The following is a 115,343-nucleotide window of genomic DNA, read 5'->3' as shown; positions in this document are numbered from 1 at the left end:
GTACGGCCACCTCCTCAAGGGCCACCGTGGCATCGCCACAGCCGTGACCCCGGACAACGGGATCATTCTCGGCGACATCGAAACGGACCTGTGGGCCACTGTCCTGGGCCGTACGAACTACTCCGAGACGATCGAGCGGGAAGCGGAAGGCATCGGCTCCTTCCTCCAAGCACACGTCATAACCAGCCGCCCCGCTCCTCAGAGCGAGTCGGCTGACCGCATCACGCGCACGCTCATGCGTCGCGATGACTGACCTCAGATAAGAACCGTGAAAGACATACTTCACCCGCTGTGCCTGTTCATCGCAGGCACCGGCTTCCTGCTGCTCCTGCGCGATCTACGCACGGGCTGGCGGAACCCCGATCAGCGGGATCCCGCCCTGATCGCCCTCGCCTTCACGTACCTCTGCTCAGCTCTCAGCTACGTGATCTCCATGACCCCGGTATGGGTCCGCATTGACGGCGTATTCGGGGTGACCAATATCGCCGTCCCTTTGGCGCAAAGCTTCGTGGTGCTCGTCTTCGGCCTACAAGCATCAGTCCTGGCATTCTGGACAAAACCGCCAGCAGACGCGGCGCGGCGCACCCGCTGGCTTCTCGCCGGATCCTTCTCGGTCATCGTGATGATGGCGGCCCTCTTCGCCATGCTCACCCCCGTTTCGCAGCGGCCCACGGATTTCACGCTCTACTACGCCCACGACCCCGCCTTCCAGGCGTACCTGCTGCTGTACATGGGGACCTACACGGTCGCCGAGATCTACCTCGCTCGCGTGTGTTGGAAATACGCCGGAGAGATCACCGACCGGTGGATCAGCCGCGGCCTGCGCCTGATCGCCGTCGGGGCCGTCATCACCCTCGGGTACAGCGGCATCCGGCTCAGCGCGATCCTCGGGGCCGAGATCGGGTTCAGCGTGCGCCCCCTGGAGCCCTACGCCTGGATCTGCGGCGACGTGGGCGCAACCTTGACGCAAATCGGGTACTTCATACCGATTGTCGCGAGTACGTTTCTCGTCGCCCGGCGCAGTCGTGACGAGCGCCAGCAGCACCAGGAGCTGGAGTCACTGTGGCGGACGGTCTCTGCCGTCGAACCGGGCATCGTCCTCGTCGAGCCCACGCACAACGTCAGCGACCTCTCCTTCGACCTGTACCGCCGAGTCGTAGAGATCCGTGACGCCCAGATCGCGCTGCGCCCCTACCTCGACCCCGATGTCCGAGCCAGCGCCGAGATGCAGCGCGCCGCCTGGTGGCGGCCAAGGAAGCACCGCCTAGCCGCCGTCACCGCCGACCAGATCCGCGCCGCCCTCTTGCAACGCCACCACGGACCGGTGGAGCACCCGGCCTCCTACGCCGATGCGGCCCTGAACACCCCGACGACGCAAGAAGACCTCCGCCACCTCGTACGAGTCGCCCGCTACTTCACGGCCCCCTCGACGATGCCCAAGGCCGAAACCGCATCAGGAGCCCGTACGTGAACCGCAGAACTCTCCTCGCCACGGCCGCCGGCACCGTGGCCGCTGCCTCCCTGCCGAAGGCCGCCTTCGCGGCCACTGGCACCGCAGAAGCCAAGGACGTCATGAACAGCACCGCCCCGTACCGCTCCCCCGCACGCGCCCAGCTCGCCGCCCTGCGGCACGGCCGCATAACCGCCCGGGGCCTCCTGGACCAGGTCCTCGCCCACCACGGCAAGATCAACCCCGGCCTCAACGCCGTGGTGACCCTGGACGCGGCCAGCGCCCGCGCCTCCGCCGATGAGGCTGATGAGTATCTGGCCACGACCGGCCGCACCCTGGGGCCGCTCCACGGCCTGCCCATCACGGTCAAGGACGCGCTGGAGACCCGCGGCCTGCGAACCACCTGCGGCAGCCCCGACCTGAGCGGGCACGTCCCCAGCACGGACGCCGACGCCGTGGCTCTGCTCCGACAGGCCGGAGCCATCATCATCGGCAAGACGAACACACCGGCCATGTGCCAGGACATCCAGACGTCGAACACCCTCTTCGGGAAGACGAACAACCCCCACTCCCCCAAGCACACCGCCGGCGGCTCCTCCGGCGGCCCGGCCGTCGCCGTCGCCACCGGACTCAGCGCTCTCGAAATCGGATCCGACCTGGCCGGGTCGCTTCGCCTGCCTGCCGCCTACTGCGGCGTGTACGCGCTGCGGACCTCTCGCGGGGCCTCGCCGATCGTCCCCACCCGCGGTCACATCCCCCGCCCGCCCGGCTGGCTCACCAGCTCGGACATGCTCACCCTCGGCCCGATCGCGCGGACCGCCGACGACCTGGACCTGCTCCTGGACGTCCTCGCCGCGCCGTCCCCGGCCGACGGCGCCGCCTGGAGCATCGACCTGCCCGCCCCGACGAAGACCACCCTGGGCCGGTTTCGCGTGGGCCTGTGGGCGGATGACCCGTTCTGCCGGGTTGACGCCGCCACCCGCACCCTCATGGATCAGGTCGCCAAGGCCGTACGCGCGGCCGGGGCCAGCCTCGACGACTCCGCCCGCCCCGTGGACTTCGCCGAGAGCAACGGCCTCTTCGAGCGCCTGATGTACGCCACCTCCGCGGCCACCTCCAGCGACGAAGCGTTCGCCGGTGAAGTGAAGGCGGCCGACGCCGTCGCTGACGACGCCCCCTCCGCCCTGTACCTGAAATCGCGCACCATGCGGCACCGGGACTGGGCCCGCGCCGACGAGGACCGGCACGCGCTCCGCGCGAAGTGGGCCGGGTACTTCACCACGCACGACGTGCTGATCACTCCTGCCGCACCGACCGCCGCTGTCCTCGACCAGACCTCCGTCCCCTCCCAGGACCGGTACATCACCGTGGACGGAGAGAAGCGCAGCTTCTTCGACCAGACGAGCTGGGTGAATCTCAGCTCGCCCGTCGGCCTGCCCTCGGTGGTCATGCCTACTGGGCAGACGAGTGACGGTCTGCCGCTCGCCATCCAGATCATCGGCCCCTACCTGTCCGACCGGACCGTCATCGGTGTGGCGAAGCTCCTGGCCAAGGTGCTCCCCGCCGCGCCGGTCGCTCCCGCCCTCACGGCCTGACCTCTCCGGGCGCGCCCTGCCTTCGCGGGGGTGAGGCGGAGCGCGCCCGCGCAGCAGGTTCGACACGAGGACCCCGGCACACGTCCGTGCCGGGGTCCTCGTTCATCGCCGTGGCTTGCGGCATTTCCAGGTGGCGCGGCCTACGGGCCGGGCGTGAGCGGCGGCTGCTCCACCAGGTCCGCGAGCGCGGTCCGCTCACTCGGCCACGGCCCGCGTTCGGTGTCCCGGGACGGGTCGGCCGGCAGCGCCCACCACTGCTGCGGAGCGCGACGTACGAGGCGGAAGCGCAGCCCGGCCCATCGAGGATCGCGAGGCAGAGCCATCCAGGCGTTGCGGCCGAGAGTCCAATCCGGGCTGCCGATGTCCTTCGCAATCTGCGCCAGCAGGTCTCGGCGCCGGATGTGCGCGAAGACGAGCCCGGAGTCCGGATGGGTGCTCAGGTGCTGCACCCATGACGCGTACGCATCCGGGGACAGGTGGTCCATGTACGGTCGCGCGGTCCACTTCGGGGCGCTGGACCGGTAGTAGTGGTGCACCACCAGAACCACCCCGTCGATGTCGGCGTACTCCACCTCGCGGTACTGCTTCTCCTGCGTCGGCTGCCCGGTCATCGGATCGGTGTAGCCCAGGCGGATTTTGTCGGTCCTCTGCATTTCAGTCCCTTCGGTCCCTCCGTGGCCATGGTGCCGGGCGGCACTGACACCGCCCGCCCGGCCTCCAGCACTGGCTGCTTCCGAGAGCAGCTGCCCCCACCGGTCACCACAGACCGGTTTGCCCGGCGTCTTCGATGGCCTGCCGCTCCGCGGCTGCCCTCTCGGCCTTCACCTGCTGGTGCAGCATCGCGACGAGCGGGGCCTGCCGCGCCGCCTCGGCGCGCTTGCGGGCCTGCAACTCCTGCGACGTCGCCCACCGCACCACGATCTCGTGGTCCCCGAGGCCAGGGGCATCGTCCGTGACGGTGCACTTCACGTACGGCCGCTCCAGGCGGTACCGCATCTGCGCCAGGGTCATGAACCAGTCCGGGCCGTAGGCGCCCGCGATAACGACCAGGGCTCCGTTCTCGTCCAGGTGCTGCCGTACGGCGAACCCGTCGCTCTCGTGCCGGCCGGGCCGTCCTTCCTTCTGCTCGGCCTCGGACAGGTGGAGGTTCGGCAGGCCAACGGCCGCGAGGTGTCCGGCGATGGTGTGCTGACGGGTGGTGCGGGACATGGGGGGGCTCCGTTCGGGTCTGGGGCCGGTTGCTCTCCGGCCGGGGGTGGTGCGGGCGGCGGTCAGGCCGCGAGGCCGAGACGGGTGTGGTCGACGCGAGCGAGGTAGCGGCGGGTGGCCTTCTTGCCGACGTAGCGGGACAGGGCCGTGCCGCGCGGCGGACGGCGCAGCTCCCCGTGCTCGGCGTCCAGCGCCTTGGCCCGCTCGACGATCGTCCGCATGGACAGGCCGTTCTTGAAGTCGGCGCCGACCTTCTTCTCGACCGCGATGTACTGGGCGGCCTTCTGCGGGCGCAGCCGGGCGGCGAGGACGGCGTCAGCCTCGCACCCGAGGACGCAGAAGGAGCAGGACAGGCGGCTCAGGCCCCAGTCGTACGCCTCGTGGTACGGCAGGCCGGAGCGGGCGATCTCCTTCCAGACCTCCGCGTCCGTCCACCCGTGGATCGGCCTCCACGTCGTGATGTGCCTCCTGCCATTGCTGGCCGGGCGGTCGATCTCGACGGCGGCGAGCTTCGCCCGCGGCGCCGATTCGGCGGCCCGCTGGCCCAGGCAGTTCAAGAGGCGCGCCGGTCGCCCCAGGTCGCCTAGTTCGGCGACGAGACGCGTCATCAGCTTCCGGATCGGGCCTCGCTTCAAATCCGATGTACACCATCTAGCTGCGGAAGAAGGCCAGGCCGGGGCGATCTTTACGGTGCCCGGGTCGGTGCCCTGCTCGCGAGCTTCCCTCTCCGCCTTCGCCTTCAGCGTGAAGAACCGGGCGACGGTGCGCGCCAGAAGGTCACCGCCCTCGGCCTTGACCACCTCGAAGCGGACACCGAGGAGACGTGCTTGTTCCTCGGCGAGCTTCCGGGTATCCGTCCACTCGATGTCCCCGAGGTCGGAGTGGACGATGACGACACGGTGCAGCAGCCCGAGCTTGGCGGCCAGGGCACAGACGTGTGAGGCCATGGCCTGGCTGTCCTTTCCGCCGCTGGAGTTCAGGAGGATCCAGTCGGCGAGACGGAGCAGCGCGGTCGGGATGGTGGTGGCTGGCGCATCCGGGACGGAGGAGTGGATACGGCGGGTGCGCTTCGGCTTCGGCACGGGGGCCGGGGAAATCTCGAACAGGTCGAGCTGGGCGGCGATGGGCATAAGGTTCCTCGGCACAGAAAGAGCTGGGCAGGGGGTGCCGGGGCGCGGTGACGCGCCCCGGCCGGGGTGGAGCTAGGAGGGGTTCTCGACAAACCACTCCGTGCGCTCGTTGCCCTGGACCTCCCAGACGTCGTACCGGTCGGTCACCCAGCCCTCTCCGGGCTGGTACTTCCGCGTGCGCAGGAAGGACGCGGGCACCGGGCCCCCCGCGCGTACCTCGTCGAGGTTCAGGACAGTGCCGGTCCACACGTAAGCGGTGCGGCCGGTCAGACCCGGCAGCTTGCGGGACAGTCCGCTGTCGAGTCGGACGCGCATCCCCAGGGTGCGCACGATGTCGCCTGCGGCGAGTTCGCTGGTGTTCTTGATCGTGACGGGCGTGGAGGACGTGACGGTGTTCATGGCTACCTCGTGGTGTGTCGGCAGGATGGGGAGGATGGGGCCGGGCGACGGTCTGCGTCGCCCGGCAGGATGGTCAGGCGGAGAGTGCGGCGCGGGCGTCGGTGTCCCAGGCGGGTACGGGCAGGCCGAGTTCGGCGTAGCGGGCGGCGCGCTTCGCGGCCTTGCCGGGGCCGGAGTACGGACACCCCTTGTGGCGGCGGGGCGGGGCGGGGTGGGCGCCTTTGCGCTCCCGCATGTGGCTGTAGAAGACCTCGATGTCCTGGCCGCACAACAGGTCGGTCAGTCCCCACCGGTGTTCGCTGCCCGGGTAGCCGTTGTGGACGCCTGCGCAGCGGGTACGGGTGCAGCCCTCGGGTTCGGTGACGGTGCGGGGGGCGTAGCCGAGTTCGAGCATCCGGAGCCACGCGGCGGCGAGGCCGTCACGGTTGCGGCGGACGTCGGGCAGGAACGAGGACAGGTACGGCGTGCTCATGGTGCGGGTGCCTTTCGAGGGCGAAGTGGAGGGAAGAGGGCCGGGGCGGCTGGTGCCCCCGGCGGGGCGGTCAGGCCGCCAGGTCGAGCAGGGGAACGGCGCTGTCCTGCCGCCAGTCGGTCAGGGAGGACAGGAGGCGGTTTCGCCAGGCGACCGCGTACTTCGGGCAGTTCGAGCACGTCTTGTGTGTGCAGCCGGGCAGCGGGGCGTGGCGGCGGGCGTTGAACGACCACGCCAGGTAGTCGGAGCTGTAGAGCAGGTGGTGAACCTCGCGCAGGCCGGTCACCTTGAAGCCGAATCCGTGCAGGCGGATGCCGAGCCCGTGCAGCCGCTCCACGATCCGTACGGCTTCCTTCGTGGACTGCCGTCGGCACACCGAGCCGAGACCGACCAGCGGCTCAAGGGTGAGATCGACGCCCATCGCGGCGTACATGTCGACGCACCGGAGGTAGTCGTCGAGTGTCCAGCCCTGGAGGACGGGCATCCAGGGGAGTTCGTCGTCGAGCCACATCAGGTTCAGGTACGAGGCGACGGTGCGGCACTGGTGGTCGTAGACCGTCCTGCCGGTCTTGGCGAGAATCTGCGGCTCGCACATCTCGTCCTGGATCGCCGCGCGCTCCAGTTCCCCGATCTCGTCGGTGTACCGGCGTACGGCGGCGGCGTACTGGGCCGGGGGGACCGTCCACCGGCCGTACAGGCTCAGCTCCGTGAACCCTCCCGAGTCCAACATCCACGAGGTGACGGCGCGGGGGAGGCTGCGGCGCCCGGCGAGACGGCGGTGTGAGACGCACAGCGGCACGGCCATGCTCCCGCCGAACTCGGGCCGCTCCAGCCATGACGGCTGATGTGTGCCCAGGTAGGACCAGCGGTCGGTCTCGCCGTACTGGAGGTAGGTGCGGCCGGGGTCGACGGGGCCGGGCGGCAGTATGGGGGTGGTCACCGCGGATGCGGGTACGTCGAAGAGTGCGCAGGACTGCACGAGGCGTCCCTTTCGGTTCGGGTCTGTGTTGGCGGTTGCTCTCCGCCAACAACCCAAATATTACAGCACGCGTCGCCACGGGTCTACTTGGCCCACGAATTCAGGCAGACAGCTCTACCGCCAACGCGCGCTGTGCTTTCCCCAGCGAGCGCACCGGCACCGGCCCCACGGTGCGGTCCTGCTGCCGCACGACGAGCGGGCGGACGGGCTCCCACCGTGTCCCCGCCAGGCCCGTCACCTGCGTCCACTTCGCCTCGAACCCGGCGTCCGGTCTCTTCGCCGTGCGCTGCTTGTCCTCGACCCCCACCGGGGCCGCCACCAGGTACGCATCGGCCGAGGGGTACCCCTCTCCGGCCTCCAGGTAGTGGACCCGCCGAATCATCGACTCCCCTGTGCGCAGCCGGGCGCCAGCTTCACGCCCCCATCGCAGCAGGGTCACTCCCGCGTCGAACCGGGAGCCTTCCCACACCGTTCGCACCGACCGCCACGCCTGGCCCTTCGCCTGCTCGCCCCGGCACGCCGGATCGCTTCCGCCGCACTCCGGCGCGTGCCCGCCTCCCCTGTGGCGGCGCCGGCACACCGTGGTCGGCTTCGTGCGGCACCACCACCGCGGCGACGAGCACCGCTTGCCGTGCTGGTTCCGGCAGTCCTTCGTCCGACCCGGCAGGTACAGGCGCCGCACCTCGTACAGCGCGAACGGCACGGCGTCCAGAGCTTCCTCGAATCGGGTCAGGACTTCATCGTTCCGCGCGTCCTCGGTGAGCTGCTGGTACAGCGACCGCTCCCCGTACAGCGCCACCTTCTCGTTCAGGGCCTGCGAGGTGTACTCCATCATCAGCACCGCCGAGCCGATCGCCGGGTGGTCCCTCAGCCTCTCCTCGTGCCGGTCCCTGGCCGCACAGGTCAAACTGAACGGGCACTGTGCGCAGTAGGACTTGCGGATGCGCTCGCCTAGCCTGGCGTGAACGTACGTTTCGACCGCGGCCCGGTCCATGCCGTCGGTGTCGATCAGCGGGTAGTACGGCTCGTACACGACACGACCCGCCTCGGCGTTGATCCGCTCCTGGATCTGCGTGTCCTTCTCCGCCCGGTCGCGCTCCCCGGCGTGGTAGCCGATGACCCGCCGGAACGACGAAGCGCCGAACTCGTAGAAGGCCCAGGCGTCAAGCACCCACCCCTTGAAGCGAATGGAGCACGTCCGCCGCCCCGAAGCCATCTGGGGCACGGTGCCGGCCGCGCACAGCTCCTCCGACAGCCGCCATGGGCCTGCCTCCCAGATGTGCCCCGGCGTACGCGTGTCGTCGAGAATCAGCACGCCGTCGGAATCCCGGCGACCGCCCCGCGATAGCTGGACCGTGCGTACCTTGCGGGCCGCGAGCAGCGGCAGGACCAGGCGGCGCACGTACGAGAGCGAGTCCGGCCACTCATCACCGGTCACCGCGTGCACGACGATCAGGTCGGACAGGTCCGGTTCCAGGCCGTACGCCTCCGGGTCGGCCAGGAACTTCAACAAGATCGCCGTCGAGTCCGCGCCGAGCCCGTACGAGAGGACCGTGGGCCGCTTACCGACCCGCACGGGTACGGGGGCTGGAGCGGGGGGTGTGGGCAGGGTGAACAACGCGGTCTGGGCCATGGCGGACACAGGGAAGGGCCTTTCAGTTCGGGTCTGGTCGGCGGTTGCTCTCCGCCGGGACAGGGGGGCCGGGGCGCGCGGTGCGCCCCGGCTACGGGATGGAACGGCTACGGGCGGCCGGGGCGGCCGAGGTGGCGGGCGGTGCCCGTCCGCTCCTCCCGGGGGAGCATGGAGCGGTCGACGAGCGGGCGGGGGACGGGGCGACCGTAGGCCCCGCTGCGCCAGGCGGTCGCGCCATTCATGCCGGACTCCCGGATAGCGGCTTCCTCAACGCTCTCGCTCCACTCCCCACGCAGCGCCGTCGTGCGCAGGTAGGGGAACCGGCGGCGGATGCCCGAGCTGCGCGTACGGGCCAGGCGGACACGAGCGGCCCTGGCCGGCCCACCCGCCCTGGACGGCACAGGCAAACCACCCCGGACCCGACGAGGCGCAGGGCGCAGCTCATCCACGGGCACGTCCTGCTGAAACTCGGACCAGTGGCGCCAATACCGCAACTGCACGCGTACCGTGCCGTCAGCCATCGGCCACCCCGTGATCCGCACAGGAGCGTCCGGCTGCCCTGCCCGCCTCCACAGACCCCATATGCCCACCGGGAGCCTCAGGGTGAACGCCGGGGCCCGGAGCGGCATCCCCACAAGTTTCCGGCCGCGCGTAGTGATGTAGGGCGCGCCATTGGTCTTCCAACAGTCGGTGGCTCCCACGAGCTGTCCGGCGGGATCCCGGAAGACGATCAGGCCGTCACGCAGGAGGCCGCGTCCCGCCGCGTAGTCCAGCCCGGACACACTTCCCGTCTCCGGGTCGGCGTGCTTCAGTGCATGGAACCGGTCGAGCGGCAGAAGCGCCGCCCACCCGATGTCGGTGAGCCACCGCAGCCCCGTCCCGGGGTCGGTACGTATCCAGTCCTGCGGGAACGAGTCGAGGACTCGTCGGGAGGTGCCGGCGGGCAGGCGGCCTCCGGTGTCGATGGCGGCGAGCATGGCTCTGCGCTGCCCTTTCGTCATCTTCTGGGGGGCCAAACACAGCAGGCTTTCAGGCAGCACGGGGAGGGCCTTTCGCTTCGGGGCTGCGGCGGTTGCTCTCCGCCGCGATGGAAGCCGGGGCACGGCGCACGGCCGCGCCCCGGCCGGAGGGTCAGCGAGCGGAACGGTTGAGGTAGTCGGCGATGACTTCGGCGGCAGCCACCGAGTCCGCATCGCAGTCCACCAAGCCGCCGTCGCCGCTGACGAACAGCGGGTCGCCGACGGGCTCCCCGTCCTCCCCGTGCGCGAACAGCGACCAGCCGGTGTGCGCGGCCGGAACGTGCTCCACCGAGCCGTTGCGGTCACCAATGGACAGGTGCGGGCGGATGCGAATGCCCGCTGCGGGAGCCGCCGGGTCCATGGAGATGGCGTAGGTCATGCCGTTGTGGTCGTCGTACGAGGTGATGCCGTACTGGGTGAGCGCGGCGAGCAGCACGGCTCCGGCGGAGGGCCGGGGGTCGGTGAACCACTGGGCGACGGCCTGCGCGCATCGGGTGATGTCGTCCTCGGGCACGTCGTACACGGTGATGTCGGCGAAGTCCGGGGTGCCGTCCGGCTCGTAGGCGATGGCGCTCCACCCCGGCACCATGCTGTCGGGCGGGGTCAGCACGACGTGTTCCCCCGACAGGGCCCTTTCCTGGGAGACGTCGGCGGGGTGCGCGATGAGCAGCCCCTCTTCCGTGTCGAAGTAGCCGGGGACACCGACGGCGGCAAGTGCTTCCAGGGCAGTGGTGGGGAACATGGGGCTTCCTTTTCGCTTCGGGCCTGATTGGCGGTTGCTCTCCGCCAACAACTCAAATACTACAGCGCGCGTCACCCGTATGCCAGGCGGGCGCCTACAGGTCGCCGGGCGCGTCGGGGTGCTCGGGGCACGGCCCGTACTGGCCGGTGCGGGTGCGGGGGTGGACGTGGAGGCGGCCGGAGAGGCTGCACCCGGACTGCGGGCCTTCGTCGCAGTTGATGACGCAGGTGCACGAGTCCTCGTCCACGACGGGGTGCGGCGCCGGGGCAGTGAGGGCGGGGACGTTCTTGACAGCCCTCCGCGCCAGCCATCGCACGTACCGGATGCCGACGTGCCGCGTCAGGTCCTTGACCAGGTCCTCACCGAAAATGGCCAGCTCGGGCCAGTCCGCGACCACCTTGGCGTACTGCTCGTCGGTGAGCGGCGGAACCCGCCACGCTTCCGGCCGGGAGACGCCGAGGTTTCCGGTCATCGTGCCGTCGATCACCTGCCACGCCTCGAACATCTTCCTGGCGATGCCGTCGCGCTCGTCCGAGCGGTCGATGTGCCAGCCCAAGGTCTCCGTGGTGCCGGCTGCGCGCGCCAGGTCGGCGTTCGCCTGCCAGGCGGCGGCCTGCTCACGGGCGACGGTGAGCGCGGTGTCTATGTCGCGGGGGTTCATCGTTGATGTCTCCATTCTGTGTACGGGGCCGCGCCGCCGGGTCGGGGCGGCGCGGCCCTTGTGGGGTGTCAGGCGGTGCGGTGAGCCTGCGGGAAGCCCGTGATCAGGCGGCGGCCGAGCTCGGTCACGTAGGGGGCGCGGGCCGCACGGCGGATCTCGACCAGGCCGTCACGGTGCAGGGCCTTCACCGTCGGCCTCAAGGTGCCCTCGGGCAGGCACCCGTCCGGCCCCGCGCCTCGGAGCGCGGCGTCTTCTGCTTCGGTGAGGAGCGCCCGGCGGCCACGGCTGTTGATGACCAGGAAGGTTGGGCCGTCGTATCCGAGGAGCCGTGCGCCCCATGCGGCGCGGTCATTATTGGTGACCTCGGTGACCCAGCGGGCGCCATGGATAGCGTCCAGGACTCGGCCGTTGGTGCCCTCGGGAACGCGGCCCTTGTTGTTGGCGAGAGCGGCAAGCAGCGCGCGGCGGTGTGCAGGGGTGGGGATCTTGCGTACGGCCGGGGTCTCGGCTGCGGTCGTCATGTTGATGGCCCTTCGGCGCTTGAGGGGCGGGGCGCAGAACGGGGTACCGTCCTGCGCCCCCGGGGAGAGGATTAGAGGACGTCGGTCTCGTCGTAGAAGGTCGTCATGCCGCCGGTGAATCGCTCGCGCGCCATGGGGAGCGTCGGCGCGGTGTACTCGGCACGCACCTGTCGCTCGTACTCGGCGTCCGAGACCAGGCGAACGGTGTGGTCGACGGTGCGGAAGCCGACGACGCTCCACTTCTCGATGCCGTACCGCGTGGCGTGGGTGACGGGGTCGATGTACTCGACGAGCCGGATGATCAGGACGGGTCCTGCTTCGCCGTTGATGACGGACTCGCGGAGCGTCTTGCCGCCCAGGATTTCGAAGGAGTACACCTCGTTGTGCTCCGGCGCGATGTCGACGGGGCCGAAGTCGGCGAGGACGGTGCGGAGCGGACCGCACATGGCGGTGAGGTCTTTTACCGTGGGCAGGGTCAGGGTGATGGACACGTTGGTCCCTTTCGGTTCGGGTCTGCGTCGGCGGTTGCTCTCCGCCAACAACTCGAATACTACAGCGTGCGTTGCATTGGGTCTAGTCGCCCTTGCGAAACCTAGCCATTCACCATCATCGCGCCGCGCGCTGTGGCGAAACGGCCCGTCTGACTAGTTGGTCCGCATGTTGGTCAGGTGCGGCCCGACGTACCCGACGACCAGGCGGCCGGCACCTTCGCCTCGCGTCCCCTTCACCTCGTCCAGGAAGTACACCCTCGGCGCGATCCGGCCCCGGGCGTTGATTTTCAGGTGCGCCTGCATCTCCACGAACTCCCCATCGGGGAGCGGGAACAGCCGCTCATGCCCGTACTTTTCCATCGTCGGCCCGCTCTCCGTCATCGCGACCTGTCGGACCGGGTACGGCTTCGCGCCTGCCGGAGGAGTCTTGCAGAAGTGGTAGAAGCTGCCGTTGAACCCGTCCTTCACCGCCGCTGCGTAGGAGTCGAGCGCTACCAGCGCCGTCCAGCCCTTCGCCGCCCACGTACGCGACATGGGATGTTCGTCCAGCCCGACCGCGATCCGCTGGTCTGCGGTCACCGTCAGGTGCTCCAGCTCCCCCAGGCGTTCCCACACCTCCTCGAACGAGGCAGGCATCGGCAGCCCTTCGGCCACCTCGACTGCCTCCTCGAAACGGCCCTGGCGCAGCAGCAGAAGCCGGAGCCGGTCCGCCTCGACGCGCGCCTGCTGCAACGACTCCAGGGTTGTCAGGTGGTCTTCGACCTCGTTGTCCCGTTCGGCGATGACGGCCTGGAGCTGTTCCTGCATCGACGTCGTCGTGCGCCCGGCCAGCGCCGCGGTCCGGTTGAGTTCCGACAGCTCCTTGTCCGCCTGCTCCAGCAACCCGTTCAACAGGGTCACCTCGGCGCGCAGCTCCTCGTCGTGCTCGCCCGCCCTCTGTGCGGGTACCGCGGTGAGGAGTCGCGCCTTGTCCATGGTTTCGCGGCGCTCCTGCCGGTGCTGCTCGGCGACGCGATCGGGGAACGCAACGGTGGAGAGCTGCCGGGGCAACGGGCGCTCCAGTGCGAGGGCGTGCACGCGGCGGGCGACACCGCGCCACATCTGGTCCGCCGGGTCGGTCCATCGGGCGGGGCCCATCAGCCGATGCCGGGCCGCATCCGGTGCCCACGCCGGATCGACATCCGGGAGGAAGGTGCGCAGCGTGCCGGGGCCGACTCGGTGGTCATGGCCCGTCGCCTCCCGGAACGCGTCGACTGCGGCAAGGTCCCACAGCAGGTAGGTCGATGCGTCCCCGGCCACATCCCGCATAGTGCCGGCCACACGGTCCGACCACAGCCGGTTCGGCTGCGTGGGCCGCGCCGCCACAAGGGTGGGCATCTGCCGTTCTGGGTCGCACAGCACGTCGACGAGGGAGTGCACGCGGTCGTGGGTCACGCGCAATGCGTTGACGCTCAGCCGCGACAGGCCGTCGTACGGTTCCAGCTCCGCCACCAGGTCCCGGATAAGGCCCGGCTTGCCGGTGCGGATGGGCTGCGTGGTGTTCGGGAAGCACTCCAGATCGACGCTCACCGTGCCGCCGACGTCGGTGGTGGAACGGACGGCGGTCACGGTGGTCCGCCACGTCGCCTCCGCCTTGTCCTCGCGGAGTTGGATGCGGGTGGCGTACTCGGTGCCCCCGTCGTCGTAGGCGGCCTGCGACAGCAGTAGCGATGACTCGTCGAGCGCCTGCTGTCCGGTGCCCAGCTGCACGGCAGTGTGCGGGAACTTCTTCTTCAGCCACGCCCCGGACACCCATCGGACGGTGTCGAGGAGGGCGCCCGCATCGGGGACGGCGAACACGGAGCGGTGGGCAAGAGTGCTGGCAGGTGTACTCACTGAAACCTCAACCTGGGGCAGGGCCTGGTACGTGACCAGACCGCTCGGATGGCCCCGCACGCAGGTCAGAGAGCCTATGGGCGGGCTGCGCCTGCGTGCGGGGGGAACGGGGCAAGGTGGCCGAGTGTCGACCTTCGGAGAGAGGGCCGGGCCGAGTGACGGATCCCCCGCCTGGAGTGGCGCCCACCGAAGGACGGGCGCCCGGGGTGGTCACGAACCGAAGTGGCTTCGCCCGTCGTGGTGCAGGTGGATGCCGTTGACCAGCTGTAGGTGCTGGGTGGCGTCGTAGTCCTTCCAGGTGTGCGCGGCCGTGTCCCAGCCGGACGTCCCGACGATCCAGCCGTAGAAGTAGCCGGTGCCGTACCGCTCGTACTGGCCAAGGCCCTGCTGGTCGGGGTGCGCGGCAAGGACTGCCTCGAACATCGCCCGGATCGCGTGCGTCTCGTACGTGTCGGGGCCGAAGCGGCGGGACTCGAAGTGGCCGTAGCCGTAGTCCCTCACCTCCGCATGGGAGGAGACAGTCAGCCGTGCGGCGACATCGTCAGGCAGGACCGCGACGGGCCGGTCCCACCGATCGAGCGTGACGGTGACCTGTGTCGGGGTCAGGTTGGTGGCGGTGCTCGGAAGAGTCATCAGAACGGGTCCTTAAGGAGGGAGAGCGGAGGGGATTTCGCGAGTTTTGAGGGCCCTCTATGCGCGCGCACGCGTAAGAGCGCGCTGTTTCACGTTGTTGGGGCTGGTGTGGCGGGGGTGGCCCATGTGGTGGTGAATTCGTGGATGGTCTGCCAGCCCTCAGCGATGTAGGGCGTGGGGTTGGGCACGAGCGTGCGGACGCGAAGCAGTGCGACGCCGTCGGCGTTCCAGAACCACTCGAAGTAGAAGGGGCGGCCGTTGATGTAGAGCGTGTGATTGGCCTGACCGCCGCCGCGGCTGTCGGTGAAGTGCTGGGGGTGGATGCGCTTGCTGATGGTGAAGGGCTGCGTGGACATGGGAGTCCTCCTGCTGGTGGTGGGAGTTGTGCCGTACCGGGCCATCGGTAGGACCGGGGCACCGCCCGCCGCGAGGCGTCGGGCGGTGCTGGTCCGTCAGCGCTTTAGGGCGTTTACGGCGTCGACGGCATCGATTGCGACGACGACACGCACCGACAGGTTGTGAGTCCAGTACGCGTCGAAGGCCAGACGCTCACGCTCGTCCTCGGTAGCCGGGGTGAGGAGAACGCCGTGCACGCGTCCGTCCTGTACGAGGACGGTGAAGGAGCGGGGTGTGTTTTCCGGGGAGACGGACATGGGTGTGCCTTTCGGTTCGGGTCTGCGCCCGGTTGCTCTCCGGGCTGTCGGCGGGCGCCCCGCCAACACCTAAATAGTACAGCGCACGTTATCCAGATGGCAAGCAGCCCCCCGAGTGGCGCAGTTACCGCACAAAGACGGAGCGATCACGACCCCTGATGACGTGCGCTGTACTTTTCTTCGTGGGATGTGTAGCGTTCCGATCGCACCACCGGCCCGGAGAGCAACCGGGCCAACAGACCCGAATCGAAAGGCACTTCCCATGCGCAAGCTGCGCTCTGCCGTCCGCAACTCCCACCCCGCGGCACTCCTTGCCGCCGGGCTGGCCACGGCCGCCCTCGGGCTCGTCGGAGTCGTCTCCAACGCGGACGGCGCCGGGGCGGCCGGCACCGATCGCCCCGCCCCCACGACGACCGTCACCGCCTACGACATCCGGACCGGCGGGGCGGCCGAGCCGCGCGGGGACGACAACCGCGACGGCCGGATCGACGAGGACGAGAGCGGCTGGAACTGCCACACCATGGGCAATGAGGTCTGCGGCCCCCGCAGCGTCCCCGCCGAGTGCGAGGGCGCAGGCTCCGCCGCCGGGCTGTGCGTGACGGTAGCCCTCCGCCCGGCGTACGCCTGGACGAACCCGGACGGCTCCCACGTCAGCATCCCCGACGGGCGCGCCCAGCTCCGCGACCTGGACGAGACGCCCGGCACCCCGCCGTTCACGGCCGCGCTGCGCGCCCTGGACACCGAGTGGCGCGCCCACCACTGACCACCCACCGTCGGGGCGCAGCCGCGCCGCTGCGCCCCGGCCCCACCTTGAAGGGGACTCCCATGCCCGCGTTCTTCGACCTTGACCCGACGGTGCGCCCGGTGCGCCTGACCGCCCGCCCGGCTGACGCCCACCCGTACGACTTCGATCCGGCTGCCGTTCGCATCGTCCGTGTCGACCGGGTGCAGCACGGTGACGTGGTGCTCGGAGAGGTCTACGACCACGCCCCCGGCCACGCGGCCGAGGTCAGCTACCTGCCGTACGGCTGCATCCCGTACGCCGCCCGGCCCCGCCCCGTCGATCCGGCCTGCCCGTGCGAGCTGTGCAGACAGCACCGCACCGACCCGTTCACCTACCTCACCGACCCGATCGCGCTCACCGTCTGGCCGCGCGGGGAGCTGGGCTTGGACCCGGTGTGCCAGCTCAACAACGCCGACGAACTTCTCCTCGTCGTGCCCGCTCGCGGGCTCCCCGCCCACACCGCTTCCTGATCGCCCCCGCCCCCGCCCCCGCCCCCGAAAGGTTCCCCATGCGCACCCTGATCTCTGCCGGCTCCGAGACCCTGACCATCTCCGACCGGCCGACCAGCTCCTACTTCACGCCCCTGCCCCACGGCCTCGCCCTGGACGACGTTGTTGCCGTCCGCGCCCATGAGGTGAAGGCCGGTGACCTCGTGGTTGCTCTGTTCTCCGACGGGACCGGGGTCCGCCCGGCCGTGCACGTTCCCGAGGCTTTTCCGGCCGACCCGCACGCCTTCGCCGACTGCTCGTGCCGGGGGTGCCAGGAGTGCGATGACATGGACTCCTGGACGTTCGTCGACGACAGCCGCGTGGCGGACGTTGGTTGGAGGTTCGTGTGCCTGGCCCCCGCCGAGGACGACGAGCCGTGCGTCCTCGTGCTGCGCAACCGGCCCATCGCCGTCATCCCTGCCGACATCGTGGCGCGTGCCGAGCAAGCCGCCGCCCCGGCGGCCGAGGAGCGTGCCGAGCAAGCCGCCGCCCCGGCGGAGGGCGGGCGCACCTACACCGTCGGGTGGTTCTCCGAGTTCGAGGTGTCCACGCCCAGGGAGGCCGCCGAAGCGGCACAGGCGCAGATGGAGGGGTACGGCACGGCCAATTCGTGGGCGCCGGTCCTGGAGGTGATCGGCCCCGACGGCGAAACGGTCGTGATCGACCTGGAGGACGGCCAGGAGACACCCGCCGAAGGGGGGAGCAGCGCGGGCGGCAGCCGGGTGTTGCTGACCCTGGACGCCGACGACAGGAAGCTGATCGCCCGCCTGCTCGAAAACGCCGCCCTGGGTGGCGCGCTGCCGAACGGCAGCCACGCGCGTGCCGAGCGGCTGATCCGCCGCTTCCAGCACCAGCGCATGTCCTGACCCGCTCCTCCCGGCCGGGGCGCAGCCGCGCCCCGGCCCTCCCCCGCACTGCCCCAAGACAGGAGAGACCCGTGTCCAGCAGCTCTACCCCCGCCGTGACGAATGGCTCATCGTGCAGGACGAGCCGAACCGTTTCCACGCTCCTGCCCACCCGTACAGCGAGACGGCCGAGCGGTTGCTACGGGAGGCCGGGCGCCGCTTCCGCCGCGTGGAGGCCGCCAGCGCGGACGCGGCGGACCAGATGGCCCAGGGAGCGGACTGGACCACCATGCGGCGCGCCGACTTCGACAGGCGTGCGCCCGTCGCCTTGATCGAGGCCGCATCCGTGGCCCGGCCTGTGCCGGCCACTCCGGACGCGTACGGCACGGCGCCCTTGTTCGGTAGCGAGGTGCCCGCCCGACCGGCCGCGCCGCGCCGCCGGGCACACACCGACGAGATACAGGCCGACACACTGTTCGACGTCTGAGATTCAGTACAGCGCACGTCACAAAGCGATCAGGCGCGCGGCGACCGATGGGCGATCACCCCTTGCCATGCGAGGCAGATTGGGCACTTCTGGCGTCCACCCCTGATCCAGACTGGACCCCACGCGACGCATGCTGTAGTATTTTTCTTGTTGGCGGAGAGCAACCGCCAGCCAGACCCGAACCGAAAGGCCCGCCCCATGGCTTCCGCCGACTCCCGCCGCGCCGCTGCCCTCCTCCGCAACCGCACCCGCATCAACCGCGCCGAGTCCCGCGCACGCCGCGCCGCCGCCACCGCCGCCCGCCGCATCCGCACCGGCCCCCGCTCCCTGGCCACCCACATCATCGCCACCGGCGCACCGCTCGCCGTCGTGGCCGGGGCCGCCGACGCACTCCGCACTCAGGCCCGCAAGGCAGGCATCCGGGGCCGCGCCGCCCGTATCCGCCGCACCCTCAAGGGCCGCGCCCGCCGGGTCGTGACCGTGTACCGCTACACCGCCGAACAGGTCGCCCGGATCGCCGCGAACTACAAGCCGCGCAAGGCCGAATACAAGGCCATCCGCCTCGCCCTCGTCGCCGCCTGACCAACCACACCCCCGCCGGGGCGCGCCGCCGCGCCCCGGCCCCACCCCCGGGAGACCACCACCATGAACACCACCACCGCACACAACCCCACCCCCGGCGCCACCGAGACCACGATCGACCTCACCGGAGTCACCCCGTACACGGTCGGCATCATCCGCCTCGCCGAAGCCAAGGGACTGCACCCCACCTGGCAGCAGCCGTACGGCAACTCCCGGCGCATCGTCCTCAACGCCGTCGGCCCTCACGCAACGTTCGGCTCCATCACCATCGGTCGGACCAGCGGCAAGGTTCTCCGCGCCGAAGTGATCCACGGCAACGGCGCCAAGCCCCGCCGCGCCAAGGGCACCAACGCCGTCCGAGAACTGCTCAACGGCGTGCAACGCACGAACTGTTCGCTGAACTGCGCAGACCCTTCCTCCTGCCGCCCCTGAGCCCCTGACCGCCGGGCGCTGCCTCCCCCGCCGCGCCCGGCCCCACCTCTCATCCCGTACACGAACCCGGAGACACCCATGTCCTACGCCGCCACCTCTGCCCACCGCGCCACCACCATCGCCACCATCGCCCGGACCCGCGCCGCTTCCCCGGCACCCATCCCGACCGCCGACGGCCGCGCCGCCCTCCTGACGATCGCCGATCTCCTGGACACCGCCGCCGATGCCTTCCGGGCCTCCACCCCCGCCGTCATCAACGGCAACACCATGAACGAGATCCCGTCGGATGCCTGGTACGCCCTCACGCAAGCAGAGGGCATCGCGGCCAACACCCCCGCCACCGGCTTCCCGGCCACCGTGTGCCAGTACGTCACCCGCCGCCTGAACTACGACCTCCCCCCGAACCTCCGGCCCGACAACGCTGTAGCGGCTGCCCGGGAAGGCAACTTGCTCGCCCGGATCCGCATTCTCAACACCGAACTCACGACGGCGGTCGTCCCGGAGACCGTCACCTCACTGCTCGAAAACGCCTTCCGACTCCTGTGGAAGCACGCCCTGCTGGCCGAAGTGTTCGCCGCCGACGCGAACCGCCCCTGCAACCGGCCCGCCATCCCCGCCGTGGCCAAGAAGATCCGGACCCCGGACACCACCATGGCGCTGCGCCGCGCCCACGACGAGCACGGCCCGACCCTCGCCTACGGACTCAAGGACAGGCGCCTTGCCTGCCACTCCGGCGACCACTGGCTCACCGCCAACTGGATGGTCTCCCACCTCGGCGCGGCCGTCCCCTCGTGCGACGAGCACCTGCACACCGCCGTCCTCGCTGCACGGGAGCTGCACACCTCGATGGGCTGACCCCCGTCGGGCGGACGTCACGCATCGCGTCCGCCCGACGTACTACCGGCGCGAGCACGCCGGGACCGACCACACCCGAAGAGAACGTCCCTCAGCAACGCCTGACCCACCCCCGCCACGCCCCGGCCGCGACCTTGGCCGGGGCCCCAGCCCGGAGAGCAACCGGGCACAGACCCAAACCGAAAGGGCCCCCTCGTGACCACCAAGCTGTACTCCCGCGCCGATATCCGCACAGCCGTCTCCGACGGTCTGGACCTGGCCGCCGACGAAGCGAACATGTCCGAGTACGACGACCGCTTCGCCTGGGCCGCCACCTCCGTGATGACGCTCCTCGACGAGCCGTCCGCGCAATGGGCCGACGTGAAGAACCACCACTACCGGACGGCACCCGCTGAGGCGCCCACCGACGACGCGCCGCTGTTCACCCGCAAGCAGGTCGCACAAGCCATCGCCAAGGGCGTCGACTTGGCCGCCCAGCACCAGGGCGGGCGGCACGCCCCCGACGACCTGGACAACCTGGTTGTCAATGCGGCCCTCACGCTCCTCGATGACCCCGATGCCGACTTCCACACGATCGCCATCGAGAGCTACGACGAAAGCCCCCGTCGCGTCCGGTCCTGGCTCTGACCCCCGCCGGAGTGCGCCCCCTTTTCCCGGCGCACCCCGCCCTGCCCCGCTTCCGGCAGGGGGCGACGCAAGCCGCCCCCTGCCGGTCCACTCCCCGGCAAGAGCAACGTCGGAAGACCCGAAGGAAAGCCCCTCATGGCCACAGCCACCGCCCCCGCGACCGCCGCGCCGGCACTCGCCCACCGCGTCGCCGCGCGCCTGCCGCACCGCGACGGCAACGCCTGGACGGTCACCCCGTACGCACCGTGGTGGACCACTCGCCCCGCCGCGCGCCTCACCCAGACCGGGCGGCCCGGCGCGCTGATCCTCGCCGAGCACCCGTGGCGCACCGATGTCGCGTGGCAGCTCGACGACCGGGAGCCGTACGAGCCGGACCTGAGATTGGACCGGATCGCGGCGGAACCCGTGGTGCGCGAGGCCCTGCGCCTCGTCCTGCCGCGCTGGGACGACGCTGCCGCTCTCTCGTACGCGAACCACCCGGCTGAGGCGCAGCAGGCCCGGCTCCGGCACCTGGACCTGGTCGGCAGCGCGGTCCGTGCCCACGGGGCGTCGCCGGTCACCCGGACCGGTGCCCGGCCGAACAGCCACCTTGTGGAGTGGAGCAGCCAGGGTGTGCGGTACACGGTGACGCTCGTCGGCGCGAACCCCGCGTGCGACCTGTCCGTCACTGGGCCGGTCACCACCGTGGAGCAGATGCTGCCGCTGTTCCTGCCGGAGGCCGCCGACCGAACCCCTCGGATGCGGCTGCGCCACCTCAGCACCCGCCTGGCTCGTCGCCTGGCCGCGCACCTGATGCAGTACACGCCCGTCGACCAGCTCGAAGACGGCGGGATCACCTTCGGCGCCGCGACCGGGCCGTTCGGCTACATCTCCCCGCCCGCCGATCCGGCCGCCCGGGTCCGCGACACCACGCCCGTGGCCGCCGAGCTGCACGGCGTCGGCATCGACCACCTGGTCTACCTCGCGGCGGCCCTCACCCGCTGACCGCACCCACCCCCTTGGTGCGCCCGGCCCCATCGCCGGGCGCACCGTACGAGCTGGAACAGGCCAATACCCAAGAACACTGCCGCCTCTCCTGGGTGCTGTTCTGTTCTCGATGGCTCAGAACGGGACCTGGACAGAGAAGGACTCCGGTCGGCCCTTCCGGGCGGTAACCGCCGAAGCCCTTTTTCTAACTTCATCGTGACTCTGGTCGTAGATCAGACTTAGTGCATGATCGAGGAATTCGACCCCATCCAATACGTCGCGGATCCGAAGGACATCATCGTGACTCCCAACGTTGCCGATCCACTTGGCTGCCAAGATTAGGTCGGCAGCTTCCGAGTGTTGCGGGCGTTCCTTTTTGAATACCGAAATGCGACGGTCAAGAGTAAGGATGGCCACCTTCCCCTTTCGGTCGAGAGTTTTCCGAGTGATTCCTTGATCGTCCATCAGTGCTTCGGCCGTCGCGCGGATCCGGTTCGCGGCTGCATTGGGATCAAGCCAAAGGATCGCCGCCGCAGCGTCTACGCGCCTCTTGATCTCACGCGGGCATAGATCGTGACTTTCGATCATGGGAAGCGCCGGAAGGAAGATGGTCGGCCTGTATACCCGCTCATACTGGTCGCGGATTTTTCCCGACTCGACGACGCTGGTCTCCCCCATGACACGAACGAGATCGCAGGATGTCCGCCTGCACTTGAGGAGGCAATGGAACCCTCCCTGAATCCAGTCGGGGTACCACTCGGGATGCTGATACATGGACAGGCTTGTCGCCGATTCCTCCTGAACGAGGGAGTCGGGAACGGGGAACAAGCCACCTCTTCCACAGGTGGGGCAGGGAATGTGAGGCCATTCATTTAGATCGTGGGGCAGCCCACGAGCGATCGTCCGTAGATCCCTGATCAACAAGTTCGCCATAGCGTGACAGTTTGCCAGCGGCGGGGGCGCCGCAGGGGGGATCGTCGCAACTAGTACGGGAAAGGACTCGCACCGCAGGGGCCACGGCGATTACTCGGTGGACGCGCCGCCTCGTCGAACGGGCCCAACCCTTGCCCGCGCGTCGTTGGCTGCCGGGCGTGACTGACCTCACGCCCGGCAGCGGCGTTCCCGGCGGACAGAAGGCGCTGCTGGCCGGCACCCTTCCGGCTCCTCGTGTGCCTGGCCTAGCCGGGCCGCCCCCTCTCCGCGAAGGAGCCCCCGTTTGAACCCCCGCGCCCCTGAGCGCGCCGCCCGCCCCCGCATCCCGCCCGACCCCCGTATCGGCTCCTTGTGCAGCGGATACGGAGGTCTGGACATCGCGGTCCAGGACCTGCTCGGCGGAGAGGTCCTATGGCACTGCCAGTACGACCCCGACGACCCCAACCAGCACGCTGCGCGCATCCTCGCCCACCACTGGCCGCACGTTCCGAACTACGGCGACATCACGCGCGTCGACTGGAGCACCGTCCCACCCATCGACGTCCTGACAGCCGGTTTCCCGTGCACGGACGTCAGCCTCGCGGGACAGCTCGCGGGTATCGCCCCCGGCACCCGCTCCGGCATCTGGGCCCACGTTGCCCGCGCCATCCGCACCCTCCACCCGAAATTGGTAGTGATCGAAAATGTCCGAGGTCTTCTGTCCGCACCGGCCACTCGCAGCGTGGGACCAGGAGACGGGGCAGTGGATGTCCAGCAGCGAGCCGGGTCTCTTCGAGGTCTCGGTGCGGTACTCGGAGATTTGGCCAGCCTCGGGTTCGATGCGGAGTGGAAGGTGCACCGCGCCTCGGACGCCGGAGCCCCGCATCGTCGGGAACGCGTGTTCGTCCTCGCCTGGCCGACGGCATAGGTCGGTCGCGCCGGGCGTGACCTATCGGCGGGCGACGGCGGCGCGTACCGCAGGGCGGCCACCGGTACGGAAGCACCCGGCCCCAGCCGGGCCGAACGGCGACTGCCCCTCAGCCCCTCTGCTCAAGACGCCGACGTCGCAACTCGCGGTGAACGGTGGTTCGCAGCATCCGGACAAGAGACGTCAGGGCGGTCACGGGCCGACCCTTGCGGACGAGGTCGAGCACCTGGTGCCGGGGGCCGCTCACTACGTCGAGACGCCTGCGGAGCGTCCGGAGGCAGCCGGGGATGAACTCCAGCTCGCCGTGCCGTTCACCGCGCCCTCACGCGGTACGTGCGACACCCGCGTGCCCGCCCCAGGTGAAGCCGTATGGGGGCGGTACGCGCAGACCATCGCTCGTTGGGAGAGGTGTCTGGACCGGGCCGCTCCTGCGGCGATCGACGACCGCGGCCGTCTCGCCGCACCGTTCGTCGAGTGGATGATGGGGCTGGCACCGGGCTGGGTCACCGCAGTGCCCGGACTGCCTCGTGCGGCGCAGTTCGCGGCGCTGGGGAACGGGGTGGTCCCCGCACAGGCGACAGGTGCGCTGCGCCTGCTTCTCGACCGTGCCCGTGGGGGCGGCGGCGCGTAGAGCTGAGATCGGGCCGTGCTCTGACCCCGTGCGGGTCGGGGCACGGCCATTTTTGGTTGGCCGAGTGAGCACAAAACAGAGCAGCTTACGTCTCACGGAACACTCTGAGCTGAACAAATGGACCCATGATGACGTGTGCTGTAATATTTGAGGTGTTGGTGGAGAGCAACCGCCAACCAGACCCGAACTGAAAGAGCCCGCCCCGTGCCTGAGCTGACCGCAGCCGAACAGAGCGTCATCACCACCGCCCTCTCCTACAAGGAGACCGGCACCCCGATCTCCCCGCACATCGTGGCCGAACTCGACGAGATCGCCGCGCCATGGCCCGGCCGCTGGCTGCTCCCGTGGCAGGAAGGCGAGCCGGAACGTGTGATCGAGCTGTGCGCAGGTCCGGGCGGTTGGGGGGAAGGGCTGAAGACGGTCCTGGGCATCTCCCGCTTCGACGTCGTCGGCGTCGACATGGACGAGGACGCCTGCGAGACCGCCCGCGCCGCCGGCCACGCCCGCATATGCGCAGACATCACCAAGCTCGACCCCGAACACCCGGCCGTGCGCTGCACGCGCGGTGTCATCATCAGCCCCCCGTGCCCCAGCTTCTCCACGGCAGGCAAGCGCGCCGGGCTGCTGGACACCAACCTCGACATCCTCTGCGAGACGATCGCGTACGTCGGCGAAGCCGCCGGGTTCATCCGTCTCGACGAGGTCTGTTGCGACGAGCTGTTCCCCGACCTCGAAGGCGACTGCCCGCTGTGCGCGGATCTCGGCTACCACGAGGGCTACGCCCCGCGCTCCGGCGCCACCTGGGCCGAAGTCCGCGCCATGCTCGACGGACTCACCGACCCGCGCATCGGCCTGATGGCCGAAGTCGTCATCTGGCCGCTCGGCCTCCAGGCGGCAGGCGCACCGGTCGCGTGGATGGCCATGGAGCAGTCCAGCAACCTGCCTGAGCGCGTCCTTGATGACCTCTCGATCGAGTTTGGGGGCGCTGACTGGTTCCGTACCTCCTGGGCCGTCCTGGAGGCCGCAGACCTCGGTGTCGCCTCCCGCCGGAAGCGCACCTTCATGATCGCCTCCCGGCACAAGTGGGTCGACATCACCCCGCCCGCCGAAGCCCTGCCGGTCACGACCATGGCCGAAGCGCTCGGATGGGAGGAGGGGGAGCGGGTCAACACCAGAGGGCAGCGCCCCGTCGACCCGGCCACCGGCCGCGCCAAGGGCGGCAACTGCTTCACCGCCGACAAGCCGTCATGGTGCCTGACCGGCAAGACCCGCACCTGGGTCCGCGAAAGCGACGGGCTGCGCCTGACCCCGGCCGAGGCCGGAGCCCTGGTCTCCTTCCGCGCCACATACCCGTGGCAGGGCTCCCGCTCCAGCCAGTTCCAGCAGGCCGGAGACGTCGTCTGCCCCGCCGTCGCCGCGTACGTCCTCGCCGTGCTCCACGGCATCAACTGGGAACCACGGGTCCGTGACTACCTCACCGGCCTCTACCACTACGGCGACCTATGGGAGAGCTACGACCTGACCGCGTAGTCCTGCTCTTGGCCCGGTCTCCCCCGGAGGCCGGGCCAAGGGCTTGTCAGTGGCGCACGTTAGCGTCGGCTCCGTGGCGATTGAACTGGACTGGGACGACGAAGATCCCGAAATGTGCCGGGTATGCGATGAGTCGGTATACGCGGACGAGCGGAAGTACGGCCGTGACGTATGCCTCGACTGCGGCCCAGGCGTACGTCAGGCGAGGCGATTCGGGCTCCCCGTCGAGCGGGTCAACGCCATCCTGAGAATCCAGAATGACTACTGCCCGCTCTGCGACGACAACCCGGGGGACAGCGCTGCGGAGGGGCCGATCTGGTGGCAGGTCGACCACGATCACAACTGCTGTACAGGCTGCCCGCGTTGCGTTCGAGGGCTCCTCTGCAAGCCCTGCAATACGGACCTTGGCCGCTATGAGAAGCGTCTGCGGCAAGGTCGCCTGCGATGGCCCAACCCAAGGGTGGACGCCTATCTGGCAGCCCCTCCAGCCCGAAGCGCTCACGCGCGCAAACTCCACCCGGATGATCTGGGATGGACGAGGGTCAGGTACACCAGCCTTACTTTTCGCACGCTCACCTGGAACCGCGACGAGTGAGCCTCGGCGTCCTGCGCGGGCGGTCCTTGCGCATCCCGGCTTCTCCGTGCACCTGACGGTGACGACTTCGTACGGCGAGGCATGCTCTGGTGTCTAGCTCAGACTCCAGCTGGAAAGACGGTCGCGGGGAGCTGGAGCAGGCTTTAACCCCGTGCTCCGCCGGGCCAGGCGGCCATATGATCAGCGCCCATGAACGTGATGAGCCAATGTGGCTGGTGCGGCGTTAATGCCGTCATGCTGCACGTCGGCACCGACCCGAGTCTCGCCGACCCCTTCGGCCGTGACCGCTGGGGCGATACCAGAGCCGACGTGTGGGAGCTGTACGTCTGCCCCGGCTGCAACCGCCCCAGCCTTGCCCACCGCCAGGCCAGCATCGTCTACGGCGGAGACATCGAGAACGCCACCGAGATCCTACGCTGGTGGCCCGCTCGCCCTCCGCACAAGGAATACCCGCCCTACGTGCCGGAAGAGATAGCCCAGGTTGCCTCGGAGGCATACGCCTGCGCCGATGCCAAGGCCCACCGCGGCGCCATCATCCTCGCCCGCTCCGTGGTCGAGGCCACTGCCAAGGACAAGGGCATCACGACCGGCGGCATCGCGAAAAAGATCGAACAACTCTTTGAGCGCGGCCTGATCTACGAACACGTCCGCAACGCCGCCCATGAGATCCGCCACGCCGGCAACGAGATCGCCCACGCAGACCTCGCCGAGCTGACCGTGGATGAAGGCGACGCCGAAGCTCTCCTGGAGCTGATGGACATGGTCCTGGACGGCGTGTACATCGCCCCCGGCAAAGCCGCCGCCCAAGCCCACCGTCGCGAGGAGCGCAAGACCGCTCGGGCGCTCGCCAAGGACAAACCCGTGTGACCTCTGCCGTGAACGGGATGAACTCAAGAGCGCCCCGGGCGGTCGTCGAAGCTGCAAGGTAGTGCTGAGCGACCACATCGCCGATCGTGCAGACGAATCCTTCACTTCACTGGTCACGACCGTCGGCAGGTGTAACCCCCAGCCGCACCGGACACCCCGCGCTGAGCGGTAGACCGCGAGGGCGAGGGTAGCCGGGACCGAGCGCACGACGGTCTCGTCGTCTCCGGGAGCGCGCGACGCAAGCCCCGGCGGATCCGCACGATACGTGGCCCCTGACCACCATCTGGAAGGCCCGTTCGTGACCACCCTCTCCGCCCGGTTTCGCTCGCTGCGTCTCCTCTCCGCTGGCACCGCCACCGCCACCGCCACCGCGCTGCTCCTGACCGGCTGCTCCGGCGACACCCCCAGCACACCCGCCTGCCGCACCGTGCACTCCAAGGCAGGAGACCTCGTCCCGCCCGGCGTCCGTCCGTGCGTCGTCTACGGCAGCGGCACCCGCCCGGCCGACGGAGGTACCGCAGGACACAACGTCCCAGCGGGGAGCAGCGGCAGCCGTACCCCCGCGACGACGAAGCCACCCGCCACGCCCAAGGCCCCGACTATGCCGAAGGCGCCCGCCGTCAAGGCCCCGGCGGTCAAGGCGCCGTCGCTGGCGAAGGTTCGCTAACCAAGCTCCAGTCAGGCGCGCGGGCCTGGGAAGGCCGCTGAACAGACCAGGCCCCAGCAGCAGCGTACGCCGCGGCACTTCCGAGCAGGCCATCGGGCAGCAGCCGGGCCGGGCCCGCTACCCTTCCTGCTCATGGCGGACCCGTTCCTGGCAGCTCTCGACCAGGCCACCCGAACCGTCGTCGCGCGTGTCCGCGGCGAACTTCCGGCCGCGCCCCTCGCGGCGGTGGCGATCACGCACTACTACTGCTGCAACCCGGACCGGGCGTTGTGCGGGCTCGACTTGAGCGGTATGCCGCCGGCCGGGGCCGGGGAACAGGACTGCGTCGTTTGCGTGGACCTCGACGCGGACTGCCCCAGGTGCGCAAGCGGGCAGAGCGCGGCTTGAAGCCCCTCCGCGGTTGTCTAGGGCTCACCGCCGCCGCCCGCCCCGAACATGTGAAAGGGCCGCCGGAACTGGAGTTCCGGCGGCCCTTCCCGTCTGTCAGGCGACCGGGTACGAACCGGTTACGGTGATGATCTCTGCCTCCTGCGCACCCTCCGCATCGCCGTAGAGATGGTCGATCTTGACCACGGCCGCTCCGTTCGACGTACCGGTCACACGCAGCCGGTCGATCTTCGAGCCGTCCGAGCCTGCATAGATCGCGGCCTCGCCGGTCCACATGCCGTTGTCGGCGTCCCGGCCGTCGAGGCTCAGGCTGAACACGTAGCGGACTCCGGACGCCGCCGGGACCGGCAGGGTCAGGCCGAACCCGGCGCTGGAGGCCGCAGAAGTCTGCTTGCGCGCCGAGATCATCGCGGTGAAGGTACAGACGCCGTCCGATACGGCGTACCGGCCCGAGCCGGTGGTGCCGTCCGTGCCCTTCACGTTTGTCAGCTTGGGGGTCCACTGGGTCATAGGGAAAGGTCCTCCTGGATCGCGGGAACCTGCCAGACGTGGCAGGCCCGCGCACTGTGGTGGATCTCGCCGCCTAGTGTCGCCCGGTGCCCCGGGGCGGCGGATGCTCGACGAGACAAGCAACGACTGAGGGGCCCCAGCCGGGCCCCTCAGTTACTTCTTCTCGTCTGCCTGGCGCTGCTCAGTGCGCCGGAGTCCCGCCGCGTACCCGCGGCCCCACACGTCTTTCAACTCCCGGAGCGGCGCCGATATGAGCCAGGGCACCAGTGCCTCGGCGAGGTGCTGATACTCCGCGGCTCGGCCAGGGTCCTCCCGCTCTGTTTCCTCGAATCCGGCGCCCAGCTCCATGGTGCGGCTGATGTAATCGGTGAGGGTGTCCACCCTTGCGTCGGCCCCCGGGCCTTCTGGTGGAGGCACGGACAGCAGTACCTGTGCGAGGTCCGGGTGCCGGTCGGAGGGGCCAACCTCATGAAGACGGCCGTGGAGTTCCACGTTGAGCCAGCCCTCCAGTTCCCCCGTGAATTGGCCCCGGAGCCCCAGCGGCCGGATCTCTCCGCTCAGATGGCGCATGGCATCTCCATGGTCTCGTTGATGATCGTCTCGGCCTTGCTCCGGCACTCCTGGCACGTACTGCCGTAGCCGCCGCATATGGCGGCCGTGAGGGCGTCCAGGGCACCGGCCGACGCGATGTCCAGCAGCATCGGGGCCTTGCGCGCGCACGAAACGCAGCCCTGGGTTTTACCCTCCCGGCACCCGCAGGCGATCAGTGCGATCTTCGCCAGCAGAGTCGTGACCGGTTCGGTGGTGGTCATGCCGCGCAGCCTCCGAGTGGAGGCGGTACTGCCCACAGGGGCCGCACCGTGCGGTCCGGGCCGGGTTGGGGCAGCGTCTCGGGCACCTGGGCGGCCGGCTCTGGTACGGGCTCGGGCTGGCCTCGCAGCGCACGCAGGCACGCTGGGCACATCTGGTCCTCGGCAACCGGCCCGAGCCAGGACCGTACGCCCGGCGCCGACTCGGCGTCCGGGCAGCACTCCACCGGCACGGTGAACATCGCCATCGAGGGCACCTTCACGCCCCGGACGGCAACGTGCAGGGCCATCCGGCCAGCGGCGCGCACGATGACCCGCCCGCCCCATAGGGGGGTCGTCACCTTCACTGCCAGTGCGGTCATGCCTGGCTCTCCTTCCACAGGAACGGCAGCGGCGGCTCCATCACGAAGACGTGCTGACGCCAACAGGTCGCCCCGGCGATCAGCGCACGGTTCTCCAGGCGCCACCACCGGGATACCCGGCCGCGGCCGCACGCCGGGCAGGGCACCTCGGCGCGAACCCGGATCGTGGTGTTCGGCAGCGGGGGCGGGTAGATCGGGAATCCGGCGGAAAGCGCCAGCGTCTCCGCCGCCTGGGGCTGGAGCCGTATGTAGACCCGCTGCCACTCCTCGGCAGGGACGGCGGTCTCCGCCATCCAGTCTGCGAACGTGCGGACCATCAGCTCTCCCGTGCGGCCGGCACGCTGATGTACGGGCGGGCCCCGGCCGGGGGAGGTACGTCGTCCGTGCGCAGCCGGAACGGCCACAGCCCCTCGGCGTTCGGGTCCTGCCCGCGCTTGTAGCGGACGGTGCCGTGCCCCGGCTGCTCCGTGTCGCCCCAGGTGATCGGCAGCGGCACGTACGCGGGCGGGCCCGCAATCCAGCCGCCGCCGACCATCAGGTGGCCCAGGGGGTCGTCAGCCTTCGGGTACGCCTCCGCCGGGCCGACGAGCGCCATCTCGACCCCGCGGTAGGGACCGTCGACGAAGACCACCGGGTATTGCTCCTTCGGACCTCGAACCGCGTCGGCGTAGACGGCGCGCTGCCGGTCCTGCCAGTCCATGACCTCACGGGCGGTGGGCGTCGGGGAGTACCCGAGGACAGCACGCAACGCCGCTACGGTGGAGAGCAGTTCGTGGAACGCGGCGTGCGGGAAGTCGTCGCGGAAGCGGTCCCGCAGTAGCGAGCCGGATGCCTTGTCGGCGATCTCGGCCAGGCACACGTCGAGGACTTCCGGGCCGATGTACTCGCCGCCGCGTGCGAACGCTCCGACAGCCTTCTCGACAGATTCGGGCACAGCAGAGGTGGTGCTCATGGGAGGGGCATCTCCAATGGGGGAGGGAAGTTCGTTACTTAGGGGTCGGGACGGGCGTGTCGGGACGCACCAGCAGGCGCGACAGCGGCCGGTCCTCACGCACGGCGTTCCACGCGTACACGAGGTAGGCCAGGTGGCGCGCCCACTCGATCCGGCCCTCCTTGGCGCGCTCGGACGTGACGCGGGAGCGCAGGGCGAGGATCGGGTGGCCACTGGACAGGCCGACGCCGTCACCGATGCGCTGGAAGAACCACGCGCACTCGTCGGGGGAGATCGCGTTGAAGAGGTGGTGTGCGGTTCCCAGAGCCGACTGGGGGATGTGGGGGAACGCGACCCGTGTGCGGTTCGCGACCTCCGCCGAGCGCCGGATCTCCGGGTGCTTGTGCAGCAGGGCCGTGCACTCCGCGGTGGTGGACTTCACGCGGCGAGTGAACTTCCGGTCCCCCTGCTCCCAGGCCCAGACCCTGCGCAGAACGGACGCGACCGTGGTGGCGTTCGACTCGTCTGCCAAGGACAGGGCGTCCGACGTCGTCCTCTTCAGGCCGGAGTCCATCGTGGCCTGCGTCTCCGCGGGCAGACCGCCGACTATGAAGGTGGTGACCGCCATGTCGGCCTTCACAACGGCGTGCAGCCGGTGCTGTCCGTCGAGAACGTTGCCGTTCACGTCGAGCTTGATGGCCTCGCCGTTGAGCGGCCAACAGTCTGCCTGGATGTCGCGCACGTAAGCGTCAATGGCGGCGGCGCGCAGGTTGCGGTTGTGGGTGTTGCGGCGCAGGAGCCGAGCGGCCATCACGGGCCGGAGGATGATGATGCGGGCGCTGGGGGCACCGCCGTTCGACAGCAGGGCGTCGAGCTGCTTGAGCGTCGTCGGGCTGTCGTAGTTGACGCCGGGCAGCGTGAGGGCAGTAGACATGGGAGGGGCATCTCCTTGTACGGGTGCTGATGTGGACGGACCCGTTCCGGACCCGCACGCATAAGTACGACGCCCCGGAAAATTTGTTACACCTGCGGGAAAAGCGCAGGTCAGAGCCCCTTCTTCACGATCTCGACTACGACGAGGGACATACGGGCGCCGCCGGTCGGCACGGGCGGACCCATCTCCGGGTACGGGCCGGCCAGGTGGGCGGAATGGTCGTCCGGGAGAAGCCCGGCATCGACCAGGCCGTCCACGTACGCCTTGGCGCTGGGTGCCCAGTTGCCCGGATCACGCTTCCGCTGCACGGGCCTGGGGTGCAGCACGTAGTACACGGCGGCCCGCTCCAGGCGCGGCAGGCGCCGCGCGCGCGTGGTCAGCTCCGCCTCCTGGCGTAGCCGCTTCTTCGTCCGGTACTCGGCCATGTGATGCAGGCGGTCATTGCTGCTGAGCAGTTCCCCGTACGGCATCAGCAGCGTCCACGACCGCCCGGCGCCTGGCAGGGCGGCGATGGTCGCGCTCAGGTCGGGGGGCTCCGGTAGCGAAGGCATCCCGAGCGGCACCCTGGCGCGGCCGTTCCTCGTCTTCCTGTCCTTCGGCCTCACAGAACCCGCGCGTCCCACCGCGGCCCGAGCCCGCAGAGCCGCGTACTCGCCCCTGTACGTATGGGAATCCACAGTTCTGCCTACCGCGTCGGTGCCGTCTAGGACGGACACCATCACCACGGATGCCGCCTACGGTCGCGGGCTGGCGGTTCGGTGACCTCTGCTAAGCCTGCCGGACGGCGGTCACGAGCAGGGTGTCCGCGCTGCGCGGCGCGTCGGTGGTCGACGGCAGTCTGTCAAGGCTGATTCGGGTGAACCCGGCCTCGTCGAGCACCTTCGTCCAGACCTGTTCCTGGAGTACCCAGCGGCGCATCGTGGTCGCCTCCCCGTCAGGGGTCTTTGCCGGGACGCCGGCGGGCACGACGTCCGCTGCCGCAGGTGCGCCGCCGAGGTAGTGGGCGAGCGTGGAGAACACCAGCCGGCCGCCGGGACGCAGTGCTGTAGCCACGGACGGCAGCAGTTCGTGCGGATCGGTGAAGTCGACGGCGCCGAAGATGCTGTACAGCACGTCGTATGAGTCGGGTGCCGTCCGTGCATGCTTCACGGCATCGGACCCGATGATGCGCAGGCGCGGCGCGAGGTGGCCGAACAGGTCGGTGGCCATGGCGTACTGCGCGGGTGAGGCATCGATGGCGTCAACTCGGGCGGGGGAATGATGGGTCGCGAGGTGGGCGGCCTGCCGGGCAGTGCCTGCGCCGAGGTCTCCGACGACCTTGCCCGTCAGGTCGCCCAACAGCTCGGGGCCGGGGCCACTGTCTTGGCTCCAGATCCAGTGGAAGGTGTCGGGGACTGCGCGGTTGTGCTCGGCATGGTTGCGGCCGTAGTGATGCCAGAGGTCTGTGGTGGTCACCCGCATCATCCTGGCGGGTGTCGCCCGCCGCCGGGCCAGCTCTGGGGAATCTCACCCACGCGTGAGCCCGGCCCCGGCCAGAATCGGCGCGGGGCCCGGCGGAGCGTTCAGCCCAAGGTGCGTCAGTGCGAGTCGTTGCCGGGGTGGCAGGGGCCGCAGTCGGCGGCGTCCGCCCACAGCGGCAGGTCGACCTCCCAGCCGTCAGCCGCGATCAGGTCCGCCGTCCGCAGCACGGACCCGTCGATCTTGAAGTCGACGTCCGGAACGTGGTGCAGGAAGTGTCCGCCGTTGAAGCGTTCGCACAGCGTGGCGTACGCCACGGTGTCCAGGATGATCATGTGCACACCGATGTCGACGATCTTGCTGGGCGCGAGTCCCAGCGCCTGGCCCCGGTGGTTCATCGCGGTCAGCAGGTAGGCGTAGCCCTGTCCGAGGACCCGGGCCGCCATGACCGAGTCGTAGGGGTAGTCGCGCATGAGGAGCCCGACCTGCTTGTCCCACAGGTCGGCCGGCACGACCTCCCGCCCAGAGCGGATCGGGCCGGTCGTCGGGTCGGTGACCAGAGGGGGTGCAACAGCCGTTGCCATGATGCCTCCGATGGACGAGGCCCCGCGGGCCGGGGCGCTGCACCCAGGACACCGCGTCGACCTGCCCAGCGGGGCCCAACGGTCCCGTCGTGCAAGGGCTTTGCACGTTGTGCAAGTGGTCTCGACGGGCCCGTCTGCCGACCGTACGGTGGGGGCCCCGGTCGTGCGGCGTGGGAGGGGACCTGTGCCTGTTGACCTTTGGAACACTCCCATGGCGCGCGAGTTAGCCGCGCAGCGGCGCCCCGGCGCGCTCATCCGTCTCGGCCGTGAACACCGCGCCTGGACTCTCGCCGCCCTCGGTGACCGCATCGGCTGCTCAGCCGCCACGGTGTCCCGGTTGGAGCGCCGCAACAGGGTGGCCGATCTGGCCTTGGTGCACCGCGCAGCACTGGAAGTCGGAGTCCCACGACACGTCTTGGTGCATTCCCTGGCGCCACCCACCCCGACCGCGTCGGCGGCCACTAGAGTGACGGCCATTCCGTACGCCGAGGAGGACCCGATGCGCCGCCGCACGCTGATCACCGCCACGGCGGCTGCCGGACCAGCCGCCCTGCTGATGGGGTTGGACGAAGCCCTGGCCGACACCCCCAGCCCCACCGGCGGCGGTTCGCTCGACGCCCGGCTGGCCACCGCCCGCGAGTTGTACGACAAGGGAGCGCACGGGCGTCTCCTCACCGCGCTGCCCGGCCTCATCGGTGATGGACACGCCGCCGCGTCGTCCCGCCGGGAGCTCGATCAGGCCCGGCTCTCGTCCGTCTACAGTCTGACCGCCTCGGTGCTGAGCAAGCTCGGCTCGTACGAGCAGGCCCGGCTCACCGCGGACCGCGCCCGCACCTGGGCCGAGGTATCCGGCTCGCCTCTCGCGTCCGCAGCCGCAGCCCGAGAGCTGGCGATCGTGCTGCGCCACCAGGACCGCTCCGAGGAGGCCCAGCGCCTCATGAGGGCGGCGGCCACCGGAGTGGAGGCCACGGGCCTACGTACCGACGCTTCGGCGTCCGCGTACGCGCAGATGCTCTGCACTCTGGCGTACACCGCCGCTCGTGGAGGGCACCGGACGGACGCGTTGGCAATGACCGAAGAGGCCCGCCGCGCCGCCCGCCGGCTGCCGCCGAACGCCCCTGCCGGCCGCCTGTTCCCCATCACCCCCGCCGCCGTTGACCTGTACGCCGTCGGCGTCCACTGGGCGCTCGGTGACGCCGGGGCCGCGCTGGAGGCTGGAAAAGACCTGCGCCCTGAGCAGTTCCCGACGGCTGAGCGGAAGGCACGGTTGGGCACCGATATGGCTCGGGCCTGGTGGGCGTGGCAGCGTCCCGCGCAGACCGCGCAGGCGCTGCTGACCGCATACCGCTCCAGCCCGGGAGAAGTCCGAGACCGGCCTGCCATCCGCCGCATCGTTGCCGAACTGGCAGAGCGGCATCCGCGCACGGCCGGGGTCCGGGAATTGCATGCCGCCGTATCACTGCGGTCTCTTTAACGGGCGCAGTCTGGGGGCCGCACCCCGTGGTGCGCGTACGCTCGTTCGAGTACGAGACGGTAGATACCCCGCGCGGTGGCTTCGCGCGGGGCATCAATCGCTCAGTGTTGCGGGTCAGGCGGCCGAGGCGGTGAACGCTAGGCCGCTTTCTAGTTAGTGCTCGGCTGAACCGGATTCGACGTCACCGGAGCGCATCAGCCCGACGAACGAGGTCCAGGCGGCGGCCGGCACGACGAGTGCAGGACCGATCTTGTCCTTCGAGTCGCGGATACCGACATGGTTCGTCAGATTGGCGATCTCGACGCAGGCACCTCCGGTGTCGTTGCTGTACGAGGACTTGAACCAAGCGGACTCAGGGGCCACATCAGGGGCCGTGAATTTTGTATTGATGGCTACTTCCACTCTCGTGCTAGTTGTTGCAGGAACCCAGCCGTTCGGGCCGGGGGCAGGGCACTGTCGCGCATGGCGTCGAAGCGACGGACGTTCCGTTGCACTTCCTGGCGTTCGTCGGTGACGCTGATCGTGTTGGACATGTCGATCTGCACGACAGGGTCAAGGGTCTCGGAGAAGTCCAGCAAGATGAAGTTGCCTTCCGAGCGATACGTGACGACGTCGTGGGGCAAGATCTGGATCGTCACGTGGTCCAACTCCCCCAACGCAACGATCTCCTCGAACTGGGCAGCCATCACCTCGGGGCCGCCCACTATCCGACGGACCGCCGTCTCGTCCATGATGACCCGCAGTTCCAGCGGATCAACCGAGCGGGTGATCATCTCCTTCCGCTCCAGCCGGAGCCGGACGTTCTGCTCGATGTACTCGCTCGTGGTCTCGTCGACAGGCTTGGCGATCTGGTACAGCGCTCTCGCATAGCTCTCCGTCTGGAAGAGGCCGAAGACGAACGCAGGTTGCCAAGCACGCATAACAGTGGCGTCCTGCTCCAGGCCACGGTAGGTCGGCATCTTCGACGGCATGTACGCCTTGTACGGCGTCCACGGCTCCTTGCTCAAGGACTCCCGATGCAACTGGAGCAGAGTCTCCCAGTCCTCCTTGGGGAGTTCAGGATCAAGGTGATGGATCAGGCTCTCCAGGTCACCCACCCGCGGAAGGTCGTTTTCTCCAATCTCGACCCGCGCGAGCTTCGTGTGGGAGAAGCCGAGAGCCTTGGCCACCTCTTGAAGCGTCTCCCCCTTCTTGTCCCGGAGCTTCCGCAGCTCCTTTCCCAACTCCCTGCGTCGGAACGTCGCCCCGCGCTTAGGTGCCACTGAGTAATCCTCTCCCCATCCCTGTGGGTACCCAACACGCCCTGTGCCGGGTTCCGTGCGAGCCCTGCCCCTGAGTGTGCCAGCCACTGCACCCCCTTGAGCAACCCCTTGCCTGTGTTCGGGCATGTGCCAATTTCAAAGCAGCGGCGATTGCCCTTGCACAGTAAATCGCACATGCAGCACGGTAGTTGAGCGCACAGGTCGGCATGACCGTTCACGCAGATCCGTGTGGGCGTGTGCCCTCGTAAGCGTGTACGGGCCCGACCTCCGGGGCCAGAGGCCCCAGGAGACCAGGGGCCGGCAGCGCCAGCACCATCACCTCCCCTAAGAAGCCGAGGCCAGCAATGCGCCAGAGCACCGCCCGCAGGACCCAGAGCTGGATGGACCGGGAACGTGCGGACCACGCGCGGTTGTACCCCCATGAGGTCCGTATCGAAGTCGACCCGTACGGGCCCATAGGGGCTGCGCGGCGCGAGAACGTGGATCGGGTCGTCGCGCAGGTCCGCAAAAAAGGCAGGAACCCGCGGGTGTGCCTGTACGCGCCCTCCTTCGACGGGCAGGTGCCTCGGGCCTCCTTGGACTCGGCGGCGAACTACGCGGAACGCCAGTCCTGGCAGGTGGGGCCTCAGCAGTTCTACACGGACCCCAGCGGTGCAACCACCCCCCAGGACCGTCCGGGCTGGAGCCTCGTACGGCAGCAGGTCCGAGCCGGCTTCGCCGACGGTGTCGTGGTGATCACCGCCGACGTTGTCAGCCGCCAAGCCGCGGAGTACCGAGAAGAGCTTGACTGGTTCGAGGAGCACCACGGGTTCATTGCCCTGGTGGTCTCGGAGCCTGTCAGGGGGCTGGCGTGAGCACCGCGGCGCCCGTCACAGGGCGGGCACCGATGAGCCCTTCCTGCGCCGTCGAGCCGCCCTTTGGAGCGGCCCGGCCACAGGGGAGTTACGCCTTCGAGGTGGCCGTCGTTCCGGAGCCGCATCGCGTCGCCCAGTTACGGCTGATTACCAAGACGTTCCTGCGGTACCGGGCCGTGCCCGCCCCACTGGCGCAGGACGTGGTGGTCGTCGTCTCCGAGCTGGTCACCAACGCGATCGAGCATGGTCACGGAACGGTCAGCTTGCGAGTTCGGCACATCGGCGGAGACCTCTTCGTCGAGACCACCGATGAGAACCCAGCTCCCGCCCGGCTGCGCCCCCCTACTCCCGACGACGAGCACGGTCGCGGCCTCTTCCTCGTTTCGTGTCTCTCGGAGAGCTGGGGCGTCAGCGACGACGGCCGAACGACCTGGGCCTCTTTCCACGCTTCCTCGGGGAGGCCGTGATGTGGGTGGTCGAGGATGTTGCCACTGCCGGCCCCTCGGCAATGCCCGTCACCCCTGATGATGTCCTGAAACGCCAGGTGGCCTTCCACCTGACCCGCTCGCTCGTCGCGGAGGGCATCAGTGACGACCTGATCGCCACCATAGAAGAGGTCTTGAGCGACCGGCCCGGCCCCTCGGCCCGCACCCCGCTGCTCGACAAGCTGTTGGTCGGCTGCGGCTTGCCCCTTCGCCGACAGCGGCAGCCCGACATCGCGCCGCTGAGCGACCAAGACGCGGCGCGGATCACCGACCGCTTCCGCCGGGCCACCCGCCAGCTCATGCAGGTCGTGCCGCACCGCGTCGCGATGTACCCCACCGAGGAGCTGCGCCTCCTGATCGCCCTGCGCGACGAGGAGGCACCGCCCGGCGAGGCTCTGCCGTATTTGCGCCGGTACGCACTGGCGATCCTCGCCCTTCTCGAACTGATGGGGGACGACGAATGACACGCGTCCCCTTCGCAGACGTCGGGCCCACTCCCCCCGGGGCCCGGCCTCCCGCCCGGTGCTGGGAGAGCTTCGCTGCTCGCGTTCCCCCCGAGAAGCCGAAGCGCCCCAGCACCGGGCGGACTCCCCGCCAGCTCATCCTCGCCCTGTTCGAGGCGTTCGCCTCCTCGGTTATGCGGCGCACGGACCGTCACCGACGGCGAGCACCCGTCATGCACCGCCTGGTGTCCGCCGACGAGCAGCGGTTCACCGAGCTGTGCCAGCAGTTCACCGGTACTACCTCGTCGAGGAGTTAGACAGTGACGACCACGACCATCGCCGCCGGGCCCACCTCTGAGAAGGAGAGCGCCGGGCCGGCTCAGCCAACGTATAGACAACTTCGCGGAATGCTGGCGGACTTCGAGAAGGCGACGGAGTCCATCAACGTGGGCGCCAACAAGGCGGATGACCGCGAGACAATCTGGCAGCTCGCCGCGCCGCTGCTGCCGCTGGCTGAGAAGAGGCTCAGCGAAGCGGACGGTTCCCCTTCGTACCAGGCACATTGGCAAGAGATCATCGCGGGCGTCCAGCGTCCGCCCGCCGACGCGGAAACCGTCCCCGACGTTGGCACGCTGCATCACAGCGCATGGTGGCTGTTGTGCGCCCTACTGGCGGCCGCCGCACGGGGCCCGAGCGTCCACGAGATCACCGACCGGGTGCGCGAATTGATCACCAACGGCACGTACCCGCCGGGCACCCGGATCGGCATCGGGCGGATCGCCGCCGAGGTGGAGTGCCCGTTGGCTTCGACCCGACGCGTACGTCTCGCGGTGGCCGACTTGGAGGCCGAAGGGCTAGTCACCTTCACTCCGGCCGACCGTGTCCGTGTCACAGACACCAGGGAAGTAGCCGACCGGCCCACGCAGATCGCTGCCTGGCTGCGCGTTCTGATCCAGGCAGGTGTCTACCCGCCCGGCTCGAACCTGCCGCCCAGGCCGGACCTGGCCCGCGGACTGGTGTCCCCACCGCCGTTCGTCACCCGCGCGCTGCACCTGCTGGACGACGAGAGCGTCGTCGCCTCCAGTCGCAGCCGCGGAGTGCGCCCGACCGTACAGACCACACTGCCCTTCCCCGTCGTGCCCCCGCCCGACCTGGACAGCCTGCTCCCCAGGCTGCTGACCTTGGCGCTGCCCGATGCCGACATCAGCCACACCGGCGTCCGGCAGATGTGCAACCGCTCCCACACCTGGTGGCGCAGCCGCCTCACCCCACACCCCGAGATGCTGCGCCACACACACCGGGCGCTCACCGCCGCCGCCGAGTTCCTGATCCCGCTGGCCCAGAGCCGACACCCGAACAACCCGGACGTATACGCCACCCTGCGACGCACCGCGGTCACCGCGCTCGCTGACGCCCCGACGGACTCCGGCGGCCAGACCTGGCGCACCGCCTGCCTGGGCGCCGCCGTCCTGGAGGTCCTGAACCTCGCAGGTGAGGACGTATGAACGCCGACCGCCGATCAGACGACTCGGAGCGGAGCATCATGGCGGGCGAACCACAGCGTCCGGACCTCGCACAGGAACTGATCAGGCGCGCGGCGGAGGTCAGCGAGCGTTGGGCGTACCTGACGCGCGGGCAGCTCTCCGTCCAGGACCTCAACCGAGGCAGGCTGACCGACCAGGCCAACGCCGGCGTAATGCAGCGGATCTTCGCTGGCCACGGCTGGCCTGGGTGGAGCCTCGTCGGCGAGGACGGGGCGACCGCCGCGTGGCAGATCGCCCTGCACGCGGATCACTCCCCCTTCCAACGACTTGCTGCCCGGCTGATGCACCAGGCCGTTCAGGCAAACGATGCGTCCCCGCGCCAGTGGGCGCACCTGCACGACCGCTGTCTCGTCCATTCCGGGGCCGGGCAGGAGTACGGCACGCAATACCGTCCCGGCCCCGCCGGTCCGGAGCGCCTGGCCGTGCATGACCCGCAGTCGCTCGACGAGCGCCGCGCAAGGGTGGGGCTCCCCCCAGCCGCTGTGTCCCTGGAGATCCTGCGCCGCCGCAGGGCACAAACGCCCCGCCTTGGCCCCGTCATCGAGATACCCGCCGACGAGCCGTCGGCCGAGCTGATGAGCGCTGCGTGATAACCGTCCGGTCCCCGCCCCGCTCAAGCCCCCCTCCTCCTGATGGGCAGCCGATGGCCCCCGCGGTTCCCGACGAGATCCTGGCGGACCTCGACACGGTACTCGCCTGGGACCTGACGAACCCCGCCCTCCCGACCATGGACGTCGCGCTGAACATGCTCGACGAACTCACCTCCCACGGCCGGATCATCGCCAGAGACCTCAGCGCCCTGAGCCTGTCCCTCCCCTCGAATTCCGAGGCCGGGATCACGGCGCAAGCCACTCTCGGCGAAGCGTCCCGTCGGTTGAACATCTCACCCCCGGCTGGCACGCCAAGGGCAACCGCAGGCCGAGCCCAGAACGTAGCCCGCCTCTTCCGAGCGCTCCTCCGCGCAGTCGCCGCGGTCAGAGCAGAACAGGCGCAGATCGCGCGCCGGTAACCACAGCACCTCACACCGAAAGGCACCGCCAGATGAAGACCTCGCCCGGTCTCGCTGCTCTCGCTGTCATCGGAGCCGTCCACCTCGTACAGAAGGAGCGGCACCACCGGCAGCAGAAGAATGTGGCCCTCGCCGACTTGCAGGACCGCTGGCTGACCCTCCTGACCACGAACCCCGACCTCGCGGCGCAGTGGATGCCCAAGGACATGAAGGCCGACGAGTTCGTGACGCTGCTGAACGCGAACCAACAGCTTTGTGCCCTCACTTTGCGGTACCGGCTGGGCCTCATCAGCAAGGACCGGCTGCGCTTCGTCGCCAAGTGGCTGATGAGCCGGGAAGCCGTCCGGCGGTACTGGGAGGAGTTCGGTTCCTTCCGTGAGGAGGAGACGCTGGGCGACAAGCGGGCCACGGACGTCAACGAGGTCATGGCAGACGCGTACGACGCCTTCATCCGCCGAGTGAAGCAGGCCGCAGGCGTCTGATCCAGACGTCTGCCCGCGCGTCGATGTCGGCGCGCGGCATCGAGACCCGGGGCTTCCTCTCGGTTCCTTCGACCTCAGTGCCCGTGCGCTGCGGTACATGAAGTCAGCCCAGGGAGGAAGTGGCGCCTGACCGCGCCCCGGCCGCACTCCGTGGGGGTGTCGCGGCCGGCCCGCCTACCCCCGTCACCGCACGCGATCACGTGTATTCGAATCGGAGGAAATCCATGGACGCCAGCACCGTCGACGTCGCCGTCTGGAACATCGAGGCGGACGGCGGCCGGAACGGCGAACGCCGTGACTTCGCGCTGGATATCCTCGCCGCGCTGAAGCCCGACGTCGTACTCCAGCAGGAGGCGAAGCACAGCCGGGAGAGGGGCGGGCGGCTTCTGCACTCGGCAGAGAAGCGCCTCAACCTCCGGGGATTCCTGTCCGCGCCCAACCCTGACGTGGACGCCGACATCGCGACCGCTGTTTACCTGCGGCCTGACATGTTCCACATCGCCGAGCAGAAGCCGCGCGCCAAGCCGTGGTGGCTGCACCCGTGCCACGTAAAGACGCAGCTCGGCGACTGCCCCGTGCCGCTCAACTTCGTGTCGTTCCACATGTGCTTCTTCGACGCCGACCAGCGGCTCACGGAAGCCAGGTGGCTGACCACACTGGCACAGGACGCCACCATCGGGGCAGGGGACACCAACAGCTTTCCTCGGTGCTCCGAGCGGATCGCCCTGCCGAACTGGGCGACGGTCTCCGACCGGGCACACATGGTGCACCGCACGTACGTCGACTCCCAGGGTGGCCGGCACAGCGACACCCGGCCCGACGGTGCGCTCATCGACGCCGGATATGTCGACCTCGCCCGCCACGCCGCCGACCACCTCGGGTCGAACGGCAAGAAGGCTCTCGACGCCACGGCCAGCTTCACCAATGCACGCCAAGGCGGGCCTCAGCGCATCGACCGCGGATACGCCGCCGGAGGCTTGGAGGCTGCCCTGGAGCACGTCGAGGTCATCGACAACGAGGACACCCGCGCTGCCTCTGACCACGCACTGCTGCTCTTCCGATTCAACCGCGGCCGGCTGGAGCGGTTGCTTACTCCGGGTGATGAGGCTGCCCGCCTGCGGGTGGGTGCAACACCCGGCAACCGGGCCTGAAGAAGGCCCGGTTGCCGGATGACGCGTGGGGAGGGGCCGTTCCCCACCCCGAAGCCCCTCCCCACGCACTACCGCCCAGGCCAGCGCCCTCGACGACCACCGTCGTCGATACCCAGTGGAAGACGAATCCCCAGGAGAGACGACGTGTCGTGCAAAGACTCGCCCCCGCGACCGGAGGACTGGACTACGCGACCAGCCGTCTCGCGGATCGACAACTATCTGTTGGGCGGTTCGGAGAACTACCCACCCGACCGGGAGCTGGCGTTGCAACTCCTGGACGCGGCACCCTGGCTGCCGCAGATGGTGCGGATCAACGGCAGTCACCGCCCACGCGTCGTCCACACCCTCGCCCGCGACCTCGACATCAGCCAGTTCGTAGACCTCGGATGTGGCCTGCCTCCCCGCTGGAAGGGGCAACGCAAGGGCTACGACCCGGGAGCACCCGTCTACGATGCCGCGCGTCTCGCCCATAACGCCCCCCGGGTCGTGTACGTCGACAACGACCAGACGGTGTGTGCGCACGCCCGCACCACGTTGGACGAGCACCCGACGACCACGGCCGTGTACGGCGATATCCGCGAGATCGCCAATCTGCTCGATCACCCCAAGATCGCGAGCCTGGACCGCGGTAGGCCGATCGCCATGCTCCTCCACGACCTGCTGCCCTGGGTGCCCGACGCCGCGGCTCACCAGGTGATGGCCGAACTGCGCGAGTGGCTGCCGACGGGCAGCGCCATCTCTCTCACCCACGCCACCACCGACTGGGTACCGGAGGTGATGAAGGATCTCGTCGCCCTTTACGCCGAAGTCGGCATCTCGTACCAGCCCCGCTCCCTCGACGAGATCAGCGCCCTATTGGCCCCGTGGGAGGTCCTGCCGCCGGGGATCGTCCCGACCGGTCAATGGCGGGGAGCCAGCGGTCCCGGCGACGCCGTCTGGGAGCATCCGAACGCCTACGCCGCCGTCGTGACCAGGGACGGTCAGGACACAGACGAGCTGGCGGCCGACGATGCCTCCAGCCTGGGCGACCGCGTACCCGCCGCCTGATCGCACTGACGGCTGTGGGCGTCATTCGCCTCGCCGCTGAAAACAGCCGGACCCGCAACTGCGCGTGCACAACCTGCAAGCCGTGTGCATGACCTGACCGCCGATCGCCGATCGCAACGGCCAGGTGGTGCCCTCGTACAGGTCGACCCGGAAGAAGGAGGACCCCGATGTCCCTACCCGCCACAAGCGCCCTGGACCTCGACGTCGTACGGCTACCCATGCCGAGCCTGGTGGCCGACTACGCGGCCGAGCGCATCACGACCGCAACCCGCATCCTGTGGCCGACCGCGATCATGAAGCCCGGTCCCGTCGTTCCGAGTGTCACCAGCCACGTCCAGCAGATCCACGTCGACGGCCGCCTGCTGTACGCGAAGGTTGAACTGCTCGGTATGTCGCTGGTCTCGGTGATCCGTGGACGCGGTGGCGATTGGCCCACCGTCAAGGCCGCTCAGGTCGCCTACCTCGCCAGGCCCGGCACCCTCCTCGAACGAGAGGCCATCCAGCTCCAGGCCCTCGCCAACGCGGGCCTGAGCGTACCGGCCGTCGCCGGGCACCGCCCCGGTGTGCTGTTCACCGAGCACGCCCGGGGGGTCACGCTCGCTGAGCTGGTGGCACAGAACCCGGCCTGTACCGCAGACCTCCTGCGCCTCGTCCGTCAAGAACTCGACCCGGCCTTGGGCGAGCCCGCCCTCACCGCAGAGGTGGACCGTGCACCGATCACGGAGCGATCAATCACCGGGACGTTCATGCGCAAGTTCAACGGGTTAAGCGGCCCCACCTATCTGAACCGGACACCTCACGGAGAAGCGCTCCGGGCTGTCGTCTTCCGCCTGCGTACCGCCTACGCCGGCACGACCGTGCTGGCACGGCCGGTCATCTTCGGCGACCTCAAGCCGGAGCACGTCCTGTTCCCGCCGGACGGCGGACGCCCCGTGTTCATCGACCCGGGCCTTATGCGTGGCCCGCTCTGCGCCGACCTCGCCAAGTTGTTGTCGCGGCTCCTGCTCGACCTGGTCGCACGCCCGCCCGGAGAGGACGACGTCCGCAGGGTCCTGGAAGGCATCGCGGCGTATACCGCCGACGTGACGACACCCCTGAAGGCCGCCGACGCGAGCCTATGGCTGCGGCAGCTCATGGTCCTGTGGCTGATGGACACCACGAACATCCTGTCCACGTACCTCACCAACCCACCGGACCTGCCCATGTCCCCGCAGGGTGCAGCCGTAGCCGCCCGGGCCGAGGACGTCTGCCGGATGCTCGACCTCTGCACCACCGCACTGACACCCCGACGCTCTTCCCGCGACACGTGGAGCCTCTGCCTGGCCCACGCCGCCCAGGCGATGACCCGGTGAAGACCGTCGGCGTCATCGGAGCCGGAGCCGTCGGGCAGGCCGTGAGCACACTTCTGGTCAACTCACCGTGGTGCGAGACCGTCATGATTTCCTCCCTGCACGGTCGCAGCGCCGACGGACTGGTCACCGATCTGGAGGACATGAGCCTCGTCAGCGCCTCCCCCGTTCGAGCGCACCGCGCCGACCTGGCGCAGATGCGGTCCTGTGACGCGATCGTGGTCTGCCCCCGCGCCCAGTTCACCAACACGCACACGACGGATATCCGCATGGCCGGTCTTACCGCCAACGGGGCCACCATCCACCGCTTGGCCCGAGAACTGGCCGGGTTCGCCGGGCCGGTGGTCGTGGTGACCAACCCCGTGGACGTGATGACCCGCTTGTACGCGGAGGTGTCCGGCTGCACACGGGTGTGGGGAATCGGGTCGAGCACGGACACCGCCCGCTACCGGCTCATCCTGGCCCGCATGGTGGGGGTACCGGCTCATGCGGTCGACGGGCACGTGATCGGTGAGCATGGCGACCGGGCGGTCATCTGCGCCTCCTCCACCACCATCTACGGTCGGCCCGCCCACTTCCCCCTCCATCTGGTTCGGGAGGAACTGACCGCTCGGCCGGGCCGGATCGCTGCCGGTATCGGACGGGTCCGCTCCGGCCCCGCCGGCGCCACGGTCGCCGCCCTCGCGCACGTCCTCGGGGTGACAGACGGAGTCGTCGAGCTGTCAGCCCCCAGGAACGGGGCCTACCTCGGAATCCCGTTGCGGTTCAACGCCGGGCACCCCACCGTGTGCCTCCCGCCCCTGGACCCCGCAGAGACCCAGGACCTCGCGGCGGCCGAATCCAAGCTCAACGCCGCCTACGACCAACTCCGTTCGACACTCAAGGAGACGACATCCTCATGACCCACGCGACCCGCATCACGACCGGCGACGACCAGTCCGTCACCGTCATCAGCCAGACTCAGGCCATCACCGACTGGACGACCCGCTACCTCGGCCTCTGGTGGACGTCCGCGGACATCGCCCCCGACACCGCGACCGGGCCGGTGATCCGCGCGGACGTCGACGTGGAACAGCACGCCGCTCTGGCCGCGTCCGTGACCGCCGGGCAGCCGGAGGAGGTCACCTACGCCACCACCCCGATGCTGGTCATCCGTGACGAGACCGGGCTCGTCACGGCCACCCAGCCGGACGACGGCCTGTCCTACGTGTGGGATCCGGCCACCCATCTCCTGCGTCTCGTCGGCGTTGACGAGACGGCCGTCGCGACCGCCACGGCCCGCCTCGCCCGTGAGATCGTGCGCGGGCAGCTCCTCACCGACGGCTGGCAGATCCTTCACTCGTCGGCCGTGACCCGGCCCGACGACGGGGCAACGATCCTCTCCTTGGGCGGCAAAGGGGCGGGCAAGACGACCACCGGGTTCCTCCTGTCCCGTGCCGGTCTCCACCTGCTGGCCAACGACCGCGTGTTCACCCGCGTGGACGGCGACACCATCCGAGTTCTGCCCTGGCCGAGCGCGGCAGCCATCGGATTCGGCCTGCTCGACGCCCTCGGCTGGTTCGAGCCGGTACGCGCACGCGTGGCGGCCGGCGAGCTGATGCACCCGACGCAGAAGCAGAAGGTGACCGATGCGCTCCTCGCCGGTGACCGCACCCCGCTGTGGAAGGCGGCGGGAACGGAGATGAAGCCGCAGTTCTTCCCTGACCAGCTGCAGACCTGGCTGGGGCTGACGCTGGCAACCGAAGGACACGTGGCCGGCATCCTCTTCCCCACCATCGTCCCGGACGCCGAACCCGCGCTGACCAACGAAGTCCGCGGCCTGCATGACGCCGACTTCTTCAGCGCGGCCACCGAGGACCGGTACCCGGACGTCTTCGGGCTCCTGCCCCCGGAGGCACCCACCGATCACCTCGCCGACCGTCTGGCGCAGCTCCCCCACCAGGCGCTCACCATGAACCACGACCCCGAGGCCAGCACCGCGGCGCTGGTGAAGGCCGCCGGGCACATCTTCTGACCCTCCCGTCGGGTCCTCCCGCAGTGACCGCCCTCTGAACGCTGTTGAGCAGGGGTGCGCCGCAGTCCTTCGGAATGCGAGAGGCTACGGCGCACCATCAGCACAACTTGAGGAGAACTTCATGACCGGCGTCCTGACAACCGATCACCCTGCCTGGCCCGAGGCGTCAGTTGGAGGCCGCGTACGGGCTGTACGTACCGCTTCCGGCGTCTGGGTCCTGTCCTGGGACCGCGACGGTCTGCATATGAGTTGTGCGGTGGGCACGGAGGACGCGAAGCCCGTGGTGGTCACGGCCGACCCGGCGTGCCTGCCGGAGGCGGTGCCCGCCGGTCTCAGGGCTGGCTTGCTCGGTCTGGGATCGGTTCAGCGCCTGGCCAACCCGTGGCTGTGGGACTCGATCACTACGGCGATTCTCCGCCAGGTCGTCCGTGCCGGGCAGGCCCGCAAGCTCTACCGGGCATGGTGCACGAGGTACGGCACCACTATCGACACCCCGCACGGTCCGCTGGCCGTCGCACCGTCCACCGAGCAGGTGCTCGCTCTTGACGAAGCGCAGTTCGCAGAGGTGGGCGCCCGGTTCCACCGCTCCGCGTTGCTGGCCGCAGCCAAGTCGTACGAGCAGCACTGCGTGCACTGGCAGCAGATGAACGCCGCCGACCTGGTGGACGCGCTGGTCACCATCCCGCGGATCGGCCCGTGGACCGCATCCGCCGCAGCCGCGGACTTCACCGGGGATTTCAGCGTCTACCCGCACGACGACCTCGCCGTGCGCACCTGGGCTGCGCAGATCGCGCCCGATCACGACTGGCCGGACAAGAAGGACAAGGCGTTCGGCCCGATGTGGACCGGCTGGACCGGCTCCGACCACACCGCCCTGCACACCCTGACCCTCTCCACCCTCGCTTGGGGCTCACACGCCCGATGACCAGGAGGAACAATGTCACGGTTACCGCTGATCACAGGGGCTGACCCGGCCCACTCTCTCGACGCCTTGTTCGTCAACGCACCGCTGCGCGACTACGACCAACGGCCCCGCACCAACGACTACACCCTCCCCGTGCTCGGCATGGCCTACATCGCCACCTACGCACAACGCGCCGGCTTCAACGTAGGCGTCCTCGACGCCGAAGCGCTCGGGCTAGGCATCACGGAAACAGCGAAGATCGTCAACACCGCCGCCCCCCGCTGGGCAGCGATGAACCTCCTGGCCCCCACCTACGAGATGTCCGCACGGATCGCCGCACAGCTCGATCCGGACATCGCCCTGATGGTCGGTGGCCACCACGCCAAAGCAATGCCCGACAGGGTCCTCGCAGACCCGCGCATGGCCAACCTGCGCGCTCTCGTCCTCGGCGAGGGAGAGCTGCGCGTCGCCGCGCTCCTGGAGGACGAGCAGCGCCGCCGAGAGCTCCCCGGCGTCCTGTGGAGGGACCGACTGCTCGGCACCCGGGCGACCGGCATCCCGCGTGACGCGAAACTCACCGCCGGCATGCTCGGCCCGGACATCAACGCCCTGCCGTACGTCGACCGCCGCTTCCTCCCGCAGGACCCCTACCGGGCCGCACCGACGGAGACCGATCGACGGCTGGCGGCGAGCCGCGGCACAGCGCTGCTTGGAGAAGCGGCCCGGAGCGGGCACATGGAGGCGAACATCGTCGGAAGCCGCGGCTGCCCCTACAACTGCACGTTCTGCGGCGCCGCCGTCACCGCCAACCCGGACCTGACGATCCGCGTTCGCGCCCCCGAGAACATCATCGGGGAACTCGACGCTCTCCACGACGAGTACGGAGTCACCGCGTTCCGGTTCGTGGACGACCTGTTCCTCGGCGTCGGCCGCGTCATCGAAGAACAGATGGCAGCGTTCACCCGGCACCGGATCGGCGAGCGGTACGTGTGGGATGCCACCGGCCGCATCAACGTCCTCGACCGGGTCACCGACGCCGAACTCGACCGCCTCGTGCACAACGGGCTGCGCGAAGTCGCTCTCGGTATCGAGTCCGGCAGCGACCGCATTCTCAAGGCCATGGACAAGCGGATCAACGCCGAGATGACCGAACGCGTCGCCCGGCGCCTGGTCGAGCACGGCATCGGCGTAAAGGCGTACTTCATCCTCGGCTTCCCCGGCGAGTCCCACAACGACCTCCAGGCCACCGTCCGCCATATCCACAACCTGTGGGCCATCGCCGACACGAACCCCGGGGACATACGGGCCAGCGTGTTCGAGTTCCGTCCCTACCCCGGCACCCCCGTGTGGACGACCCTCATCGACGCCGGCCACAACCCTGACGCCCTCCTCGCGTACGGCGACGTCGACCTGACCGAGGACGGCGCCGACGAGTCGATGCGCGCCCGCGACGAATTCAACTTCTCTGTCGGCATCCAGTTCGGAGACGTCCCCCTCACCAAGATCCGCTCCACACTGGCCACGCTCACCCGCGAGCAGCACCAACGCACCCGGACGCCCCTGGGAGATGCGGCATGACGCGACGAGGCCGGTTCATCAGCGTCGACGGCCCCAGCGGCGTCGGGAAATCCACCACCATCCAGGCCCTGCACGACGAACTCCTCGACCGAAGCATCAACGTCTACCGGACCGTGGAGCCCACCACCACGGACCTCGGCCGCTTCATCAGCGGCCACTTCGCCGAGATTCGTGGCTACGCTCTGGCCTGCCTGGTAGCGGCCGACCGGTACGAGCACGTCCAGCGCGAGATCGAGCCGCGGTTGTGTGCCGGCGACACCGTCATCACCGATCGGTACCTCGCCTCGACGCTCGTTATGCAGCGGCTCGACGGCGTGCCGCTCGACTACCTGCTGGCCCTGAACGCGCCCGTCCTTCGCCCGGATCTGTCCGTCATCCTCACCGCGGACCCCGGGCTCATCGCCGACCGGATCGCCGCGCGCGGCCCTCACAACCGGTTCCACCGTGATCCGACCGCGCCGGGCCGAGAGGTCCTGTACTACAGGGAGACGGCTCAGATTCTGGCGGCGGACAATGTGAAGGTGCTGGTTGTGGATACCGGGAGTTGCACCCCATCGGAGGTAGCAACGGCGATCGCCGACACGATCCCCGATTCGTCGGTAGCGTCGACTGTCCCATCGCAGTCGACAACCTCTCAGGGACCATGACACCGGAACTCGCGACACCCGTCATCGACACCCACGTCATCCTGCGCGCAGGGGACAAGATCCTTTTCTCCCAGCGCGGTGGACCGTACGGGCACGGCCGCTGGCACATGCCCTCCGGCAAGCTCGACCGTGGCGAGCCCCTGCGAGCAGGGGCGGCCCGTGAGCTGCTGGAGGAGACAGGTGTGACGGTCGATCCTGAGCACCTGCGGTTGGTGCACACCGTGCACCACCAGCAAGGCGGTGGCGTCGAGCGGATCGGGTTCTTCTTCGAGGCCACCCTGTGGGACGGCGAACCGGAGAACCGGGAACCGGACAAGTGTCTCGGTCTGGCATGGTTCACCGTCCACGAGCTGCCCGAAGACATCATCGAGTATCCCGAAAAGGGGCTCCTCGGCTACTTGGACGGCGACGGCGCGCTGACGGAGCAGGGCTGGGGATAGCCCAGCGGCGTTGTTCCTGCTCTGTCCACCTGACGGCTGTGCCCCGGACCGGCGAGGGTTCGGGGCACAGCCGCATGGGCAGTCCGCGCCAAGTCGCAGCACGTCTGCACTGCGCCAGCGTCGGCTCCGCGTTCCGATGCGCAAGGTCCGCCAGCTCCTCGCCGTGTGCTGACTCTCACTTCCGGGCCTGAGTCAGGGAAGTCCCGGCAGCACATCACGCAGAAGCCGGAGGCCGTGATGCGCGAGCTGGTGCTCATCGTTCCGGAAGGCGGGACGGTGCTGGACCCCTTCGCCGGTTCCGGCACCACGGGTGTCGCCGCACTGCTGGAGGGCCGAGCGTTCATCGGCATCGAGCAGTCCATCACCTACGCAGACGGAGCGCGGGAGCGGCTGTCTACCGCCGCTGCGCTGGCAGCCTGAAACCAGAACCGCGAATCCATTTCAATGCATTGCATTGCAATACGTTTCGCGGTGGGGCGGTACCCAAGTACCATCGCTCTTAACACAAAACAAAAGGGCCCCACTCCTGCCAGAGCGGGACCCTTCGTCGCAGTTCACGAGCCCGGTCGCTCTCTTGGAGACCGGGCTCGCTGCGTGTGCGAGAGGGCCGGTCGCGCCGGGGGTCGTGCGTGAGCGCTCAGCGATGCTGAGTGACTGCTACCTCACGAGAGCGATGATCGCCACCAGGATGCCCATCGCCGCCAACCAGATCTGCACCGTCTCAGCGCTCGTCCACTTCCGGCGGGGCTTCTCCAGATCGGATCTCACCACTCGCGCCTCCCATTCGTTCGTCGGCATCGTTACGACACCGAACCGGCACCCTTGCGGCACCGGATCCTGCGAACAAGCCCCACGCAAGGGCAAGTTCAGGTGAACTCCTGGATGGCGAGAGCAAGTCTACGTGCACGGGTGTGACAACAATGGGCACCCGCCACAAGTTCCACAAGGGCGCAGCCCTGACCTGCGAGAAGACATCTTTAGCTCAGATGCATTGCCCCCTCGAAAGGGGTCCACCTGGGGCTCCTTCGCTCAATTGATCGTCGACCGTTCTCGCGGAGTACCAGAAAGGGCCGAGATCGACGCACGCTCCGGTGTTCCCAGAGACGGGCCCTGCACGTTCCTTCCTCTGCACATGATGAGACGACTGACGGGCGTCTTGTGAGAAACCCCAGCGCAGCGAAGCGAGAGTCAGCAGTCCGCGCCACGTCGCAGCACGGCAGCACTGCACCAGCGCCAGCTCCGCGTTCCGATGCGCAAGGTCCGCCAGTTCCTTGCCGTGAGGGCTTGAGGTGTAACAGATCGGCCGTACATGACGTTCCGCGCTGAGGAAGAGTTGACCCCTTCTGTCAACCTGTGGACAGCACGGCGCGGAGGAATGAGTGACAACGGCTACTGCTCCCCTCTCACCGACAGCAGGCCGGGCCTTCTGGCAGGAGAGCCTGTTCCTGCCGAACCCCGCGTCGGCAGAGCTGCCGGTGGTGCAGACGAAGATAGCGCCCCCTGCACCACCGGCCGACCCCGTCGAGGCACCCAAAGACCTCTCTCATACCTGGGTCGTGGCCGCCGAGATCGAGGTAGAGCCGAGGATCGCGAGCATCGCGGACTTCCGTGGCTCCTTCAAGACGTACGAAGGGCAGCGCGTCGACGCGCTGGAGGTGTACTGCAGAGGCTGTCGCCGTCCGTACGACGAGGTGAAGGGCAAGGACTGCGACGAAAAGGTCGACAACCGCCATCTGATCGGTGGTGACCAGTCCATCAGGAAGAAGCGGAAGCTGCCGCCCCCGCCCAAGGGCGCGGCAATCATCCCGGGCGGCACCATTCAGCGGCGCGGCATCAACGCCTACATGGCGGGGGTGACCCGGCCTCGGTAATGGGCTCATGAAGGAGCACGCGACACTAACCGGTCGTCGCGCCCATCGTCCGCGCCGTGAGCACACCGCCTGAGACACCCACGCCGCGCATCCTCCTCCGTGACCTCGCCGGGCTATTCCTTGTTCTTGCCGGCGCCACCACGGCCCTCATAGCGCTGGGCGCCATCCATCCCCTGCTCAGCGCCCATGCGACTGCTGCCGTGGTCATTGCAACGCGGGTCTGGGCGCCACCGAAGAAGCGCTTCACGCGCGCCCTGACGGACACGGCCGGGGCCCTCTGCATCGGGTCCGCCCTCTTCTGTGCTTTCAACACCTACGTGCCCTTGGGGTGGCTCGAAGTCGCGGCCATGGTCATCGCAGTAGGCGCGTGGCTGGCCAGTGAGGGGGCCTGATGCCGCGCCAGTTCTTGCCCGGCCTCCGCCGTCTCCTCGTCCCTCGGACACCGTCTCCTATCGAAGAGAAGTCTGCCGGGCCGACAGGCGGCTCGTACGTCTCGATGACCATCGCGGGCACCACCACCATGTGGGGCACCGAGAACCGCGCCGCCGGATGGGACCTCGACCGGGTCATTCAGGAGGGGTACGAGCGCTCGATCTGGACGTTCAAGGCCATCGAGGCGATCTCCAAGCACCCTGCTGCGCTCGCCGTCGAAATAGGCCGTGGTGGAGACGAGCGCCAATTCGCCGAAACCCTCACCGACCACCCGCTCCTGCACGTCCTGAACGTCCAGGCCAACCCGCTGGAGCGGGCCGCGGTCTTCAAGAAGCGTCTGTCTGCACAGTTCCTGTTGTCGAAGAAGGGCGCGTTCGTCGAGATCACACGCAGCCGTGCAGGAACAATCACCCGACTCGACCTGCTGCCGCCCAACCGGGTCGAGCCGATACCCGACCCGAAGGGTGACTACCTCTCCCACTACGAGTTCACGACGTACGACGGGCGGATCCGCGAGCTGGACCCGAACCGGGTCGTGTGGCTGCGTGACCCCCACCCGACTGATCCCTTCTGTGGTGTCACCCCGCTGGAGGCAGCCGGTCTGAGCGTGGACCTGGACGTGAAAGCCAGGGTCTACAACATCGCGTTCATCGACAACGATGCGCGGCCGTCGGGGATCGTGGGCATCGACGTCGACGGGCTCGATCAGCGCGAGATCGACCGTATCCAGCAGCGTCTGGCACCCGGTGCCCATCATGCCGGGGAAACCGTCGTCGTCGGCAGCGGCCCCGGCGGTCTCGACTACGTCGACACCAGCACACGGCCGCGCGACATGAACTACGAGTCGCTGGCGAAAACGTCCAAGGACGAGATTTTGTCCGCGTTCGGCGTCCCGGAAAGCATCGTCGGCAACGCCAGCGAACGCACGTATTCGAACGCTGACCGAGAAGAGTGGAACTTCTGGCAGCACACCGAGCTGCCCCACCTCCGGTTGGTCGCCTCCGCCTTCGACCTGGACCTGGACGACGGATGGTCGCTCCGCTTCAACACGTCCACCGTCCAGGCGCTTGAATACCCTCGCCGCCAGCGCAGGGAGGAGGCCAGGCAGGAGTGGACCGACGGCCTGATCACGATCGACGAGTACCGCGAGGTCGCCGGGCGTCGCCCCTTCAACCTTCCCCACACCCGGGCACTGTGGATTAGCCCGCAGAAGGCGCCCGTCCCGGTCAACGAGCAGGATGCAGCCGCGCTCGGTGTCGCCCAGGACCCGGCCTCGGGTGGCATGCCCGCCCTGCCCGCCGCCGGTTCGCCCCCGGCTATCGCACCGTCCGCACCCGCAGGTGACTCGGCAGCCGACGCGGTCGCCGAGGCACATGGCCAAGACCCGCAGGGCCCCGCCTCCGCGGACGTAGCCGCCGCCCGTGGCACAACCACCGGACCGGTAGCCGGGGGCACGGCCGCCGCCGATGTCGACCAGGCCCGCAGCAACGCCCCCCTCGCCTTGCCCGGAGACGCCGCCGACGACGTGACGGCCGCGCGATCCGCCGGCACGCGGCCGGGCGCCAACGGGGACGCCGCAGCCGATGTCACTGCCGCCCGCTCCCGCCTCGAACGCAAGGGGCTGCCTGCCGTAACCGGATTCGAGGTCACCGACAACGACTTCGACACGGCCGCCGCCGCCGTCACAGCCGCGCTCACCGCTCTCCTCGCCCGGCAGGAGGGCGTCATCACAGCCCGCCTGCACGCTCCCAAGACCCGGAAGCACACCCGGTACTGGCAGCCGGACGGGGAGAGCGACCTACGCGGCGGTGAAGAACCGATCGACGGTGCGCGCGTCGTCGGCGCGGCACGTTGGGAGGAGGAGACGGCCAGCACCCTGAGCACGATCCTCCAGCAGGCCGCGGCGAACATCGCGGCGTCCCTCAGCAAGAGCTTGACCGGCGCAGCCACCGTGCCGCCGAGCGCGGCAGCCGCGGCGCTCACCGCGGCGACCATGGCCGGGAGCGCGGTGGCCGCTCTGCTGTCCGAATTGGCTGATGCCCTCACCGCAGTACAACGCGAGCCCGGAACACTCGACGACCTCACGGACGCGGTCACCGTGTTCTACCGCGACCGCGCTGTGAAGTTCATCGGCCTGCTCGCCGAGTCCTGCGCTGTCGCGACCGTCAACGGAGCGGCCGATGCCGCGGCTGAGAGCACCGGCCCTGCCGTCCTGCGCACCTGGGTCACCCGTGGTGATACGCGAGTTCGGGCCGCCCATCAGGCGCTGAGCGGCACCACCCTGCCCGCCGGGACCCCGTACACGATCAGCGGCTCCACGTTGCGCTACCCCGGCGACCCGTTCGCGCCCGCCGATCTCACCATCAACTGCCGATGCCGGCTGCGATACCGCAGCGGCCCCACTCCCGAGGAGTTCTTTTGATGTGGCCCGCCATCTGGATCGTCTGGTCATGCCTGTTCGCCGTCTTCGAGACGATCGCCCTGGTCAACAAGCGTGAGGGAGACACATTGAGCGAGAACTTCCGCCGCCTGTTCCGCACTCGTACGTCAAAGGCCGGACGTGCCGCGTTCGCGGTCAGTTGGTGCGGCTTCTCCGCCTGGTTCGCTCTCCATATCCTCACCGAGACCATGTAGGAGCCGGGCACCGGGCGGTTTGCCCAATTGGGCAAGAACGATCTTGGTCAGGTGTGGTCGGCGCTCAGCACGCGACGCTAAGTACCTGCGGTGTGCATGGTCCGCGCCATGCTGAATCGCTTCGCTTCCTCGGTCGGCCTGAGTCGCGCCCTTGAGATCAAGGCCGTACGACGGCCGTGGAACCCTGCCCTGCACCCCAGGGACTCCAAGGGGAGATTCATCGAGACCGGCGGCGTCGCGCGTCTTTGGTCGGGGCATCTCGCCCGCGTCGTCCGTGCCTTGCCCCGGAACCGTGTTCTCGTCCAGGACCGTGCCAACGACGGTACGTACACCGGGCGCCGGCACACCACCAGCGCCCGCTGGATCACCATGGTGGCGCGCCCGGACGGCACCGCACCCACCAAGAACCAGGACAAGGTGGAGGCCGAGGACGCCCGCCGCGAGGTGGACGACCGGCGCGGGCTGGGCCTGTCCCGCGATGACGTGGGCGACCCGGACACCCCTGACGAACCGCACGACGTCGACGACGAGGGCGACGGCATCGGCGACGACGAGGGCGACGCCCCGGAGAACGACGACCAGGACGAACCCGAGGACGGGGACCACGAGGTCGACACCGCGGCCCTGCCGAACCGCGCGGCCCGGAGCGGGGCCCGGTTCAAGGACACCGCGGCGGTACGGCAGCACTTCCTCGACCTGGCAGAGCAGCCCGGTGCGAACGCTTCGGCTCTGCGGCGCCTGGCCGGGGATGAGGATCTTCAGGTCACCCAGTCCGGGGGGTTGGTCACTACCCGCGATGACGCCACGGGGCGCTGGTACCTCACCTCCACCGGCACCGGCGGGTACCTCGACATCGGGGACTTCACCACCCACGCCGAGGCCGCAGCAGCCGCCGACTACATCGGCGAGCACGTGCGCAACGGGCACATCATGCCCGCCGAGTTCAACCAGCCGATCGACTTCTCGGACCCGGCCATCGCCACCTGGTTCCTGACGTGGCGATCCACCAAGGGCGAGGACGCCGCGCAGGCCATCCGCCGGGCCGTGCAGGACTTCCATGCCGCCCGTAAGAACAGCGGCGCCCCGAAGGCTCCCGGGCCCACGAAGCAGCCTGCCCACGCTCGCGGCCGGTTCGCCACGCTTCCGCAGGCACGCGCCAACTGGACCCAGAAGGCGGAGGCCCTGCGTGCCACCGGCAGCGAGCAGGACCGCCGCACCGCCCAGGACCTTGACCTTTTGGTGAAGGAGCAGCGGCTCAAGCTCGTCGGCGACGGCCAGTTCGTCACCCGGCGCGTCGAAGACGACTGGTACCTCCACGCCACCGGCAACGGCCAGCAGATGGCGTGGTGGTTCGACCGGCAGGGTGACGCCCAGAAGTTCGCCGAGCACATCGTCGGTGCCCTCAAGGACAAAGACGGCAATGCCCTCGACTTCTCCGACCCCGACTTCGCCGAGTACCGGACCTCCTGGCGTTCCCCGAAGGGCCGCGACTACCACCAGGAGTGGACGGCTGCCCGCGCCCTGTGGGACCAGCAGCACCCGCCGAAGCACAGCATCGCCACCGACCGGCTCGCCGAGACGCTACGCCGCAGCCCCTTCGGCGACAACGAGAACCAGGCCCCGAAGTCCGAGTCTCCTGCCGAGACAACCCCCGTGCCCGACACCGCCGAGCCGACCGAGCCGAAGCCCGACGAGCGCCCCCAGGCCCAGGCCCCGTCGGATGAGGAAACGGCCCCGGTGCCGGAAGGCCAGCCTGCGGCCGACGTCCCGCCGCAGGAAACACCGGAGGATGCCGCCGACGGACGGCCGGCAGGTGTGCCGGAAGATGCCGAACCCGTCAACGGTGTGGACGGCTACTGGAGCACCTGGTCGTCCGGGAACGTCACCGTGTACGCCCCCGACGGCAAGCAGATCGGCCGGGTGGTCGGCAGCTACGGCGACCGGCACGCAACGGTCGGCGGCGTTCACATCCCGATCGGCGACAGCCTCACCCAGGCGGACCAGATCATGGCTCGCCACCACCTGGCCAGCGTCGATCCGGCTAAGGCCGACCATGTGCACTTTGCGTGGACCACCCACAAGGGCAAGCGCATCATCGCCATCCGCGGGACGATCAAGGACGATCCGCGGGACGACAGGGCCGTAGGCGCAGCGGGAAAGCTGGCGTGGTCGCCCATCCAGAAGGCCCGGGTCACGGGCACCCAGTGGAAGCCGGAGACCCGCGACCGCAAGGCCGCGCAGATCCTCGCCGCGTTCGCGAAGCAGGGGCGCAACGTCAGGATCACGGACGAGGACGCCGCCACAGCTACCGCTGACGCCCCCGCGCAGCTCGACGAGGACACCAAGAAGCTCCGCGCCACGCATGATGCGGACCTGCGCGGGCAGCGCGACAACCTCAAGATGCACGTCCGGATCGCCGACACCCCCGCCCGGAAGCAGCGAGCGCGCGCCGCTCTGCAGAAGGTGGAAGCCGAACTCGACCGGCGCCGCATCGCCCAGAGCAACGAGAGCGACCGGGACCAGCCCGAGGACCAGCTGAGTCCGCAGGACCGCGCGGCGGCGATGAGCGACACCGAGCTCGCCGAGGCGGTCAGCCGCTCCGAACGGGACCGGGGCACCTACGGCTCCAGGCGCGGTGACCGGCTCACCGCCGACGAGCGTGTCCTGTACGCGGACCGCCGCCGTCGCACCACGGAGCAGGTTGCCCAGGCCGGCAACCCGCAGGACCTGAGCGACGAAGACCTCGCCGCGCACATCAAGGGCTTGGAGGCCCGCGAGCGTGCGCACAAGCCGTCTGGGCTCATCCATGAGGAGGACGATCTCGCCCCGGAGCGCGACCTGTGGAACGACCTGACCGGCCGTGTCGCGGAAGCCGAGACCGAGCAGCAGGTCCGGGCGCTCCGCGACATCCAGCAGCGTCCTCCAGTTCAGGACCTCGACGATGACGCCCTGGAGCAGGAGTTCCTGCACCTGCCCGCCCGCCTGCGCCGCCTCAACGAGGACCAGAACAAGGTCCTGGCCGCACGCCGGAGTGCCGTGCACGAGGAGCGGCAGGACCGCAAGGCGGCAGTGTGGCGCAACGGCCCTGACCCCGCAGGTCTCACCGATGAGGACCTGAGCCAGTCGTTCAAGGACTTGTACAAGGCCCGGACGCTCACCAGCGGGCGGGAGCGGGAGGCACTGGATGAGCGCCTGAAAGCCCTCTTCGACGAGCAGAACCGCCGCGGCGCCGAAGGCCGTGAGCAGACGGTGCGGCGGGCCGACACTCGCGGGGACGCCCTTTTCAGCACGTACGGCGTCTCCGTCGCGGTCGACGGGAACGACTACGGCAAGATCACCTTTCACGAGCGTGACTCCCCGTACGGGGCGCACAAGGCCGGATGGAACGCGCAGCGCCAGAGTCACGGGCGTGGCCTGGGCGCGTTCCCGAGCATGACCGAGGCCCTGGCCGCGATCGTCGACAGCTACGACACCGACCCCGCGAGCGAGCCGGTGCGCCTGTACGGCTCCGTGCGCCGCGTGTGGGTGCCGAAGATGTTCTTCGAGCTGTACCAGTCCTCCCGCCGTGCCGACTCCTTCCCCTCAGCGAGCAAGGAGCGCCAGACCCTCTATGCCCTGTTCAAGGGCCACGGCTACGGCGGGTCCGATGGCACCAACCCGATCACGGGGAAGATCGGCAAGGGCGCCAACTTGGACGTGCCCGAGGGGCTGTTCGCCGAGTTCCAGCGCGTGACGGAGGAACTGTCCCGCGAGATGATGCTGCGGGCCAACGACCGTGACTTTGACTCGTCGGACCGGTCCAAGGCCCGTACCCGGCTGGCCTCCATCAACGCAGCCCTGCACGGCATCAATGCGCAGCGCACAGCAATAAGTAAGGATGGCGGGGACGACGACCGCAAGGTCATCTCCCGCGAGGAGATCGAGGCGCAGCAGGCAGCCCTGCGTGCGGCTCTTGGAACGAATGAAGGGGCTGATGGTGAGCATCTACAGCCAGACAGCCAGGAACCACTGGACGAAGCACCGTCCGCGGGAGCTGGCGGCGATGGACGACCCGGAGCGGTTCTTCCTGAACAAGGGCCGGGAGATCGAGACGGCGATTCTGGTGGCCGAGGAGGCGCTGGAGCAGGCCGTGCCGGCGGCGACGGAGTACGAGGACCGGGCCGGTCAGATCAAGCAGATCAGGGCGAGCGCGACGGATCAGGTCCTGCGCGACCTGCTGCCGGAGCCGGAGCCGGAGGCCGAGGAGCAGCCGACGCTCAGCCCGGAGATGCGGGATCTTCTGGCGCTGAAGGACTCGGTGTACGACATGTAGCACCGCGCTTCCGGCCGAACCCGGCCGATGCCGCAACCAAGGGCCCCATCCAGCGAGCCGCCGCGAACGTCGAGGCGATCCGGGTCCTGAAGCGGCTCCAGAAGGAGAATCGCCAGGCCACCGACCGGGAGAAGGTCACCCTCGCCCGCTGGACCGGGTGGGGCTCGGTGCCGGTGATGTTCGCGGCGGAACCGAACGAGAAGGAACCGCGCTACCAGCAGGGCGGCGCCCGGCACGGGAAGTTCTCGCAGGATCACGCCCGTTGGGCGGAGTACCGCGAACTGCGCACCATGCTCTCTGCCGAGCTGACGCCAGTGGAGTGGCGGCAGGCTTCCCGCGGCACCCTGTCCATGCACTACACGCCGCAGCCCATCGCCGAGGCAATGTGGCACGGCTTGAAGGCTCTCGGGTTCCAGCGCGGTGACGTCCTGGAAGCCGGGTCCGGCTCCGGTACGTTCTTCGGCGTCTCCCCGGCGGGCGCCCGCCTCACCGGCGTCGAGCTGGACCCGACCACCGCGAAGATCGCGCAGGCGCTCTACCCGGACGCCAACGTTCTCAACGAGAACTTCGCCGAAACCGACGCCCATCCAGGCACGTTCGACGCAAGCATCGGCAACGTCCCGTTCGCGTCTGTGCCCTTCGGCGACAAGCGTTACCCCGCCGAGAGCCTGCACAACGGGTTCATCACCAAGGACCTGGCCCTCACCCGGCCGGGCGGCATCACCCTCCTCATCACCTCCCGGCACACCCTCGACTCCAAGGGCGACAAGGCCCGGAAGCAGATCGCCAAGTACGGCGATCTCATCGGCGCCGTCCGCCTGCCAAGTGGCGTCTTCAACGACGCCGGCACCAGCGTCGTCACGGACGTGCTCGTGCTGCGGCGCCGAGCCGACGGCGACGAGCCTGGCGACACGGCATGGCTCAACGCCCCCGAGCGGAAGATCGGGGACGTCCGCGAGCACGTCAACGCGTACTTCACCGAGCACCCCGAGCACATCCTCGGTGAGCTGACCACCGAGTCCTCCCCGTACGGTCCGCGCCTGACCGTCAAGGGCAACCCCGCTGAGGCAGCCGATCAACTCCGTGACGCCCTGGAGAAGATCGCCGCCAAGGCCGTGGCGGACGGCAACGGCTACGAGCCGCACCCGGACGGCGACAACCGGCCCCCGGTGTTCCTGCAGACCGCACGGGAGAAGCACGCCAACGACTGGACTGGCCGCCTCTACGAGGGCGACGACGGCAAGCTCTACCAGCACGTCAACGGCGGGAACCCCGTCACGGTCGAGCCGTCCGACGACCGTACGGACCAGCTCCGTGCCCTGATGCAGCTCCGCGACGTCGCCGCCGAGCTGCGCGTCCTGGACCGCAAGAACGACGAGGACGAGCGCGCCGAGAAGCTGCGCGCCGAACTCCGGGACCTGCATTCCGCGTACGTGGAGAAGTTCGGGCCGCTGTCCAAGCCCGGCCAGTTCCGCAGCATGAAGACCGGCGCCCGGCCGGACGGTACGGAGGAGCGCACTCCGACCGCGTGGGGCTACTTCCGGTCCGACCCGGACGCTGGATCGGTCCTCGCGCTGGAGCGGTGGGACGCGGACAAGCAGGAGCCCGTCCTCTCCCGGGTCTTCACCGAGCGGGCTGCCGCCCGCCGGCAGCCGCTCTCCCGCACCGATGACCCGAAGGCGGCACTGGCCGCGGTGGTCGCCGCGAACGGGGAGGTCGACCTCGGCGAAGTTGCCCGGCTGCTCGACATGGACCCGCAGGACGCGGTTCGTGCACTGGGCACGGAGGTCTTCACCGATCCCTCCACCGGTCGTCTGGAGCTGGCCGGCGCGTACCTGTCCGGCCCGGTGCGCGACAAGCTCGCAGCCGCGCGCCGCGCCGCCGAGAAGGATCCGGCCTTCGCCGTCAACGTCTCCGCGCTCGAAGCGGTTCAGCCGACCGAGCGCACCATCGGCGAGTTCACCCCGGAGATGGGCGCGCACTGGACGCCGCCCGAGCTGCTTCAAGGGTTCCTGCGCGAGTACCTGGGCGACCGCACGCTGCGCGTCGCTCATGACGACCGCTACGGCTGGTTGCTCTACACGGGCAAGGTCCCGCAGGCCAACAACGTCTTGTACGGCGTCCCGGCCAACGAGGAGAAGGGGACCAAGGGAAAGACCGCGGTCGAGATCGCCCGCTCCATCCTCGGGCACGGCACGCTGACGATCTACCGCGACGACAAGCGTCGGCACGTCGATGAGGGCACGTCCCGCCTGGTCCGGCAGAAGGCCGACCAGATGCGGTCGGACTTCGCGAAGTACGCGACCGCCAACGCCGACCGGCTCACGCGGCTGACCGACTCGTACAACACGATCATGAACGGGCACGTCGTCCGTTCGTACGACGGCATGAGCCCGTCTCTGGATGGCTTCACCCCGGGCCGGACTCCCCACGCGTGGCAGTTGAGCGGCGCGGCCCGCATGCAGTTCGAGCGGTCGGTGGTCCTGGCCCACGAAGTGGGACTGGGTAAGACGGGCACGCTCGTCATGGGCACCCAGGCGCTCAAGGCCAGCGGGCAGATCGAGAAGCCGTTCGCCGTCGTCCCGGACCACCTCGCACAGCAGTGGTACGACGAGGCCCGGTTCCTGTACCCAAACGCCGAGATCCACCTGATCACAAGCGGGGACCTGGCCGACGGCCGCCGCGACAGCACGCTGGAATGGCTGCGCGCGAACAAGCCCGACTTGGTGATCTTCACCGAGCCCGCGTTCGGGTCGATCAAGATGTCGCCCGAGGCGCAGGACGAGTACGAGTTCCGTGAGCTGGAGGCTCTGCGGGAACAGCTTGACCGGCAGTACGAGGACGCGGACAACCCCAACCACCCGTTCATCGTCGCCAAGATCGAGCAGCGCATCGCGACGGTCCAGAACCGGATCAGCAAAAACGCGGCGCCCATGCGCACGCCTGGCGAGACCTACTGGGACGACCTGGGATACGACTACGCGGTCGTCGATGAGGCCCACCGGTACAAGGGCGTCGGTTTCCGCTCCCGTGAGGGTGGCGGTGACCCGGCGACCATCCGCGGCATCGACCTGCACCAGAAGCTGACCGACCTGCACCGTCGCCGCGACGGTCGCGCCACGGTCACCCTGGCCACCGGCACACCGCTGTCGAACTCGATCACCGAGCAGTACACGATGCTCGCCCTGGCCGCCCCGTGGGTGCTGGACGCCTACAAGGCCGGTGCCCCGGACCTGTGGGCTGCGACCTTCGGCCGCAAGACGCTCCGTGTCGAGAACGCCCCCGACGGCAGCGGTTTGCGGATCGTGGAACGGTTCGCCGAGTTCCACAACCGGCGTGCGATGAAGACGATGTGGGGTCTCATCGCCGACACCAAGCGCGCGGACGACGTCGGTATTCCCCGCCCCAAGATCAAGGGCGGCGGCCCGAACCTGATCCTGGTCGACTCGACGAAGGACCAGGCCGCCCGGCTGAAGAAGCATGTCGCCCGTGGCCGCGCCATTCACATGGGCGAGCCCCAGCAGATCCGCAACCGCAAGGGCGCGCTGGTCGACGACAACATGCTCACGGTGTCCAACGAGGGCACCTCCGTCGCCCTCGACCCTCGGCTCGTCGACCCGAAGGCGCCGGCGGGCAACAAGCTCCGCACTGTCGCCGCCAAGCACGTCGAGCGCTACCACCGGCACAAGGACCGCGTCTACAAGACGCACTACTCGCCCGACGGGGCAGCCCCGGACCACCCCACCCCCGGCGCCTTGCAGATGATCTTCCTGAACGAGGGAGTGCCGGGCGGTGACAACCGGGGCAGCTTCGACGCATACGCCGAGCTCCGCGACCTCATGGTTCAGGGCGGCATCCCCGCCGAAAAGATCGCCTTCGTCCAGGACCACAAGAAGTCCGGCAAGCCCGAGGAAATCGCCGAGTTGTTCCGCCGGGCCCGCGACGGCGAGATAGCCGTTCTCATCGGGTCCAGCAGCGTCGCCGGCACCGGCATGAATGCCCAGAACCGCATGGTGTCGCTGACCCACGTCGACCTCGACTGGGGCGCCGCGCAGATGGAGCAGCGCAACGGGCGCATCCTGCGCTACGGCAACCAGAACGCGGAAGTCGAAGTCGACATCTTCGCGACCAAGGGCAGCCTCGACGGCTGGAAGGCGGGTTTCGTCGCCTCCAAGGCGGAGGGCCTGATCGACATCCAGCGCCCGGAGATGTCCGACAGCGACACCCGCGACACCGTCACCGAACTCGACGTCGATTACCCCGACTACGAGACCATGGAAGCCGAGATCGGCGGCAACCCCTACATGAGCCAGCTCATGAAGGCCCGCCGTCTGCTGCGTGACCTGGAGATCGACCAGCACAACGAAGCCGCCGAACGCGTCCGTCGGCAAGAAGCGCTGGCCGACCTTCACCAGGAAATCGCTACGACCCGCGACGGCATCGCCCGCCGCGAGGAGGCCCTGCCCCGCATCCGCGTGCGGGACTCCTTCGCCATGAACCTTGGCGGCCTGTCGTACACCGACCGCGCCGACGGCGCAGCGGCCCTGCACCGGCAGGTCACCACGCAACTCCTGGAACACGACCGCGACGGCATGAGCCCGTGGAAGGTCCTGGGCCAGTTCAGTGGGCTCGACATCGGCGTGCGTACGGAGAAGCGGGCAGACGGCAAGCTGGTCGCGCACGTCGGGTTCCCCGACCTGGCGCGTTCTGCCTTCGAGCGAGGCCCGGACGACCTGAAGAAGAAGGGCGCCGGGTCGGGCATGATCACCCGGCTCACCAACGCCCTGGAGAAGGCTCCCGCCCTCCAGCAGGCGGACCAGGCCCAGCTACCCAAACTCGACGAGCAGATAGCGCTCTTGCAGTCGGCACAGGTCGCTGCCGACTTCACTCCGCAGATCGAGCACGCGCGGGCCCGCACGAATCTCCTGGACGAGGTGGTCGGCAAGATCGCCGACCTCGACAAGGTCCCGGAGATCGACGAGAACGAACTCGACAAGAAGCTGACCAAGGCCCAGCGCCGAAAGGTCGTCGAGGAGCGGCAGGAGACCCGGGTCCCGCTCCAGGGCGCCGTCGACGCCGCGATCCTCACGCTCGACGAGTTCGACCGCAAATTCCCCCAGCCCGAGCGTGCCGAGAGCCCGGATGCACCAGACCAGCGGGAGCCGGAGCAAGACCCGGTGCGTCTCTCCGCCGAGGAGGTCTCCCAGACCCTCGACCAGCTCCGCCCCGAGGGGTCCAGCACCGACGAGACCGCCGACGAGCCGAGCACCGCAACGGACACGGGAGACCACGACGACCGTGACCGCACCGTCCCGGCGCCGCCCACGGCCCCCGCCGACGAGGCCCCGGAGGAAGACGGCACCGTACTGCCGGCACCCGACCGGAGCGGCGCCGTGGCCCAGCCGGGCACTCCGGCCAGCGAAGTCGATGACTCCGCGAACGAGTCCCCGGCCGACGTCGAGCCCGGCGACACGGTCACCCTCGACCGGGACGAGGTCGCCCAGCAGCTCGACGCCATCCGCCCCGCAGGCTCCAAGGCGCCGTCGGCCATGAGCGAGCAGGAGGTCGCCGACGAGATCGTGGCCCTGATGGAGCGGGAGATGGCCGACGGTGAACTGTCGGGCGCCGACCGCACCCGCATGGCCGTACTGGAAGCAGAGAACGACCGCCGCGCGGGGCGCACACCGAAGTCGGAGCCGAAGAAGCCTGCACCCGCTGAGCCAGAAGGCGGCCTCTTCGACATCGACGAGCCGGAGCCGCGGGCCCCCATAACCGCCGATCCGAACAACCCGCTCGACCGGCCCGACGACATGTTCGGCACACCGGACCTCTTCGCCGATCACGAGGGACGCGACACCAGCCGCCTCCGCCCCGTCCAGATGCGCAACCCCAGCGACCTGACCGAAGGCGACCGGTACACCGACCCGAACGGCCGCACGCACACAGTCGCGGAACCGCCGCAGCACACCGGCCGGGGACGTGTCCGGATCGTCACCAGCGACGGCCACGAGCGGTTCTACAACCGGGATGCGGAGCTTCGGCTGCGGTACCCGGACGAGGAAATCAACGACGAGCCGTCGCCGGAGCCCCGCGACGCCGACACGGCAGACGACCGTGAAAGCACCGCCCTGGCGGCCCCGCAGAGCGACAACGACACCACCCCGGAAGGGACCTCGGACTCCGGCGAGGAGGACGAGCAGCAGCCGACGGACGACGAGCAGGCCCAGGGCGGAGAGGAGGCCCGCGACGACCAGACGGAGAACCGGGACGACGACAAGCGCCGCCGCGACCGGGCGTCGGACACGGACGGTGCCGCACCGGACGGGGCTCCCGAAGGCGCCGGGGGCGGCCCCCAGCTCCCCGGCCTCGACCGCGACCAGGACGACGACAGCGACGCAGAAGATGCGGAGCCGGCCACCGACGACGACCGCGAGCGTCGCCGCCGCCGTCGTCGGGGGGAACGAGGAACCGATGGCGGCCCCGACGGGCCAGGAGGCCCTGGCCTGCCCCGGCCGAATGGCCTGCCCCACCTGTCCAACACCCCGGCCGGCAGCCCCAGCGCGGACGATGGCGCAGAGCCCAACGGTGCCGGGCCCAACCGTATGCCGCCCCGCACCGTTGCCGACCTCCGCAATGCATGGCAGCGCGGTGACAGGCTGACCGAGCAGGAGAACACCTCCGAGCGGCGCACGTTCCTCGCCCAGCTCGCTGAGAACCCCGCCCTCACCCTCTCCTCCAGCGGCGGGTTGGTCACATGGACCGATGACACCGCCCCGGACGGGATGAGGCGCTGGCAGTTCGCGCAGGCGCGCAACGGCGGCCGCTTCGGCAAGATCACGCTCCTCGCGGCCAACGCTGATGACGCCCGCGACTTGGCCGACCTGTTCGAGATGACCACCGACGCGAACGGCCAGCCGATCGACTGGCACCAGCCGCTCACGCCGGAGATCATCGACCAGTGGCGCGACCGCCAGGACCGCACGCTGCCCGAAGCCCTGCGCACGCTGCGCGACCTGTTCCAGGACGGTGAGGAGCCGGACAACAGCTCCCCGGGGCCGACGCCCGCCACGCTCCCGGGCGACCTGACCGACCTGAGTGACGACGACCTCGCCGCAGCCTGGGGACAGGGCCTCTCCGACACCGATCAGATGCGTGTGGCCGCTGAGATGGACCGGCGCGACAACGCCGACCAGCGCGTGCGGGACGCCATCCCCTCGACGCCGGCAGCAGACGCAGAAGAAGTCCGAAGCCGCGGCAAGGCGATGGATGCCGCGCTCGGCTTCGGCACCACCGACGTCACCCAGCGCCCGCGGACCCGAGAGGAGCGTCTGCAACAGGAGTTCCAGGAAGTCGACGAGGCCCGCTACTCCGCCGCGCTCGCCGTCACCAACGGTTACTTCTTCAGCAACACGAGCAAGCGCCTCCCGCGCGTCGGCGAGCGAGAGCTGTTCTCCAGCGGCAACCTCTCCCGGTTCGGCAGGTGGCGGGACTACGCGAGCGAGGAACTTATCGAGTGGTACGACAGCAACGGCGGACGCCTGACCTACAACCAGTGGAAGCAGAAGCGCCGCACCGACGAGAAGATCGAACGCCAGGAGTACGAGGAGGAACAGCGGCGCGCGGCTGCCACAGCTGACGCGTCCACGCCCGAAGGTGGCGGTGACGCCACCGTGCCTAGCATCGACGACATCGACCTGCCGTCGTTCACCCTGCCCCTGGAGGCCGAAGAGGACGCCAACCGCCGCTTCGGCGGAGCCGACCAGGTGCGCACCCTCACCGAGCGCGCAGATCTCCGCCCGACCGCGAACACCGGCACGTACGACGTCTGGATGAACGGCCGCCGAGTCGGCACCGTGCGCCACGCCAACCAGGACTCCGACAGCGAGCCGATGTGGGACGCGACACCGCTGCTCACCATCAACCACGACCACAACAGCCGGTCCGCCAGCCGAGACCTGGCCGTCGCCAACCTCGTCGTGCGATCCCAACAGAACCCCACCACCGCCACAACCCCCGACGAAGACAGCTGGAACGCGGTGAACGCCCACCTCGCGGGCCGTAACCCGGAGCTGCCGGGACTACCCGGCGGCCTCAGCGACGACCCGGAGGCCAAGGAGCGGTACGAGCGGATCGTCCGCCTCGTCGAGTCGTTCCGGGCACAGCAGTCTCCGAGCGGCGACCTCGCGCAGGACCTGGCGCACGCCCGCGACGAGTTCGAGTGGCTGCGCCGCACCCTGGCCACCTCCCAGGGCCCGCAGCAGGACCAGGACGCGCTCAACGATCTGGAGCGCCGATCCATCTGGGCAGAGCGTCTGCGTACCGGGTTCGGCCAGGACGGAAGCAGCACCGTTGACGCGTCCGGCCGGGAGCCGAACGCTGATGCCCCGACCGTGCCCTCCACGCCCCCGGGTGGGTCCTCGGACTCGTCTACGGGTGCGGGGGACCAGGCGGGCCCCGCGGGCAGTACCCCGGACGCCCCAGACGCTAGACGTTCTACCAGCGTCCCGCGCACCGAGGGCGCTTCCGAAGCCGACCACGACGACTCGGCGACCGCCCGCACCCCCGCCGCAGACACGCCCGCCCCGGATGCCGGCCCGACCCGCGAACCCCGGCCTGCGCCGGAGCCAGTGCGCAGGCCCGAGGGCGCCGGAGAAGACGTGTCCGAGCCCCAGCCCCGCCCGGAGCCGGAACCCATCGGCGGACAGCCCGCACACTGGGCCAGCGTTGACCAGCTCCAGCCCGGCGACACGGCGCGTATTGACGGAACGACCCGCCGCGGCCGGGCGGTTACCCGCGTCGGCTACGTCCTCGACGTCGCCAAGCGTGTGGCCGTGACCCGCCGGGGTCGCACCGAGGACATGCTGCGCACGCTGATCGGTGAGCGCCCCGACGGCCGAACAGGCAGCCGCAACACCGTCTACACACCGCTCAACGCCAGTGCTGCCCGCGCCCAGGCACCAGATGGCAACGCTCCTGGCGCCCCGATCAGCGGCGCCCAGGGCGACGTCGTCAGCGGCGACCTGCCCGACACCATCGCCACCGATACCCGCGGCCTCGGCCTGTTCCCCGGCACCCACGTCACCGGCAGCGGCGATCGCGAAGGCACCGTCACCGGCGTCACCGACACCACTGTCTCCGTGCGCTGGTCCGACGGCGACACCGACCATGGCGTGGCACCGAGTTCTCTCACCGCCGTTGATACGGAGGACCAGCGCCCAGCGGGCTGGACCTCCTTCGGGCAGCGGGTCCGTCCCGGCCACGTCGTCTCCGACGAGAGCGGTGCGTTCCTCGGCCCGGTCAGCGAGGCCAACGGCGACCGCATCACGGTCGCTACCACTGAGGGCATCGTCACCCGCGACGTCACGGGGCTGCGAGTTACCGGCGTCGTCCGCGACGACGCCCCCGAAACCACCCCCGTCACCAACATCAGCAAGGCAAACGCCGACGAGATCAACCAGGGCGACATCGTCGTGCTCGACCTCGACGGTGCACCGACCACCGTGGAAGTCCTGGACACCAACCGCGAAGGCGACCGCGTCACCCTGGACTACGTCGACACCACGACGGGCGAACTCGGCACCATCGACATGGACGCCACCGCCGTCATCCACAAGCTCGAAGGTCCCAACGGCACCAACCCGGGCCTTGGCCCGGACGACGCACCGGCCGCCACCGATGAACTCACGGTGCACGAGCCGCTGCCCACGCTTGACCCCGTCACCGGGCCCACGGTCGACCCGGACCTCACCCCGGCCGACCGCGACGCCATCGCCGACCACGGCAGCAGCCCGGAGGACGACCCCAACGTCCAGCAGGCCGCCGTCCGGATCGGGGCTGACCTCCCCGTCACACCCGAGCAGGCCACCGCACTCGCAGCCCAGCTCCGGGCGAACGCGGACCCGGCGACCACCGAGGGACGAGCCGCGCTGCGCGCCGCCGACCACCTCGACCGCGCCGCCAGCCACAACGCGCCGGAAGGACTCGACCGCCCCCGCCCGTCCAACGCCGCGCAGATCGGTGAGGGCGACATCGTCGCCATGCCCGACGAACGCCGCGGCGATGAAATCCACGTCTACCGCGTGATCGACGTGGAGGAAGGTCCCGGCGGGGTGCGGAGCCTCCTCTTGGAGGACGAGAACCGGCAGTGGAAGCGTCGTCTCGTCCACGCCGCAATGCCTGTGTGGCAGCTCCCCGAGTGGCAGCCCGACGAGTCGCCCTCACCCGGCGGCACACCCCCGGCCGCCCCGGCGGACACGCCAGCCGCCCCGACGGTGCCCATCGCCCGAGTCCGCCCCGGAAACCTCCGCGTCGGCGACGTGATCGACGCGCCGGTCTCCCGGGCCGGGTACACGCTCAACGAGCACCGTCGGCTGACTATCACCAGCCCGCCACAGCACAACGGGTGGTGGATGCAGCTCACGGGCGTGGCCGATGACGGCACCGTGCACGACTTCGGGCTGCACAACGCACGCGCCGTCGACGTGTACGAGCGGAATCGGACCACCCCGGCCCTCCCGCCGTCCGGTACGCCCCGTGACCCCAACCCGAGCCCGCAGGCAGTCGTCGACCGGATCGTTGCTGATCAGCACCGGGTGGTCGCCGCCCGGGTCATCGATGAGGCCGTAGCCGGCACCGAGCCTCCCGGCGACATCCACGCGCTGCGTGAGCAGATCGCGCAGCGCCTGACACCGGAGGCCCTGCAAGGAGCCCGTGAAGCCGCCCGCCAGGACGCGAACGCCGCCCTGGACGCCGCGGGTATCACCGGCCGCGACCGCGCCGCCGCGCAGCAGGCCCTTCGCCAGGCCCGCGCGAAGGCCCACAAGCGGACCGTCCGAGCCGCGTTGCGAACGATCAACGATCTCGAACCCCTGCCTGGCGAATCCAACGAGGACCTGGCACAGAGAGGGGCTGATCTGTTGCGGCTCATCCCGGACCAGTCGAGTGCCCCCGTCCCGTCGCATCCCCACGGCACCCCGGAGGGTGGCGGCTCCATCGACGCCTCCGCCCACGTCGGAGACGCGGTGACCGCACTCGTGCGGCAGCTCGAAGAGGCTGGGGTGGACCCTGCCGATACGGAGGAGCTGACCCGGCTCCTGACGGCACAGCTCGACGGCACCCGGCAGGCCACCGCCCGGCGTATCGTCCGCCGTGGCGCCACGTCTCCGGGCACTGCCCGACAGCCCGGCATCCTCGCGCATGTGCTCGCTCTGCTGGGGCGCATGGCCCGTCGTCTTGTCGAGCTGGTGAAGGCCGCCGCCCGGAAGATCGCCGAGATGTGGCGCAACAACCGTGACCGGCTGTCCCGCATGAAGGCGTTTCTGGGCCGTCTGGTGGGCCGGGTACGCAACTGGCCGGAGTCCCGCCGCCTGGCTCAACTGCACGCCGCTCTCAACCTTCCGAGCGTTGAAGGGGAGACGCTGGCCTCTCGGGTCGCCCAGTGGGCCAACCTGCTGCCGGAGCACAGCCGGTTCGGGCAGGTATCCCGTCGCGTCTCCTGGTGGAGGCCGACGACGTGGGCGCAGCTCGCCGCCGGCAGTCTCCCCGGCCGGACCGGGGGCACCCGGTGGGTGCCGGACCGTGCCTCCGACGGAGGCCCCGGCCTCACCGCGCTGCGGCACATGGCAGCCCTGCGGGCAGCCGGCGCGGACGTCGACCAGGACGTCACACGCCGCCTGGCCAACACGCTCGGTGCCGACTTCGGCGGGGAACCGCACGCCACCTTGCGGCACGCAGACGACTACGTGGCCGCCACGGAGCGGCGCCTGCTCAACCTCCAGGCCGCGCGGAGCAGCAGCACCATCCAGGACCAGGACGTCGAAGTGGAGATCGCAGCCGCCCGCATGGAGGCTGCCGCCGCCCGCCGCGAGTGGCTGGAGCTGCGCACCCAGTACGCCGCGGCGGTGCCCGCCGCGGTGGGGGCGGCTCTGGCCGATGTTCGCGACCTCGGCCCCCAGGGCAATGCGGGCGTCGTGTTCGGCCCGGACACCACACCGGGCGCCGAGCGTGCCGTACGTACCGTGCAGCGCCACGTCCCCAGGGACTGGCTGGCCAATGCGGACGTGCGCCGCCTTACCGCTGTTGACGGGGAAGTCGGCCGGTACGAGGCCGAAGCCCGCCGTGCGACGGTCGCCGACCTGGACGATGCCGGAGTAGGCACTGCCGCACACGCCCTGGCGCAGCACCTGGCCGGGCATCTGCCGGACCTCGACAGCGCGCAGCGCGCCTTCTGGTACACGCGTACGCACACCGGCAGGCCCGGCGCCCGCACGCTCGACCACACGGCCTTGGGCAGGCTCTTGGCGCAGCAGCAGACGCAGATGGACACGGGTGACAGCCTCGCTCGGTCGATGCAGAGCATGTTCACCGGTGACTGGTACGAGGACGACGACTTGAGGGCGTTCCTCCTCGGCCTGCTCGCCACTCGATGAAGGAGAAGACGATGCCGCAGACTGTCACCGGCCGGTTCGACGACGGGTCCGCCTACCAGGTGCAGGTCACTGGAGATGCGGACCGGCCGGTGGTCGGCTCCGCCCGCGCGGTGGCACTCGTCGCCCTGCACACCGGCGAGTCGATTCCGCTGACGCCGACGGGCCCTCTGCGGGTCGTGGCTGGGGACGACGAAGAGGCCGTCCTCGCAGTGCTGCGTCGATACACCGACGTCGTCGAGAAGGGCACGGAAGCAGCCCGGCTGACGCAGACGCCCGAGACATAAGGAACCGAGTCCACATCAACCCCCTGGTCCGGGGTCGGGGGAAAGGGCGTAAGCTTCGCGCCACTCCCTCATAAACTTATCAACAGACTTAGCGTTCCCCTGCGACAGACTCCTGTATAGATCCACCAGACGGTCCATTGTTTCACTGGACCCCATCGGGGATGAAGTCGGGATTCTAAGTTCATCCCCATTTGGCAGTCGGCGCATGAAAATCCCAATGACGTTGTCAGACGTCACAGGGTGCACTACTTCGTCAACGAAGGTGCGCCAGTCAACCAAGTAGACGCCCTTCTTCCTCCCTCGGTCGGAAGCCAGGTAGAAATCGTCTAGACGCAAACCCGAGTGCCCCGATCCGTCGAAGCGGGGAACGAGAACGTGCGAATGGACGATCGCGTGACAGAGAAGCAGGACAGGCAACTGGTCGGAGCGCGCCGCCTCGATGTCGTAAAATCTTTCGATGTGATGCTGGTCTGTAACACCAGGATAGAAACCTTTGCGCACAGGCAGAAAAGTTACGTTGATAGGGAGTTCTTGCACTTCAACGGAAAGTTTCCCGGCCTCAATGAGCTTCCGTACACCGAGACCGACCCGGAAAAGTGTGTCCTCAAAACGGACTTGCCAGTACGTGCCCCAGTCGGCAGTGGCACGTGAAGGAGGCCAAGGCCACTCCCGGAGGTCGAGTTCGAATCGCTTCACTGCTCTCTGCAGCAGGAGTTTGTATGCCGGACCATCATCAATCATCCGCTCATCGTAGTTTGACGGGAACGCCGGCGGGGCGGCTTTAATTGCCACCTCGCAAGAAGACAGCCGCGACCAACACACCTCGGGGGCTGGTCGTGCCATTGGCGGCGGATGAGCAGAGCATGGCTAGTGCGGCGAGACACAAGCGTGGCCGCAGGGTCAGACTCCGCCGATGACCAGATACGGAATCGCCATCAAGGCACTCCCCAAGGGCGGCGCACCGTTCGGGGACGACGACGAGGACCAGGAGCAGGGCCCCGAGATCGGCGCGGAGTCGGGCGCCGCCGACCTGGGCGCGGACCCTGCGGCTTCTCCTGATGAGGAGGCCCCTTCGGAGGCGGGGGGTGAGGAGGAGATCTCCGAGAACGGCGTGCCGGAGGAGGCCGCGCCACCCGGCGGCAGCGAGGCCCCGGAGGACGTGGTCGGCTCCGACCCAGTGACCGGCCCGGAGGACGACGCGAGACCGTGGTCCGGCGACATGTACGACGAGGGGGACGAGACCGACCCCGCCGCCGCGTTCGCCGCCTACCAGGGCACCGACGGCGAAGAGGCGTGGCTCGATCAGGCCCCCGACGGCACCCTGACCGGGTGGATTCGCGATGCCACTGGACAGGTGTGGCGGTATACCGACCCGGACGTGTGGGCTATCGACGTCGACGATGCCCAGATGTCCCGCACACATAGCCGGGCCAGCGGCGATGATGGTGGAAGCGCGGAAACCGAACATGGTGGACAGGACTCCTTGTTCCCGCCGCAGCAGAGTTAGGAGCGGAAACGGTGGCAATGGACCGCCAGAGGTATCTGGCCCTTCTTAAGGAAGGCAAGGCCGCGTTCGCGGAGGGGAACCCCTCCGACGCCTGCCCCTACGACCAGTACAGCGCCGTGCAGGAGCAGCAGTTCGGCGCGCGTTACTGGACGCAGGGGTGGGTAGCGGCCCGGACTGCTGCGGAGGCGCGGAACCCCGAGGCGGAGGTCAGCGCGTAGACGTCAGCCGTCAGGCTTACGTGGTGGTGAACGCTGCGCCGCCATCGGTGCGGCGGAGTTCGCCCTTATCGAGCACCAGGTGAGCTAGCGGCCCGGCACGGGGTGAGCGCAGGACAGTAATCCGGTAGGCACGGCACGGTCCCGGCGGCCAACTGTCCATCCGCCGGAGGTCCCTCCCCGTGCCACCCGCCCCCACGTCCCGAGCACCTGCATCCCGCAAGGGCATCTGCCGGGCGATCTTCGCCGTCACGGGTGTCGTTGACGAAGTCGCGGACCTGATCGTTCCCGGCGCGTTCGCCCACACCCTGGCGACCAGACCCGTCAAGACCGTCTGGCACCACGAGTGGAAGGAGCCCATCGGCGTCGTCCTGGAGATCGCCGAGTGGCTTCCCGGCGACCCACGGTTCGCCAGCATCCCTGACTGGCCTGCCGGCGCCGGGGCGCTCGTCGCGACCGTCCAGTTCAACCTCCGCACGTCCAGGGGTCGCGACGTGTACGAGCAGGTGCGTCAGTGGCACGAGCACGACGAAGCCCAGTTTTCCATCGGCTACCGCGTTCCGCCGAGCGGAGCGGCGAAGCGCGCCGACGGCGTCCGCGTGATCCACAAGCTGGACTTGTACGAGGTCTCCCCCGTCCTGCACGGCGCGCACCCCATGACGAGGTCTTTGGAAGTCAAGGCCGACCCGGGCACGGCCGAGCTGGAGCACAAGGCCACCGCGTCCAGCGGTCGCCTCGACGTCAAGGGCGCCGAGCAGCAGACCGGGCGAGGCGCCATGGTCGCGCTCTACGTTCCCGCCGGCATCGCCGGGAAGATCGCCCACCACGACGGCACGGCCCCGCACGATCTGCACGTCACCCTGGCCTACCTCGGCGATGCCGACCAGCTTCCGGGCCACCCTGACGACCTCGCCGACATCGTTGCCGCAGTCCTCAACGGCGCCTCCCCGCTCACCGGGAGGATCGGCGGCATCGGTCGGTTCCCTGACACGGGGGACGGCGAGCCGGTGTTCGTCCCCGTTGACGTGCCCGGCCTGAGCGAACTCCGCGAGCGAGTCGTCGGCACGCTCGCCAGGTCTCCCCTGTCCGAAGCGCTGCGCACCGACCACGGGTTCACCCCGCATATCACTCTCGGATACGGCCTCCCAGCGGACACACCCGCCGTGCCACCGCTTCCCGTGGCCTTCGACACCGTGCACGTCGTACGCGGCCGGGACGCCATCCCCATCCGCCTCGCCGGTCCGGCCGCTGATGACGCGCCGGTCCCGGAGACCGGGCGGGCCAGGGTTGAGGTGAAGACCGCGCGTGCCGCTGTGCTGGAGGCCAAGGCCGCCAGCAGCCTCTTCAAGGGCCGCAGTGGTTCCGGGAGCAGGAGCGCCCGCATCACCGTTCTCGAAGCCAAATCCCGTGTCATCCCAGGAGCCACCGTGTCACCGATCCAGCCGTTGCCCGCCTCGTACGAGGAGATCCGGGACCGTATCGACACCGCCGTCCGCCGTCTGCTCGCCGCTGAGGAAGGTATCTGGACGTGCGTCGAGGCCACCTACCCCGGCCGCGTCATCGTCTCCGTCCACCAGGACGGCACCGGCCCCGTCCACTACGCGGTGCCGTACGACAGCACCGGCCCCGAGATATCCCTCGGCACCCCGCAGCCCGTCGAGCTGACCACCGTGGTGATCCCCGAACAAGGTCCGGCACGCGCTGCTGACCACAGTGAAACCGCAGACAGCCGAGTCGTCCGGCCAACCCTGCGCGCCCTTGCGGACGCCACGGCCCGTATCCAGGCCGCCGACGACGCCGAACACCTGGAGCCGGTACGGGCCACCGTCGGTGAACTCCTCGCCGCACTCTCCGCGAAGGGCCTGGACGTCAGCCCGGACGAGGACGACGGCCGGGAGCAGCCCGCAGCCCCACCCTCTCCGATGGCCGGCAGCGGCATCGATCTGTGGGACGACGACCCGTACGACGAACCCCACGACCCGGCGCCCGCCCCTGCCCCGAACCCGAGTGGTGAGCCGGATGGAGATGAGGCCGACAAGGACACCGTCCGGCTCAGCCCTGCGGAGGTGAAGGCGCGACTCGCTGCGATCCAGGGGTAGCGGTAGCAGGCGCGATCCAGCCTCTTCCTCTGCTGACGCATCGGCCGACCACCCCAGGTGGAATTCACCCACCGACATAGCAAAACAGCAGGTCAAGTCCCATGTGCTGCCGTCCTCCTCCTGTGTGAGGACGGCAGCACGCGACGTTAGGCACCCCCGCTCTCTCAAATGCCCGGCGTTGTCGGGTCGTCCCGGTGCTGGCCGGGCGAGCGACGCACGTCAACCGCACCCCAGCATCTTTGAGAGAGCTAACCGTGAGCACCCCCGTCATCTCGGAAAGCAAGAGTTTCATCAAGGGCCTCAAGGTCCGGCTCGCCGAGAAGTCTGCCGAAGCCGAACGGATTTCCCAGACCTTCAAGGTCGAGGACAACGGCGGTTTCGTCGTCAGCACCGACCAGGCCAACGCCTTCAAGAAGGTCTCCGCGGAGGCCATGGAACTCAAGCAGCTCATCACCGACGCCGAAGGCATGGGCCAGGTCAAGCAGTACCTGTCCGAGCCCGACTCCATACCTGCCGCTGGCCAGCACTACGGGCAGAAGCCGCAGGGCGCCATGGAGGGCAAGAGCCTCGGTGACCTGTTCGTCGAGAGCAACGCCTTCAAGAACGCCTCCGAGGCGGGTTTCCGTGACCGTCCGTACATCCGCGCGGAGATGGAGGGCAAGTCCATCTTCAGCCTCTCCGCCGGCTCCGTCACCCACCAGACCCTCGGCTCCGCGCAGAACCTGGGGATCGCCGAACGCGAGTACCGTAAGTTCCACATTCGCGACTTGTTTCCCAAAAGCTCGACCAAGCAGGCCGTGCTCTACGGCGCGAGGGAAACGGGCTGGACCAACAACGCGAAGCAGGTGAAGGAACGTTACGGCGCCGACGGCAGCAGCCCGGCGACCGGTGCGGATACCGACACTTGGGGACGTGCACCCCGAAGTAAGCTGTCGCTTACGCCCGTTATGTATCCGGTTTGTGAAATTGCGCATCTACTCGATGCCCACAAGAACATTTTGTCGGATGAGCCCAGGCTCAAGACCTTCATCAACTCCCGGATGATCGAAGGCGTGAAGTACCAGGAAGACTGGGACTTGCTGCACAGCGTCGGTGACGGCCAGTCCCTCACCGGCATCTTCAACACCCCCGGGGTTCAGCAGTACCGAGGGCTGGACTCCGACCAGTACAGCGTCCAGATTCGGCGCAGCATCACCCGGGCACTGCTCGCCGAGTACGACCCCACCGGAATCGTGCTGAGTCCGACCATGTGGGAGCACGTGGAGGTCGAGGAGGACAAGACCGGTGCGTTCCGCGTCGCCCTCCAGATCGCCGTTGGCGCCACCAAGCGGGTCTGGCGCTTGGACGTCGTCGAGACGACCGCGATGGCCGATGAGAACTTCCTGATCGGCGCCTTCGGACTCGGCGCGCAGCTCCACGACAGGCAGTCGGTTTCCGTCACTGTCAGCACCGAAAACGGGACGAACGTAGAAAACGGTCTGATTACGTTCCGTGGCGACGAGCGCGTGGCTCTGGAGATCCCGCGCCCGGAGTCGTTCGTGATCGGTAGCTGGACCGAGCCTGCCCCCGCCTGATCCCGATGTGGGGAGGCGTCGCCCGTCGTGGTGGCGTCTCCCCGCCGTGTGCAGCGGGCGACCCAAGCGCTCCTCAGCGCGCATCCTCCCCCGACCAGCACTTACGGAGGAAGGACACCATGGGCCTGTATCGCCAGGACGGCACCCGCATCACGAGGGCAGGCTTCCCCGCCGCCACGCTCGACGACCCGCCCGTGCGGGTCACCGAGGACGTCTATGTCACCGAGCCGTACGGGCGCGGTGACGGACGGCCCGAGGGGTCCAAGCGCTTCCTGCTCTACCAGGCCGGGACCGTCACCCTGCGCTCCACCATTGACCGCCTGTTCACCGCGGCAACCGTCGCCACGATCAGCCCCGCCACGGGCCCGGCCGAAGGCGGAAGCATCATCACGATTAACGGCGCCCACCTCGACGGGGTCTCCGCCGTCACCTTCGGCGGTGCCGCCGGCACCGATCTCCAGGTCCGATCGGCCACCGAACTCACCGTGAAGTCACCACCGGGGCAGGCCGGAGCCGTGACCGTCGAACTCGCCGACGACAGCGACCCCATCACCCTCGCGGACGGCTTCACCTACGAGGCACCGGCCGGAGGCTGACCCGAAACGGCAAGGGCGCCCAGCACCAGGCGGGCGCCCACCGTTGGGCCACACCGCACCGCGCGACACAAACCGACCCCCTTGTGCAGGGTGCGCGCGTTCGGACTGACACCGCTTGAGGAGCCACCCATGGCCACCGCCCGCACCCGCAAGACCGCCGCCAAGCCGGCCGCCGAGGAGGCGCCGACCGAGGCGACCACTTCCGAGGCCGACACAGCCCCCGCTCCTCCGGACGCTGCGCCGCTGGAGCCGCCGCACATCGACGAGGCCCCGGAACCCCCGGCGCCGAACCCGTACGTCATGCCGACCGAGGTCATCCCCGACGAGGAGAACCTGTCCGACGTCATCCTCGACGACGGCACCAGCCGGCCGCCCACGGACATCGACGCCGTGTTCGTGCCGCTCACCCCGTTCGGTTCATCTCTCCAGTGCACCGTCCGCCTCGTCGAGCGCACCTTCCTCGGGCCGCACCGCAACCCCGTCACCCGGCTTCTCCAGCCCAAGGGAGCCGTGGTCTCCGAGAGCATCGCTGCCCGCATCCGCGAACGCCTCAACGCGCAGAGCGCGCGCACCGGCAGCCACCAGTAAGGGGGACAAGGGTGTCGGTCTACGATCACAAGCCCATCTGGGCCGGGGCGCATCTGGACCCGGCCCCGGCCGGCGGCGAGGTGACCCGCCTCGACCTGTACGCCTCCCCCGACCGGGACGGGCCGGTAGTCGCATCGGCCGCACCCGCCTCCCGTCTCCAGGCCGGGCTGTACCGGTTCGACCTGCCCGCCGTCCCACCGGGCCGGTACTGGGGCACGGTCACCCTCACCCCCCACGGAACCGCGCAGCCGGTCACGGACACTTCCGTGCGCCTCGACCTCCCCACGGGGCAGGGCCTGGTCGCCTCCCCCGAAGCAGTCGCCGATGCTCTCGGCGTTCCGCTTCCCCTCACGTCCGTTCAGCGCGCCGCCTACGAGGAGGAGATCCGAGGCGCACAAGACGACGTCGCCACGTACCTCAACCGGCCCCTGGTCCCGGCCGTGACCACCGCGCGCGGCCTCACGCCCCTCTGGACGGATGCGCTCGACGACATAGACGCCTGGCCCGTCCAGTTCGACGACTTCGCCGACGTGATCGCCCACCGGCCGAACCCCGACGGGACGTACGACGTGGACCTCCTTATCGGCCTGAATGGCGCCCAGGAGAAATCGGTCGTGCGGTACGTCGTCGCGCACGCCGCCGAGTCCATCCGGCAGCGGCCCGGCCAGAACACGGGGCCCGGCCGTCGAGTCTCCTCGGTGAGCGCCGAAGGCCAGTCGGTCTCCTACGACTCCGCTCCCACCACCGGACAGGCGGGCGCCCTCCCCACGATCGACAGCCTCAAGCGGTTGAAGCGCCTCGTCTTCCAGCCCCTGTCCCGTCCGCCACGCGCCCCATGGCCGTACTCATCCAGCCGCTCTCAGCGCTGGCGCTGACCGGAGGCCACGCCCATGTCCGTCATCCTCGCCAACCGACAGTTGACCCTGTCCGCGCTCGCGCACCCGTGGGCCCGGGACGCGAACGGCGTCCCCGTCCCACCGGCCCCGGACCAACGGCCCGAGCCGCGCGGTACCTGGCCCGGCTCCGCACTGGAACAGCCGGACGGCACGTGGTCGCTGCGCCTGGACCCGGCTGCCTGGCCGGTGGAGCCCGGGGATGTCGTCGCGGACGAGACCGGCATGACGTGGACCTTGACCACCGCTCGTCTGCACCAGGTGCCCGGCTGCCCGGACGTCGATTACGTCCAGGCAGCCGCCACCCGCAATCCGCCGAAGGTGCCGTGATGGCGAAGTTCACCGCGAACCCCGCGCTGGAGACGCAGTTGGCGCGGATGATCGCCCCGCACGTCCGGCGGATCGCCCACCAGGTCGAGGTCGAGGCGAAGCGCCTCGCCCCGCCCACGAAGCGATGGGTCACCGTGGCCGACGACAGAGTCCGGCCCACACACGTGCAGGCCCAGGGCCAGGTGGTACCCGGAAACTTGCGCTTCAAGGTCAACAGCATGGACTGGGACCGCCGTCACCGCGGCGTCGGCCCGAACACGTACATGCTCCAGCCCCGCGACCAGTCATCCCGAGCAGTCGCGAACCTCAAGAACTGCCGCTGCACCACGTCGATCGACCCGGACGGCATCGCCCGGAACATCAGCACCGGCCAGCCGATCATCACCGGCAAGAAGGTCACCGTCACGGTCACCACCCGAGCCCCGATGGTCGTTGAGGCCGAAGTGGGCACCGTCTACCCCGGCAACCTGACGGCTGACGGCGTCCACTTCATGGCCCGCGCCGCCGCGATCGTGGCCGCTCGACGTTGAGGGGCGGCCGGACTCCTCGCCGGGGCGTCGGAAGCAATGCATCATGAGCGTGGCCATGGCGTGGAGAGCGACGGCGGCGGTGGTGCCGAGCGTGGCGGGCCCCTCCGGAACGTATCCGGCGACCGTCGCCACGAGGAACCCGGACGTTACGAGTCCGGTGATCTCCAGCAGCTTAGGCCAGCGCCACTGCCAGGAGATCGAGGTCGTTCGCCATCCGGCGTCGCGGGCGTCGAGAGGGGTTTGCTGCGTACTGCTCATTTCGTGGCCTCCAGGTCCGAGGTACCGGATCTCCGGCACGACGACCACTTTGATGGAGCCACGAGCATGAGCAGAGGGCGTTTCCGCAGGTCAGACGGTATGTCGTCTTAACGACAGCGGATAAGCTCGCGGCGGGGGGTCCTTTTCCGCCGCTGCAAGGATATCTGGTGGCGTCAAGGCGCCAGACCGTCTGATCCCTTTTTGCGCCTATTAAATGGCTTGATCTATAGGTTATTTGGCGTGAAATATAAAAAGAAGAGGCGGCTCCACTCAGCGACGAGGAGCCCCAGCACATGTTGGCCGTACGCCACCTTGCGAGTGCACGCGACACAAGCGGACCATGCCGCCCACAGTGCCCGGCATGACTACGAAGAACCTCATCAAGACCGCCGCGCCGGAGGCCCCGGCCGACGAGGTCAAGACCGTCCGTGTCACCTCTGCGCTGGGTTCAGGGGTTGAGACCATCACCCTGTCGCACCACCTCAACATTGAGGGCGTTAGCTACCTCCCGGGCACCAAGATCCGCGTGCCCTCGGACTATGCCCGCCGCCTGCATCGGCAGGGCTACGTCGCCCGAACCTGATGACCACGACGTACGAGTTCGCCGACACCGATCCGGTATCGGCACTCCTCACCTGGCTCCAGCAGCACCCGCACGTGGCCGAGGCGCTGGGTGGGCCCGGCCGCGTGTCCGGTATCTCCGAGGCACCATGGCCACACCTTCGAGTCACCCACGGCCCCGGCGGGGACATGCGCACCCTGACGTGGGCAACAGAGCCCGAGGTGACCTTGGAGCTGCACGGCGACCCCGGCGGGTGGCCAGGGCAGGCCGAGTTGCGGCGGATCCTCTTGGTCTGCGCGACCGCCGCCACCGAGCTGCCCAACGCTCCGCACGTGCCAGGTCAGCCCGTCATCAGCGGCGTCCGCCCCTCCGGCACGCTTCTGTGGTCCCCGCTCGTCAATGGGCAACCGCGCTGGCTCCTCGGCCTGCTGGTCGCCCTGCATCCGTAGGCGAGGACCCGACCCTGAACATCGACCACGAGGGGGTGCGCCTGCACCTCGTTCCCCTGCGGCAGAAGCAGGCGAAGGAGTTCGTCGCCACGGGGCACAGGCACCACCGCCCGCCGCCCGGCGCCGTCTTCACCGTCGGTGCCGCTGATCAGCACGGCATGCTGCGGGCCGTCGCGATCGTCGGGCGCCCCGTTGCCCGCCACCTCGACAACGGCGAAACGCTGGAGGTCACCCGCACGGCGACGGACGGCGTCCGTAACGCCAACAGCTTGCTCTACAGGGCTTGTTGGCGGGCGGCACAGGCTCTGGGCTATTCCCGACTGATCACGTACACGCAGGACGGCGAGTCCGGCGCGAGCCTGCGCGGAGCCGGGTGGCGCACCATCGCGCAGCGCTCGCCCCGAGGCGGTTGGCACTGCGCGAGCCGCCCCCGTACGCCGCGAGGAACCGAGCACGTAGCGCGGACCCTCTGGGAAGCGCCGTAGCGCTCCGGCCAGCGCGCGACGTTAACCCCCTGCTCTCCCCAAGGTTCCCGGGCCCGATCACCGGACCCCAAGGGAGAGCCCGTCATGGCTGGCGAATCCGCCAACAACAACGAAATCGTCGTCCCTTCACTCACCCGTGTATGGCTGGGTGTGGTGGGCACCGCCGCGCCGGCTGATGCCGCCGTCGCGATGCCCGAGGGCTGGCGCGCCGTCGGCCTCACCACCGAAGACAGCCTGAAATTCAACAACGAACCCAGCTTCGAACAGGTCCGCAGCGCCCAGAGCAGCTACCCGACCCGGACCTTCCAGACCCAGGACGCTTCGACCATCGAGGTCGATCTCCAGCAGTGGTCCGGCGAGAATTTCCGGGCCGTGTACGGCGGTGGCCAGATCGACGAGGTCACGGCCGCGGACAACAAGAAGCACTACAAGTTCACGCCCCCGAGGATCGGTTCGCGTACCGAGATCGCCGCGTGCATCGAGGTGATCGACGGCGGCAAGAGCTACCGGTACATGGTCCCGCGCTCCATGCAGATGGAGGGCGTGAACACCGAACTCGCCAAGACGAAGGAAGCCGTCTTGCCCCTGCGCCTGGCCGTGCAGGGCGGCGATGATTCCGACGCCTGGTACGTGATCACCAACGACCCCGCTTTCGCCCCGGCCGTCGCCCCTCCGGCGGCTGTCTGACTTCTCGCCGCGGCAGCGCGCGACACAAGCCTCACCGGCTTGCCAGTGTCCGCGCGCTGCCGCACCACCGCGGCGACTCAGCCCGTACGAGAGAGGTCACACCCTCATGGCTTCCACCGCCACCTACGTCATCGACCTGGACGCCGGACGCCGCGAGGCAACTCACCCCGACGGAATCCCGGTGCTGTTCAACAAGGACTTGCTCGTCTTCCCGGCAGAGCTGCCCGCCGATGCGCTGGACCCGCTCCTCGCCGACGAGCTAGGTCTCGTCGCTCTCCTCGGTGAGGTCATCGACGCCGCCGACGGCGACGCCGGACTCAGCGACGTGATGAACGCCCTGTTCCGACGCCCGCAGTTGCCGCGCAAGTTCATGGCAGCGGTCAAGGAGTCGTACGCCATCCTCCTCGACGCCGAGTACGACGACGCCCACCGTCTCCAGGACGGCCCGTTCAAGGACTTCCTCGCGGCGAAGCCCTCCCTTGGCGACTACGTGCGCCTGACGATGGGCCTCACCCGGGTCTACGGGGTGGAACTGGGAAAGCTCTTTCGGTCGGACGACTCCTCCGAGAACAATTCGGCGACGTCGAATCCGACCTCAGCCGGTTCCACGGACTCGACGCCCGACGCATCTGGCTCCGCCCCGGGCAGCAAGGATTCATCGGCCTCCGACGGCTGATCTCCCTCATCGACGGCCTGCCGGACGACTCCCGGGTCCGCTCCGCCCCCCTCGGAGGCTGGACGAAGGTCCTCGAACTCCTGGCCTTGATCGTCGATGAAGTCGGGCTCCTCGCTGCGGACAAGCGGCGTGAGGAGCCGACCCACGTCATTCGCCCCACTCGCTCCGATGGGCACGCCACGCGCCGCCGCGACAGCACCACGGCGCGGCAGCAGAACGCCCCGGAGCAGCAAGAACCCCGCATGACCGGCCACCGCCAGATGCTCATGGCCGCCATGCAGAGAGGAATGGTCCGCAGTGTCTGAGGGCCTGCAGGCCGGCCGCCTCGACGTCCCGGTCGTCGCGGACCTCGCCGGTTTCGCCGGGAGACTGCGCACGGCAGTCGAGACGGCCGCCGAGGGCCTGGCCGCCAAGATCAAGGTCGAAGTCGATTCCAAGGGTCTCAAGCGGCGCCTCAAGGAGGTGGTCAAAGAGGCGTCGAAGGGCGTCGCGGCCAAGGTCCGCGTCGAGATCGACGAGGACCGGTTCCGGGCCACTCTCGACGGCATCCGACGCCGTATCGACGACGCCGACGTCCGGGTACCGGTACGACCGGACGCCGATGGTGACGGCGGAGGAAGCGGGAACGGTCTCCTGGGGGCTCTCCGGGGGCTCATCTCCGGGGCCCAAGGCGAAGCAGACCGCAACCCGGTCACCGTTCCGATACGCATGCGCCTGCCCGGCCGCGGTCGGGGAGCACTGCGGATGCTCGGCGTTGGGGCAATCGTCTCGCTCCTGCAACCCGCCGTCGCGCTCATCGGCCAGTACGGCGCCGGCCTTACCGCCCTGGTGTCCGCGGGGGCACCCGCTGTCGGGGTTCTGGGGGCGATACCTGGGCTGATCGCCGCAGCAGGTACCGCGGTGATCGGCACCAAGCTGGCGTTCAGTGGCTTCGGCGACGCGCTCAAGGAGTCGAACGCGGCTCAGAAGATGCTCGCCGCGGACGGCAAGGTCTCCGAGGAGCAGCAGAAGAAGCTGAAGGAGGCCCTGGACAAGCTCTCGCCGTCAGCTCGGAAGACGGTCTCTGCGGTCTCCGCTCTGCAACCGGCGTGGGCTAAGGTCCGGGCGTCGATCGGTGAGCGGTTCTTCTCCAAGGTCGCCGACGACATCGAACCGCTCGCCAAGTCGGTGCTCCCGCTCCTGCGGGACTCCCTCGGCGACTCAGCGTCGCAGATGGGCACGCTCGCGCAGCGTGGGGCCCGGTTCATGCAGAGCGGGGTGTTCCGCAAGGACTTCAAGACCATCGCGAGCACAAACTCGCGGGTCCTCGGGACCATGACTTCCGGGCTGGGCAACCTCGGCCGAGCCTCCCTTGACTACCTGGTCGCTAGCGGCCCGTTCGTCGAACGGGTCGGCTCCGCCACGGAGCGCCTGACCCAGCACATCCGGGCCTCTGCCAAGGCAGGCAGGGAGACGGGCAGCCTGGCCAAGTTCTTGGACCACGCCGGGGACAAGGCCGGGCAGCTTGGACGTACCAGCGTGTCCCTCATCAAGGGACTCGGCGGCGTCGGCTCGGCCGCCATGGACACGGGCAACGCCCTGCTCAACGGGCTTGAGGGCAGCATGCTGCGCTTCGAGCGCTGGGCCAACTCCGGGCGCGGGCGGAAGGCGATGGAGCAGTATTTCTCCGACGCCGCGCCCGCCTTCCACGAGGTCAACCTCCTCTTCGGTGACCTCATGCGAGGGCTCGGCCGGTCCATGCGGGACGGCGGGGTCACCGACCTTGTCCGGCAGATCCGCATGGAGCTGATGCCCGCACTCGGCGCATTTTTCAATGCGCTCGGCCAGAGCATCGGCCCGGCGGTCATCTCTGTCATCTCGAACATCGCCACGGCGATCGGGAACCTCGCGGCGGCCGGCTCGGGCCTCGGTGTACTCCTGGTCGCCTTCAGCGGCCTGCTTCAAATCTTCAACACTTTGCTGAACGTCGTCCCCGGGGCGAGCACTGCCCTGACGATCTTCCTGGGCATCATGCTGGGCCTCAAGGTGGTCACCGCTGTCACCTCCATGCTGCGCGGCTTCGGTACCTCCGTGGTGGCTGCCGGTGCTTCGGCACGGACGCTGGGAACTACGCTGCGGGGCACCACAGCCGCGGGCGGAACACAGGTCAGCCTCTGGCGGCAGATGGGGCAGGCGTACTCCGGCGCCGCAGTACAGGGCAACCGGCTGTCGGGAAGCCTCCGCGGGATCGGCGCCGCCAACCGCCTGGCCAGCAGTGCCATCGGCGGCATCACTTCCGCTCTCGGCGGGCCGCTCGGTATCGCCTTGGCCGGTCTCACCATCGGACTCGGGCTGTACGCCTCCAGCCAGGAAAAGGCCGCCCGTGCCGCGCAGGCTCACCAACAGCGGGTGAAGTCCCTGACGGATGCGCTGATCGCGTCCGGTGGGGTGATCGACGCGAACGTTCGGGCTGCGGCTGCGCAGACCCTCCAGGACACGAAGCTCGCCGACGGCAAGGGCAAGTTGGTCGATGTCATGAGGGATGCCGGTATCAAGCTCGGCCCTCTCACGGATGCCTACCTCAATCAGGGCAAGTCCCTGGAAAGTCTCCAGCAGGAGTTGCAGGCGACTGTTGACGCCCACACCAGGGTGGCCATCGTCGGCGGACAGTCCATTCAGAAGACCGACGACCAGGGCCTGGCGGCGATGCGAGCGAAGAAGGCTCTGGGCTCGCTGCGCGGCGAACTTGAGGACAGCATCAAGGGCCAGCTGGAACTCGGGGAGGCGATGAACGGTTCCGGTAAGACCGGGACCACGGCGTACGACCGTCTCCAGGCAGCCGTGGGCCAGTTCTCCGACAAGACCGCATCGGCGGACACACGGGTCGATGCCCTCAAACGGGCGTTGGATGCCCTGAACGGGAACACGCAGTCTTTCCACGATGCGCAGACCCAGCTCAACGCGGTGATGCTCCAGGTCGACGACACCATGAAGTCGAACATTGACCAGGCCGATGGGTGGGGCAAGGCTCTCGTGGCGAACGACGGGCTAGTCGACACCTCCACCCGCAACGGTCAGACCCTGAACAGTCAGCTCACGGAGCTGCGGGACTCGATGCTCGGCGTCGCCACGCGCGCGCAGGAGGCGGCGGAGCAGGGTCTCATGCCCATGTCCGAGGCGATGACCATGAGCCAGGGAGCCATGCAGGGGGCCCGCGAGAAGGCCATCGCCTTGGCTCGGGATATGGGCATTCCGAAGGACCAGGCGAAGGCTCTCGCCGACCAGATGGGGCTGGTGCCGGCCACCGTCACCACCCTCCTCACCGCGAAGGGCATCCCCGAGGCGACAGCCGAGGTGCTGGGCCTGCAGGGGAAGCTCGCCAGCATCAAGCCGGGCAAGAGCATTCAGATCACGGCGCCCACAGCCAACGCTCGCAGCCAGATCGAAGCCCTCGGCTTCAAGGTCCAGGCCATTCCCGGCAGCAAGAACGTCTCGGTCACCGCTCCGACCGGTACGGCCCGGGTCAACATCTCTGCCCTCGCGCAGGACATCGCAAATGCACCGAACAAGAAGAACGTCACCGTCCAGGCGATCATCAAGCAGGCGACAGGCGACCTGCAGAACGTCCAGGCCAAGGTCGCGGGCCTCCCCAAGGGCAAGTCAATCGACGTCAAGGCACCGACGGCCGTCGCTCAGGCCGCGCTGAAGGACCTCGGCTACAAGATCAAGACGGTCGACGGGTCGAACGGAAAGACGGTCCGGATCACTGCCCCGACGGGCACGCCGATATCCCAAGTGCAGGCGATCCAGGGCAAGATCAATGGACTTACGGGCAAGACCGTGCACGTCACCATCAAGTACGACTACCAGGGCCGCCAGTCCATCACGCCCAAGGCCGATGGCGGCATTATCCAGTACGCCAACGGTGGCATCCACCGTGCGGCCGGCCGCGTGAAAGCCTTCGCCAACGGAGCGGAGCGACACATCGCACAGATAGCGAAGGCGGGCGAGATGCGGCTGTGGGCGGAGCCGGAGACACAGGGCGAGGCGTACATCCCCTTCGCCCCGTCCAAGCGGAGGCGCAGCGAGCAGATCCTCAGCACCGTTGCCGACATGTTCGGCGGGACCGTCGTCTATCCCGGCCGTGGCGGCTTGAGCAGCTACGCAGGCGGCGGGGTCCGAACCACTACATCGGCCGCTGCTTCCCGTCGCCAGGGGAGCGCTGCCCCCGCCTCCACCGCGCTCGTCGGAGGCGACCTGAATTTGACCATGACCAGCGCACCGATGACCCCGAGCCAGGCGCTGAGCGACGCCATGTTCGAGCTACGCAGGATGCGCCTGGGAGGTGCCTATGTCTCCGGCTGAGGCCGAGTGGAAGCTGAGCTACGGCACGAACGGGGTGCATCCCGGTGCCAGTTTCACGTTCGGGACCGTGCGCACGGGCTACTACCTGATCAGGCCGTTCGCGATCAAGGACACCGACATCGCCAACGGCGATACACCGCTGCCCAGGGAGGACGGGGTACGGCACGGTCAGGACTTCACCGCAGGCGCCACTCTGACATTCGAGGTCGGCGTGGACACCGTCGACGCCGGCGACACCCGGCTGGCCCGGCACGGCGCGAACCTGGACGCGGTGTCGGCCATGCGGCAGGCGTGGGACGCGCGGGCGGTCCGATCCCGCATGTCCACCCCTGCGGTGCTGTCCACGACACAGGGCGGCCGGGCGCGCCGCTGGTACGGGCGGCCCCGTCAGTGCGAGGCTGCCGACTCGCCCCTCACTCGCCACGGGTACACCCCGGTCGTCGCGAACTTCGCGGCTGTGCACACCGGGAGCTTCGACGAGGTCGAGCAGAGCGTGCGGGTGGACATGGCTCCGCCACCCCACCGTGGCATCAAGGGGCCGCTGAAAGCGCCTCTGATGATGGTCGGGGAAGGTACGGCGCGGAACCCCGGGGAGGTCCTTGTGCGTGGGAACCGGGCGACGTGGCCGGTCATCACGATCACCGGGCCCATCTCCCAGCCGGTGTGCGAGTTGGTCGGCCGCTGGAAGGTGCAACTCAACTTGACGCTCGGGGCCGGAGAGAAGGTCGTCATTGACCCTCGCCCGTGGACCCGGACGGTGCTCAAGGGCAGGGCAAGCGTCGCCGGTCTACTCACCCGCTCGTCTCCCCTCTTGGAGAACCTGCTCATCCCCACCGGCCGGCAGGACTTCGTACTGCGCGGCACCGACGCCACCGCCACGGCGTCCATGACCGTGGCCTGGCGCGACGCGTACGCCTACTTGTAGGCGAAGAGGGCGCGACGTAAGGCGCCCCGGCCCGTGATCCTCCGCTGCTTCACCAGGAGAGCAGCAGCAGGAGGAACACGATGGTGTCGGCATGGGACAGCGTTCCCTGGTTCACTGAAGGAAGCGCAGAGCACAGCAGTGAAGTGGCCCGGCTGTTGGCCTACGCCGCTTTTGGTGGCGCTCAGGGCGTGGTCGGCTCAGGGGACCTGGCGGTCAGGGCGCTGTCCTCGCCCGCAGCCCAGATCCAGGTGCGTCCTGGCGCCTGCGCGATCCTCAACCGTGCGGCGGGGGCGACGTACCAGGCGTACGCGGGCCGGCTCCCGACGTCGGACCCAATCAACATCGCGGCCACCGGCTCGTCGGCCCGCTCGGACCTGATTGTCGCCCGTGTGGAGAACCCGTACTCGTACGGGGAAACGTGGGCCAATCCGTCCAACCCCGTGGTCGGGCCGTACATCTTCACTCGCGTGATTTCCGGCGTGACGAAGACGACGACGGATGTGAGGCAGGTACGACCCAACGATTCGGCGCTCACGTTGGCCCGCATCGACATCCCCGCGAACACTTCGGCGATCACGCAGGCGTACATCAAGGACCTGCGGAAGATGGTCAGCCCTCGCCGGGACAGGGTCCTCTACACGTCGTTTCCTGGCGACCTGTCCACGCTCTCGTATTCGGATGCCAAGTGGCGCAACTGGCCCGGTGCAGCGAGCTGGAGCATCGACGTGCCGTCATGGGCGACCCGGGCCAAGGTCGTGATCACCTTCGCCGGATTCCGCATGACGAGGGCCGATGTCTTCGCGCGAATGCAGACGAAGTTCGGGCCGTACCTGGGTCAGGACACGGGCATCGACGATGACACCGGCAGCCAGACTCGACGCTCGACCATTGTCCTCGCCGACAACTGGAACATCAGCAGCGCCCTGCGCGGTACGACGCAGACGTTGTCCGTGCAGACGTGGATGTCCAAGACCGAGACGGGCGACGTGCACGTGGACTCGAACACGTCGATCGTCGCCGACGTCGAGTTCGTCGAGAGCCCTGACGAAGAGGAGCTGTAGCCGTGCCGGCCGGATGGCGATTCATCGCCACCGAAGCGCTCACCGAGGATGTCCTGGACTGGCAGGTGCCGTTCACTTTGTCCTCGAACCCCAAGCGGGACCTGTCCGGGCCGGGCGCGATGGCGGGCACAGTCGAGCCGGAGTACGCCCGCCTGCTGGGGCCGGACGGCGACCCCCTCTTGCAGGAGTGGGGCACCAAGCTCTACCTGGAAGTGGACGGAGCGATCCGTTGGGGCGGCCTGGTCACGAAGACCTCGTACGACGGGGAGCGGGCCATGGTGTCCTGCGAAGGGTTCTCGACGTACCCGCACGGCATCCCGTTCGAGGACTACATCATCTCCGGGAAGAAAATCACCCCAAAAGATCCAAATGCAGGCAAGGACAAAAATCATGACGGATACCTAGACGGGTCAAAACCGAAGCGGAAGGTGCCCGCTGCGCCGAAGCCGTACGGCGGCCCCCGCCTCGACGTTTACGACGCAGTCCGCAAGGTCTGGTCACACGTCCAGTCGAAGCCGCACGGCAACGTCGGTCTCGTGCTCGACACGCACGACAAGGGCGAGCTGCTGGGGGCATCGGACGGAAGCGACCCCTGGGAGCTGGCGTGGTGGGACGCCCCGGACTGCGGATCGACGCTGGACACCCTCGTCAATCAATTCCAGTTCGACTGGATGGAGACGCACGCCTGGAAGGACTCGACGAGCAACACAATCACTCACCGGCTGCGCCTGGGGACTCCTCGCCTCGGCCGCAAGCGCGAAGATCTCCGCTTCGCGCAGGGCGAGAACATCGTCGCCATTGCCCGGCCGGAGGGGATGGGCGACGAGTACGCCGACGAAGTCGTGGTTCTGGGCCGGGGCGAGGGCCAGAAGATGCTGCGCTCCCACGTGGCAACACTGGGCAAGTGGCCGCGCCGCCTGCGCCGGGTGGCGACGATCACGGACAAGACCCTGTCCTCCGGCTCCGCACTGAGAAAGCGTGGACAACAGGAGCTCCAGGGCCGTACTGCTGCGCTCCAAATCCCCGCGATTCAGATCGTCGACCATGCCAACGCCAGGTTCGGAGCGTGGTCTCTCGGCGACGACGTCCGTGTACAGGTCCATGTGCCGTGGGTCGGGGACGTCGACGTGTGGCACCGCATCGTCTCGGACGAGATCAGCGCCGACGGGCTCATGACTCTCACCCTGAAACGCTCGGACAGCTTCCACTACTGACCAGGCCGCGACACTAAGCCCGTGATCGCTGACCATGCCGCGCCATGGTCACCTTCCTGGACTCCCAGACGGACGCGAAGCGTTTCGCGGCGCTGCTGGCGGACTACGAACGGCGGCTGCAAGCCCTCGAACGGACGTCGAAAGCGGCCTTCACCTCCATCGAGGGCGGCACCCTCGACATCTACACCGAGGACGGGCAACTCGCCGGGTCGGTAGGTGTGCAGCCGGACGGCGGGATCGCGCTCGTCCCGGAAACCGCGGCTGCCCTTCCCCCGCCCACCCCTGGCATCCCCGTCGTCACCTCCTCCCTCTCCGGACTGGTCGTGACGTGGGACGGCTGGTGGGACGACTCCAACGCCCCGCCGACGGACTTCTCCGCGATGCAGGTGCACGTTGGACCGACCGCCGACTTCACCCCCGACGTCACGACCCTGACCGCAGCCATCACCGACGTCAGTGGCGGAAGCGTCACCGTTGCGCTGGACGGCTACGCAGAGCGCTGGGTGCGCCTCCTCGCCCTCAGCACAGCCGGTCTCACCAGCACTCCCTCGGCAGCCGCAGCGGGCACCCCCCGGCAGGCCGTGGAGCAGGACCTGATCGACGGGATCGTCAGCGAGGTCAAGCTCGCCGAGAACGCCGTCACCGAAGCGAAGATCGCTGTCGGCGCCGTGGGGACCACAGCCCTCGCCGACGGCGCGGTCCTGGCGGACAAGCTCGCCAAGGCCGCCGTCACCCTCAACGCCATCGCCGACGGCGCGGTGCACATGAACGCCGTCGGCGGGGCTCTGGCCGACGGTGTCACCCAACGGTGGATCGACGCTATGGGCGATCCCACCCAGTGGCAGGTGCTCAACAGGGCGGCCGGGGCAACGTGGGAGCACCTGGCCGGGATCCCGGACGCCCCGACTGGGCAGAGCATCGCCCGCGCGAGTGGGTACGTCGTCGCCCGCGGCCTGGTCCACGTTCCCTACGACCCCGATGCCCTGTACCGGATCTCCGGCCGGGTGCGGACCACCGCGGCGTCGGCTGCCGGCCGCGACGGCGTGTACGTCGGGGCGCTCGGTGTGGCGGCCGACGGCGTCACCCTCGTCAGCCGCGGCGGGGTGGACACGTACTCCTCCGCCCACTACGTGGCCGCGAGTAATGCCTCCCAGCCCCCTGAAAGCGGGTGGGTGACTTACGTCGGCTATCTCCGGGGCCGCGCCGCTGCCGGGGGTACTGGCACCGGATCGCAGGCACCTGACCCCAGGTCACCCGGCGTGATGCACGAGGCAACCCGCTTCGTGTCCCCGATCCTCTACCTGAACTACGCCTCCGAACCGGCCGGGGCCACCAGTACCAGCGGCGTCATGGAAGTGGATGCCGTCACGATCGAGGTCCTGAAAACGGGCATCGTCGACTCCACCAACCTCGTGGTGGGCTCGGTCACCACCGCGGCGCTCGCCGCGGACTCCGTGACCGTGGGCAAGGTCGCAGCGGGTGCGATCGGGACCCGCGAACTGCAGGCCAACAGCGTCACCGCCAACGAGTTGTCGGCGGGCAGCGTCACCACGGACAAGCTCACCGTGGCCGGCGGCCTCAACTTGCTGCCGGACCCGTCTTTCGAAGGCGGGAACACCGCGCTCCTCGTCGCGGGAAACACGCACTGGGCGCAGGTCTCCGGCGGTCACGGCACGGCTTACGCGCTGCGGGTGACGTGCACTTCTGCAACGGCGACGAGCCGGAATTTGCGGCTGACCACCGTGCCGATCCTCGCCGGGGAACAGCTCTACCTCGCCGTGGACTACGCGGTCTCTGCCGACTGGGTCGGCGCGGATGTCCGCTACTTCGCCCGCTGGTACGACGGGGCGGGCGTGCACCTGTCCACCACGTCCGTCACGCAGGTACCTACGGCGAAGGGCGCGTGGGGCCAACGGGCCTCCGGCACGATCACGGCCCCGGACGGGACGGTGCAGGCACAGCTCTGGATCGAGGCGAACCAGTCCACGGTCGGCGCGGTGCTGTGGGACAACGCCATTGCCCGGCCCTTGGTACCTGGAGTGCAGATCGCGGACGGTGCGATCACCGCGCCGAAGATCGTCGCCGGGGCGATCACCACGGACAAGTTGAACGCCTTGTCCGTCACCGCTCAGAAGATCGTCGCCGGGGCGATCACCACGGACAAATTGAACGCCTTGTCCGTCACCACCGACAAACTCGCCGTGAACAGCGTGACCGCGACGAAGATCGCAGCGGGGACGATCGACGCCACGCACATCAAGGCCGGGGCCATCGACGCCGAGCGCTTGGCCCTGGGCGTGGACGGCAACGTGGTCGCGGACCCCAGCTTCGAGGGGGAGACGTCAGTCGCCCGTGCGGCCACGTCCTCGTACTTCTCGATCGCCTCGCCCGGATTCGACTCCCCGAAGTGCATGAAGATCGACTGCACGAGCGGCACGAAGGTCAGCCGCGTGATTTCGCTGGGCCGCATCCCGGCCGTCGTCGGCACGAAGGTGTTCCTCAGCCTCGACTACAAGACCAGTGCGGACTGGGACGGCACGAACGTGTCCATCTACGTGCGGTGGGAGAACTCGTCGGGTGGGTTGCTCGGGTACAGCGTGGTCTACAGCACCGACATCGGGCTGGCGAACACGAACGGGGAATGGCGTCGGATCTCGGGTGTACCCGTGGACGGCGCGCCCGCGCAGGCCGTTCGCGGCGCGCTTAGTGCGACATCGAACACGGCGTCTGTCGGGGCGGTGTGGATGGACAACGCGGTCATCCGACCGATCTTGTCCCACGGCTCGGAAGGAGCGCGCGCGGAGCTGTCCCCCCTCGGTCTTCAGCTTTTTGACGCGACCGGCGAGGAAGCGGTCGCGCTGTTGACCGGCCGCCCCAATTACCTGACCTTCGCGACCGACAAGATACCCGTTGCCACGATCGACCAGGAGGGAAAGGCGGGCTTTCAGGCACTTGCCGTAGAGGAGTCCCTGACCGTCAAGGGGCAGACTTTCGAAGAGATCCTAGACCTGCGTTCGCGCGGCGTCGTCGCCTATGGGGTTCCCACCACCACTGGTATAGCCACCGGCACCGAGATGGGGTTCTTTGAACTGCCTTTCACCGCGGAAGCCGGACGTATGTACCGGGTGAAGTTCTCGGCCACCGCGGATTTCGATTATGCCAGCGATGGCGAGGCCCTGATCAGGCTCCGTGACGGCGGAACGGCGAAGCCGACGATTAACTCCACCCAGCGGCACGTGACTAACCGTTTCCCTTCCGCGGTCGGTGCGTACTGGACCGCCGAACTGGAGTGGATAACCTCGACCAGCCAGATCGGGTCCGGTCTTCATCGGCTCCTGATCACGTTCCAGAATCTGAACGGTTCCAGCGGCCAGACGATGGAAATGGGGTTGTCCACCACCGGCCGGATTCCTTACATGTTCGTCGAGGACGTGGGCCCGGAGGTTCCGAAGACGGGTGGCGCCAACAGCGGGGGTGGGTCCGTCGCCGAACCGGATCCGATCCAGCAGTACACCAAGACCTACTCGGCGACCTGGTCCGGCTCCTACAGTTCCCGCGGCTCGCACAACTCGTACTACGGGAACTCGTGTTACCAGGGATATTACTCGTCCACCAATGGAATGCAGGCTTCTCTCATCGGCTTCCCGTCATCCCTTGCCAGCGACTTGTCAGGCGCAAAAATCCAGTCCGCACAAATCTATTTGTACTTTGACCACTGGTACGCAAACAGCGGCGGAAAGGCTGTGATCAGGGCGCATTCACACGCCTCACGTCCGGCCTCGTTCTCCTGTGATTCCGAATCCAAGACAGTCACTTGGGCGAAAAACGCAGGAAAATGGGTCGACATCACCAGCGTTTTCGACTCCACGAAATGGAGGGGCATCGCACTGGATCCGAATACCTCCGGACTGACGTACTACGGCCGCGCTCGCGGCTACGGCCAGTCCAACCCTCCGAAACTCAAAGTCGTCTACACCAAGTGAGGAGCATTCCTATGCCTGCTCTCCCCATACCCCTTTCCGCGATGTGCGCTTTGGCTTGCGCCCCCACCTTTCTCCCCCGCGTGCGCATGGCCATCGCGGTCGTCGCCCAGGAAGTTTTCCGTGAGCCGCCAGATACCCCGGGCTACCCGATGCGCTGGAACTTGGCGAAGACCGTTATCAGCCCGACCGAGGCACAGGCCGCGTCCATGACGGTCGGCCTGGTCGTCTCCCCCGCCCTACTCACCGCGGCGGCAGCCGTCGGGACGACAGACCCAACCGTCATGGCGGCCGCCATCAGTGACGCACAGCTCCTCGCCGCAGTCCGCTTGGGCTGGGACTCCGTCGCGGGCGTTAGCCCCACCGCAGCGGCCGAAACGCAGGCGGCGACGTAAGACCCATTCGTGGTGCAGCTTTCACATTGCGGGGAGCCGCGGGCCCTACCGGCTCCGGCTCCCGCGCACCTCCGACCAACGACCAACCGAGGGAGCACCCGTGGATGGGCTCGTCACGCTGGCCCCCGTCCTCGCACCCCTCTTCGCGATGCTCGGCGCGCTGGGCGGCGCGTGGCTGGTGTACCGGCAGAACAAGAAGACCTCCGAGGCGACCGCCGTCAAGAACCTCACCGACGGCTTCACCAACCTCCTGGAACAGCAACGGGCATCTACGAACCAGACCCTGGAGCGGATGGCCACCCTCGAAGCGAAGTACGACACCTTGGAACGCCGCGTCGAACACCTCCAGGAGGAGCAGCGGCAGTGGCGGCGGTGGAAGGCAGCAGCCGTCGAGTACATCCATGACCTACGGGATCTCGTACGAGACGTCCTCCAGCGCCCGGCGCCCGAGCCACCCGCCGAGATCGCCGACGACGTCGACCGGCGCGAACCCCCGTAGAGGCAGCGCACGACACAAGGCTGCCAACCGAGCCACCCTCTGCCCTCCACGTCACCCAACCGAAAGGGCAGAAGCCTCTATGTCGACCCTCGACTCCATCACCACCGGTGCCCAGGTCGGCGCCGTTCTTCCGCTGCTCACCGCGATCGTTCAGCGCCCCGCCTGGTCGGTGGAGGTGAAGAAGGTGGTAGCCGTCATCGTCTCGCTGGTCGCGGGCGTCGCCACCGTCGCGGTGTCCGGCGGCTGGGAGCAGTTCCAGCACGGCACCCTCACCTTCGCCACGGTCGGCGCCGTCCTTGTCGGCTCCCAGGCCACGTACGACCTGGTATGGAAGCCGAGCAAGGTCGCCCCGGTGATCGAGTCGGTGACCAGCCCGAAGCGCCCGGGACAGACCCAGTAGCACAACAGTCAGTAATGCCGTCGGCACCCCGGCAGGTATCATCCGCATCAAGGTGGCCGCTTCGCCGCCGAACCCACTGCGTTGAGGGTGGGCTGCTGGTTCCGGGAGTTTGGGCTTTCCCTTTCCTCCTGGGTCTGGCCGGCAGCCAACAGCCCGAGTATCTGCGCGCGTGTAGAGCGCCCAGGGCCGGGGAGCGGTTGCTCCTGCGATGAACCGGCACACGGAGTGGGTTCGGTTGCGAGGCGGCCACTGCCACGACACGCCAGCCGCCACAGGCGGCTCTGCGGCGTGAGAGCAGCGATCAGGAGGAACCGCGGGATGGCCGACGCGCAGCCGCCTGCCGAGCAGGTCACGGCAGAGGTCAAACGCCTGAAACAGATGCCTCACCAGGTGTTCTTCGAGGCGTGGATCACGTACGTACAGGGCGGTAGTGACAGGCGGTCCCCGCGCGAGGTTCAGGGGGCCGCGTTCCGGGCGCCAGACCTGGCCAGCCGCACTCTCACCGCAGCCGACCGCGCCGCCTCCGAGTTCAAGAAGGTGATCGTTCGTGGGGAGGGTGAGTCGAAGCGGGACTACCAGGCGCGCGTCACCCTCTTCCGCCAGCAGCTCCGGGACGCGCGCGAACCCGTCGTAGCCGCAGTGGAAGACCTCGCTGCGGACGAGGCTGAGTTCCTGGCCCAGCTCGACGGTGAGGCGTTCGCCCAGGAGTGGGCGGCGTTCGTGCAGCAAGTCGCCGGCGCCGCTCGGTCCGGCCGCGACCACGTTCAGGGCCTGGCGTTCCGCTCCCTGGAGGTGGCCCCTCGTACGAGGGTGGTGGCGGAGCGGATGATGCGGGACACGGGAGACTTCTTGCCCAAGGTCGAGGGGGAGTCCGAGAAGGCGCGTCACGCGCGCATCACGCAGCTCCGCTCAAGGCTGGAGGCGGAGCTGCGGTTCCTCCAGTACGCGTTGAACTATGACGTGGCGCGATGGGGCAGGATGCCGACCGCGCCGAACCACCGGCTTCAAGCGATGCGTCTGCTCGCCGAAACGCACCCGGAGGAGTTCTCCCAGTTGCTCAACGCGGTGCGCAAGGACGCGCGGGAGGCGCGAGAGGAAGTGCGCCAACAGCGGCGCGCCGAGCGTCGCCTGCGGGCGGGTTCCCCGAACTGACGATGCACCTGCATCTGGGGCGCGCCCGCACCGGGCGCGCCCATTTTCATGGCCGCGCGTATAGATACCCGTGGCGCGCCACCGTGGCGCGCGATGTCTCCCGGACAGTGCCATGCCCGCGCGCCCAGTCCCTCGTGGCGCGCGGGAGCCGACCGGTGCGCAACGTCGCAGTTCGCCACCGCCCGGCCGGGGCGCGCCTGTGGCAAACAACCGTCTGGATCGTAGAACCGGGCGCGTCTGGGCAGCGCGCTCCCCGCACATTCCCGCAGGTGAGACTGTGGCGCGCCACCTAGTAGGGCCGGTTCGGGCGCGGGGTATGTCTTGAGGTGGCGCGCCACCAGGATGCTGGCGCACCGTAGTGGGCGCGCCGAGCTGGACGGGCGCGCCACCGGGGAGCGTGGTAGCGCGGGGTCCCGTCGCCGGGGCCGGCGCACCGCGCCACCGGAGCGGCCAGTGGCGCGGGTAGTGCCTTCGGTGATGCGGGCGCGCGTGCCTCTGCTGTTCGGGCGCGCTGCTGTTGCGCCGACGGGGCGCGCCTGGATACGACGATGGCGCGCCCGATGGGGTGTGGGGTCGCGCGGGCGCGCCTTCGGCTGGGACGTGATGCGACGGCAGCGCCTCGGCCCGACGGCGGAGCGGCGCGCCCAGAGGCGTCAGCTCATGACGGTGGTGAGGTCGGTGTAGAGCGTCGCGAACATCTCGCCGATCTTCAGCTCTGGCTTTCCGGCGAGTCGGTAGGCGTTGGCGATGTCCCGTTCGCCGCGCTCCTCCAGGAGGTTGATCACTGCGGGGCGGTGCTCGATGACGTACGTACGCAGCTTCGTCATCGTCGGCGGCGTGCCTTCGTCGGGGCCGGAGATCGGTTCCAGGTGTTCCTGCATCGTCATGCCCAGGGTGCGGGCCTGGATCTCCGCCTCGGTGAGCAGCACGGCCATCACCTTGTTCGCCTTGTTCCCCCTGGCGGTCCGAGGCCGGGGCTTGGGAAGGTCCTGCGGCTCCTCGGCTTCGCTGACTTCCTCGGGCTGCTCGGGCTCGGGCGGGTTCTCAACCGGGTCCGGCGGGGGCGGTGTGCCCTCCCCGCTCGGCTCAGGCTCGTCCGTGCCTGTCGGCACGTTCTCTTCGCCGCCGATCGCTCGCTCTTCGTTGGGGGTCTGGTCGTCGCCCCCAACGCCCGCCTGTGCCTCTTCGGCCTTCTCCTTGAGGTGGTCGAGTGACTTGGTGATCAGGTCGTCAGCGCTCATCACACCCCATCCGGTCTCGGTCTTCACGGCCCGGAGCGTGCGGAGGCCGTACTCCGTCCGCACTGCGCACAGGGCATCTTCCGGGTTGGCGGGGTGCATGAGGGCATCGCGGATCAACTTGGCCGCCTGCTCGCCGGTCAGGCCCGGGGCCTCTCGGGTGGGTGCCTGGTGCTGGACGGACTGCTGCGGTTGCTGGCCGTACTCCTGCAACTCGGCGTCGGGGCGCAGTTCGGAGGTGGAACGCGTCTCGACGGCATCCTCCAACCCGAGGCGGCGAAGCAGAGCGTCCACGGTGAAGTCGTGGAACCGCTGGGTTTCACCGGGCTTGATCTCCATGTGGAGGCTGCGTACGCCGGTGAGCCAGGCGTCTTGGATGCCGTGGAGGTCCACGATCGCGTCGACGGCTGCGGGGAGGTTCTTCTCGGCCTTCACTTTGCGGGTGGTGTTGCGGGTCGGCTTGTCGTGCTCGAAGGCCGTGACGATCTCCGTGCGTGCGAGCAGCAGGCACGGGCCATGGTGGCGCCTCAAGAGCCACAGCACCTCGCCCCAGCGGTCTTTGGCCCTGTTCCACAAGTCGGAGTCGATGACGACAGGGTCGTCGAGGGTGGGAAGGCGGGACTGGTTGCGCTGCGCCTTGCGGATCGCGCGGTTGCGCGCGTACATGGCGATCTCGTCGCTGAGCATGTCCCACAGGGAGGTCATCGAGTCGATGACCAGCATGTTCGGTTTGTTGTCCACGCGGGGTTGGTGGTTCACCCAGCGGATCGCGTCGAGGATGTCCTGGTACGAGCCGTCGTGCGGGACGATCTCGTAACGGGCGCCCTTGATCCGACCGTAGTAGTCGGCGGTGCCCTCGGTGCCGCCGATCTCGATCCAGTACGTCATGCCGATCAGGTCGGAGCCGGATCCGAGTGCGGCCTCGTACGACTTGCCGGTCTTTTCCGGGCCGGTGAGCAGGATGATCGGGGGGTTGGGCTTGCCGGTGGGCTTTCGGCTCTTGCGGGTGCGCTGGGGCATGGTGATGCCAGCCACTGAACGGGCCTTTCACTTCGGGTCTTTCCGGGTTGCTCTCCCGGATGTTGCGGCGCGAAGGGCCTTAGCCTCTCGCCCTGACGCGCGCTGTACTATTTTAGCGCGTCTGAGCGTGGAATCAATCCCGTTGCAACAGCTCAGAGGCGGGTTTCTCCACGGGCGGATCAGTGTCCTCTCGGTGTCGCAGGTACCAGGTATCCAGGTCCCGGGCGTCGTCCACCGCCACCTGGCGCTCAGCCGGCCCAGCCCGCCACTCCCTGACCGCTTCCTCGTACTCCGCTTGGACTGTCCCGGCGCCCAAGCGGCGCAGGGCGCGGGTGATCTCCTCCCATGACGCCCCGCCCAGTGCCTCGCTGAGCACGACCAGGTCGACGAGTTCGTTGACCAGCACCCGAAGCCGTCGCGCCGCCTCGATCCGCTCACCTACCCCTGGGCCAGAGCTGATGCTGCCCACGCCCTGCCGAGCCAGGTCGGACAGATCACGGTGTGCGCGGGTGGCCGCAAGGCGGGCCAGGGTCTCAGGGTCCATGGGGAGGTCCGATCGTGCCAGCGGCGGGCGCCCCTATTCGGGGTGCGCCCGCCGCGAAGTCGTGCAGGTGCCGACCGTCAGAATGCCCGAACGGTCTCGCTATCGGCCGCAAGGTCGTCCATGTCTACACCGTCACCGCGTTCCTTCTGGTTCTCCGCGAGGTAGCGGGAGTCGAAGCGCGGGCCGACGTTCTTCCGGCCGTTCTGCGGGCTCTGCCCGAGACGGCGGCCGAGCTGGCTGGGATTCAGGTCTCCCCGCACACCGAACCGGTGTATCTCGCCTGCATCCCTGGCCTCCTTGTAGAGGACGTACAGATCCTCTTCGGTCAGGACATGCACCGGCTCGATGTCCGGGTCCTCCTCCGGCTCCTCCTCCGCCGGCCCTGACTCCTCGGCCCCCGGGTCCAGCGCGGAGGTCTCACCCGGCTCTTCCGAAACAGCAGCCTCGAACTTCTCGCTTTCCTCCTGCGATACCGCGGTGATGGGATCTTCGGCGTCGAGTAGTGCGCCGGTTCCCTTCTCGTCGACCCAGTCGGAGCCTGCGCCGCGCGCCCGGACGAACCCGGAGATGTGCAGCCCGAAGCTGCCGCCGAGCGGCACCATCGCTGCCACGGCGCTGCCGACCGCGTACACGTATACCGGGTTCTCCGCCATCACGGACGGGGCGCTGCCGGTACTGAACCACTCGGACAGCGCGACCATGGCGTGCCCGACGTTCGCGGCGATCGAGATGCACAGCAGGAAGGCGAAGATGCACCACAGCGACCAGTAGTAGCCGCCTTCGGCGCCTCGCTCGGTGCGCTTTCGGATCGAGGTAACGGCTCCGGCGTTGAACGCGAGGAGCAGTTCGAGCGAACCGGCCATCGCGGCGGCTGCGAGGGTGGGAAAGCCGATGAGCGTTCCGGCCCAGTGGAGTTGGTAGAGGGAGGCGAGCATCATTCCGAAGCCTGCGGCTGCGGCTCCAACTCGGAGGTTGCGGTGCCAATCCCGCAAATCCCGCTCACCCTGGGTAATAGCACGAATATCGGGCATCTTCGGCAAGACGCGTCCCTTTCATTCGGGTCTTCCCGAGGGCCTATGCTCGTCGGCTCTCGGTTGTCCCAAACGATATAGGGTCTGCGCCTAGCACGCTGCTCTTGATTCGTACGACTCCCTCTCTGCTACCAGTCCAGCGCCTTGCGGGGGGTGCGCCGGTCCGGTCCAACGACCTTCGCCAGGTAGGCCCGGTCCTCGATCCGCGACAGCAGCCGCTCTCCGAGGATCGCCTTGATTCCGTCGCGCCGCAGGTTCGTCGAGAAGGCGGTGGGCCTGCCCGACGCCAGGCGGGAACCGACGAGGTCGGTGGTCTCCCGGCGTACGAAGTCCGTTTGCACACCGTCCATCTCGCCGCACAGCTCGTCGAGGATGAGCAGGTCCGGGTCCTGGACGTGACGCCTGCGGATCTCGTACTTGCTCATGTTGTCGGGTCCGCCGTCGGGGCGGCGCCAGGCGAGATAGGTGGAGTGCTGCACCAGCCGGACGAGCAGACCCCGTTCGCTGGCCTCGTTGCCGAGCGCTGCCACCATGGTGGTCTTCCCCGAGCCGATGTTTCCGGACACGATGAAGTGCATCGCGCTGGGACGCGCCTGCGTCCTCTTGGCCTCCACGACCGAGCTCAGCCAGCCGCTGAGGGCCTGGGGCTGCTGGTTGTCGTCGAGGTCGGAGAACCGCCACTTCAAGTAGTCGTCGTGGTCAGCCGCGAGCATGCTGTTCCGCCAGGCGAGGGTCCGGGCGTTGGCCTGCGGGACGGAGACGTCATCCCACAGCACGGTGTCGGAGTCCTCGGGCGGAGCGGGTACGCCGAGCTGTGCAAGGTCCGCGCCGCCTCGCTTGAGGGCCGCGATCGTGCGCTCCGTGATGGTGAACAGCCGCTTCGGCTCACGCTCGGGGACGAAGCGTTCGGCTGCGAGGACGCTCATTGGTCCTGGTCCTTTCACATCAGGCGGGGACGATGCCGAACACGGCTTCGTCGAGGTCGTCGGAGTTGGACGGGGTCGGCAGTTCGCCTATGCCGTCGGTCCCCCAGGTCGCGGCGTCGCTGTAGGGGGCGGGGCGGCTGCCGTACTGCGACGGCATCGGCTTGTTGTTCCGCTCGTCGCTCAACGCGCGCTGGAACTGGTACGCCGTGGGGAAGTGGACGCCGGTGCGCTGGAGCGCCTTGGCCACCTGCTTCTGCGTGTACTCGGCGTCAAGGGCCTGCTGGCTGAGCTTGACGAGCCCGAAGTACCACCGGGATTTCTGCTTGCCCGCATACGGGCCAAGGTGTTGCGCGGCGTGGTCGTAGTACCAGGTGGCGACCTCCTGGGCCGGTGTCTTCTCCTTCACCTCGCTGGCCGCCTTGTCCGAATCTTCTGGGCTGCTGGGCTGCTGGGCCTTCTTCGCTGCGGCGCGTGCGGCGGCCGGCGGGGTGCGGCGCTGCCTCGGCTTCGGCTCTCGTACCGGCTCGGTCTCTACAGAGACGTTCGGTTGGGCAGCGTCGGGGCCGGGCGTGAAGCCGTCCGGACGGAGGCTGCCGTCGGGGTAGCGGACGTGGAAGGAGCCGTCCTCCTGCTCGACGACCGGCACGTCCAGCTTCTTGTTGAAGGTGAGGTAGTCACGCGCCCACTGCTCGACGGGGTACCGGCTGATGGCAGCACCCATGGCCGTTGTGCCGTCGAGGAAGCGCCGCCGCTCCAGGCGGTAGTAGCCGTGCGCGGCCAGTTCGTGCAGGGCCTTGCGGACGGCGTCGCGGCCTTCGCGCCCCTCGCCACGCGCGAGCTGTTCGGAGCGGACTTGCCAACTGTCGGCCTGGTCATGGCAGTACGTGAGCAGGCCGAGCGCTCGGTAGCTGAGGCGGGTGTCGCGGACTGTGGTGGATTCGAGCGTCACCCAGTTGGCACGTTGGTTGTGGCGTACTCCGCTGCGCTTGCTCACGCCGCTGCCCTGCTCGTCGTCAGCCGGAAGTGGGTGTGCCACGTCTTACGTCCGCGGACGCCCATCTCGTACACGCGCCGCGACTCGACCATGCCCGCTTCGCGGAGTCCTGCGAGGGGTTCACGGGCCTGGTGGTTGGTCAGGTTGCACGCGTCGGCGGCGTCCTGCACGGTGACCCACTCACCATCGCTCTGAAGGACGAGGTAGCAGTACAGCCTGAACGAGCGGTCGGATATGCCTCCGGCAAGTGCCGGGGCTATGGCGATGTCGGTGGACAAGGCGAAGGTCCTTCGGGGAGGGGGCCCGGCCGCAGGGGGAAGGGGGCGGCCGGGCCGTCGTTCGACGGTGCGGACTACTGCTCGGAGCCGCGCTCGGGCGCGACGGGGAGCATCGGCACGCCGTGCAGCAGGCCGCGGAGCTGTCCGCTGTGGAACGCCTCCATGAGGGCTTCCTGGCCCTCGTCCTTCCACGTCGTGGTGATGGAGCCGGTCGGCCTGCCGCCGGGGGTGCGGATGAGGCCGGGGATCACTTCGCCGGTGAGCTTGTCGACGATGGCGCCCGTCGCTTTGTCGTACGTCGCGCGCTTGAGCACCGCGTCACGGAACGCGGGGCGGGCCTGGATGATGACCTCGGCCTCGCCCTTTTCCTCGGCCCACTCGTTGAACGCCTCCGGGTCGCCGACCTTGTACTTGTCCTTGGAGATGGCCACCGTGTGCGTGGCGACAGCGACACCGTTGACCTTGGCGTCGACGGACTTGGTGCTGCTGCCCGGGTCGTCGTAGGCGGTGAGGAGCGGCTGCTTCACCGCAGCGATCCTCTCGTCGATCGCGGGGACGATGGAGTCCTTGAACAGCCTGGCGAAGACCGACAGGAGTGCGGCGTCTCCCAGGGACAGGGCGGGCTCCGGCGTCGGGGCAGCGTTGTCGTGCGGCATGGCAGGTCCTTTCTCACCCAAGGCGTAGCCCAGGGCTTTTCGGGTCTGTCCCGGGCGGGGTGCAGTGGGTGCCGCCAGTAAGTACGTCGGCTGGCGGATTTTGTGACACCTGGGCCCGGGTAGCTGGGTCGCTCTCCCAGCCACAGAAATAGTACAGCACGCGTCATCTCGTGTGTGCATCTCCCGCCCCTACGCCCCGAGAAGGCACAGCCCGCACGCGTCAGCACCCCTGACGCCGGGACATAAACCAGCCTGTCCCCCTACCTTCCGCACGGCTCTCCCGCCCTGGTGACGTCACCAGCGGTGGGTGCGCCCCGGCGCCGCCTGATCCGGAACGAGGGCGGCGCCGGCCCGGCGGCGGACACGGCCCGGCCAGGACGGCATCGCCCTGCTTGCGAGGCGGGGCGCCGCGGTTGGAGTCCGCGGGCTCGCAGACCGCGTTCGCCGCCGGCACCACCCCCAGCCGGAAGGAACACCGTGACCGAGACCGTGCCGGCACCGCGCCGCATCACCTACCTACCGCTCACCGACCTGCCACCCGCACCTCGTAACCCGAAGCGGCACAGCCTTGAGCTGATCATCGACTCCATCCGCATGCACGGCTTGGTCGAAGTCCCGGCCGTTGACGAGCGAACGCAACGAACTCTCCACGGGCACGGCCGCCGTGAAGCCCTGATCGAGATGCAGGGGCGGGGCATGCCGACGCCCGGCGGTGTCTTGGTCGACGAGGACGGCGGATGGCTCATCCCGGTGCTGCGCGGCTGGTCCTCCGCCAGCGATGCGGAGGCCGAGGCCCTGGCCATCAAGCTCAACCGCCTTCCCGCTCAGGGTGGATGGGATCCGCGTGAATTCGCCGCCACCCTGGAGGACCTGGTCACGGGCGACACCGAGTTGTACGAGTCGCTGGCCATCTCCGAGGACGAGTTGGACAAGCTGCTGCGCCAGGTCGATCCCGAGACGCTGCCCGGCGCCATCCACGAAGACCAGGCACCTGTGCTGCACCTTCCGGACGACGGTGGTGACCCTCTGGGTGGCGACGGCCTCAGCCCGGACGACGAGGGACGTACACGTCTGGCCACGTGCCCGTCCTGCGGCCACGCGTTCCCGCCCGGCTGCTGAGGAGCCACCCATGTCCAACCGCCGTAAGGACCGCCGCCCCGGCCCCGGGCGTCCCACCCTCCTCTCCGCAGAGGTCGAGGCCCGCATCATCACCGCATCCCGTACCGGCATCGCGGTGGAGCTCGCCGCCGAGGCCGCCGGGATCTCCGGCGCCACCTACCACCGGTGGATGGCCCGTGGCCGCGGTGAACTTGCCTCCCGCGAGGCCGGGCAGCCCCCGGACCGGGATGAGGACCTGTACGTCGAGCTGTTCGAGAAGGTACGTACCGCTCGCGCGATGGCGGGCGCCCGCGCCATGGCCAACATCAGGCGCGTTGCCGATGGCGGGATCGTCACGAAAGTCTCAACGAGGAAGTTCCGCGACCCCGAGACCGGTCAGATCGTCGAAGAGGTCACTGAGGACCGCACGGCTCCGGACTGGAGAGCCGACGCCTGGTACCTGGAGCGGCAGCATCGCAACCACTACGGCAAGGACGCTGCGCTCGCCGTTGAGATCACGGGCCTGGACAGCGGCGAACCCGTCGGGGAGGAACGCGTCGACCTAAGTGCCCTCGCCGAACGGCTGAACCAGACCCTGTTCGCCGTGCAATACCCGGATCCGCCGGAGCTGGAAGACGGCAGCGTGGTGGACGCCGAGGTGATCGAGCCCGAAGACGCCCCCGAAGGCAGCGCGCGACACTAACCCGCGCCGACGGTCACGGTGCCTCCTCCTGCTCACCAGCACCAGAGGAAGCAACCGTGACCGTCAACTTCTACCCCGGCGCCAGCCGCGCGTACGACTACTCATCCCGCTACCAGGGCGACGTGATCAAGCCGAACTGTGGCGTCATCCACACCACCGAGGGCACGTCGCTGCCCTCCTACGGTCAAGGCGCCGCCGCCCCGAACATCACCGCGCGGCCGAACTTCGCGAAGAAGCGCCTGGACTTCTACCAGCACTACGCCTTCAACCGGTCGGCCCGCGCGCTGGTCAACCTGGCCGGTGGAGTCGAGACGAACACCTGCAACTGCGTGCAGATCGAACTCGTCGGAACGTGCGACCCCAAGCACAAGAAGACGTGGAACGGCGCGAAGGCGGGCAAGGACTACGTCTACTGGCCGGACGCCCCGGAGTGGGCCCTGGACGGCCTCGCCACGTTCATGGCCTGGCAGTACAAGAACAACGGCATCCCGCTCACCGGGCCCTCGACGTGGCTGGCCTACCCGTCCTCGTATGGCAAGACGAAGGCCCGGATGTCGTTCGCTGCGTGGAATGCCTTCCGAGGCTGGTGCGGTCACGCCCATGTCCCGGAGAACGTCCATGGCGACCCCGGCGACATCGACTTCGCCAAGCTGCTCTCCCTCGCCAAGACGAAGGCGAAGGTGTCTTCCGGCGGGGCCGGCAAGCCGAAGCCGAAGCCGCCGTTCCCCGGCGTCTCGTACTTCGGGCCGGGCAAGAACAACGCCCACATCACGCTGCTGGGCCAGCAGCTCGTTAAGAAGGGCTTCGGCCGGCACTACGCCTCGGGGCCTGGCCCGAAGTGGAGCGACGCCGACCGGAAGAACGTCGCCGCCTTCCAGCGCTCCCGCAAGGAGCTGGCTGGTGACCCCGACGGCCTTCCCGGACCGCTCACCTGGCGAATTCTCTTCTCCTGATCCGCTCTCCATGGTCGGCTCGCCATCATGGCGGGCCGACCCCGTACGTGAAAGGCCCGCTCTGTGGCAGGCGAGACCGTCATCACCTTGATCGGCAACCTGGTCGACGACCCCGAGCTGCGCTTCACCCCGTCGGGCGCCGCCGTAGCGAAGTTCCGTGTCGCGTCCACCCCCCGCATCTTCGACCGCCAGGCGAATGAGTGGAAGGACGGCGAAAGCATGTTCCTGACCTGTGCCGTGTGGCGCCATGCCGCGGAGAACGTAGCCGAGTCCCTTGCTCGCGGCACCCGGGTCATCGTGCAGGGACGCCTCAAGCAGCGGTCCTACGAGGACCGTGAGGGCGTCAGGCGAACCGTGTACGAACTCGACGTCGAAGATGTCGGCGTGAGCCTGAAGAACGCGACCGCGAAGGTCATCAAGACCGGCGGACAGCGCCCGGCCGCCACCCCGCCTGCGCGCCCGATGGCTGATGACCAGTGGGCTACTGAGCCACCGTTCTGATCCGTCCTGGCACAGCAACGCGCCGCGCAGGTGATCTCCGGCGCGGCGCGTCGTGCTACGCGGCCGTGGCGATCCAGGCTGGCGGAAGTGCCGTCAGCTCACCGTCTCCCTCGTCCTGGTCGTCGTTCTGCTCAGGTTTCGGCCGGTCCGTTACCGGCGGTTCGTCGGCGGCATCGGAGCCGGGCGGCTGTGTCCCGGTCTGGTTCGGCTCCTCGGTAGGAGGTCGTGCCTCGGTCTGGTCCGGCTCCTGCGGCTCGTCTGGTGTCTCGTTGACCGGTGGCGTCGGATCGGCCGGGACCGGTGCAGGGTCGGCGGGGTCAGGGGCCGGAGCGGTCGGCGCAGGAGGGGCTGGGTCCGTGGGCTGCTCGGGCTCCGGAGACGGCGCGGGGGCCACGGGCTTCTCCGGCTCCGACGTCTTCTGTGCCTCCGGCTTCGTACTCGGAGTCGGGTCGGGCGGCTCCGACTCCTCGTACGTGTCGTCGTCCTCCGGAGGCTCGGCTACCGGGTCGGTGGCGGGCAAGGTGATGGGCGTGCCCGACCCGTCCCTGTACGGGGGCACCTCCAGTCCCGCTGCGAGGGCCACGATGTCTTCTTCGCCCGGCTCTACGGCTGAAGTCGTCCCGTCCTGCACCCCCAAGACGGCGCGGGCCGCCATAAGTGTCGGCGCGTCGACCGGTGCGTCCTGCGGGTCGAAGAGGATCGTGTGGACCTCGGACTCGTTGAGCCCCAGCGTGCCAAAGGCCAGGGCCGCGAGACGGGGTGGCAGCGGCTCTGCTACGCCCATCACGTAGACGTTGGCGGAGGACTGGACAGGTGTGGGCCCCGGTGCAGCGACCAGCAGGTTTTCGTACTCAAGCAGCCGGGCCTCGTCCGTGCCCCAAAGTACGTATCGGCCCGAACGGACCATGTTGGGATACAACTCTCGGGAGCCGTCCTGCTGCGTCCACGTCCGGGCGTACTCGGCAGTCCCGAAGACACGCAATCCGATACGTTCCGACCCGTACGAGAAAGTGAAGATGGTGCTGTCCGGCCCTGTTGCGGCCTTGGTTGCCATCACCATCCCGTCAGCGTCAGTGCACTCCGCTTCCAGATTGTCGATGGGGCTGCAGTGGATCTTCCCCACGGTGGAGAAGTCCAGGAAGTCAGGGTTGGTGAACGGTTCCGGCCCCAGGTTCTGGTTATCGCTGACCGGCCGGTCGGACTCGGTTTCCAGGGCTGCGTCGGGCGCGCTCGTCGCGGACGAAGCCGGAGTGGCACCCATGCCGTGCCCCAGCGCCCACGTTCCAGCAAACGCCGGCAGCAGGGCCGCGGCGATGGCCCATTTCTTCGTACGTCCACGTGATCGCACGGGAGTGGGCGGTTCCTGCGGAAGCGGCGGCAGGTCGACGAGGGGAGCGTGCTCGACGGGTGGCGCCAGCAACTCGTCGAAGTCCTTGAACTCGCAGTGGTCACGCACTAGGCGCTCGACCTGCTCGCCGGTCAGGTCTGGCATGGCGATCTTGATTTGCCGGACGGCCGAGTAGAAGGACTGCGGAGCGAGGAAGAGGTGGCGCTCACCATCGATATTGACCACCCCCACGTCGGTGAGCGGGACCTCGTCGTCCTGCTCGTCCGAGTGGAGAAAGTGAATCTTGATAGGCGGCAGGGCGGAGGTCACGGCCGCTCCTGCGAGGTCAGGCCGCCTCGTATGGCGCTGCTCACTTCAGCCGGTCCTTATCTTCACTGCTCTGGAGGATGCGCGCGATGCGGGCCGCTGTCTTCTCAGCTCGCTCGGGGGTGATGGTCTCGATGTCAGTGAGGACCAGTGAGCCGCCGCCGGGTAGCTCGACTTCTTCGCGGTGGATCTCCGTGTCGTCCAAGCCGTCGCCCGTCCCAGCGTCCTCGCGGGCCTCCTGGGGGTTCTGCATACGCTCATACTCGCGGAGCATCGCCTCCTTGGCGGACTGCACCCGTGCCGGGCTCCGCCGGGATCCGGGCCGCAGGGTGCCCGCAGCGGCCAGCAACAGGCGGGTTTCCTCATCGTGAGGGGTGGGTCCGCCGTCCAGCGCCCGCTCCAGGCGCTCACTCTGGTCAGCGCGTCGCGGCATGCGCCTTCACCTCTCGTGTCTCAACCCGTGTACCGACAACTCTGTCCCTGTCTACCGCTGCCGTCAGCAGCTCTTCGATCAACTGGGACGACGACTCGCCGGCAGGCATGACCTCGGCGAGCTTGCGCAGTGACCGCACCGTCAACGTACGGACGGCGCCGTCCGTCTTTCCCATGATCTCAGCCGCACGCCCTGGACTCTCCCCGTCGAAGAATCGCAGGACCAAGACCTGCTGCTGTTCGGGCCGCAGTTTGTGCAGCTGAGCTTCGACCGCTTGAGCCAGTGCGCGCCTTTCGGCGTACTCCTCTGTGCTCTGGCCGACGCGCGGCCGGTCGACCTCCAGGTGATCGGCGTACAGCACCTCGGAAGGGCGCCGCTGCACGGATCGTAGGTAGTCGAGCGCGGTGTTCTTCGTGATCGTGCGGAGCCAGGCTTTCAAGCTCGTACCTGGCCGGTACTTGCCGACGTTCTGGGAGACTTTCAGCCAGACCTCTTGGCTCAGGTCCTCAGCGACATGCCCGTCCCGGATGTAGTACCGCGTCCAGTTGTAAACGGTGTCGTTGAGTTCGTCATACAACGCTGCGAGGGCGGCGTGTCCATCTTGCCCGCCTGCCGCTGCGCGTACGACCAGGCCCTCCACAATATCGCTCACTGCGTGAGATCCCCCCTAGAGCCGGTGCTGTCCTAGTCCCCTACAGCGCCGCCTACGGCCCTTTGACCACCTCTCTAGGCGGAGGGATACATTCCGGTACGACGCTGAGGCAGCATAACCGGCCATTTACGGAATCCGTCGGACGGGTGGGGGAGCCTCACGCCGTCGCCTGTGGTATATCGTTCGCTCAGCGCTGGGAGAGCAACCCGGCGCGCAGACCCGAAGTGGAAGGCCCACGGCCATGCCCCCGCTCGTACACCCCACCGACCGCACGCTGATGCTCCTCCCGCTCGACGAATGGATCTCCGTCGGCGCAGCCGCGACACGCGCCGAACTCGACGAGGACGTCGTCGCCAGCGTCGTGCGGGCAGGCCGACGACGCGGCGTCCTACGCACCCACGGCAAGGGAGCGACCCAACAGATCATGCGCATCTACCCCGGCCCCCGCCGTCCGAGCCCTCACCCGACGCAGCCGTAACGGCCAGAACCCATGGGCCACACGAGACGCCTCGCATCGCCCCGGGTGTAACAAATTCCGACGATCCACGTACTTGTCGGTGCCGGACTGAACTCAACCGGCTCCATCCGGCTGGAACGGTCCGCCGGGGGACACCTACGTGCGAACAGGGAAGCAAATGCCTCGCGGTGGCTCCAATGCATTGCTGAGTTTCGAGACGATTGCCGAGCGGATGGAAGTCCCCAAGCGCACCGTGCTCGACAACTACAGGAACTGGGACATCCCCATCGTGCGCGTAAGCGACCGCATCCTCCGGGTCCGAGAGCGCGATTTCGAAGCTTGGGTTGACGCGCGCACGGAGTAAATCCCGCGCGCCAACGTAGGCACGTTCCCGCGAATTGAGGGCCCGGCGACGACCGTTCCGCCGCCCGATCGTCGGCTTGACCAGCCATGGATGCTCCTACGTACAGTCCAACTTCCCTGGCCAGGGAGTCATCTGAGCTTCGACCGAGATCGCGAAAGGCGTCCCGTGGCACGCAAGCCCACTGTCTACAAGCGGTGCGACTGCCCCGACCAGAACAGGCCCAAGAAGGGCGGATGTAGCCATAGTTGGGCCTACAACCGCACAAGTAACGAGGGCAAGCGCACGCGAGCGACGATTCCCGAGTCCGTCGGCCTAACGCAGGCCCAGGCTCAGGCAGTCCTCGACGGGATGACCCCGGGCGTGGACCCAGAACCCGTGGAGACGAACCTGGCCTTCCGGCAGTGGGCTGCTGACTGGCTCAGCAGACGTCGGGTGAAGGAAACCAGCCTGGAGAAGTACGAGATAGCCATCCGCGTGCACCTCAATCCACGCTGGGGCCGGCAGCGTCTCAGATCAATCAAGAAGGCCCAAGTCGAAGCGTGGGTCCAGGAGATGGAGGACAACGAGAGCGTCGCCAACTCCACGGGAGAGGGTCACTGGAAGGTTTTCCAGATGATCATGAAGGACGCTCAACAGAACGGGAAGATCGCCTCCAACCCGACCTACGAGGTCGACGGCCCCTACGTAGGCGAAACGACGTCGTACGTCTTCAGCCCGGACGAGTGCTGGGCGATCTACGACACGTTCCCTGAGCGCTACCGCTTGATCCCCATGATCGGCTTCGCCTGTGGCGCCCGGCAGGCGGAAGTGTTCGGCGTGTGCGATGACGTCTTCGACTTGAGCCGAAGCGTCCTCACTGTGCGACGGCAGGTCCTCAAGACCAAGGAAACCCGCCACAGACGCCTCCTGGTGGACCGCTTGAAGACGAGCCCCCGCATCAGCACGAAAGAGGTGCCGATGCCTTCCTACCTAGTGGAGGCGATGGTGGAGCACACGGAGCGCTTCCCACCTCGGGTCACGGAGACCGTGCTGTGGGAACACAGGAAGAAGATCGACGACTGTAAGCGCGGCTCGGCACGAGCACTGTTCTGGACGCCGCGCGACAACCTGATGTGCCGCAACTACTTCAACGACGACCTGTGGAAGCCCGTACTGCGGAAGCTGGGCATCAAGGACGAGAAGGGGAACCTACCGACCTTCCACGACCTTCGGCACACCTTCATCAGCACGTGCCTCCAGAACGGGATACCGGAGCACACCGTGGCCGCGTGGGTGGGCGACTCCGTCGACGAGCTTCGGCGCACGTACAGCCACCTCCTGAAAGACCACGCCGACACGCACGGGGCCGTAGCCGCCGGCCTGACGGCGCGGCCGAAGCTGACCCTCGTGAGCAACGCTGCATGACGATCACCACTTCTCCCACTGCCGCTCCCTCGTAGAGGCGACGGCGGACGACGAACCTCAGCGGGGCTGAGGCCGACAACCGGCCTCAGCCCCGCTGCCGCTTTGGGCCCCCATAGCCGCGCCGCGCCGTCTCGGGACCGCCGGCATCGGCACTCGTCGGTGGGGCTCAGGCAGCTGAGCCGGGCTGCCACTGGTTGGTTGGGGCCTCTGCCTAGCGGAGCAGAGCTATCTGAGAGGTACAGACTGGAAGCGGCTTGACGGCGTGCTCGCCCCCGGCCGGTAGGTCACCCAAACGGCCCAGGACAGAGGCTGTCTACCCAGCCCCGACCGCGCCGCCGCTCATCTCCGGCCTCACTTCTCATGGCTACTTTCATGGCTACGTACGTAGCCACACGGACCCGTTTCAGCCGGTACGTACCGGGGTGTGCAGCGGCCACCGTCTAGACATACAAAAGGGCCTCTGACCAAGGAAACTCCCTGGTCAGAGGCCCTATGCACGGCCCCCCGCCCCCTTGCGGGGACGAGGGCGAGAGACGAGTCGACCTGTACGCCGGGTTCTGTCACCCGGTCGCCTCGCGGCGGCCGGGGAGACGGCCATCCATCTAGGACCGGCATTGCTGCCGGTCTCGTGCGGTCTACCCGCAAACTCGGGCGAGCAGCCCTCGAACGTTCGCGCAGGCCGTCTTGCGACGGCCCCTCTTGACCTTGCTCCGGGTGGGGTTTACCTAGCCGCCTGAGTCACCTCAGGCGCTGGTGGTCTCTTACACCACCGTTTCACCCTTACCCGGGACCGAGGTCCCGGGCGGTCTGTTTTCTGTGGCACTGTCCCGCGGGTCACCCCGGGTGGCCGTTAGCCACCACCCTGCCCTGTGGAGCCCGGACGTTCCTCGGGAGAATCCGAAGATCCCCACGCGGCCGTCCGCCCGGCTCGTCTGCCGTGGTGACCATGCTACCGGGCCGGACGGACGGGTCGGACGGCAGACGGGTCGGACGACGGACGCCCGGACGGAGACCGCTCGGAAATCACTGGAAATCGCTCGGAGGCCGCTCGGAGATCACTCAGGCGAAGGCCGCGATGCCGGTGGTCCAGGCCGCCGCGAGGTCGGCCCCCGACGGAAAGCGGCCGTTGAGTTCCAGGACGACCATGCCGTGCGCGAAGGCCCAGGCCGCCCTGGCCCGGCTCTCGTCACCGCCGACGGCCCGCAGGAGCGGGGCCGCCGCGGCGGCCTCCGCCCCCGTGGCGATGGCGGCGCGGTCCGGTCGGCGGCCGGTGGCGAGGAGATAGAGGTGGGGGTGGGCCAGGGCGTAGGTCCGGTACGCGTCGGCGAGTACCGGAAAGGAGCCGGGCGTCGCCTTCTCCGCGGCCTCCAGGACGTCGGCCGTCTCCTGGAGCATCTCGCCCGCCAGAGCGGTCACCACACAGGACTTGTCGGGGAAGTGCTTGTACAGGGAAGGCGCCTTGATCCCCACCCGGTCGGCCAGCCGCCGCATCGTGAGGGCTTCGGGGCCCTCCTCCTCCAGGAGCGCACGGGCGGCGGCGATGATCTGCCGGGGTCGGCCGATCGCGGGTCCGGTGGCGAGGTCAGTCACGCGGTAAGCCTTCCTTGGTACGCAGTCCGTAGCCGAAGGCGCGATCGTACGAGATATGAGCGGGCCGACCGCACCGGGCCGCCGGAATCGGCGCCCGCCGGGTCAGCGGCACGAAGGGGTACGCCACCAGCGGCGCGAGCGGGATCAGGGGCCGGTGCACGGTGTTGCCGTACGGCACGGCGCGGGCCTGGAGCTGACCGCGGGAGTCGCCGCGGGCGTCACCGGCGAGCATCGTCAGATCGGAGGCGATGAAGACGGCCGACGGGAAGATGCCTGCGGTCCCGCCGCGGTTGACGACCGGCACACATGGCTAACATCGTTAGCCCGCCACGTCCGGGCGCTTGACCTTGCCGCAGCGTCGGGGTTTCTACTGGCCCCATGCGCATCGGAGAGTTCGCCGCGCTCGTCGGAGTCACCTCCCGGGCCGTCCGGCACTACCACCACATCGGCCTGCTGCCGGAGCCCGCACGCCGGGCCAACGGCTACCGCGCCTACAGCGTCCGTGACGCCGTACGGCTGGCCAGGATCCGTCGGCTCACCGAGCTGGGGCTCGCTCTGGACGAGGTGCGCGACGTCCTCGCCGACGACGCCGGACGCGAACTCTCCGAGGTACTCGGCGAACTGGACGCCGAGCCGGCCCGTCAGGAACGCGCGATCCAGGAGCGCCGCCACCGGCTGGCGGCACTCCTCGACGGGCCCCCCGGCGAGCACGCCTCGCTCGCGCTCGCCGGGTTCCTCGGCGACGCGTCCCCCGTTGGCTCCCCCGCCGCCGCCAGGGACCGTGAACACCTCGCCCTGCTGGACGCGGCAGGCGTTGGGGACGAGGTGTACGCGGCACTTCGGCCGCTCACCGGGGACCCTGCCGTCCTCGCGTTGTACGAGCGGCTGGACGAGTTGACGGAGGCCGCCCCGGACGATCCCCGGATCGCCCCGTTGGCCGCGGGTCTGGCCGCCGCCGTACCGGACGAAGTGCTGGCAGCGGTCCCCTGCGAGGGGCCGGTCGCGCCCGGATTCGGCCAGGCACTCCTGGCCGCATACCCGCCCGCGCGGGCCGAGGTGGTGCGCCGGGTGATGACGGCACTGGTGGCCAGCGCGAACGGACGGACGCCATGAACCCGCGGGCCGCCGGGACCGCCGCCTGTGCAGCGCTT

Annotated in this window: 117 protein-coding genes, 1 other RNA gene and 2 pseudogenes (2 of these 120 cut by a window edge); 76 read left to right on the top strand and 44 right to left on the bottom strand. The window is 68.8% G+C overall.

Annotated elements, in window-relative coordinates; genetic code table 11:
• The 3 genes in view from OG413_RS20680 to OG413_RS20670 are tightly spaced (at most 15 nt apart) and all read left to right on the top strand, a layout consistent with a single transcriptional unit that may run on beyond the window.
• On the top strand, positions 1-253 hold the 3' portion of the coding sequence (locus OG413_RS20680; RefSeq protein ID WP_266807577.1) for an ImmA/IrrE family metallo-endopeptidase. 293 nt of this gene lie to the left of the window's left edge; 253 of the gene's 546 nt are visible here — the last part of the coding sequence; its start codon lies beyond the left edge, outside the window; the stop codon is at positions 251-253.
• Between the two features lie 15 nt (positions 254-268).
• Complete coding sequence (locus tag OG413_RS20675) at positions 269-1,471, top strand: MAB_1171c family putative transporter (protein WP_266807575.1); 1,203 nt, start codon at positions 269-271, stop codon at positions 1,469-1,471.
• A complete protein-coding gene (locus tag OG413_RS20670) occupies positions 1,468-3,045 on the top strand; it encodes an amidase family protein (protein WP_266807573.1) in 1,578 nt (525 codons plus the stop codon). The genes OG413_RS20675 and OG413_RS20670 overlap by 4 nt, the downstream gene beginning before the upstream one ends.
• 140 nt (positions 3,046-3,185) lie before the next feature.
• On the opposite strand, the gene OG413_RS20665 is transcribed toward OG413_RS20670, so the two are convergent.
• From OG413_RS20665 to OG413_RS20590, 16 genes are all read right to left on the bottom strand, one after another.
• Positions 3,186-3,698: a hypothetical protein gene (locus OG413_RS20665; RefSeq protein ID WP_266807571.1), complete on the bottom strand. Its 513-nt coding sequence runs from the start codon at positions 3,696-3,698 to the stop codon at positions 3,186-3,188.
• Positions 3,699-3,801: 103 nt separating this feature from the next.
• Complete coding sequence (locus OG413_RS20660; RefSeq protein WP_266807569.1) at positions 3,802-4,254, bottom strand: hypothetical protein; 453 nt, start codon at positions 4,252-4,254, stop codon at positions 3,802-3,804.
• 62 nt (positions 4,255-4,316) lie between these two features.
• Positions 4,317-5,384: a phosphoadenosine phosphosulfate reductase family protein gene (locus tag OG413_RS20655; protein WP_266807567.1), complete on the bottom strand. Its 1,068-nt coding sequence runs from the start codon at positions 5,382-5,384 to the stop codon at positions 4,317-4,319.
• Positions 5,385-5,456: 72 nt separating this feature from the next.
• Entirely contained in the window at positions 5,457-5,783 is a 327-nt protein-coding gene (locus OG413_RS20650; RefSeq protein WP_266807566.1) for a hypothetical protein, read from the bottom strand.
• A gap of 73 nt (positions 5,784-5,856) precedes the next feature.
• Complete coding sequence (locus tag OG413_RS20645; RefSeq protein WP_266807564.1) at positions 5,857-6,255, bottom strand: hypothetical protein; 399 nt, start codon at positions 6,253-6,255, stop codon at positions 5,857-5,859.
• A 70-nt stretch (positions 6,256-6,325) separates the two neighbouring features.
• Positions 6,326-7,234, bottom strand: a complete 909-nt coding sequence (locus OG413_RS20640; RefSeq protein ID WP_266807562.1) for a hypothetical protein — start codon at positions 7,232-7,234, stop codon at positions 6,326-6,328.
• A 100-nt stretch (positions 7,235-7,334) separates the two neighbouring features.
• A complete protein-coding gene (locus OG413_RS20635) occupies positions 7,335-8,867 on the bottom strand; it encodes a hypothetical protein (protein ID WP_266807560.1) in 1,533 nt (510 codons plus the stop codon).
• Positions 8,868-8,974: 107 nt separating this feature from the next.
• Positions 8,975-9,883: a hypothetical protein gene (locus OG413_RS20630; RefSeq protein WP_266807558.1), complete on the bottom strand. Its 909-nt coding sequence runs from the start codon at positions 9,881-9,883 to the stop codon at positions 8,975-8,977.
• A gap of 115 nt (positions 9,884-9,998) precedes the next feature.
• On the bottom strand, positions 9,999-10,628 hold the full coding sequence (locus tag OG413_RS20625) for a hypothetical protein (protein WP_266807557.1): 630 nt from the start codon (positions 10,626-10,628) through the stop codon (positions 9,999-10,001).
• 94 nt (positions 10,629-10,722) lie between these two features.
• Positions 10,723-11,289 carry a hypothetical protein gene (locus OG413_RS20620; protein ID WP_266807555.1) on the bottom strand — a complete coding sequence of 189 codons (567 nt, stop codon included), beginning with the start codon at positions 11,287-11,289 and terminating at the stop codon, positions 10,723-10,725.
• 68 nt (positions 11,290-11,357) lie between these two features.
• Positions 11,358-11,810, bottom strand: coding sequence for a hypothetical protein (locus tag OG413_RS20615; protein WP_266807554.1), 453 nt, complete (start codon positions 11,808-11,810; stop codon positions 11,358-11,360).
• 71 nt (positions 11,811-11,881) lie between these two features.
• Positions 11,882-12,301: a hypothetical protein gene (locus tag OG413_RS20610; RefSeq protein WP_266807553.1), complete on the bottom strand. Its 420-nt coding sequence runs from the start codon at positions 12,299-12,301 to the stop codon at positions 11,882-11,884.
• A gap of 153 nt (positions 12,302-12,454) precedes the next feature.
• A complete protein-coding gene (locus OG413_RS20605; protein ID WP_266807551.1) occupies positions 12,455-14,176 on the bottom strand; it encodes a hypothetical protein in 1,722 nt (573 codons plus the stop codon).
• 210 nt (positions 14,177-14,386) lie between these two features.
• On the bottom strand, positions 14,387-14,809 hold the full coding sequence (locus tag OG413_RS20600; RefSeq protein ID WP_266807549.1) for a hypothetical protein: 423 nt from the start codon (positions 14,807-14,809) through the stop codon (positions 14,387-14,389).
• A gap of 89 nt (positions 14,810-14,898) precedes the next feature.
• Complete coding sequence (locus tag OG413_RS20595) at positions 14,899-15,165, bottom strand: hypothetical protein (RefSeq protein ID WP_266807547.1); 267 nt, start codon at positions 15,163-15,165, stop codon at positions 14,899-14,901.
• Between the two features lie 96 nt (positions 15,166-15,261).
• Positions 15,262-15,462 carry a hypothetical protein gene (locus OG413_RS20590; RefSeq protein ID WP_266807545.1) on the bottom strand — a complete coding sequence of 67 codons (201 nt, stop codon included), beginning with the start codon at positions 15,460-15,462 and terminating at the stop codon, positions 15,262-15,264.
• A 262-nt stretch (positions 15,463-15,724) separates the two neighbouring features.
• On the opposite strand from OG413_RS20590, the gene OG413_RS20585 reads away from it, so the two are divergent.
• The 9 genes from OG413_RS20585 (at position 15,725) to OG413_RS20545 (ending at position 21,546) form a co-directional block, all read left to right on the top strand.
• Positions 15,725-16,225: a hypothetical protein gene (locus OG413_RS20585; RefSeq protein WP_266807543.1), complete on the top strand. Its 501-nt coding sequence runs from the start codon at positions 15,725-15,727 to the stop codon at positions 16,223-16,225.
• Positions 16,226-16,287: 62 nt separating this feature from the next.
• Complete coding sequence (locus tag OG413_RS20580) at positions 16,288-16,716, top strand: hypothetical protein (protein ID WP_266807541.1); 429 nt, start codon at positions 16,288-16,290, stop codon at positions 16,714-16,716.
• Positions 16,717-16,754: 38 nt separating this feature from the next.
• Positions 16,755-17,600, top strand: a complete 846-nt coding sequence (locus OG413_RS20575) for a hypothetical protein (RefSeq protein ID WP_266807539.1) — start codon at positions 16,755-16,757, stop codon at positions 17,598-17,600.
• Positions 17,601-17,712: 112 nt separating this feature from the next.
• Entirely contained in the window at positions 17,713-18,066 is a 354-nt protein-coding gene (locus OG413_RS20570; protein WP_266807537.1) for a hypothetical protein, read from the top strand.
• A 198-nt stretch (positions 18,067-18,264) separates the two neighbouring features.
• Positions 18,265-18,648: a hypothetical protein gene (locus tag OG413_RS20565; protein WP_266807535.1), complete on the top strand. Its 384-nt coding sequence runs from the start codon at positions 18,265-18,267 to the stop codon at positions 18,646-18,648.
• 63 nt (positions 18,649-18,711) lie between these two features.
• Positions 18,712-19,080, top strand: coding sequence for a hypothetical protein (locus OG413_RS20560; RefSeq protein ID WP_266807534.1), 369 nt, complete (start codon positions 18,712-18,714; stop codon positions 19,078-19,080).
• Positions 19,081-19,158: 78 nt separating this feature from the next.
• Positions 19,159-19,935 carry a hypothetical protein gene (locus OG413_RS20555; RefSeq protein WP_266807532.1) on the top strand — a complete coding sequence of 259 codons (777 nt, stop codon included), beginning with the start codon at positions 19,159-19,161 and terminating at the stop codon, positions 19,933-19,935.
• 195 nt (positions 19,936-20,130) lie between these two features.
• Complete coding sequence (locus OG413_RS20550; RefSeq protein ID WP_266807531.1) at positions 20,131-20,562, top strand: hypothetical protein; 432 nt, start codon at positions 20,131-20,133, stop codon at positions 20,560-20,562.
• A 135-nt stretch (positions 20,563-20,697) separates the two neighbouring features.
• Positions 20,698-21,546: a hypothetical protein gene (locus tag OG413_RS20545; RefSeq protein ID WP_266807529.1), complete on the top strand. Its 849-nt coding sequence runs from the start codon at positions 20,698-20,700 to the stop codon at positions 21,544-21,546.
• 117 nt (positions 21,547-21,663) lie between these two features.
• On the opposite strand, the gene OG413_RS20540 is transcribed toward OG413_RS20545, so the two are convergent.
• On the bottom strand, positions 21,664-22,206 hold the full coding sequence (locus OG413_RS20540) for a DUF4145 domain-containing protein (RefSeq protein WP_266807527.1): 543 nt from the start codon (positions 22,204-22,206) through the stop codon (positions 21,664-21,666).
• A 538-nt stretch (positions 22,207-22,744) separates the two neighbouring features.
• Between OG413_RS20540 and OG413_RS20535 the strand changes: the two genes are divergently transcribed.
• The 7 genes from OG413_RS20535 to OG413_RS20510 all read left to right on the top strand — a co-directional run bounded on the left by OG413_RS20535 (position 22,745) and on the right by OG413_RS20510 (position 28,045).
• Positions 22,745-23,368, top strand: coding sequence for a DNA cytosine methyltransferase (locus OG413_RS20535; protein WP_266807525.1), 624 nt, complete (start codon positions 22,745-22,747; stop codon positions 23,366-23,368).
• 148 nt (positions 23,369-23,516) lie between these two features.
• Positions 23,517-23,999, top strand: coding sequence for a DNA (cytosine-5-)-methyltransferase (locus tag OG413_RS20530; protein ID WP_266807524.1), 483 nt, complete (start codon positions 23,517-23,519; stop codon positions 23,997-23,999).
• Positions 24,000-24,203: 204 nt separating this feature from the next.
• Positions 24,204-25,529 (top strand): DNA cytosine methyltransferase, encoded by a 1,326-nt coding sequence (locus OG413_RS20525; RefSeq protein ID WP_266807523.1) that lies wholly within the window; start codon positions 24,204-24,206, stop codon positions 25,527-25,529.
• Positions 25,530-25,641: 112 nt separating this feature from the next.
• Entirely contained in the window at positions 25,642-26,124 is a 483-nt protein-coding gene (locus OG413_RS47125; protein ID WP_353962291.1) for an endonuclease domain-containing protein, read from the top strand.
• Positions 26,125-26,313: 189 nt separating this feature from the next.
• Complete coding sequence (locus OG413_RS20520) at positions 26,314-26,991, top strand: DUF4145 domain-containing protein (protein WP_266807522.1); 678 nt, start codon at positions 26,314-26,316, stop codon at positions 26,989-26,991.
• 265 nt (positions 26,992-27,256) lie between these two features.
• Complete coding sequence (locus tag OG413_RS20515; RefSeq protein ID WP_266807521.1) at positions 27,257-27,658, top strand: hypothetical protein; 402 nt, start codon at positions 27,257-27,259, stop codon at positions 27,656-27,658.
• A gap of 132 nt (positions 27,659-27,790) precedes the next feature.
• Complete coding sequence (locus tag OG413_RS20510) at positions 27,791-28,045, top strand: hypothetical protein (RefSeq protein WP_266807520.1); 255 nt, start codon at positions 27,791-27,793, stop codon at positions 28,043-28,045.
• A 96-nt stretch (positions 28,046-28,141) separates the two neighbouring features.
• On the opposite strand, the gene OG413_RS20505 is transcribed toward OG413_RS20510, so the two are convergent.
• From OG413_RS20505 to OG413_RS20460, 10 genes are all read right to left on the bottom strand, one after another.
• On the bottom strand, positions 28,142-28,555 hold the full coding sequence (locus tag OG413_RS20505; protein WP_266807518.1) for a hypothetical protein: 414 nt from the start codon (positions 28,553-28,555) through the stop codon (positions 28,142-28,144).
• A gap of 153 nt (positions 28,556-28,708) precedes the next feature.
• Positions 28,709-29,125 carry a hypothetical protein gene (locus OG413_RS20500; protein ID WP_266807516.1) on the bottom strand — a complete coding sequence of 139 codons (417 nt, stop codon included), beginning with the start codon at positions 29,123-29,125 and terminating at the stop codon, positions 28,709-28,711.
• Positions 29,113-29,367 (bottom strand): hypothetical protein, encoded by a 255-nt coding sequence (locus OG413_RS20495; RefSeq protein ID WP_266807515.1) that lies wholly within the window; start codon positions 29,365-29,367, stop codon positions 29,113-29,115. Before OG413_RS20495 ends, OG413_RS20500 begins: the two co-directional genes overlap by 13 nt.
• Positions 29,364-29,726 carry a hypothetical protein gene (locus OG413_RS20490; protein WP_266807514.1) on the bottom strand — a complete coding sequence of 121 codons (363 nt, stop codon included), beginning with the start codon at positions 29,724-29,726 and terminating at the stop codon, positions 29,364-29,366. The genes OG413_RS20495 and OG413_RS20490 overlap by 4 nt, the downstream gene beginning before the upstream one ends.
• A complete protein-coding gene (locus tag OG413_RS20485) occupies positions 29,723-30,043 on the bottom strand; it encodes a hypothetical protein (RefSeq protein ID WP_266807513.1) in 321 nt (106 codons plus the stop codon). Before OG413_RS20485 ends, OG413_RS20490 begins: the two co-directional genes overlap by 4 nt.
• Positions 30,043-30,678: a hypothetical protein gene (locus OG413_RS20480; protein WP_266807512.1), complete on the bottom strand. Its 636-nt coding sequence runs from the start codon at positions 30,676-30,678 to the stop codon at positions 30,043-30,045. The genes OG413_RS20485 and OG413_RS20480 overlap by 1 nt, the downstream gene beginning before the upstream one ends.
• Before the next feature lie 34 nt (positions 30,679-30,712).
• A complete protein-coding gene (locus tag OG413_RS20475; RefSeq protein ID WP_266807511.1) occupies positions 30,713-31,591 on the bottom strand; it encodes a hypothetical protein in 879 nt (292 codons plus the stop codon).
• Between the two features lie 110 nt (positions 31,592-31,701).
• Positions 31,702-32,142: a hypothetical protein gene (locus OG413_RS20470; RefSeq protein ID WP_266807509.1), complete on the bottom strand. Its 441-nt coding sequence runs from the start codon at positions 32,140-32,142 to the stop codon at positions 31,702-31,704.
• A gap of 217 nt (positions 32,143-32,359) precedes the next feature.
• A complete protein-coding gene (locus OG413_RS20465; protein WP_266810265.1) occupies positions 32,360-33,052 on the bottom strand; it encodes a class I SAM-dependent methyltransferase in 693 nt (230 codons plus the stop codon).
• 116 nt (positions 33,053-33,168) lie between these two features.
• Complete coding sequence (locus tag OG413_RS20460; protein ID WP_266807507.1) at positions 33,169-33,633, bottom strand: hypothetical protein; 465 nt, start codon at positions 33,631-33,633, stop codon at positions 33,169-33,171.
• 211 nt (positions 33,634-33,844) lie between these two features.
• Here OG413_RS20460 and OG413_RS20455 point away from each other — a divergent pair, with 211 nt between their 5' ends.
• Positions 33,845-35,107 carry a helix-turn-helix transcriptional regulator gene (locus OG413_RS20455; protein WP_266807505.1) on the top strand — a complete coding sequence of 421 codons (1,263 nt, stop codon included), beginning with the start codon at positions 33,845-33,847 and terminating at the stop codon, positions 35,105-35,107.
• A gap of 153 nt (positions 35,108-35,260) precedes the next feature.
• On the opposite strand, the gene OG413_RS20450 is transcribed toward OG413_RS20455, so the two are convergent.
• Positions 35,261-35,470, bottom strand: a complete 210-nt coding sequence (locus tag OG413_RS20450; protein WP_266807503.1) for a DUF397 domain-containing protein — start codon at positions 35,468-35,470, stop codon at positions 35,261-35,263.
• Positions 35,471-35,499: 29 nt separating this feature from the next.
• Positions 35,500-36,369: a helix-turn-helix transcriptional regulator gene (locus OG413_RS20445; protein WP_266807502.1), complete on the bottom strand. Its 870-nt coding sequence runs from the start codon at positions 36,367-36,369 to the stop codon at positions 35,500-35,502.
• 344 nt (positions 36,370-36,713) lie between these two features.
• Between OG413_RS20445 and OG413_RS20440 the strand changes: the two genes are divergently transcribed.
• The 18 genes and pseudogenes from OG413_RS20440 to OG413_RS20355 form a co-directional block, all read left to right on the top strand.
• Complete coding sequence (locus OG413_RS20440) at positions 36,714-37,223, top strand: recombinase family protein (RefSeq protein WP_266807501.1); 510 nt, start codon at positions 36,714-36,716, stop codon at positions 37,221-37,223.
• A gap of 32 nt (positions 37,224-37,255) precedes the next feature.
• The gene (locus OG413_RS20435) at positions 37,256-37,690 is read left to right on the top strand and encodes an ATP-binding protein (protein WP_266807500.1); all 435 of its coding nucleotides are present in this window, start codon (positions 37,256-37,258) and stop codon (positions 37,688-37,690) included.
• A 41-nt stretch (positions 37,691-37,731) separates the two neighbouring features.
• Entirely contained in the window at positions 37,732-38,172 is a 441-nt protein-coding gene (locus OG413_RS20430; RefSeq protein ID WP_266807499.1) for a hypothetical protein, read from the top strand.
• Positions 38,169-38,468 carry a hypothetical protein gene (locus tag OG413_RS20425; protein ID WP_266807498.1) on the top strand — a complete coding sequence of 100 codons (300 nt, stop codon included), beginning with the start codon at positions 38,169-38,171 and terminating at the stop codon, positions 38,466-38,468. The genes OG413_RS20430 and OG413_RS20425 overlap by 4 nt, the downstream gene beginning before the upstream one ends.
• Positions 38,469-38,558: 90 nt before the next feature.
• Complete coding sequence (locus tag OG413_RS20420; RefSeq protein WP_266807496.1) at positions 38,559-39,656, top strand: GntR family transcriptional regulator; 1,098 nt, start codon at positions 38,559-38,561, stop codon at positions 39,654-39,656.
• Positions 39,653-40,285, top strand: coding sequence for a DUF6624 domain-containing protein (locus OG413_RS20415; RefSeq protein ID WP_266807494.1), 633 nt, complete (start codon positions 39,653-39,655; stop codon positions 40,283-40,285). The genes OG413_RS20420 and OG413_RS20415 overlap by 4 nt, the downstream gene beginning before the upstream one ends.
• 53 nt (positions 40,286-40,338) lie before the next feature.
• Entirely contained in the window at positions 40,339-40,704 is a 366-nt protein-coding gene (locus OG413_RS20410) for a DUF6415 family natural product biosynthesis protein (RefSeq protein WP_266807492.1), read from the top strand.
• 32 nt (positions 40,705-40,736) lie between these two features.
• Positions 40,737-41,186, top strand: a complete 450-nt coding sequence (locus OG413_RS20405) for a DUF6082 family protein (protein ID WP_266807490.1) — start codon at positions 40,737-40,739, stop codon at positions 41,184-41,186.
• A gap of 224 nt (positions 41,187-41,410) precedes the next feature.
• Positions 41,411-42,337, top strand: coding sequence for an endonuclease/exonuclease/phosphatase family protein (locus OG413_RS20400; RefSeq protein WP_266807488.1), 927 nt, complete (start codon positions 41,411-41,413; stop codon positions 42,335-42,337).
• A 144-nt stretch (positions 42,338-42,481) separates the two neighbouring features.
• The gene (locus OG413_RS20395; protein ID WP_266807486.1) at positions 42,482-43,384 is read left to right on the top strand and encodes an SAM-dependent methyltransferase; all 903 of its coding nucleotides are present in this window, start codon (positions 42,482-42,484) and stop codon (positions 43,382-43,384) included.
• Between the two features lie 167 nt (positions 43,385-43,551).
• Positions 43,552-44,736, top strand: coding sequence for a hypothetical protein (locus OG413_RS20390; RefSeq protein ID WP_266807484.1), 1,185 nt, complete (start codon positions 43,552-43,554; stop codon positions 44,734-44,736).
• Entirely contained in the window at positions 44,733-45,635 is a 903-nt protein-coding gene (locus tag OG413_RS20385; RefSeq protein ID WP_266807482.1) for a lactate dehydrogenase, read from the top strand. The genes OG413_RS20390 and OG413_RS20385 overlap by 4 nt, the downstream gene beginning before the upstream one ends.
• Complete coding sequence (locus tag OG413_RS20380; protein WP_266807480.1) at positions 45,632-46,747, top strand: hypothetical protein; 1,116 nt, start codon at positions 45,632-45,634, stop codon at positions 46,745-46,747. The genes OG413_RS20385 and OG413_RS20380 overlap by 4 nt, the downstream gene beginning before the upstream one ends.
• Before the next feature lie 121 nt (positions 46,748-46,868).
• Positions 46,869-47,672, top strand: a complete 804-nt coding sequence (locus OG413_RS20375; RefSeq protein WP_266807478.1) for a hypothetical protein — start codon at positions 46,869-46,871, stop codon at positions 47,670-47,672.
• A 12-nt stretch (positions 47,673-47,684) separates the two neighbouring features.
• Complete coding sequence (locus tag OG413_RS20370; RefSeq protein ID WP_266807477.1) at positions 47,685-49,229, top strand: radical SAM protein; 1,545 nt, start codon at positions 47,685-47,687, stop codon at positions 49,227-49,229.
• On the top strand, positions 49,226-49,876 hold the full coding sequence (tmk, locus tag OG413_RS20365) for a dTMP kinase (RefSeq protein ID WP_266807475.1): 651 nt from the start codon (positions 49,226-49,228) through the stop codon (positions 49,874-49,876). Before OG413_RS20370 ends, tmk begins: the two co-directional genes overlap by 4 nt.
• Positions 49,873-50,316 carry an NUDIX domain-containing protein gene (locus OG413_RS20360; protein ID WP_266807474.1) on the top strand — a complete coding sequence of 148 codons (444 nt, stop codon included), beginning with the start codon at positions 49,873-49,875 and terminating at the stop codon, positions 50,314-50,316. Before tmk ends, OG413_RS20360 begins: the two co-directional genes overlap by 4 nt.
• A 195-nt stretch (positions 50,317-50,511) precedes the next feature.
• Positions 50,512-50,736: pseudogene (locus OG413_RS20355) on the top strand (DNA methyltransferase); the annotation flags it as partial.
• A 237-nt stretch (positions 50,737-50,973) separates the two neighbouring features.
• On the opposite strand, the gene OG413_RS20350 reads toward OG413_RS20355, so the two are convergent.
• The gene (locus OG413_RS20350) at positions 50,974-51,114 is read right to left on the bottom strand and encodes a hypothetical protein (protein WP_266807473.1); all 141 of its coding nucleotides are present in this window, start codon (positions 51,112-51,114) and stop codon (positions 50,974-50,976) included.
• A 581-nt stretch (positions 51,115-51,695) separates the two neighbouring features.
• Here OG413_RS20350 and OG413_RS20345 point away from each other — a divergent pair.
• The 6 genes from OG413_RS20345 (at position 51,696) to OG413_RS20320 (ending at position 72,277) form a co-directional block, all read left to right on the top strand.
• A complete protein-coding gene (locus tag OG413_RS20345) occupies positions 51,696-52,187 on the top strand; it encodes a hypothetical protein (protein ID WP_266807472.1) in 492 nt (163 codons plus the stop codon).
• 56 nt (positions 52,188-52,243) lie between these two features.
• Positions 52,244-52,579: a hypothetical protein gene (locus tag OG413_RS20340; RefSeq protein ID WP_266807470.1), complete on the top strand. Its 336-nt coding sequence runs from the start codon at positions 52,244-52,246 to the stop codon at positions 52,577-52,579.
• Positions 52,579-55,041 (top strand): phage portal protein, encoded by a 2,463-nt coding sequence (locus OG413_RS20335; RefSeq protein WP_266807469.1) that lies wholly within the window; start codon positions 52,579-52,581, stop codon positions 55,039-55,041. The genes OG413_RS20340 and OG413_RS20335 overlap by 1 nt, the downstream gene beginning before the upstream one ends.
• The gene (locus OG413_RS20330) at positions 55,041-55,253 is read left to right on the top strand and encodes a hypothetical protein (protein WP_266807467.1); all 213 of its coding nucleotides are present in this window, start codon (positions 55,041-55,043) and stop codon (positions 55,251-55,253) included. The genes OG413_RS20335 and OG413_RS20330 overlap by 1 nt, the downstream gene beginning before the upstream one ends.
• A 108-nt stretch (positions 55,254-55,361) precedes the next feature.
• Positions 55,362-71,993, top strand: coding sequence for a hypothetical protein (locus OG413_RS20325; protein ID WP_266807466.1), 16,632 nt, complete (start codon positions 55,362-55,364; stop codon positions 71,991-71,993).
• A gap of 11 nt (positions 71,994-72,004) precedes the next feature.
• Positions 72,005-72,277 (top strand): hypothetical protein, encoded by a 273-nt coding sequence (locus tag OG413_RS20320; RefSeq protein WP_266807465.1) that lies wholly within the window; start codon positions 72,005-72,007, stop codon positions 72,275-72,277.
• Positions 72,278-72,292: 15 nt separating this feature from the next.
• On the opposite strand, the gene OG413_RS20315 is transcribed toward OG413_RS20320, so the two are convergent.
• Complete coding sequence (locus tag OG413_RS20315) at positions 72,293-73,018, bottom strand: hypothetical protein (protein ID WP_266807463.1); 726 nt, start codon at positions 73,016-73,018, stop codon at positions 72,293-72,295.
• A gap of 172 nt (positions 73,019-73,190) precedes the next feature.
• Here OG413_RS20315 and OG413_RS20310 point away from each other — a divergent pair, with 172 nt between their 5' ends.
• From OG413_RS20310 to OG413_RS20195, 24 genes are all read left to right on the top strand, one after another.
• Entirely contained in the window at positions 73,191-73,784 is a 594-nt protein-coding gene (locus OG413_RS20310; protein WP_266807461.1) for a hypothetical protein, read from the top strand.
• A gap of 17 nt (positions 73,785-73,801) precedes the next feature.
• A complete protein-coding gene (locus OG413_RS20305; RefSeq protein ID WP_266807459.1) occupies positions 73,802-74,002 on the top strand; it encodes a hypothetical protein in 201 nt (66 codons plus the stop codon).
• Positions 74,003-74,181: 179 nt separating this feature from the next.
• Positions 74,182-76,098, top strand: a complete 1,917-nt coding sequence (locus OG413_RS20300) for a 2'-5' RNA ligase family protein (RefSeq protein WP_266807457.1) — start codon at positions 74,182-74,184, stop codon at positions 76,096-76,098.
• Positions 76,099-76,352: 254 nt separating this feature from the next.
• Positions 76,353-77,672: a phage major capsid protein gene (locus OG413_RS20295; protein WP_266807455.1), complete on the top strand. Its 1,320-nt coding sequence runs from the start codon at positions 76,353-76,355 to the stop codon at positions 77,670-77,672.
• Positions 77,673-77,791: 119 nt separating this feature from the next.
• On the top strand, positions 77,792-78,268 hold the full coding sequence (locus OG413_RS20290; RefSeq protein ID WP_266807453.1) for an IPT/TIG domain-containing protein: 477 nt from the start codon (positions 77,792-77,794) through the stop codon (positions 78,266-78,268).
• A gap of 129 nt (positions 78,269-78,397) precedes the next feature.
• On the top strand, positions 78,398-78,856 hold the full coding sequence (locus OG413_RS20285) for a hypothetical protein (RefSeq protein ID WP_266807451.1): 459 nt from the start codon (positions 78,398-78,400) through the stop codon (positions 78,854-78,856).
• Positions 78,857-78,867: 11 nt separating this feature from the next.
• The gene (locus OG413_RS20280) at positions 78,868-79,731 is read left to right on the top strand and encodes a hypothetical protein (protein WP_266807450.1); all 864 of its coding nucleotides are present in this window, start codon (positions 78,868-78,870) and stop codon (positions 79,729-79,731) included.
• Positions 79,732-79,746: 15 nt separating this feature from the next.
• Positions 79,747-80,079, top strand: coding sequence for a hypothetical protein (locus tag OG413_RS20275; RefSeq protein WP_266807448.1), 333 nt, complete (start codon positions 79,747-79,749; stop codon positions 80,077-80,079).
• Positions 80,079-80,609: a hypothetical protein gene (locus OG413_RS20270; protein ID WP_266807446.1), complete on the top strand. Its 531-nt coding sequence runs from the start codon at positions 80,079-80,081 to the stop codon at positions 80,607-80,609. The genes OG413_RS20275 and OG413_RS20270 overlap by 1 nt, the downstream gene beginning before the upstream one ends.
• Before the next feature lie 619 nt (positions 80,610-81,228).
• Positions 81,229-81,450 (top strand): hypothetical protein, encoded by a 222-nt coding sequence (locus OG413_RS20265; RefSeq protein ID WP_266807444.1) that lies wholly within the window; start codon positions 81,229-81,231, stop codon positions 81,448-81,450.
• Complete coding sequence (locus OG413_RS20260) at positions 81,450-81,878, top strand: hypothetical protein (protein WP_266807442.1); 429 nt, start codon at positions 81,450-81,452, stop codon at positions 81,876-81,878. Before OG413_RS20265 ends, OG413_RS20260 begins: the two co-directional genes overlap by 1 nt.
• 35 nt (positions 81,879-81,913) lie before the next feature.
• Positions 81,914-82,363 carry an XF1762 family protein gene (locus tag OG413_RS20255; RefSeq protein ID WP_266807440.1) on the top strand — a complete coding sequence of 150 codons (450 nt, stop codon included), beginning with the start codon at positions 81,914-81,916 and terminating at the stop codon, positions 82,361-82,363.
• An 84-nt stretch (positions 82,364-82,447) separates the two neighbouring features.
• Positions 82,448-83,050 (top strand): hypothetical protein, encoded by a 603-nt coding sequence (locus OG413_RS20250; RefSeq protein WP_266807438.1) that lies wholly within the window; start codon positions 82,448-82,450, stop codon positions 83,048-83,050.
• A gap of 106 nt (positions 83,051-83,156) precedes the next feature.
• Complete coding sequence (locus tag OG413_RS20245; RefSeq protein ID WP_266807437.1) at positions 83,157-83,726, top strand: hypothetical protein; 570 nt, start codon at positions 83,157-83,159, stop codon at positions 83,724-83,726.
• Between the two features lie 86 nt (positions 83,727-83,812).
• On the top strand, positions 83,813-84,031 hold the full coding sequence (locus OG413_RS20240) for a hypothetical protein (protein ID WP_266807436.1): 219 nt from the start codon (positions 83,813-83,815) through the stop codon (positions 84,029-84,031).
• The gene (locus OG413_RS20235; RefSeq protein ID WP_266807434.1) at positions 84,024-88,070 is read left to right on the top strand and encodes a hypothetical protein; all 4,047 of its coding nucleotides are present in this window, start codon (positions 84,024-84,026) and stop codon (positions 88,068-88,070) included. The genes OG413_RS20240 and OG413_RS20235 overlap by 8 nt, the downstream gene beginning before the upstream one ends.
• Positions 88,057-88,995 (top strand): hypothetical protein, encoded by a 939-nt coding sequence (locus OG413_RS20230; RefSeq protein ID WP_266807432.1) that lies wholly within the window; start codon positions 88,057-88,059, stop codon positions 88,993-88,995. Before OG413_RS20235 ends, OG413_RS20230 begins: the two co-directional genes overlap by 14 nt.
• 143 nt (positions 88,996-89,138) lie before the next feature.
• The gene (locus tag OG413_RS20225) at positions 89,139-90,056 is read left to right on the top strand and encodes a hypothetical protein (RefSeq protein ID WP_266807431.1); all 918 of its coding nucleotides are present in this window, start codon (positions 89,139-89,141) and stop codon (positions 90,054-90,056) included.
• Between the two features lie 2 nt (positions 90,057-90,058).
• Positions 90,059-91,270: a hypothetical protein gene (locus tag OG413_RS20220; protein ID WP_266807429.1), complete on the top strand. Its 1,212-nt coding sequence runs from the start codon at positions 90,059-90,061 to the stop codon at positions 91,268-91,270.
• Between the two features lie 581 nt (positions 91,271-91,851).
• The gene (locus OG413_RS20215; RefSeq protein ID WP_266807427.1) at positions 91,852-95,253 is read left to right on the top strand and encodes a hypothetical protein; all 3,402 of its coding nucleotides are present in this window, start codon (positions 91,852-91,854) and stop codon (positions 95,251-95,253) included.
• A gap of 86 nt (positions 95,254-95,339) precedes the next feature.
• Positions 95,340-95,645 (top strand): hypothetical protein, encoded by a 306-nt coding sequence (locus OG413_RS20210; RefSeq protein WP_266810264.1) that lies wholly within the window; start codon positions 95,340-95,342, stop codon positions 95,643-95,645.
• A gap of 100 nt (positions 95,646-95,745) precedes the next feature.
• Positions 95,746-96,144, top strand: a complete 399-nt coding sequence (locus OG413_RS20205; protein WP_266807425.1) for a hypothetical protein — start codon at positions 95,746-95,748, stop codon at positions 96,142-96,144.
• Positions 96,145-96,223: 79 nt separating this feature from the next.
• A complete protein-coding gene (locus tag OG413_RS20200) occupies positions 96,224-96,544 on the top strand; it encodes a hypothetical protein (RefSeq protein WP_266807423.1) in 321 nt (106 codons plus the stop codon).
• A gap of 318 nt (positions 96,545-96,862) precedes the next feature.
• Positions 96,863-97,696 (top strand): hypothetical protein, encoded by an 834-nt coding sequence (locus tag OG413_RS20195; RefSeq protein WP_266807422.1) that lies wholly within the window; start codon positions 96,863-96,865, stop codon positions 97,694-97,696.
• A gap of 653 nt (positions 97,697-98,349) precedes the next feature.
• On the opposite strand, the gene OG413_RS20190 is transcribed toward OG413_RS20195, so the two are convergent.
• The 7 genes from OG413_RS20190 to OG413_RS20160 form a co-directional block, all read right to left on the bottom strand.
• The gene (locus OG413_RS20190) at positions 98,350-99,954 is read right to left on the bottom strand and encodes a hypothetical protein (RefSeq protein WP_266807420.1); all 1,605 of its coding nucleotides are present in this window, start codon (positions 99,952-99,954) and stop codon (positions 98,350-98,352) included.
• Between the two features lie 133 nt (positions 99,955-100,087).
• Positions 100,088-100,498, bottom strand: a complete 411-nt coding sequence (locus tag OG413_RS20185) for a hypothetical protein (RefSeq protein WP_266807418.1) — start codon at positions 100,496-100,498, stop codon at positions 100,088-100,090.
• A gap of 77 nt (positions 100,499-100,575) precedes the next feature.
• Positions 100,576-101,436 (bottom strand): hypothetical protein, encoded by an 861-nt coding sequence (locus OG413_RS20180; protein WP_266807416.1) that lies wholly within the window; start codon positions 101,434-101,436, stop codon positions 100,576-100,578.
• Between the two features lie 221 nt (positions 101,437-101,657).
• Positions 101,658-102,455, bottom strand: coding sequence for a hypothetical protein (locus OG413_RS20175; RefSeq protein ID WP_266807414.1), 798 nt, complete (start codon positions 102,453-102,455; stop codon positions 101,658-101,660).
• Between the two features lie 19 nt (positions 102,456-102,474).
• Complete coding sequence (locus OG413_RS20170) at positions 102,475-103,449, bottom strand: hypothetical protein (protein ID WP_266807412.1); 975 nt, start codon at positions 103,447-103,449, stop codon at positions 102,475-102,477.
• Positions 103,446-103,727, bottom strand: a complete 282-nt coding sequence (locus tag OG413_RS20165) for a hypothetical protein (RefSeq protein WP_266807410.1) — start codon at positions 103,725-103,727, stop codon at positions 103,446-103,448. Before OG413_RS20165 ends, OG413_RS20170 begins: the two co-directional genes overlap by 4 nt.
• 74 nt (positions 103,728-103,801) lie before the next feature.
• Complete coding sequence (locus tag OG413_RS20160; RefSeq protein WP_266807408.1) at positions 103,802-104,383, bottom strand: hypothetical protein; 582 nt, start codon at positions 104,381-104,383, stop codon at positions 103,802-103,804.
• A 477-nt stretch (positions 104,384-104,860) separates the two neighbouring features.
• Here OG413_RS20160 and OG413_RS20155 point away from each other — a divergent pair, with 477 nt between their 5' ends.
• The 4 genes and pseudogenes from OG413_RS20155 to OG413_RS20140 form a co-directional block, all read left to right on the top strand.
• Positions 104,861-105,502, top strand: coding sequence for a hypothetical protein (locus OG413_RS20155; protein ID WP_266807407.1), 642 nt, complete (start codon positions 104,861-104,863; stop codon positions 105,500-105,502).
• Positions 105,503-105,512: 10 nt separating this feature from the next.
• A complete protein-coding gene (locus OG413_RS20150) occupies positions 105,513-106,184 on the top strand; it encodes a hypothetical protein (protein WP_266807405.1) in 672 nt (223 codons plus the stop codon).
• A gap of 56 nt (positions 106,185-106,240) precedes the next feature.
• A complete protein-coding gene (locus OG413_RS20145) occupies positions 106,241-107,137 on the top strand; it encodes a peptidoglycan-binding protein (RefSeq protein WP_266807403.1) in 897 nt (298 codons plus the stop codon).
• 63 nt (positions 107,138-107,200) lie between these two features.
• Positions 107,201-107,560: pseudogene (locus OG413_RS20140) on the top strand (single-stranded DNA-binding protein); the annotation flags it as partial.
• A 133-nt stretch (positions 107,561-107,693) separates the two neighbouring features.
• On the opposite strand, the gene OG413_RS20135 reads toward OG413_RS20140, so the two are convergent.
• Genes OG413_RS20135 through OG413_RS20125 form a run of 3 tightly spaced genes read right to left on the bottom strand, consistent with a single transcriptional unit; the run spans position 107,694 to position 110,377 of the window.
• Positions 107,694-109,295, bottom strand: coding sequence for a hypothetical protein (locus OG413_RS20135; protein WP_266807402.1), 1,602 nt, complete (start codon positions 109,293-109,295; stop codon positions 107,694-107,696).
• Between the two features lie 40 nt (positions 109,296-109,335).
• The gene (locus OG413_RS20130; RefSeq protein ID WP_266807400.1) at positions 109,336-109,725 is read right to left on the bottom strand and encodes a hypothetical protein; all 390 of its coding nucleotides are present in this window, start codon (positions 109,723-109,725) and stop codon (positions 109,336-109,338) included.
• Positions 109,709-110,377 carry an RNA polymerase sigma factor gene (locus tag OG413_RS20125; RefSeq protein ID WP_266807398.1) on the bottom strand — a complete coding sequence of 223 codons (669 nt, stop codon included), beginning with the start codon at positions 110,375-110,377 and terminating at the stop codon, positions 109,709-109,711. The genes OG413_RS20130 and OG413_RS20125 overlap by 17 nt, the downstream gene beginning before the upstream one ends.
• Before the next feature lie 241 nt (positions 110,378-110,618).
• Here OG413_RS20125 and OG413_RS20120 point away from each other — a divergent pair, with 241 nt between their 5' ends.
• Positions 110,619-110,855 carry a hypothetical protein gene (locus tag OG413_RS20120; protein ID WP_266807396.1) on the top strand — a complete coding sequence of 79 codons (237 nt, stop codon included), beginning with the start codon at positions 110,619-110,621 and terminating at the stop codon, positions 110,853-110,855.
• A gap of 508 nt (positions 110,856-111,363) precedes the next feature.
• On the top strand, positions 111,364-112,602 hold the full coding sequence (locus tag OG413_RS20115) for a tyrosine-type recombinase/integrase (protein ID WP_266807394.1): 1,239 nt from the start codon (positions 111,364-111,366) through the stop codon (positions 112,600-112,602).
• Between the two features lie 530 nt (positions 112,603-113,132).
• Here the strand turns inward: OG413_RS20115 and rnpB are convergent.
• The 3 genes from rnpB to OG413_RS20100 all read right to left on the bottom strand — a co-directional run bounded on the left by rnpB (position 113,133) and on the right by OG413_RS20100 (position 114,496).
• Positions 113,133-113,533, bottom strand: an RNA gene (gene rnpB, locus OG413_RS20110) — RNase P RNA component class A.
• 128 nt (positions 113,534-113,661) lie between these two features.
• Positions 113,662-114,192 (bottom strand): TetR/AcrR family transcriptional regulator, encoded by a 531-nt coding sequence (locus tag OG413_RS20105; protein WP_266807392.1) that lies wholly within the window; start codon positions 114,190-114,192, stop codon positions 113,662-113,664.
• On the bottom strand, positions 114,185-114,496 hold the full coding sequence (locus OG413_RS20100; RefSeq protein ID WP_266807390.1) for a DUF4260 domain-containing protein: 312 nt from the start codon (positions 114,494-114,496) through the stop codon (positions 114,185-114,187). Before OG413_RS20100 ends, OG413_RS20105 begins: the two co-directional genes overlap by 8 nt.
• A gap of 74 nt (positions 114,497-114,570) precedes the next feature.
• Between OG413_RS20100 and OG413_RS20095 the strand changes: the two genes are divergently transcribed.
• Complete coding sequence (locus OG413_RS20095) at positions 114,571-115,305, top strand: MerR family transcriptional regulator (protein WP_266807388.1); 735 nt, start codon at positions 114,571-114,573, stop codon at positions 115,303-115,305.
• Positions 115,302-115,343, top strand: partial view of a hypothetical protein gene (locus OG413_RS20090; protein ID WP_266807386.1) — the 5' end (the start) only. Its footprint extends 816 nt past the window's final position; the window shows 42 of its 858 coding nt (coding positions 1-42); its start codon is at positions 115,302-115,304; its stop codon lies off the right edge, out of view. Before OG413_RS20095 ends, OG413_RS20090 begins: the two co-directional genes overlap by 4 nt.

This window comes from Streptomyces sp. NBC_01433 (assembly GCF_026340105.1).
GTDB lineage: Bacteria > Actinomycetota > Actinomycetes > Streptomycetales > Streptomycetaceae > Streptomyces.
Note: the sequence above shows the minus strand (reverse complement) of the source record. Positions and strands in the feature narration are given on the sequence as shown.

Coding starts and splice junctions, on each gene's coding strand:
- OG413_RS20130 (WP_266807400.1), bottom strand. CDS start 109,725: ATGCCGCGACGCGCTGACCAGAGTGAGCGCCTGGAGCGGGCGCTGGAC.
- OG413_RS20425 (WP_266807498.1), top strand. CDS start 38,169: ATGACACGCGTCCCCTTCGCAGACGTCGGGCCCACTCCCCCCGGGGCC.
- OG413_RS20285 (WP_266807451.1), top strand. CDS start 78,398: ATGGCCACCGCCCGCACCCGCAAGACCGCCGCCAAGCCGGCCGCCGAG.
- OG413_RS20405 (WP_266807490.1), top strand. CDS start 40,737: ATGAAGACCTCGCCCGGTCTCGCTGCTCTCGCTGTCATCGGAGCCGTC.
- OG413_RS20370 (WP_266807477.1), top strand. CDS start 47,685: ATGTCACGGTTACCGCTGATCACAGGGGCTGACCCGGCCCACTCTCTC.
- OG413_RS20455 (WP_266807505.1), top strand. CDS start 33,845: ATGGCGCGCGAGTTAGCCGCGCAGCGGCGCCCCGGCGCGCTCATCCGT.
- OG413_RS20460 (WP_266807507.1), bottom strand. CDS start 33,633: ATGGCAACGGCTGTTGCACCCCCTCTGGTCACCGACCCGACGACCGGC.
- OG413_RS20505 (WP_266807518.1), bottom strand. CDS start 28,555: ATGACCCAGTGGACCCCCAAGCTGACAAACGTGAAGGGCACGGACGGC.
- OG413_RS20350 (WP_266807473.1), bottom strand. CDS start 51,114: ATGCCGACGAACGAATGGGAGGCGCGAGTGGTGAGATCCGATCTGGAG.
- OG413_RS20210 (WP_266810264.1), top strand. CDS start 95,340: ATGGCCATCGCGGTCGTCGCCCAGGAAGTTTTCCGTGAGCCGCCAGAT.
- OG413_RS20435 (WP_266807500.1), top strand. CDS start 37,256: ATGAGCCCTTCCTGCGCCGTCGAGCCGCCCTTTGGAGCGGCCCGGCCA.
- OG413_RS20120 (WP_266807396.1), top strand. CDS start 110,619: ATGCCCCCGCTCGTACACCCCACCGACCGCACGCTGATGCTCCTCCCG.
- OG413_RS20190 (WP_266807420.1), bottom strand. CDS start 99,954: ATGCCCCAGCGCACCCGCAAGAGCCGAAAGCCCACCGGCAAGCCCAAC.
- OG413_RS20520 (WP_266807522.1), top strand. CDS start 26,314: ATGAACGTGATGAGCCAATGTGGCTGGTGCGGCGTTAATGCCGTCATG.
- OG413_RS20585 (WP_266807543.1), top strand. CDS start 15,725: ATGCGCAAGCTGCGCTCTGCCGTCCGCAACTCCCACCCCGCGGCACTC.
- OG413_RS20465 (WP_266810265.1), bottom strand. CDS start 33,052: ATGCGGGTGACCACCACAGACCTCTGGCATCACTACGGCCGCAACCAT.
- OG413_RS20565 (WP_266807535.1), top strand. CDS start 18,265: ATGGCTTCCGCCGACTCCCGCCGCGCCGCTGCCCTCCTCCGCAACCGC.
- OG413_RS20185 (WP_266807418.1), bottom strand. CDS start 100,498: ATGGACCCTGAGACCCTGGCCCGCCTTGCGGCCACCCGCGCACACCGT.
- OG413_RS20595 (WP_266807547.1), bottom strand. CDS start 15,165: ATGTCCACGCAGCCCTTCACCATCAGCAAGCGCATCCACCCCCAGCAC.
- OG413_RS20645 (WP_266807564.1), bottom strand. CDS start 6,255: ATGAGCACGCCGTACCTGTCCTCGTTCCTGCCCGACGTCCGCCGCAAC.
- OG413_RS20580 (WP_266807541.1), top strand. CDS start 16,288: ATGCCCGCGTTCTTCGACCTTGACCCGACGGTGCGCCCGGTGCGCCTG.
- tmk (WP_266807475.1), top strand. CDS start 49,226: ATGACGCGACGAGGCCGGTTCATCAGCGTCGACGGCCCCAGCGGCGTC.
- OG413_RS20200 (WP_266807423.1), top strand. CDS start 96,224: ATGTCGACCCTCGACTCCATCACCACCGGTGCCCAGGTCGGCGCCGTT.
- OG413_RS20360 (WP_266807474.1), top strand. CDS start 49,873: ATGACACCGGAACTCGCGACACCCGTCATCGACACCCACGTCATCCTG.
- OG413_RS20540 (WP_266807527.1), bottom strand. CDS start 22,206: ATGGGGGAGACCAGCGTCGTCGAGTCGGGAAAAATCCGCGACCAGTAT.
- OG413_RS47125 (WP_353962291.1), top strand. CDS start 25,642: ATGTGCCGGGTATGCGATGAGTCGGTATACGCGGACGAGCGGAAGTAC.
- OG413_RS20555 (WP_266807532.1), top strand. CDS start 19,159: ATGTCCTACGCCGCCACCTCTGCCCACCGCGCCACCACCATCGCCACC.
- OG413_RS20415 (WP_266807494.1), top strand. CDS start 39,653: ATGAACGCCGACCGCCGATCAGACGACTCGGAGCGGAGCATCATGGCG.
- OG413_RS20330 (WP_266807467.1), top strand. CDS start 55,041: ATGTGGCCCGCCATCTGGATCGTCTGGTCATGCCTGTTCGCCGTCTTC.
- OG413_RS20160 (WP_266807408.1), bottom strand. CDS start 104,383: ATGCCGCACGACAACGCTGCCCCGACGCCGGAGCCCGCCCTGTCCCTG.
- OG413_RS20660 (WP_266807569.1), bottom strand. CDS start 4,254: ATGTCCCGCACCACCCGTCAGCACACCATCGCCGGACACCTCGCGGCC.
- OG413_RS20600 (WP_266807549.1), bottom strand. CDS start 14,809: ATGACTCTTCCGAGCACCGCCACCAACCTGACCCCGACACAGGTCACC.
- OG413_RS20545 (WP_266807529.1), top strand. CDS start 20,698: ATGGCCACAGCCACCGCCCCCGCGACCGCCGCGCCGGCACTCGCCCAC.
- OG413_RS20490 (WP_266807514.1), bottom strand. CDS start 29,726: ATGACCGCACTGGCAGTGAAGGTGACGACCCCCCTATGGGGCGGGCGG.
- OG413_RS20470 (WP_266807509.1), bottom strand. CDS start 32,142: ATGCCTTCGCTACCGGAGCCCCCCGACCTGAGCGCGACCATCGCCGCC.
- OG413_RS20270 (WP_266807446.1), top strand. CDS start 80,079: ATGGCGAAGTTCACCGCGAACCCCGCGCTGGAGACGCAGTTGGCGCGG.
- OG413_RS20245 (WP_266807437.1), top strand. CDS start 83,157: ATGGCTTCCACCGCCACCTACGTCATCGACCTGGACGCCGGACGCCGC.
- OG413_RS20495 (WP_266807515.1), bottom strand. CDS start 29,367: ATGACCACCACCGAACCGGTCACGACTCTGCTGGCGAAGATCGCACTG.
- OG413_RS20095 (WP_266807388.1), top strand. CDS start 114,571: ATGCGCATCGGAGAGTTCGCCGCGCTCGTCGGAGTCACCTCCCGGGCC.
- OG413_RS20230 (WP_266807432.1), top strand. CDS start 88,057: ATGTCTCCGGCTGAGGCCGAGTGGAAGCTGAGCTACGGCACGAACGGG.
- OG413_RS20310 (WP_266807461.1), top strand. CDS start 73,191: ATGACCAGATACGGAATCGCCATCAAGGCACTCCCCAAGGGCGGCGCA.
- OG413_RS20590 (WP_266807545.1), bottom strand. CDS start 15,462: ATGTCCGTCTCCCCGGAAAACACACCCCGCTCCTTCACCGTCCTCGTA.
- OG413_RS20175 (WP_266807414.1), bottom strand. CDS start 102,455: ATGAGCGTCCTCGCAGCCGAACGCTTCGTCCCCGAGCGTGAGCCGAAG.
- OG413_RS20475 (WP_266807511.1), bottom strand. CDS start 31,591: ATGTCTACTGCCCTCACGCTGCCCGGCGTCAACTACGACAGCCCGACG.
- OG413_RS20275 (WP_266807448.1), top strand. CDS start 79,747: ATGTCCGTCATCCTCGCCAACCGACAGTTGACCCTGTCCGCGCTCGCG.
- OG413_RS20305 (WP_266807459.1), top strand. CDS start 73,802: ATGGACCGCCAGAGGTATCTGGCCCTTCTTAAGGAAGGCAAGGCCGCG.
- OG413_RS20410 (WP_266807492.1), top strand. CDS start 40,339: ATGGCCCCCGCGGTTCCCGACGAGATCCTGGCGGACCTCGACACGGTA.
- OG413_RS20615 (WP_266807554.1), bottom strand. CDS start 11,810: ATGACGACCGCAGCCGAGACCCCGGCCGTACGCAAGATCCCCACCCCT.
- OG413_RS20510 (WP_266807520.1), top strand. CDS start 27,791: ATGGCGGACCCGTTCCTGGCAGCTCTCGACCAGGCCACCCGAACCGTC.
- OG413_RS20500 (WP_266807516.1), bottom strand. CDS start 29,125: ATGCGCCATCTGAGCGGAGAGATCCGGCCGCTGGGGCTCCGGGGCCAA.
- OG413_RS20320 (WP_266807465.1), top strand. CDS start 72,005: ATGCCGCAGACTGTCACCGGCCGGTTCGACGACGGGTCCGCCTACCAG.
- OG413_RS20575 (WP_266807539.1), top strand. CDS start 16,755: ATGCGCACCCTGATCTCTGCCGGCTCCGAGACCCTGACCATCTCCGAC.
- OG413_RS20480 (WP_266807512.1), bottom strand. CDS start 30,678: ATGAGCACCACCTCTGCTGTGCCCGAATCTGTCGAGAAGGCTGTCGGA.
- OG413_RS20260 (WP_266807442.1), top strand. CDS start 81,450: ATGACCACGACGTACGAGTTCGCCGACACCGATCCGGTATCGGCACTC.
- OG413_RS20440 (WP_266807501.1), top strand. CDS start 36,714: ATGCGCCAGAGCACCGCCCGCAGGACCCAGAGCTGGATGGACCGGGAA.
- OG413_RS20195 (WP_266807422.1), top strand. CDS start 96,863: ATGGCCGACGCGCAGCCGCCTGCCGAGCAGGTCACGGCAGAGGTCAAA.
- OG413_RS20390 (WP_266807484.1), top strand. CDS start 43,552: ATGTCCCTACCCGCCACAAGCGCCCTGGACCTCGACGTCGTACGGCTA.
- OG413_RS20180 (WP_266807416.1), bottom strand. CDS start 101,436: ATGATGCTCGCCTCCCTCTACCAACTCCACTGGGCCGGAACGCTCATC.
- OG413_RS20655 (WP_266807567.1), bottom strand. CDS start 5,384: ATGCCCATCGCCGCCCAGCTCGACCTGTTCGAGATTTCCCCGGCCCCC.
- OG413_RS20380 (WP_266807480.1), top strand. CDS start 45,632: ATGACCCACGCGACCCGCATCACGACCGGCGACGACCAGTCCGTCACC.
- OG413_RS20150 (WP_266807405.1), top strand. CDS start 105,513: ATGTCCAACCGCCGTAAGGACCGCCGCCCCGGCCCCGGGCGTCCCACC.
- OG413_RS20430 (WP_266807499.1), top strand. CDS start 37,732: ATGCCCGTCACCCCTGATGATGTCCTGAAACGCCAGGTGGCCTTCCAC.
- OG413_RS20250 (WP_266807438.1), top strand. CDS start 82,448: ATGGCTGGCGAATCCGCCAACAACAACGAAATCGTCGTCCCTTCACTC.
- OG413_RS20560 (WP_266807534.1), top strand. CDS start 18,712: ATGAACACCACCACCGCACACAACCCCACCCCCGGCGCCACCGAGACC.
- OG413_RS20315 (WP_266807463.1), bottom strand. CDS start 73,018: ATGATTGATGATGGTCCGGCATACAAACTCCTGCTGCAGAGAGCAGTG.
- OG413_RS20650 (WP_266807566.1), bottom strand. CDS start 5,783: ATGAACACCGTCACGTCCTCCACGCCCGTCACGATCAAGAACACCAGC.
- OG413_RS20290 (WP_266807453.1), top strand. CDS start 77,792: ATGGGCCTGTATCGCCAGGACGGCACCCGCATCACGAGGGCAGGCTTC.
- OG413_RS20485 (WP_266807513.1), bottom strand. CDS start 30,043: ATGGTCCGCACGTTCGCAGACTGGATGGCGGAGACCGCCGTCCCTGCC.
- OG413_RS20625 (WP_266807557.1), bottom strand. CDS start 10,628: ATGTTCCCCACCACTGCCCTGGAAGCACTTGCCGCCGTCGGTGTCCCC.
- OG413_RS20420 (WP_266807496.1), top strand. CDS start 38,559: ATGCTGGCGGACTTCGAGAAGGCGACGGAGTCCATCAACGTGGGCGCC.
- OG413_RS20335 (WP_266807469.1), top strand. CDS start 52,579: ATGCCGCGCCAGTTCTTGCCCGGCCTCCGCCGTCTCCTCGTCCCTCGG.
- OG413_RS20620 (WP_266807555.1), bottom strand. CDS start 11,289: ATGAACCCCCGCGACATAGACACCGCGCTCACCGTCGCCCGTGAGCAG.
- OG413_RS20635 (WP_266807560.1), bottom strand. CDS start 8,867: ATGGCCCAGACCGCGTTGTTCACCCTGCCCACACCCCCCGCTCCAGCC.
- OG413_RS20400 (WP_266807488.1), top strand. CDS start 41,411: ATGGACGCCAGCACCGTCGACGTCGCCGTCTGGAACATCGAGGCGGAC.
- OG413_RS20325 (WP_266807466.1), top strand. CDS start 55,362: ATGCTGAATCGCTTCGCTTCCTCGGTCGGCCTGAGTCGCGCCCTTGAG.
- OG413_RS20265 (WP_266807444.1), top strand. CDS start 81,229: ATGACTACGAAGAACCTCATCAAGACCGCCGCGCCGGAGGCCCCGGCC.
- OG413_RS20375 (WP_266807478.1), top strand. CDS start 46,869: ATGACCGGCGTCCTGACAACCGATCACCCTGCCTGGCCCGAGGCGTCA.
- OG413_RS20665 (WP_266807571.1), bottom strand. CDS start 3,698: ATGCAGAGGACCGACAAAATCCGCCTGGGCTACACCGATCCGATGACC.